This window comes from Edaphovirga cremea (assembly GCF_003332275.1).
Classification (GTDB): domain Bacteria; phylum Pseudomonadota; class Gammaproteobacteria; order Enterobacterales; family Enterobacteriaceae; genus Edaphovirga; species Edaphovirga cremea.
Genome location: NZ_QOVA01000004.1, coordinates 1 through 115,343, shown reverse-complemented (window position 1 = coordinate 115,343; position 115,343 = coordinate 1). Strand labels below are relative to the sequence as shown.

Sequence of the window (115,343 nt, the reverse complement as noted above, 5' to 3'; positions counted from 1 at the left end):
AGTGTCATGTTGGATCCGACGCTCATAATGTGCACGATGCCGTCCCGCTTGCGATCTTCCGGTACCATTGCGATACCTAACTCCATGGCCTGCTGACAACGGGCAATCGTAACTGGCTTGCCATTGATGAAAATGTCACCCTGCCAGCGCCCTTGATAGGCGCCAAACAGGCATTGCACGGTTTCGGTTCTCCCTGAACCCACCAGTCCCGCCACCCCCAGGATTTCTCCGCGCCGCAGGCTGAAACTGACGTCATTGACGCGTTTGATGTGCCGGTTCACCGGATGCCAGGCGGTAAGGTGCTCAACGCGCAAGATCTCTTCGCCAATCTCATGCTCACTGGTGGGGAATAACTCGGTCAGTTCGCGCCCGACCATCATGGCAATGATGTCATCTTCACTGAGGCTGGCCGCTGCACGGGTGGCGATGTGCTTACCGTCGCGGATAACACAGATGATGTCTGATATCGCCTTGACTTCATTGAGTTTATGGGAGATGTAGATACAGGCGATATCGTGATTTCGCAGGTCGCGGATGATATCCAGCAGAGTCGCGGTTTCACTTTCAGTCAGCGATGCCGTGGGCTCATCCAATACCAGCAACCTCACCTGCTTGTTGAGGGCCTTGGCTATCTCAACCAATTGCTGTTGCCCCAGTCCCAACTCACCAACGCGGGTATTGGGATCGACATTCAGGCGAACCTGCGCCAGCATACGCTGACAACGCAAATACATTCCGTCGTAGTCCAGCAGACCGTAGTGCCCCCACTCACTGCCAAGAAACATATTCTCAAGCACGGTCATTTGCTTAACCAATGCCAGTTCCTGATGAATGATCGCAATACCTTTCTGTTCCGTATCCCGGATTGTTTTTGCTTCGATCTTATCGCCTGAGAAAATAATCTCCCCCTGATAACTGCCGTGCGGATAAATGCCACACAGCACTTTCATCAGCGTCGATTTTCCGGATCCATTTTCCCCGCATAGCGATAATACACAGCCTGCCTCCAGTTGCAGGCTGACGTTATCTACCGCTTTCACTGCGGCGAACTGCTTGGTGATGTGCTTCATTTCTAACAGGTAAGGCATTTTTCCCTCCGTGCTGCTCTCATTATTTGCACGACACAGCGGCCACGGTATTTTTGTGGTGGACCTGATCCATTTAAAAGAGATAAATGTATCGCTAATAAACGTCTGCCGGAGAGCCATCTCCCATCAAATTAAGGAGATGGCAATGCGCATTGCCTTGACGGCAATAATAGTGCGATCAGTAAATATCTGATTTTTTATGAAAACCGTCAGCGATAATCGTACTGTCTATATTGTTTTTATCGACCTGAATCGGCGTTAACAAATAGGAAGGAACATCTTTTAATCCATTGTTAAGCTTGGCATTTGATTCTGGCTGCTCCCCTTTTCCCAAGGTAACGGCAATCTCTGCCGCGTCATTCGCCAGTTTGCTGATGGGTTTATAGACTGTCATGGTCTGGGTACCTGCCACAATGCGCTTTATCGCGGCAAGATCGGCATCCTGACCCGAAATCGCTACCTTACCCGATAAGCCTTGCGCGGCCAGCGCCTGGATGGCTCCGCCCGCCGTGGCATCGTTCGACGCCACTACGACATCAATCTTGTTATTATTGGCGGTCAGCGCGTTCTCCATGATTTTCAGCGCATTTTCCGGTAACCATGCGTCAGCCCATTGATCGCCTACCACTTTGATTTTCCCGCTGTCGATCAACGGCTTAAGAACATTCATTTGCCCTGCCCGGAACAGCTTGGCGTTATTGTCCACCGGTGAACCGCCCATCAGGAAATAATTTCCCTGCGGCACGCGTTGAACCAGGCTTTGTGCTTGTAGTTCACCCACTTTTTCATTGTCGAAAGAGATATAAAAGTCGATATCGGCATTATTGATCATGCGATCATAAGCCAGCACTTTGATTCCTTCACGCTTGGCCTCGGCGATCACATTACTTAATACCTGCCCGTTGTAGGGAATAATGACCAATACATCGACACCGCGATTGATCATATTTTCGATTTGAGACATTTGTGTCTCTTCATTTCCATTAGCAGACTGCACAAATACGTCTGCCCCCAGCGACTCGGCTTTTTTAACAAAAATATCGCGATCTTTTTGCCAGCGTTCCAGTCGTAAGTCATCAATAGCCATACCAATTTTAATGTCTTTGGCGAACCCAGGCTGACTTACCAATGCCAGTGCGGCACATACAGAGAGTAAAATGTTCTTTATTTTCATCTTATAAAACCTTTCTTATTTAAGAAGTGGGGTAAGAGAAATTGACAAACATCAACTACCGCATGGATTGTTGTCGCAGGGTAAATAAACAGCAATTGCTGATTTTAATTGCTCGGTTATGTTTTTTGGTTTCTTTTTATTTTTATGATGAAGATCATGGTTTGATGTACAGGATAAACAAAACAGACATAATATTTGCTGCACTCTTTATAAGAGAGGATGAAAAAAGCGTTAAAACGGCTTATTTATGCGATCTGCTGCACATTTAATAATTCTCTGAATTTGAGTGTGAAATAACGTAATTGTGATGCGGCTCGACAACTCCGAAGATTAGGCCTCAGCGTCCCCAGCCGTCGCTGGGTCAGTTTCCAAGGAGCCAATAATGCAATCTTATTTTGATCAACTCGAAAAAGTTCGTTTTGAAGGCAGCAACAGCACCAATCCAATGGCATTTCGCCATTACAATCCCGATGAATTGATCCTTGGCAAACGCATGGCCGAGCACCTGCGTTTCGCTGCCTGTTACTGGCATACGTTCTGCTGGACGGGCGCGGACATGTTTGGCGTCGGGGCATTTGAGCGCCCATGGCAACAGGCCGGAGATGCCATGACGCTGGCTAAACGCAAAGCTGACGTCGCCTTCGAGTTCTTCCAGAAACTCGACGTCCCTTATTACTGCTTCCATGATATTGATGTCTCGCCAGAAGGTAATTCACTGAAAGAATACCTGAATAACTTTGCCATCATGACTGATGTGCTGGCCGAAAAGCAGGAGAGCAGCGGCGTTAAGCTGCTGTGGGGCACGGCCAACTGTTTCACCCATCCGCGCTATGGCGCAGGGGCCGCCACCAATCCCAATCCGGAAATTTTCAGTTGGGCGGCAGCCCAGGTTTTCTCCGCCATGAACGCCACGAAAAAACTGGGTGGTGAGAACTACGTTTTATGGGGTGGTCGTGAGGGTTACGAAACGCTGCTCAATACCGATTTGCGCCAGGAGCGTGAACAAATCGGCCGCTTCATGCAAATGGTCGTCGAGCACAAACACAAGATTGGTTTCCAGGGTCTGCTGCTGATTGAACCTAAACCGCAGGAGCCAACCAAACACCAGTATGACTATGATGTGGCTACGGTTTATGGCTTCCTGAAACAGTTTGGCCTCGAAAAAGAGATCAAAGTCAACATTGAGGCGAACCACGCCACGCTGGCCGGTCACACCTTCCACCACGAGATCGCCACCGCCATTGCGCTGGGCATCTTTGGTTCCGTCGATGCCAACCGGGGCGATCCGCAGCTCGGCTGGGATACCGATCAGTTCCCGAACAGCGTGGAAGAGAATGCCCTGGTAATGTACGAAATCCTCAAGGCTGGCGGATTTACCACTGGTGGTCTTAATTTTGATTCCAAGGTGCGCCGTCAGAGTACCGATAAATACGATCTGTTCCACGGTCATATCGGTGCAATGGACACCATGGCATTGGCGCTGAAAGTAGCGGCTAAAATGATTGAAGACGGTGGCCTCGATAAACACGTCGCGAAGCGCTATTCCGGTTGGAACGGTGAACTGGGCCAGCAAATCCTGCAAGGAAAGTTGTCGCTCGAATCACTGGCGCAGTACGCTGAGCAGCAAAATCTGACGCCGCATCATGAAAGTGGCCGTCAGGAACAACTTGAGAATCTGGTTAACCGTTATCTGTTTGGCTAAAAACGGACTGAGAGAGGGCATTTCCCCTGTCGGGTTATGCCCTGTTTTAATGAGTGGATGCGCGGGTTAAGGGGAAACTATGTATATCGGCATCGATCTTGGTACTTCAGGCGTTAAAGCGATCCTGCTGAATGAGCAGGGAAAAGTGATAGCCAGCCAGACCGAGGCGTTGTCGATCTCACGCCCCCACCCACTCTGGTCTGAACAGGATCCGCTGGCCTGGTGGAATGCCACGGATCGCGCGATGCTGGCGCTGAAACAGCAACAGGATTTAAGTGCTGTGAAGGGGCTTGGCCTTACCGGGCAAATGCATGGCGCAACGTTACTTGATAAAAATCACCGCGTACTGCGTCCCGCCATTTTGTGGAACGATGGCCGCAGTTTTGCCCAGTGCCAGACGTTGGAAAAAGAGGTACCAGATTCCCGCGTTGTGACCGGAAATCTGATGATGCCCGGTTTCACTGCGCCTAAACTGAAATGGCTGGCAGAAAACGAGCCAAAGATTTTCAGTCAGATCGATAAGGTATTGTTACCAAAAGATTATCTCCGTTGGCTAATTTCAGGTGAGTTTGCCACCGATATGTCAGACGCGGCTGGGACAATGTGGCTTGACGTCGGAAAGCGTGACTGGAGCGACCGTATGCTGGCAGCCTGTGAGCTGACGCGCGACCAGATGCCTACCCTGTTTGAAGGTACACAAATCACCGGAAATGTATTGCCGGATATCGCGCAGCGTTGGGGGATGGCACAGATACCGGTGATTGCTGGCGGGGGCGATAACGCTGCGGGTGCAGTCGGTGTCGGGTTGTATCAAACCGGTCAGGCGATGCTTTCACTGGGCACATCGGGCGTCTATTTCGCCGTTAGCGATGGATTTTTGCGTAATCCTGAAAGCGCCGTTCACAGTTTTTGTCACGCCTTGCCTAAAACCTGGCATCTGATGTCAGTGATGCTAAGTGCAGCATCCTGTATTGATTGGGCGGGAAAATTAACCGGTGCACCGAGCGTGCCAGCGTTATTGCAACAGGTTGAGAAATCGAAGGAAGCGGACTCCCCCGTCTGGTTTCTGCCGTATCTCTCTGGTGAACGCACACCGCACAATAATCCCAACGCCAAAGGCAGTTTCTTTGGCTTCACCCACCAGCATGGACCCAATGACTTGGCGCGTGCGGTATTGGAAGGTGTCGGATTTGCTTTGGCGGAGGGTATCGATGTTCTCCATGCGACCGGATTGCAGCCCAAAAGCATTACGTTGATTGGGGGCGGTGCCCGCAGTGGTTACTGGCGTCAGATGCTGGCGGATATCAGTGGTCAGACGCTGGAATATCGCACGGGAGGTGATGTTGGGCCCGCGTTGGGCGCTGCAAGACTGGCCCAGATCGCGATGAACCCCGGTGTAGACATGGCCAATTTCCTGCCGCAACTGCCGTTGGAACAGACACATCAACCCGATTCAGCGAGGCATCAGCTCTATGCAGAACGGCGTGAGGTCTTTCGCAAACTGTATGACCAGCTTCTGCCGCTGATGTGACTCTTTACCATAAATGCGTCGGGCCACAGGAAAGCGTAAACAACGCATCTGCGGCTCGACGTATGACAGGTGATTAGTTATATAAAGCAGCGGTTCCGTGCAGGTTGTTATTACCGGTGGTGGAGACGATCCGATAAGATTTTGCACCGGCTTGTTCAGCTTTATCAGCCAGACTGGCTTCCAGTGAAGACAAATTGGTTGCACCACTTACCGATACCACACCAACGGCTTGCTGATCGACGGCCTGCGCGCTATTAATTTCATCAGCAGACAAAGCAGAGAATGAAGCAATGGTAAGAGCAGCAGCTACAGCAAAATATTTGATACTTTTCATGATGTATTCCTATGTGTCATTTATCAAGGTAAAAGGCGTTTGCCTTTCGATGTGATAAGAGTACGCCGGAACAACACTGATGAAAAACGGATTGATTTGAGTTTCTCTTTCAATAATTTTGAATAAAAATACTATCCCTCAACACCTCTTGTTCTTCCCTTCTTTTCTCGATTGAAACTGGTCCTCTTCTGACACGAATGATGGCCGGTTTTGGCATTCAATATAGGCGCGTTATCCGTCATTATGACCATACACACAGATTGGGGAGGGCCGGAAATGACACATAGCGCATTGTTAGTGATTGACGTTCAACATTCCTTCGAACAGAAAGACTTTTGGCAGGAAGACGATCTCCCAGAATTCCAACAGGCTCTCACCCGGCTGATCGCAGGCTGCCAACAGCGCGACGTCGCCATCGTTGATGTCTTCCACGTCGCCGCTGAAGGGCCATTCTCTCTGGCCTCGGGTTATGTGAAACGCCTGCCTTTCCTACAGCATGAAGCCGATCTCAGCGTACAAAAACGGGTTCACAACGCCCTGACCGATTCCGGTCTGGAGCAATGGCTGCGCGAAAGGGACATTACGCATTTGATTATCTCCGGTATGCGTACCGAGCAGTGCTGCGAAACGACCACGCGAGTCGCATCCGATCTGGGCTACGATGTAACTTTCGTTACCGAAGCCACGCTGACGTTCCCGATGACCCATCCTGACGGCCAGACCTTGAGTGCTGATCAGATCAAGCATCGTACCGAACTGGTGTTGGTCAATCGCTTCGCTGACATCACCGATGTTAAGGGCGCGCTGGCAAAGCTGGATGCGCTGAAGGAATCAGCGGGTCACTCGGTTGAGCATAAAGAAGCATGGCAGCCGCAGCCTTATCTGCCTCGCGCCATCAGCCCGCTGGCTCCGTTGACGCTGAACCAGTGGCAACTCAAGCGCTATGCTATCCGTTATGCAGGCGCAACGGGGTCTGCCGATATTTTCCAGCAGGGTTATCCTTTGGTCGCGCAATGGCTGCCGCAACAGGCGGAAACCCTGTATCGGCCCGGTATTGGCTGGCTGATTGAACATCAGGGTAAAACCATGGATTATCTGGTGGCAGGTTGGTGGAATAATGAAAATGAGTTGAGAATCAAAGTATGGGTGACAGAGTGCGGTGAGTGGCGAGCGGCGCGTGAAGAGTCGTTCTGCGTGTGGGATATGCAGGTCATGGCTTTTGAGCGCAATGCGTTTGTCGCAACGCTGCTTCAGGATAAACCGGATATTCCGGCCTATATGGCGCAGCATCTGAGGATTGATGTGGAATAGTATGCAACGAGACGTCTACTTCCTGACATTGCCCGGCGTAATGGCGCTGGATCTTACCGGCCCCGCAGAGACTCTGCGGTTGGCTGGGCAATTCACGCTGCATTACATCAGCCCGCAGCCGGAAGCCATGACCTCCACCGGGCTGGTGATCGGTCATCTTCAGCCTCTGCCGGAAAAGTTCGCTGCTGGCAGTATTCTGGTGGTGCCCGGCGTCACTGATTCAACCATTTATTACGATACCCCGGAAGCATTGACCGCCCGTCTTTGGCTGAGTCAGCAACAAGAAGCCATTGAGCACGGTGAAATAACGTTGGTTTGCGTCTGTTCCGGTAGCCTATTGGCTGGTCGGGCGGGTCTGCTCGATGGCTATCAATGCACCACCCACCACAACGTTATCGAACGCCTGCGGCAACAGGCTCCCGGTGCACTGGTGAGGGAAAACCGAATCTTTGTTGAGGATCGCTTTGTGCTGACCAGTGCGGGGATCACCGCCGGGATCGATGTGGCCTTGCATCTGATCGCCCGCGATCTGGGGCCACAGGCGGCGCTGGAAGTGGCGCGGGAGATGGTTGTCTATTTCCGTCGCGCGGGTGATGACCCGCAATTATCCCCCTGGCTGCGCTACCGTAATCATCTGCATCCGGCGGTTCACCGGGCGCAGAACGTTATGGCGGCTGAACCGGAATCCAGTTGGCAGATCGAAGACGTCGCAACCCGTGCACACGTCAGCAGTCGTCATTTGACGCGGCTGTTCCGTGAGCATTTGGGCATCAGCGTGCGTGAATATCATGAGCAGCTACGTCTTGCCGTCGCGCAACAGCGCTTGCAACAAGGTCTGGGCGTTGAGCAGGCGGCACTGGCCGCAGGGTTTACTTCCAGCCGCCAGTTGCGCCGGGCACAACTCCGCTGGCAACTTGTTGGGGTGAGTGCAAGCCCAGTGTCCTAACTCACTAAACGGTGTCTATCCAGCCTGTGTAATCCCATGGAGAGCAGCAGGCTCAGCAACAGTGCCGTCATGAAAATATAGGCGATATCCAGTACTGGCCAATGGGTGAAATCAAGTTTATGACCCCGGATAAAATTGATAATCACCGCATGGAAACCATAAATCGCCAGCGAGTTTTCAGCAATCAATCGCAGGCTGGGCAACGTGAATGTCAGGCAGTTTTTGCACCAAACGAACAGCGACAGCGCTGCAATGAATACCAGCGGTCCGCAATAGGCATAAAACGTATCGGCGAAATTGCCGATGATGAGCGTTTGGTGATGCGTCGAAAGTGCTATTGCAATAATGCTGACGAAAAAAATCAGGGCGGCAGCCCAACTGACGCCACGCCGCCCGGTGTCCAACATGCCGATTGCACGCCCCATCAAGGCATACAGTAAATAGTAAAACGTATCGCCAACGACGTAGAGATTCACCGGCAGCAAATGGACACCGTGCCACGAGAGGCTGACCATATTCGGATTGGCTACCACGCCCAATATCACGACGATCGCCGCAAGGTAACCGGCAGACACCTGTTTAACCGCGATCAACGGCGACAGCAGATAGATCACAATAATCGCGTAGAAAAACCAGAGGTGATAAAACACGGGCTTCAACAGCAGACTTTTTAATGACGGCCAGAAACCGATCCGGGTGAATACGGCGATATAGATCAATGAAATCAGGCTGTAGAACAGCACGCATAACGTGATGCGCAAAAAATGTTTCTTACGGGCACTTTTCTCACCGAAAAAAAGATAGCCTGAAATCATGAAAAACAACGGAACACAGACGCGCGAAGCTGAGTTAAGCAGATTCGCAACGCTCCAATTCATTTCTCCAACAGATAGGCCGGTCGCAACGTAATAGCTTGTGGAATGAATCATGACCACCATGATGCACGCTATCGCGCGGAGATTATCAATCCAATTAAGTCTATTACTCATGGCGCTTTACCATATCCTATTCATTGCACAATGAATGTTAAGTAGATGTTACATAGCTATCTGACGATCAACAACCGCTGATGGCAAACTCAGATTGTGCTGATGCCTCTCTGTGATGATTGCCAAAGGTCACTATTGACGGCAAAATAGCCGTACTAACTGCCTCCGTTTGCGTTCCCCGCCCGGCCAGTTCCCTATTATCTTTTATAATCATTAAGTTAATCTATGCATACGAAATTACCTTCTGCCACCCTATTGGGGCGGCGGGCGCTGCTCTTTCCCCTTTGTCTGGTGCTGTTCGAATTTGCCACTTACATCGGTAACGACATGATCCAACCAGGCATGTTAACGGTGGTTAACGAATTCAATGCCGGTGAAGAGTGGGTACCGACTTCAATGACGGCCTATCTGGCGGGCGGCATGTTTTTACAATGGCTGCTTGGACCGTTGTCGGATCGACGTGGCCGTCGCCCGGTGATGTTGGTCGGCGTGGCCTTTTTTATCGTTAGTTGTCTGGCAATCCTGCTGACTCAAACCATTGAGCAGTTCATTGCGCTCCGCTTCTTGCAAGGCATTGGCCTGTGCTTTATTGGCGCGGTGGGCTACGCCACCATACAGGAATCTTTTGAAGAGTCAGTGTGTATAAAAATTACCGCACTGATGGCGAACGTGGCCCTGATTGCGCCTCTGCTTGGCCCACTCGCCGGTGCGGCACTGATCCAGTTCGCGCCGTGGCAATCGATGTTTGTCCTCTTTGCCGTACTGGCCGCCATTGCCTTTGTTGGGCTGTGGCGCGCAATGCCTGAAACGGCGACGCGCCGGGGCGAACCCTTTTCCGCAGCCAGTTTGTGGCACGACTATAAGCTGGTTTTAGGCAACCGTCGGTTCCTGTGTGGTGCGCTGGCGATTGGTTTTGCCAGCCTGCCTTTACTGGCGTGGATCGCGCAATCACCGGTGATTTTGATCAGCGGTGAAAAACTCAGCACGTTCGATTATGGCCTGTTGCAAGTACCGGTTTTTGGCGCATTGATTCTGGGCAATTTGACGCTGGCACGCATGACCGGTAAGAACAGCGTCGAGAGATTGATCAAGATCGGCGCGGTTCCCATGATGATCGGGTTATTTGTGGCCGCTATTTCGACTCTCTACTCTACCCATTCCTATCTATGGATGACGGCAGGGTTGAGTCTGTACGCCTTTGGCATTGGGTTGGCGAATGCTGGCTTGTATCGTCTGACGCTGTTTTACAGCGATGTGAGCAAAGGTACGGTTTCTGCCGCGATGGGTATGCTTAGTATGATGGTATTCACCTTGGGCATAGAATTGACCAAGCTTGCCTATGTGGCTGGGGGTAGCGGCATGTTCAATTTATTAAATCTGATCAGCGGACTGTGCTGGTTGTCTTTGGTGGTGATTTTTGTAAAGCGGCGCAAAAACAGCGACATCAATATCAACCCGACTGCCGCATGATGATATGCAGAGCCCTCCCTGGCTCTGCCTGATGGTTAGAACAACCCCATCGGTTTTTCGGAATAACTGACCAGCAGGCACTTGGTCTGCTGGTAATGTTCCAACATCATTTTATGGGTTTCACGACCGATGCCGGACTGCTTGTAGCCACCAAACGCCGCATGTGCCGGATAGGCGTGATAACAGTTGGTCCACACTCTGCCCGCCTGAATGTTGCGCCCCATATGGTAGGCGATGTTGCCGTTGCGACTCCAGACGCCCGCGCCGAGCCCATAGGCTGAGTCATTGGCGAGTTCCAGCGCCTCGTCCATATCCTTGAAGGTCGTGACGGCCAACACCGGCCCGAAAATCTCCTCCTGAAAGACTCGCATACTGTTTTTACCAAACAGTATGGTCGGTTCGAGGTAGTAACCTTTCGACAGATCGCCTTCCAGCGTCTTACGTCCGCCGCCGGTCAGTACCCGCGCCCCCTCTTTTTTACCGATCTCGATATAGTTGAGAATGGTCTTCATTTGTCCTTCGGAAACCTGCGCGCCCATTTGCGTATTGGAATCCAGAGGGTTTCCGGTACGAATCGCCTCCACACGTTTTATTGCCCGTTCCATAAACCGCTCGTAGATCGACTCCTGAATCAGGGCACGACTCGGGCACGTACAGACTTCACCCTGATTGAACGCAAACAGGGCAAAACCTTCGAGCGCTTTATCAAAATAGGAGTCCTCTTTGTCCATAACGTCGGCAAAGAAGATATTGGGCGATTTGCCGCCAAGTTCGAGCGTCACCGGAATTACGTTTTGCGCGGCATATCCCATGATCTGCTGGCCGACTTCGGTTGAACCGGTGAATGCCACTTTGGCGATGCGTTTGGACGTCGCCAGATATTCACCGATTTCGCCACCGGCCCCATTCACCACGTTAATGACCCCTGCTGGCAGCAGATCTTGCACCAACTCCATCAGCAAGAGAATGGAAAGCGGGGTGAGTTTGGCCGGCTTGAGCACAATACAGTTACCCGCAGCCAGTGCAGGCGCCATCTTCCAGCAAGCCATCAGAAGTGGGAAGTTCCACGGAATAATCTGTGCGACAACCCCTAACGGTTCGTGATAGTGGTAGGCCACGGTTTCAGAATCGATTTCGCTGATACCGCCTTCCTGCGCGCGTACACAGGCGGCAAAATAACGGAAATGGTCGATCGCGAGAGGCACATCAGCCCCGCTGGTTTCACGAATGGGTTTGCCGTTATCCCAGGTTTCGGCGGCAGCCAATAACTCAATATTCTGCTCCATACGATCGGCAACGCGGTTGAGGATGGTAGCGCGTTGTTGTACTGACATTTTTCCCCACTCATGTTTGGCTTTATGCGCAGCATCCAAAGCCAAATCAACATCTTGTGAGTTGGAACTGGCGACTTCGCATAAAACTTCGCCGGTGATCGGCGTCAGATTGGGGTAATACTCATTGTTGGAAGGGGGAACCCACTCGCCGCCGATAAAGTTGTCATAACGTTTTTTTAGTTTGAGCGGGAAACCATACTCACCGGGTTTTACTGGACTGGATGAGGTGTTCTGAGCCATTTCATTCTCCTTTACGCTGCATCAGTGTGCTGCTGCCACAACCGGTGTGTCAGCAGTACTTCGGGTATTGAAGCTCTGTAAAAGCGAAAATTGGGAAAACATCTTTGGTTATAAGGTAGACGCTGGGTGACGAGTGTGACGATTAGAAAAGTAACTCTTCGAGACGTCTCACAGATTTGAGACTTTCAGCAAAAAGGAGGTTGAAAAGCGCCTCAGAGAGGCGACCGATATACACTGAAAATCAGTGGCCTGGTTTATGGCGGAATAGCTTAAGGGGGCATCGTTCTGGCAAAGCTCTGGCGTTGGAATAGACGCTCCGCCAGCGCGATCAATGCGGGCCTCTCCACACACCAACCCTGAGCCACTTTGCGGAAATTCAAATAACCAATCGCGCAGCCCGTCGCAATATCCGCGAGCGTCAGTTCACTGCCATTCAAAAACTGCTTCTTTAGGGTGTGTTTTTCCAGCGCATCCAATCCACGATTCAACTTTTCCCGCTGACGAATAATCCACTGCTCATCTTGCTTACCGGGCTCTCGTTTGGTTTCCAATACCAGCGCCACGGCGGCATCCGTTACCCCATCGGCCAGCGCCTCCAGTTGACGAACCCGTAAAGCATCAAGGGGATCTACAGGAAGGAAGTTCGGGGAAACGTTCAGTAATTCAATATATTGAGCGATAATAGGTGAGTCGAAAAACACTTCGCCGTCGTCGGTTACCAAGGCGGGAACCTTCCCCAGCGGGTTAACCTGTGGAACGCGGCTGTCCGCTTCCCATGGCGGATCGTTGACGAATTCGAAATCAATGCCTTTCTCCAACAGCATCACCGAGATTTTCCGCACATAGGGGCTGGTATAACTGCCGATCAGCTTCATAATCCGATCCTCACTCGTCGCGGTTAAAGGCGCGTGCAATCCTGCATTCTGTCGGGATTTACCACGGTTAAGCGCAGCAAACCCCTAAGAAGATTAGCTCACTTTCAGCGTGTCGATAATGTTCTGTACCAGCTTATTGTGATCGTCTTCGCGATCGGCTGGGGTGACAATTTGCAACGTAACGACCTTTTTATTTTGGATGGTAAACAGCGTCGCTGCGACCACTTTCTGTCCTTTCACGCTCTGTATCGTATCCAGGCGCTCAAAACGTTGCCCATCAAGCGTTAAGGAATTCTCATTCGTTTTCTGGATGTTTTCATACTGATTGCTCAGCCCGGACATTAAACCTTTCGACAAACCCTGATAACTCGCGTCGCTATTATCCAGCAGTTCACTCGACGGCGGGATCACTTCCGAGGTGACGACCAACTGACGGCTGTTCACATCAATAAACAGCTGAGTTACAGACTCAGGCGTATTTTTCACGCCAGTTTGTTGTGATTGATCGCTGAACCCTTCGGGCAAATGGAAACTCATTTTATCTTGCAGCAATGCGACCCTGATCCCGCCCGCAGGCGCGACCTGTTGCGCTTTCTGCGCAGGTGCCGCTTGCTGTTCAACCGTCGGTTTCCCCGGTGGCGGCGTGGGTTCTGGGTTACTGTCCGGCTTGTTGTCGCAGGCCATCAGGCCGCCAGCGAGAACCAGCACAGCGGTAAATTTCATGGCGCTTTTTAACATTTTTCTTGTTCCTTTATGTCATTTGAGACTCTGTAACCCTAGCAACCCGCCCCCTTTTTTACCAGCCGTCCTCACTTGAGCAATTCGCCTCTACCCGCCAGTCGGGTCGATACAGCCCGAGGAGCGCCATTGTTTACCTGTATCTCGCTCTTCTTTCCACATTAAGATATATGGCTCAGCAAATTTGTTTGCGTCAAAACTTGAGTCGACAAATCTTCTCGCAAAATCAGTTAATTTTTTACTCATCTCAGCATTCCTTTTTCCATGTGGTTTTTATATTGCTGACTGTTTACATCTAATTCCCATCCAGGAATAAATGAACCGTCCTTGCGAATAATAACTACATTATTTTTTTTGGAATTAAAAAATACCGTGGAATCCTTAACCAACAAATAGGTGCCCTTTTCCACAGTCCCTTTACCCTGTAAGTGCACCTCTGTAGCATCGCGGAATTTAGTGAGCGTTTGACGATTTTTCTTCGTATCATTGCACACGAAATACACTGACGAATCTCTCAACCCCCCATTCCTTAATATCAGAAACCTGCCCATCCCCAATCTCAATCAGACGCAATTCCCCCGCCGAGTTCTCAGCAACATCAATCGAGTAAAACGGCGTATCCACACGCCGAGCTATTTCACTAACCAACTCAGGAACGCGATCGTCAGCAGAAAACACCCGCCCGTTAAGCACAAAGTACCTGCGCTCACTGTCTTTAACTAAGCTCTCAAAACGTCTCAGGCTAACTCCGCCTTCAATATTCCCCCGGTAGTGCTCAATCAGTCTGATCACCTCACGAATTTCCCCTGCATCCTTAGCCACAGACCCCCTGGAAGTCGTCAAAGACTTGACGTAATCCTTAACAAAATAAGCCGGCCACTGAAGTTGGCTGGTCAGTGCCTCAAAATCCGCATCAGGCGTTGTTATAACAGTTTCCGGCGTATACGCCTTACAGCGCTCATACCAACCTGTTATGTGGTGATTCCCAATATAGTCCTCAACGGATTCAAGCATCTTCCCACCGCGCCCAGTCACTGCTTGGTGCAACAGGCGATATTCATCCACATTCAACATCCATCCGCGCCAGATAACGGGGATGTCGGGTTCAAAGACCCCTGAGAATTTATACTTACCCATCGCGGCAGCCTCTGAGTTGAGTAACAGGCAATGTATCCTGTTTTGTTGGGCACAAAGATACTCCTGCTCAAATATTTCATCCGGCCTGGCCTGATTTGAGAAATCATCGGGATAAATAATCTGCATTTATAACACCTCAAAATAATAAAACCCTTCGCTGATACTATCACTGTATTTGTCGGCACGCAGTATGCTCTTATCCGCTGGCTGCTCACCGTCTAATTAGCTGTTCCAAATAGTAGATCGCTCGAAGGGAACGTGTATTCTTCCTCATGTGGTAATTAGCTTAAACCAATCGGCTATTAGAGAAATTTGAAATTCCCTAAAGCTAACTTAGCTTCTTTCTTCAAAGACTCACTATCAAGTTCATAGGCTTTACGATCTGGGTGAGATGTATAACGCTCAGCGAGATCAAAAACCACATACAAGCACTCACTAATTTCTTTACTATCTTTCGCTAGTAAACCTGCATCGCCTTCAATTTTCCATAACCTAAAGAATTGAACCTCAAACTCTTCGGCTGATATTTGCGATAGTACTAACTTCTTTGTTAAATCTATTAATGCCATACTCATTTCAGATTCCTCGTATTTATATACACATCATATTGCGATGTTCCTGGAGTTAGATGCCATCCAGAGAGGTAAACTTTAGAATCTTTTTCATAGAGATAAATACGTTTCGCAACGGTCTTTATGTCAGCCAGATGCACCTCTATAGCATCGCGGGATTTAGTGAGTGTTTCACTATATTTCTTCGTGTCATTTTACCCACGCCCTCTCGATTCAAAACTATCTGGTAATGGTTTTGTCGCATTAACCCGTCACTCTTCTTCAGGTTTACTAATCTCTTACAGGTACGTAAACGAACTGATATGCGCATGTTTAACGCAACCAGTCTGCAAGAACACAGGAGACAGAAATGCAAATGCATCTTGCTACAGGGCGCCCGGCATTCGTCGTGGCGCTGTACGAACTGCTCAATCCCATTCCTCTCGGTTTTTTTGTCGCCGCCTGGATCTTCGATATTCTGTATATGAAGACCTTTATTCAGATGTGGAACGACGCGGCCAACTGGCTGATTGTCATTGGGTTATTAATCGCCATTATTCCCAGAGTTATCAATCTGGTGCTGGTCTGGACGGGGCCAGGGTATCCTCAAAGCTCACCGATAAAAATCCATTTTTGGCTGAGTCTGATTGCCATCGTGCTGGCTATTTTTAATGCTTTTATCCATAGCCGCGATGCTTATGCCGTGGTACCGATGGGTGTCATTCTCTCAACTTTGGTAGTGGTTCTGTTGCTGCTGGGTAATGTTCAACTCGCATTGCGTGAACGCACAGCATAAGGAGAAACCAGCATGAATATTTTTAAACGCACGTTACTGGCTATCGCCCTCGCAACTTTGCTGAGCAGTTGTGATGACACTGCTCAAATAGATCCCCAAAAACAAATGGGAGCCAATCCGGAACTCCCGAGCGCGCAAAATTTCTTGCTGCCACCGATGCAGGTCCCCAAAGCCACCGCCTGGAAAAAGGACGAAATGCCAAAGGTCGCCGACGGGCTGAAGATAGAAAAAATTGCTGAGGGCCTTAAACATCCGCGCCAGCTCTATGTGCTCCCCAATAACGATGTCCTGGTGGCGGAAGCAAATGGGCCGGCAAAAAAGGCGGCGTCGCGTCCTAAAGACATCATTATGGGCATGGTGCAAAAATCTTCCGGTAAAGGCGGCGAGGGTGGCAATCGCATCACGTTACTGCGCAATGTGGACGGTAAATGGCAGAAACACATTTTCATTGAGCACCTGAATTCCCCCTTCGGGATGCAGCTGATTGGCAACACATTGTGGGTCGCCAATGCCGATAGCCTGGTGAAATTCTCATATCAGGAAGGGCAAACGGAAATCCGCACGCCAGGTGATATTGTCACGGAACTACCCGGTGGCCCGATTAATCATCACTGGACAAAATCCCTGCTGGCAAGCCCGGATGGCAGTAAGCTGTATGTCGGTGTCGGTTCCAACAGCAACATTACCGAGAACGGGATTGGCGCAGAAGACCGCCGCGCCGCTGTACTGGAAGTTGATGCCGCCAGCGGGGCGAGCCGCATTTATGCAAATGGATTACGAAATCCGACGGGTCTGCAATGGGAACCTAAAAGCGGTAAACTCTGGGCGGTGGTAAACGAACGAGAAGAGATTGGCTCCGATCTTGTGCCGGACTATATGACATCCGTGCAGGAGAAAGGTTTTTACGGTTGGCCCTACAGTTACTATGGCCAGCATGTTGATGAACGAGTCAAACCGCCGCGTCCAGACCTGGTTGAGAAAGCCATTAAGCCAGATTACGCCATCAGTTCGCACGTCGCACCGCTGGGGCTTTTATTTTATACCGGCGATAATATGCCGCAATATCGAGACGGTGCATTTGTCAGTGAACACGGTAGCTGGAACCGAAAACCCCTTAATGGTTACCAGGTGATGTGGGTGAAATTTGAAAACGGCCAGCCGGTTGGGTTACCAACACCTGTAGTCACCGGTTTTCTGACCGACGATCAGAAACAGGTTCGAGGTTTGCCGGTCGGGCTGGCGATGGATAAGCAAGGCGGTGTACTGATTGCCGACGATGCCGGTAATAGCATCTGGCGTATCAGCGCGGCGCAATAATCCGTATATAGACAATAAAACGCCGGAAACCAAAAACCGGTGTTTTTCCTCCCCTTTCTGGCACATATCCGATTGGTTGCTTGACGTTATCTTTCCTGTTAGCGGCAAGGAGATCGCCATTTCACACATAGCTCTAAACACGGCCCAATAAAGGCATATGTGCCTTATTACACATTTTTTTAAATTTATGCTGTTATTGAATTTGATATCCGCCGGACATTTACTTATCGTAGTGTGTAAGTCTACCACCAAATATAGGCCGTTTTCAACAGCCAGAACAACTCCGCTTGCGTGGCTGATAATATGGAGAGTTACAAATAAAAACTGACCACCAACGAAAATACCCAACAAATATTTGTTTGTTGGGTATGAAAAGTCTATTAATTGGAAGGTTATTTAGCAGCGGTTTTTTATTTACCTTTAACTGCGATATCAATAGCTTCTTTAAGTGATGCTAACAATCCAGCTTTATCAAGAAGGCCTATGCTTTTTGTATAAACAGGGTGTTCCCAGTCACTTTCAAATATTACGTTAACGCTTAAGTCGTTCCTGCTCTCATGGTAGGAGATGTCTACAATAAAGTCATTTTCATATTCCACTAATAGAATATCTTCATCAATATAGCCTACCGGGCCATTAAAATCAGTAATAAACAACGTGTCATCAGTTATTTTCCCACCTTTGACATCAATTTCGTTACGATAGATGTTCATTTCATGTATTCCTTAGCTTTGTCTTCCGATATTGGGTGGGAATGAATAACCCCCTGTGATTCTTTAACGACAACGGATCGTTACCCTTGCTTAAAGCCCGGCTTGCCGTTTTTAGCGTGCCATTCTTTGACTTCTTTTACTATTCCCTCAGGACTATCCTCTCTACTATTATTTGGATAATAGAGCAGTCCATTACCGCTCGGGTGTTCGATTAAACGAACAAACTCTCTCACGGCAGCGGCATGTGCCTCTTCAGTAGGATAAACTGATTTATTCGCATGGTATATATTCGTTACAAAATCCAAAAACTCATATTCTGAATAATCTGAAATAATTTTAGCGTTCATGTTATTTCTCACCACTCTTAGAATGAATCTCAATATACCGCTTTGGTGTCAATACACGTAGATTATCAACATCATAAACAGGTCCATCTTCACTAATTAGTTTAACATGGTGTAGTTCAAATTTCTCTCGCCCACTTCTTCCCCGAATTAAACTGTTTAGCTAACTCAGGATCTTTAGCCACTTCTAACCAGAACGCCTCTCTGAGTTCTCTAAAGTTATTAAACTCCCACCCGCGAAGTTTATCTGCAATTTGACTCAGGATCGGCGCTCCCCGATCCTGACCTGTGTTATTCAGTCAACCTTCACCAACAGGTTAACCTTTCCCGGTAGCCTTGCCCGGCAGATTGCGGGGACCACTCAGCATCACATAGATCGGTTCAACACCGGTTTCCTCTGCATCAGGCTGCCAATAGATGAAATCCTGCAATCCCTGGAGCTCATCTGCCGGGAAAGTGGTGGTGACGATACTGTCCGCCTGCTTTATTGTCGTCCCAGTATGCACCGGCGTAACGGGGGCGGGTTTGCTGTTACCGGTATTCGCGGGTGCAGTCGGCCCGACCGGAACCGGGTTAATCAGGATGGTGCGCGAAGGAACCCCCGCCACTGCCGGAAGCGTGATTTTATCCAGCCCGGTTTTCTCATCGCGTACTGCCCTTAATACTGGCACGTTGGCAGGAACACCGGCTACGCCCGTTTTGTACAGCCTGACGTTCTGGGGTTGCCTGGAAAACGGAATCTATCGTCACTCCCGTTTTTGCAACACTGATGTTGAAGATATTGTTGGCTTGCTTGAATTTATCATAGGCCGTTTGCAACAGCCCGAACAACTCCGCTTGGGTGACTGATAATATGGAGAGTTACAAATAAAAACTGACCACCAACGAAAATGCCCAACAAATATTTGTTTGTTGGGCATGGATTACTTACCCTTGGGTCCGCTACTAAGGAGTGGCCTTTTACTATCCTTTAACTGCGATATCAATAGCTTCTTTAATTGATGATATTAACCCAGCAACATCATGACGCTCTATGACTTTTCTATAAACTCGATGTTCCCAATCACTTCCATATATAACGTTAACGCTTAAGTTATTAGCGCCTTCATGAAAGGATACATCTACTACATAGTCATTGGCATATTCCACTAGTAATACATCTAGGTCAATGTAGCTTGTAGGATCGTCAAAGTCAGTGATATATAAGGTGTCATCAGTGATTCTCCCACCTTTGAAATCAATTGCTGTACGGCTGATATTCATTTCATAAGCTCCTTAACTCTTTGCTCTGATATCGGGTGTGAGTGAATAACTCCCTGTGATTCTTTAACTACAGCGGATTGTTACCCTTGCTTAAAGCCCGGCTTGCCGTTTTGCCACACTTTATTGTTCAACGGTTATGTCCACTCAAGGAAACCATTTTGTAGAATCCATACCGCCCCTCCGGGCAGCGCTCATCAAAAAACTAAAGCCATCAGGAACATTTTTAGGGACGGAGTAGCACAGCACAGCATCAAGCGTCTGCCCCTCGGCGGCATCGGCTAGTTCCTTATATTCCTTTTCACTAATATTTTTAATAATTTAAATGTTCGACAAGTAGGAGGGGGCTGCTTGGAAAACGGAATCTATGAATGCACATTGAGGTTAATAGTGCGCCGGGCGTTGAGCCCGGCGCAAAAAGAGCTTATTCGCTGGGGAACAGGAAAGGATTGATGCTGCTGCGGGCGAAGCCCTCATCTTCCATTTTGGCATCCAGAATCAGCGACGCCAAATCGTCCGCCACGGCTTCAACCTGCGGATCTTTTTCCTGATAGAGGATTTTCAGGTAAGTCCCACAGTCGCCACAGCTCTCGGCTTTCACCGCTGAACGTTCTGTTTCCAAAGACCAGTAATTGAGATCGCGGCTCTGTTCGCAATTACTGCATTTTACCCTGACCACGTGCCACTCACTTTCGCAGAGATTACAGTGCAGATAGCGCAACCCTTGAGCGGATCCAATCTGTACCACACTCGATACCGGGATGCTGCCACACACCGGGCAGAACTGCCGGTGTTCGCCGTACTCGGCACGCGCCTTGCCAGGGATCAAACTGGCCATCTGCGTCCAGTAAAGCGACAGGGCCGCCCAAATGAACGGTGCCTTTTCATTGCTGACCAGACTGAAATCGCGGTTTAACAGGGCGTCGGCATCACTTTCCAATTCATGAACTGACGATTTCTCCAGATTATCCAGAACGGCAATAATATGGGTCGGCATTTCCGGACGCAGTTCAGCGATCAATGCAGTGAGCAGGCGTAGCCAGTGATCGCTGCGCGGCCAGGTATTGAGATCCAGCGGGGGTGCCCCGGTATCTCCCGATTTCTGCAATGCCTCACTCAAATCCAGCGTCAGCGGATTGTCATACAGCACCTGATGCTGCGCCGTCGCCATGCTGGCAGCAAAATCGAGATAATCACTCAGCGGATTATCGGCAGCCAACTGACGCAAACGCTCGGCGCGGCGCAGATAAAGACTTTTCAGGTTGGCGAAAAGCAGCGGCGGAATAGGTTCCGCCGCTGCTGACTTTTCGCGCTGGTTTCCTGATTGAAGTTCAGGAACGATGCGAATACTCATTGGGTCTATTTTCCCGTTGTGTCTGAGGTGCGAGTGTTACCGGCTGTTGCCTTTGCCTCGGCGGATTGGCCCTGCCGTCTGTTCGATTCGCCCTGACGTAGTTCCCGATACCAACGCGGGTGATGTTTCTTCGCCCACGCCGCCGGAACCCAGCCTTCCACCATCGCAGTGATCGTGCCTTTTACCCACAACGCGGCATAAACGTGCACCATGATCACGAGAATCAATCCCACTGCAGCCAACGAATGCACTACCAGTGCCAGCCGTATCAAGGGGATGGGGAAGTAACCAGCGAACCAGGGCCGCCAAATTACCACGCCGCTGACCAGCAACAAAAGCAAGCTGATGATTGCTGCCCAGAAAACGCATTTCTGACCGAAATTATAGCGCCCGGTATCACCAACTTCCTCGTTCATGGCAATTTTATGGATGTTTTTTGCCCATAAAATGTCTTCACGGTTGATTAGGTTATGTTTCCAATAGCGGAAAAACATCAGCAAGAAAGCAACAAACATCACCACACCCACAAACGGATGAAGAATTCGCGCCAGTTGCGGGGTACCAAAAATGTTCATCAGCCAGTTAAACGACGGGAAAAAGAAGCCCAATCCGCTGAGCGCCGCACCGATAAAACAGATCGCCACTATCCAATGGTTAATCCGTTCTGGTGCGCTGTAGCGTTGAATGCGTTTCTCACTCATTTACGCGTCTCCTCATCGTGCTGTTCCTCTTTTTCTTCCTCTTCGTCTACGCGGTTCGGCCCTACGCCGACGTAGTGGAAGATACTCGCTGCAAACGTCGCGGCAAAACCTACTGCGGCCAGTGGCTTCCAGATACCCTTCCAGAAAGTCACCGCCGGACTGATGGTTGGATTCTCCGGTAAACCGTGATAAAGCTGCGGCTTATCCGCATGATGCAGCACGTACATTACGTGTGTGCCGCCAACGCCAGCCGGATCGTAGAGCCCCGCATTCTGGAAACCACGGCTGTTCAGCTCGGTGACCCGCTCTGCCGCCAGCGTTTTCATCGACTCTTTGCTGCCAAAGTGAATCGCACCCGTCGGGCAGGTTTTGACACACGCAGGCTCCTGACCCACGGTGACACGATCAACACACAAGGTACATTTGTACGCGCGGTTGTCTTCTTTGTTGATTCTCGGCACGTTAAACGGGCAGCCAGCGATACAATAGCCGCAACCAATACAGTGCTCAGACTGAAAATCAACGATACCATTGGCGTACTGAATGATTGCGCCTTCTGCCGGGCACGCCTTCAGGCAACCCGGATCGGCGCAGTGCATACAGCCATCCTTACGGATCAACCATTCCAACTTGCCGTGCTCTTCCACTTCGGAAAAACGCATGACGGTCCATGATTTCGCCGACAGATCGGTCGGATTGTCATACACCCCGACGTTGAATCCGACTTCATCACGAATGTCGTTCCATTCGGAACAGGCAACCTGACAGGCTTTACAGCCAATACAGGTTGTCACATCAATCAATTTGGCCACTTCTTCCTGGTGATCGCGTACGCGCGGCGCAGGCGTTAAGGAGTTGGTGGCGGATTTACGGATAATGTCCTGAGATTGCATAGCCATAATTCGTCTCCGTTACACCTTTTCCACGTTAACCAGGAATGCCTTGTATTCCGGCGTTTGTGAATTTGCATCACCCACTGATGGCGTCAGCGTATTGGCCAGGAAGCCTTTGCGTGTCGCCCCTTCGAAGCCCCAATGGCAAGGAATACCGATGGTTTCGACGATCTTGCCGTTAATCATCAACGGTTTGATGCGCTTGGTGACCACCGCCTTGGCTTTGATAAATCCACGCTTCGAGGAAATCTTCACGCTGTCGCCAGCACGGATGCCTTTCTCTGCGGCCAGCGCCTCACCGATTTCAATGAACTGCTCTGGCTGCACAATGGCGTTCAGGCGCGCATGTTTCGTCCAGTGGCGGAACAATTCGGTGATCGAGTAGGTCGTGGCGACATACGGGAACTCGTCGGCATGACCCATATTGGCCAGATCGTCGGCAAAAATACGCGCGACAGGATTCGACACCACGTTCGGGTGCAACGGGTTGGTGCCAATCGGCGTTTCGATTGGTTCGTAGTGTTCAGGGAACGGACCATCGGCCATTTTGTCCAGAGAGAACAACCGGCCCATGCCTTCCTGCTGCATGATGAACGGTCCGACACCTGAGCCCGGTGCCGCCTGACTGTAATCAGCGACGTCTACGCCACCCCATTTTGTGCCATCCCAGCGGATGATTTCACGTTTAGGGTCCCAGGGTTGCCCCTGCGGATCGACTGACGCGCGGTTGTACAGAATGCGGCGGTTCAACGGCCATGCCCATGCCCAGCCCGAGGTACAACCGAGTCCCGATGGATCGGCGTTATCGCGCCGCGCCATCTGGTTGCCCTGCTCTGTCCAACTGCCGGTGTAGACCCAGCAGAAACTGGCGGTACTGCCATCATTTTTCAGTTGGGCAAAGCTGGTGAGTTGCTGGCCTTTTTTCAGTACCACATTGCCTTTATCGTCAAGGATATCAGCCAGCGCTTTACCATTACCTTCGCGCGCCACTTCTTCCGCCGTCGGATCCAGCGGGTCCTGGTAATCCCAGGACATATTCAGCAATGGCTCAGGATTGGCACCGCCTTCCTCACGATACAACTCACGCAGACGCAGGAAGATACGCGCCAGGATTTTACCGTCATGCAGCGCCTCACCCGGCGGCTCGGCAGCGTGCCAGTGCCATTGCAACCAACGGCCTGAGTTGGCAATAGACCCATTTTCCTCAGCAAAGCAGGAGGAAGGCAGGCGGAATACCTCGGTCTGGATTTTGGTCGGATCGATGTCATTCATCTCACCGTGGTTTTGCCAGAAGTTGGACGACTCCGTCACCAGCGGGTCAATCACCACCATATATTTCAGGCGGGAGAGCGCACGGGAAGATTTGTTTTTATCCGGGAATGCCGCCAGCGGATTGAAGCCCTGAACGATGTAACCGTTCATTTTGCCCTGGGTCATCAGGTCGGCCTGCTTCATGACGTCGTAGCTTTTGTCCCACTTCGGCAACCAGTCAAATCCCCAGTCGTTTTCTGCCTGCGCATGCTCGCCGTAGAAGCTCTTCATCATACTGATAAAGAAGTTTGGCGTGTTTTTCCAGAAGTTGACCTGATCTTTCAGCAGCGCTTTCGGGGTGGTTTGCTCAAGGTACATCGCCAGCGAAGTCTGTTTCTCCGAAGGCAGTCCCATATAACCCGGCAAATTCAGCGACAACAGCCCCAAATCGGTATAACCCTGAATATTCGAGTGGCCGCGCAGTGCGTTCACACCGCCGCCCGCCATACCGATATTGCCCAGCAACAACTGGATCATGGCCGCACAGCGGATAGTCTGGGCACCGCCGGTATGGTGGGTCCAGCCCAGTGCGTACAGGATGGTCGCCGTTTTGTCGGATACACAGGTTTCAGCCAGCAAACCGCTGATCAGCAGGAAATCCTCTTTCGAGGTGCCGCACAGGTTTTCAACCAACTCCGGCGTGTAACGTGAAACGTGTTGCTTGAGCAGATTCCACACGCAACGTGGATGGGTCAGGCTCATGTCGCGCTTGGCGAAACCGTTTTCATCCAATTGGTACTGCCATGAGGTTCTGTCGTAAGTTTTGGTTGCGGCGTCAAAACCGCTGAACAAACCGTCATTGAATTCGAAATCATCCCGTACCAGCAGGCTGGCGTTGGTATATTCCTTAACGTATTCAGAGTGGGTTTTGTTGTTGATAATTAGATAGTTAACAACACCCAGCAGGAATGCGGTATCAGAACCGGCGCGAATAGGGGAGTAGATGTCTGCCACGGCCGCACTGCGGTTAAAACGCGGATCCACGACGATGACTTTGGCATTGTTCTGCGTTTTGGCTTCGATAACCCATTTGAAGCCTACCGGATGCGCTTCGGCGGCATTGCCACCCATAATCAGGATAACGTTGGCGTTTTTGATATCGACCCAGTTATTGGTCATTGCCCCACGGCCAAAGGACGGCGCCAGTGCAGCAACGGTTGGGCCATGGCACAGGCGAGCCTGGCAATCGATAGCCAGCATGCCAAGGGCACGGGCAAATTTCTGGTCCAGAATCCCGGTTTCGTTGCTCGCGGCAGATGAGCAGAGCATACCGGTCGTCAGCCAGCGGTTGACGGTGACATTGGCTTCATTTTTCTCAACAAAGTTGGCGTCACGGTCGTCTTTCATCAGGCGGGCAATGCGTTCAACCGCCTCATCCCAACTCATGCGCTGCCATTTGTCCGAGCCCGGTGCCCGGTATTCGGGGAATTTCAGACGGTTTTCACTGTGGATATAATCCAGCACGCCTGCGCCTTTCGGGCAGAGTGAACCCCGGCTGACCGGATGGTCTGGATCACCTTCAATGTGGAAAATACTTTCGGTAACATTCTTCGCACCATCGCCCAAACTGTAGATCAAAATGCCACAGCCGACGGAACAGTAAGTGCAGTTATTCCGGGTTTCGCGTGAACGCAATAGCTTGTATTGACGTGTCTCAGCCATCGCCACTGACGGCGTAAAGCCGAGTGCTGCTGCCGTAGTCCCCGCCATACCGCCAGCACAGATCTTGAAGAACTGTCTTCTGCTGACCTGCATCGGGTATCTCCTTATGGTGTAATTCGACATTATTGCTCTTAAAATCAACAATTAACCTTGCCCCTTCGTCATTCTTGATACGGTGGGGTAAACCGCTTAACCACCCTTTTCCCAGGGTTAAAAGTCCTTATTTTTGTAAGTGATATAATACCATAATGTTTTTAAGGTTGTTAAATGTTGGTAGCCTATAAGTGAACAACACCGTGTAAAACTGTGAGCTTGCTCGCAGCGAAAGGCAGGGACGGGAGAATGGTGCCGCTCGTTGGCAAAAAATATTTTTTTACCGTCCGAACAGCGCTAAGGTGAGCGCCTGAATGATTCAAGATTCCGCTGCCACACCCAATGTGTGACCCGATATAGCTTGGTAACGCCACAGTGAAAACGATGAATACTCAACACGTTCCCGAATCCGCCCCCGTCACAGGTGCACAACAACGTTCCGTCGAACAGCGCCAACGTTTGGGCTTGCCCGAAATGGACTGGCTGGCAGAAGAGGTGCCAGTTGCGCTGGTGTATAACGGTATTTCCCATGTGGTGATGATGGCCTCGCCCAAAGATCTGGAAGCCTTTGCGCTCGGTTTCTCTTTGTCGGAAGGGATTATTGCTTCACCACAAGAGATCTACGGCATCGAGGTCTCTCCCTCCTGCAATGGCGGCATCGAAGTGCACGTCGAACTCTCCAGCCGCCGCTTTAGCGGACTGAAGGAGCGACGCCGGGCGATGGCGGGACGTACCGGTTGTGGCGTATGTGGCATCGAGCAGTTGGAAGATATTTTCCGTCCGCTGACGCCACTGCCGTTTACCCAGCATTTTGATCTCGCAAATCTGGATCAGGCGTTAGGTCAGTTGAAGTCGTTACAGAGCGTGGGGCAGCTCACCGGTTGTACCCATGCTGCCGCCTGGATTTCCGGGCAAGGACAACTGCTTGGTGGCTGCGAAGATGTGGGCCGACACGTTGCGCTGGATAAGATGCTCGGCCTGCGCTCAGGAGAGCCCGACTGGCAAGTCGGAGCCGCGCTGGTCTCCAGCCGCGCCAGCTACGAAATGGTGCAAAAATCGGCAATGTGTGGCGTGGAGATCCTTTTCGCGGTGTCGGCTGCGACCACGTTGGCGGTCGATGTAGCGCAACGCTGTAATTTAACCCTTGTTGGGTTCAGCAAATCCGGTCGCGCCACGGTATACACCCATCCGCAACGCCTAGGTTAAGGGTGCAACAGGGCTTCGATTGACCAATATTGCGCGGTATCATTGCGTAACTGGGCTTAGACAAATTCTCTTACGCTTATTTCACAACGCTATAAGCCCCGCATGGCGCGGGGTAAAACAGCGGTTCGGGTCAGGCACAGCATAGATAATCATTTTCAATATCATTTAATTAACTATAATGATCCGACTGCTTACGCGGTGCTAACAAAAAGATTGCGCCGCCCAAACTATAATGGAGATGAAGAATATGAGTTACTCACTGCCATCCCTGCCTTACGCATACGACGCACTTGAGCCGCACTTTGACAAGCAGACGATGGAAATCCATCACACCAAACACCATCAGGCATACGTTAACAACGCCAACGCGGCGCTGGAAAGTCTGCCAGAACTGGCTGCACTGCCTGTTGAAGAATTGATCACCAAACTGGATCAGATTCCAGCGGACAAGAAAACCGTACTGCGTAACAACGCAGGTGGTCACGCTAACCACAGCCTGTTCTGGAAGGGCCTGAAAACCGGCACCACGCTGCAAGGCGAACTGAAAACCGCCATCGAGCGCGATTTCGGTAGCGTTGATACGTTCAAAGAGCAGTTTGAAAAAGCAGCAGCCACCCGTTTCGGCTCCGGCTGGGCGTGGCTGGTACTGAAAGACGATGGCAAACTGGCCGTTGTTTCTACTGCAAACCAGGACAGCCCGCTGATGGGTGAAGCTATTTCAGGTGCCGCCGGTTACCCATTGCTGGGTCTGGACGTGTGGGAACATGCTTATTACCTGAAATTCCAGAACCGTCGCCCGGATTACATCAAGGCATTCTGGAACGTAGTGAACTGGGACGAAGCAGCAAAACGCCTGTCTGAAGCCAAGTAATTTGTCTGTATCACTGACCGACGCCCTGCGCGGTCAGCACTCTGCCAGCAAGCTCAGCTTGCTGGCATTTTTTATGCCTGCGATTCGCCAACCCTCCCTTTCCGATACGACGTATTTCACCTGTTGCCCCGCCTCAATGCGGGTTATGCTTAGGTTTACCAGAACGGCGAATGGAGGCAACATGCATTATCCGGAAGTGTACATCGGTACCATTGAACCCTACGAGGGCAGTACGCCCAGCGCAATAGCCAAACGGACGGTGAATGGAAGCCTGATGCTGACGCCGTTGGGCTTGGAGGGCGATCAACAGGCTGAGACGTTATTCCACGGTGGCGTTGACCGCGCACTGTGCCATTTTCCACGCGAACATTACGCCTTTCTGCGCAAACATTTCCCAGAACAGGAAGATCAATTTCATCCCCCGGCGTTTGGTGAAAATATCTCGACGCTGGGCCTGACGGAAGAAAACGTCAATATTGGCGATATTTTCCGTTGGGGCGAGGCGCTGATTCAGATCACCCAACCGCGTTCACCCTGCTACAAGCTCAATTATCACTTTGGTATCAATGATATTTCACAGCTTTTACAGCAGAGTGGCCGCTGTGGTTGGCTTTATCGGGTCGTGTCGGCAGGTAAAATCAGCAGCGATAAATCACTCGAATTATTAACCCGTAACAGTGATATTAGCGTCGCAGAGGCCATCATGATTGCCTTCCATTTGCCGTTTGACGAAGAACAATACCGCCGCCTGATGGCCGCCGCCGGTATCTCGGCCAGTTGGAGCAGAACAATGCAAATGCGGTTGGTAAACTACAAAATTGAGGATTTTGATCACCGCTTATTTGGGAAATAAGTGGCTACCTTCCCCATCCCGGGGAAGGCCAGTCAAAGCGGGAGGCTGCGTCAATCAGAACGCTTTTTTGGCGTAGCCGGTCACCACTTTAATCTTCATCTCACGACCCAGCGCGGTCATCGGATGTACCACAATCAGCCCACGGACGCTTTTCTTCAGCGTACCCATGTCAGCCTGCTCTTTCTTGGTGATTTCACGTTTGAAAGGCATCGCCACCACTTGCTGCGCCTCAAGGCTCAGTTTGCTGAGATAAACCTGCTTCAGGCGTTCAATTTCTACCGCCAGCTTCTCTTTTTCTTTTTCGTGCTTGGCAATAAGCTCAACGTTGCCCTGCTGAATTACCGTGGAGTCTTTGTGTTTTAACGCATCAAGCTTGTCGCTCAGGCGTTTTATCTCTTTCTTTTCACTCATAATAATGACCCGTTCATGCCGCATGCGGGCATGATTTTTTATATAAAATGGATTTTGTGGTGGATAGTGTATCAGGATAGCGGCTTTTCAGCAGCTTGCTACAGCAAGACAACAGTGCGGAAGGATCAAAACGCTTTCTTCATGCTGATACCAGCAATCAATTGTGTCACCGATAATACCATGGTTGAACGGATAATTTGCCGATAACGCTGGCGCTGCATGGCAGCCAATGTCTCGTCAGCGAGCAGGTCGGGCGCAGGAGGTAAATCAACCACACAATGCAGTTTGCTGAAAGGCCCAAGAATTTCGTCATCCGAAAAGCGGTAATCCGCGCCGTCAAAATCAAACTCCTCGCGCATCGACATGAGCAGCTCGGCATCTTCATACTCGTTACGGGTGATCACGCCAAGCCCATACATCAATTTCAGGCGGACCGAGAGTTCGCCTAACGGGCCAGTCCCGCTTAACAAGGGTTCCACTGCGTATTTCACTGCGTAATCGTCTTTCTGAAAAACTTGCAAAACCAATACATTGACAGCCTCAGTCAATAATTCGATCGCCGCGATAATAAAATTGCGAACGCTTTTTCCGGTATTCAGCTTTTCCAAAACCCGGTTTTCAAATGCTTGAGCTGCTTCTGTCATCGTCTGTTCAATACGCTAGTGTTGTCGTTCGGCCGGTGTCTCTCAGGCTGTTGCCATCAATGCAATACAGGTGCGTACCACAACCGCCGCACGCCCTGTATTACACGTCCTCATTGCCAATAATCGGCATTTTACATGGCGTTATACACACTCACGGCCTCGGCGACAACGTCGCTGTCTGCCGGTAAGCCAGAAATTTGTGACAGCGCACCTTTCGGACCAAGTTTCGCCAATAAATCAACCAATTCCGCCGCTTGCGGATCCTGTTCACTGCGGTAGCGCAGCGCAGCCGCAATCCCCGTCACCAGATTTTTATGCGGCAATCCATATTCCAGCGTGCCCAGCAGAGGTTTGATCAGGCGATCGCCAGCGCTCAGTTTACGCAATGGCTGGCGTCCAACACGCTCAACGTCATCGTGCAGGTACGGGTTTTCAAAGCGTTGCAGGATTTTGTTGATATACGCTGCATGCTTATCAGCATCGAAGTCGTAACGCTTAATCAGTACGGCACCGCTCTCTTCCATCGCGCCTTTCACTACCGCACGGATGGCCGGGTCGAGAATTGCATCGCGAATCGTGGCATGACTGGCTTGCTGACCGAGATACGCGGTAATCGCGTGACCCGTATTCAGGGTAAAGAGTTTGCGCTCAACAAATGCCATCAGATTGTTGGTCAGTTCCATGCCTTTAATCGCGGGTGGCTGGCCTTTAAATTGGGTTTCGTCCACGATCCATTCGCTGAAAGTCTCTACCGTGACTTCCAGCGGATCGGTGCTGCCTGCTTCCGCGGGCGGTACGATGCGATCCACCGCGGAATCAACGAATCCAACATATTGTTCAACCCAGGTCTGGGCATCCTGAGGTAACTCGGCAAACACCGAGGCTTTCAGTTGGCTGGTGCCACGCACCATATTTTCACATGCGATAATATTCAACGGCTGGGTGTTGCCTTGCTGCTGGCGTTTCACCAGACCTTGCGCAATCGTCCCGGCTATTTTGCCAAGGATGTTGGGCCCTACAGCGGTCGTTACCATATCGGCATCTGCGATCAGTGCCACTGCGTCCTGGCTGCCGCTGTGTACCGCGCTGACATTGCTCACGCTTTCCACTCGCGCCTGCTCACCCACAACATGCACCTGATAGCCTTTGCGGCTGTTCAGCGCATCGAGAAGTGGCTGACTGACGTCAGCAAAGGTCAGCTCGACACCGGCATCAGCAAGCAATTTGCCAATAAAACCGCGACCGATATTACCTGCACCGAAATGTAATGCTTTCATGTTATTAACCCTTCAATACGTAGAAACACAACCGGGCCACTCAGGCCCGGTTGTTAATTGCTTCAGGCTTTTTTGCCTGCAAGCAGGTCGAGTACTTCCTGCACATTTTCCGTCTGGGACAACCGCTGGATAACGCTGTCATCATCCAATGCGTTGGTCAGACTGGTGATGACCTGAATGTGTTCATTGTTACGTGCGGCGATACCAATAACCAGTTTGGCAACTTCATCTTCCTCCTCACCGAAGCGAACACCTTGCGGATACTGACAGAAGACGATACCGGTTTTCAGCACGCGATCTTTGGCTTCAATCGTACCGTGTGGAACGGCAATCGACTCACCCAAATACGTTGAGGTCAGTCTTTCACGATCCATCATCGCGTCGACGTATTCCGGTTCAACGTAACCGCCTTTAACCAGTTGCTCACCGGCAAAACGAATCGCCTGCTCTTTTTCTGAAGCATGCAGACCCAGGAAAATATTGGCTGCCGTCAGTTTAAACAGATTTTGTTCCGTCGCATCAACAGTGTGATCCTGCGTGGTGATCACTTTCTGCTGGAGCTCATTGGTCACGTTGGCAGCAACCAGGCGCGCTGTCAGATCGCTGTACAGCTTGCTGTCCAGGAAGTTGGTCAGCGAAATGTGCTGTGCCTGTGGCGCATGGCGCATCGCCCGCTCAGTCAAATCACGGTGAGTGATAACCAGATCAACATCTTCCGGCAGGCTATTGATGGCCATGTTGGTGACTGAAATATTCTTCAGTCCGGCATCCTGTACCTTCTTGCGCAGAACACCTGCACCCATCGCGCTTGAGCCCATACCGGCATCACAGGCAACGATGATTTTACGTACGGTAGAGAGATCGCCATCCGCGTGGGCAGAAACGACGCCACCTTTGGACTGGGCTTTCATCTCTTGCATGCGACGGGTCGCTTCTTCGATATCATCATCGTCTTTGACTTTGCTGGTTTTCAGCAAAACAGCGGAAACAACAAAGGAGACGGCAAACGCGGCAACAACCGCTGCTATGTTTGCAAAGTAAGCACCTTTTGGCGTCATCGCCAGAATCGCCAGAATGGAGCCAGGAGATGCCGGGGAAACCAGACCGCCATTCAGCAGGGTCAAGGTAAATACGCCAGTCATACCGCCCAGAATAACCGCAAGGATCAGACGCGGATTCATCAGGACATATGGGAAATAGATTTCGTGAATACCACCGAGGAAGTGGATGATCGCTGCACCGCCAGCAGACTGCTTGGCACTGCCACGGCCAAAGAAAATGTACGCCATCAGTACACCCATACCTGGGCCTGGGTTGGCTTCAATCAGGAAGAAGATTGATTTACCCGCTTCGGTGGCCTGCTGGATACCCAGCGGCGAGAAGATGCCGTGGTTGATTGCGTTGTTGAGGAACAGGATTTTCGCCGGTTCTACAAAGATTGACGTCAATGGCAGCAGGTTATGCACCACCATGATATGGACGCCTGCCGCCAGGAATTTCGACAGCAATTCTACCAGCGGTCCAATCGCCAGGAACGCCAGAATTGCCAGCAGCATACCGATAATACCGGCCGAGAAGTTGTTAACCAGCATCTCAAAGCCGCTTTTGATCTTGCCGTCGACCCACGCATCAAACTTTTTGATGGCCAGGCCGCCCAGCGGACCTGCGATCATCGCGCCAAGGAACATCGGCATGTCCGCACCAACAATCACACCCATGGTGGTAATGGCACCGACAACACCGCCACGATCGCCACCCACCAACTTACCACCGGTATAACCGATCAGCAGCGGCAGCAAATAGGTGATCATCGGACCAACGAGTTTGGCTAATGTCTCGTTCGGCAACCAGCCTGTTGGGATAAACAACGCTGTAATGATCCCCCAGGCGATAAATGCACCGATATTGGGCATCACCATATTGCTTAAGAAGCGGCCAAAATTCTGGACCTTGACCTTAACGTCTGGTGAAAGCATAAAACACACCCCTATTGAAACGCGCTTACAATAGAGCGCGTGATATTTGTTGAGACGATGGCAAAGCCCCGTCGATATTGCTGATTGCAGGCGAACTCTAGCACCTTATGTTTTACTCGCGTAGCGCGCGGCAAAAGTGTGACTAATATCACATCATACCCCCCTCACCACCCACCACTTGCGTGACTTGAATCACAAAAAGTCCGTGTAAAAAAGCTACAATACCCACCGTGATGATGAAAATAGGGTTTTTATGTGATTTAAATCACATAATAGTGAAGGCTATTTATCGTTGAGTTGTGATTTGCGTCACAAAGAATTTTCATTTGGATGACCGATTTAATGCTTAAAAAGTCACCACTTGATAAGTGTAGTAAATATGACCGAATTTCTTCATAGAAAATGAAAGAAAATTACCCACCTGCAATAACGAAATCACCCTCGATCTCAAACTATTCCCAATGCATTCTTGAGGTAGAAGGGAGGTGTTTTCTTCACTTCATAGGGGAGATGAGGAATCATTAAAAGCGAGGGAAGAGAGGATAACGCCTTTGTGCAGCGATTAACTGCACAAAGGGTTTTATTGGCTAAGGCTGACCCTGAACCACTTTCTGAGCGTTTTCCAGAGTTTGCTGTTTTGCCTGCAGATTCGACATCATTGCATTATATTGCGTCACTTGCTGCTGAGTCTGAAACTGCACGTTGTTGTTGTTGAAGGTCACTTGATTCCCCTGCTGCTGTAGGAAATCACCCACCTGAACCAGATCCTGGGCAAAGCTCGCTGTCGGGGTGATCAACGGCATCAGTGCGTTGGCTGGACCGGTGACGACATTGTCATAGACCTGGTTGTAAACCGCCTTTAAATCGTCCGGATGCTTCATCGCTGCATGCGCGGTATCAGCCTGCGCCTTGGCGGTCTGAATCTGCTGCCCCAGCATATTCAGCGTGCCCAAAGACTGCTGCAAGGCTTCACGCTTGCGTAGATAGTCCTGAGGCGTACGGATATCCAGAATGTGGTTAACCACGGGTGCCATACCGTTGTCGATGGCCTGCTTGAATTGATGCGAGAACGTGACCAATACGGTGTAGTCATTCGCATAATTACCTAACTTCTGTTTTTGATCTTCACTCAGTGATGGCAGGTTTTGCCCATTGCGCATCACGGTGTTTTGCAGATAATCGATAAATTCTTTACGTTGTTCCGGTTCTTTATCACCACACGCGGTGAGCTGAAAAACCACCAATAAAGCCATTACCGGCGCGAGCCAGCGCGCAAAAATTCTGCTCCGGTTCCCTACAGCCATGTGTCATAACTCCTGTTACAAACATTATTTTCATCAGATTCTGCCAGATACAGAACGTCTGTGCCTGTAAGAATAGATCATCCGCAGTCGATAGGATAACCAGATCGCACGCAGAAGGTGTGATTTGTTGATAGGAATCGTCTGATGGGCGAAAAAAAAGCACCGGGGCATCAGCCTCCAGTGCTTCTTCCGTCGTTCCGTCCACACTATCATTATTGCAAAACAGCTGTTATTGCAGTACTGAGATGTCCGCGACCTGCAGGAACAATTCACGCAACTTGCTGAGCAGCGTCAGACGGTTGATACGTACCGCCTCATCGTCCGCCATGACCATGACTTGATCGAAGAACGCATCGACAGGTTCACGCAGGGTTGCCAACTGAACCAACGCCTCACGGTATTGACCAGCAGCGAACAGCGGCTCAAGTTTGTCACGCAGCACCACCAGATGTGTCGCCAGTTTCAGCTCGGCAGGTTCTTTCAGAACCGAGGCGTGGACATGGTCGTACAGAACATCGGTTGATTTAGCGAGGATATTGGACACGCGCTTGTTAGCTGCCGCCAGCGTTGCTGCTTCATCCAGCGTTCTGAAGTGCGTCACGGCCTTCACGCGGGCATCAAAATCAGCCGGACGGGTTGGGCGACGGGCCAGAACGGCCTGAATGGTGTCTACGCTATGACCTTCGTCCTGATACCAGGTACGGAAACGGCCCAGCATGAACTCGATCACTTCATCAACAACCTTGGCATTGGTCAGCTTGTCGCCATAGAGGCGCACCGCTTCTTCCGTCAGCGTTTGCAGATCAAGATTGAAGTTCTTCTCAACAACGATGCGCAGAACGCCCAGCGCAGCACGACGCAGCGCAAACGGGTCCTTATCGCCTTTCGGATGCTGCCCAATGCCGAAAATCCCGGCCAGGGTATCCATCTTGTCAGCGATCGCCAGCGAACAGGCCACCAGCGAAGACGGCAGGACATCACCGGCAAAACGCGGTTGGTATTGTTCATTCAGGGCAACGGCCACATCTTCCGCTTCACCATCGTGACGCGCATAGTGCATGCCCATCACGCCCTGAGTGTCAGTGAATTCAAAGACCATATTGGTCATCAAATCACATTTGGACAGCAGCCCCGCACGGGTCGCATGGTTGACGTCGGCACCGATCTGCCTGGCAACCCAGCCAGACAACGCCTGGATGCGGTCAGTCTTGTCACGCAGCGTACCCAGTTGCTTCTGGAACAGTACCGTTTCCAGACGCGGAAGATTATCTTCCAGACGTTTTTTACGGTCAGTGTTAAAGAAGAACTCGGCATCGGCCAGACGCGGACGCACCACTTTTTCATTACCCGAAATGATTTGCTGCGGATCTTTGGAGTCGATATTGGTAACGAAAATAAAGTGCGGCAGTAATTTGCCGTCAGCGTCGTAAACCGGGAAGTATTTCTGGTCACCCTTCATGGTGTAAACCAGCGCTTCCGCAGGCACCGCAAGGAATTTCTCTTCGAATCTGGCGGTCAATACCACCGGCCATTCGACCAGGGAAGTGACTTCCTCCAACAGGCTTTCACTGAGATCGGCTTTACCGCCAATCTGCTGCGCGGCCAGCTCTGCGTCCTGTTTGATTTTCGACTTACGCAGTTCGTAGTCGGCGATGACTTTACCGCGTTCCAGCAGAATCTGCGGATACTGATCGGCATTGTCGATCGTGAATTCCTGCTCACCCATAAAACGGTGGCCACGGATCCTACGGCCAGATTCAATACCGAGAATGGTCGCCGGAATCGACTCGCTGCCCAGAAGCAGGGTGATGGTATGTACCGGACGCACAAACTGGGTGTCGGAATCGCCCCAGCGCATCAGTTTTGGAATGGGTAATCTGGCTAGCGAAGAGGCAATCATCGCAGGCAACAGCGTTTGTGCGTTCTCGCCTTTCACATGGGCGCGATACACCAGCCATTCGCCTTTATCGCTGGTCAGGCGGTCAGCCTGATCGACAGTAATTCCGCAACCGCGCGCCCAGCCTTCAGCGGCTTTGGTTGGCTTGCCTTCGGCATCAAATGCCTGGGCGATCGCCGGACCGCGTTTTTCAACTTCGCGATCGGCCTGCGCAGCACGCAAATTGGCTACTTTCAGCGCCAGGCGGCGCGGTGAGGCGAACCAGGTCACGTCGCCATGTTCCAGGCCCGCGCTGTCTAATTCTGCCGTCACGTTGGCAGCAAAAGATTCTGCCAGTGAACGAAGAGCCTTCGGCGGCAGCTCTTCCGTGCCGATTTCCACCAGGAAAGTCTGTTGAGTCATGGCTGCCTCTTAATTCTTGTTCTTTTTGCACATCGGGAAGCCCAAAGCCTCACGCGAAGCATAATAGGCTTCGGCGACCGCTTTGGTCAGGGTGCGAATGCGCAGAATGTAACGCTGACGCTCCGTCACAGAAATTGCTTTGCGAGCATCCAGCAGATTAAAGCAGTGCGCAGCTTTGAGAATGCGTTCATAGGCTGGCAGCGGCAGCGGTTTTTCCAATGCCAGCAGCATCTGCGCTTCTTTTTCATACTGTTCAAAACAGGTGAACAGGAAATCGACATCGGCGTATTCGAAGTTATAGGTGGATTGCTCCACTTCATTCTGATGGAAAATATCGCCGTAAGTGGTTTTGCCCAGCGGCCCGTCACACCAGATCAGATCGTATACGCTGTCTACGCCCTGGATGTACATCGCCAGACGCTCAAGGCCGTAGGTGATTTCGCCGGTAACCGGTTTGCACTCCAGACCACCCACTTGCTGGAAGTAAGTGAACTGCGTCACTTCCATGCCGTTCAACCAGACTTCCCAGCCGAGTCCCCAGGCACCCAGCGTTGGGTTTTCCCAGTTGTCTTCGACGAAGCGAATGTCATGGATGGTCGGATCGAGACCCAGCTCTTTCAGGGAACCGAGATACAGTTCCTGAATATTGTCGGGTGACGGCTTGATAATCACCTGGAACTGATAATAGTGCTGCAGGCGGTTCGGGTTTTCGCCATAACGGCCATCAGTCGGGCGGCGTGAAGGTTGAACATAGGCGGCGGCAATGGGCTCTGGGCCGAGTGCGCGCATACTGGTCATTGGATGGGAGGTACCCGCGCCGACTTCCATGTCCAATGGTTGAACAATGGTACAGCCCTGGCGCGCCCAATAGTCCTGTAAGGTCAGGATCAGGCCCTGGAAGGTCTTGGTATCAAACTTTTGCATGTTGGATTCGCACGCGATACAAGTGGGTTTATTTAGAATGCGCCAGTATACCCGTTGACCGTAAGATATACAGCCAGAATCCCTTATCAAGTGTGAATCATCGCGGATTTGATGCCATTTTTTAGCCGGTTAGGCGCAATTCCGTACGCTATAACCGGCCTGAAACACGCCTTAAAACTTGGCGCTGACCCCCAGGTTGTACATAAACTGCTCGCCGCTGCTTAAACCGCCCGTCTGCGATACGGTGGCAAAGGCTGCCACGCTGTCGGTCAGTGGCACATTGGCGCCGACAGTGACGTCCACCCAATTTGCATCCTGCGTAGCAGTGTCCACGCTGAAGCGGGTCTGGGTCGATTTCAGGCCACCATTGGCACGATAGACGTCATCACCAAACTGATGCTGGTAACTGATCTGTGCATAGGGATTGATGATGCCCAGACTTGCATCCATTCGCCACCCAAGGGCACCAATCTGCGAATGATAGGTTTGATCGCCAAAGCGCATCGCAGTGCTGCTGTCGCTCTCTTCGCTATAACCGGACACATTGCTGTAATCCCAGGCGAATTGCGCCAGCGGCCCGGTTGTCAGGTTGGGAAGCAATGGAAAATCCCAGCCCGCCGTCAGGCGCATACCTATTTGCTGCCCATCGGTACTGCCCCGTTCAGTCCGCTCTGCCGGTCCCAAAACCATGCTGCGATTGATATTGTCATAGTCCATGCTGGCAAAATGCACATCGGCATTCATCCAGCCATTTTCTTGAATTTTCAACGCACTGAATGCCGAGACCAAATAACCGCGAGCGGTGTAGTCATAGCGGCTGGAGGGTTGTTGATCGTCATGGGAACCCGATAACAGTGCCCCCACCAGCCAGTCATCCGTCAATTGATAATCAACGCCAATCGTCAGATTATGCGTGGTGGCATTCCCATCGCCAGCATTGATATTGCCTGAGTAATCATATTGTTGGCCGGCATAACCGCCGAACACGCCAAACGTGCCCTGCGGGTTGTCCTGGAATCGTAACTGCTGAAAACGGCTGTCGAGAGTGGCTCGGGTGTCGCGTGACATCGCCATAGTGGCCTGATTGAGCGCCACCACTTGCGACGGGCCATTCAGCACGGCCTGCAAATAGTCGGCGATCAGCGCGTGCCCCTGCGGGCTGGGGTGAAAATCATCGGCAAACAGAAAAACTTTACTGGCATCAAAACCCGGCATAGTGGATTGGCAGACAGAAGAAGAAACGCCCACCGGACAACTTATCCCTGCGGTGTTGGCAAAGCCGTAACGCGCCGGATCGGCCACCACTTCGTTGAACAACCCATTGACATCCACGCGCACAATGTTGCCGCCATTTTGCGCCAACTGCCGATCTTCCGTGCTGTTATACAGTTCGGTGAGCTGCCCGGTCTGTACGAGCAGGTTGTCATAGGCCGAAATCATCGCCTGGGCAATCGCCGCCTGCACCACAGCCGAATTACTGCCCAACTGAGCGGCTTCGGTCAGCGCTTGATGAATCGCCTGTTGCCTTGATGCGGCATCGAGCGTAGAGGTGGCATTCAACGAGGCATACGCCGCCTGCACAGCCGCGCCCTGGATCGGCGTTAATGCACTTTGAATGACCAGTTCCATTATTGTGGGCGTGAGCCCGATATTGGGTACCGTCGGTACAATAACCGTGCCCGCACCGGCGCGGATTAACGCATCCACCTGTTCGGCTGCGGCACTGGCACTGTAAGCGGCAACATTGGCGGCGGTCATGGGGTTCAGCGCGGCCACGGCCAGATCGTTACCCCCAATCCAATGAATATAAAGGCCATCTCCATCCGCCCGTCCTTGCACCTGCTCGAGGTAAGTACTGACCTGGCTGGCGGTATTGTCCTGCGGATTCAGTTGCACAACGGCCACGGCTCTGCCCGCGGCATAGTTCAGCCCGCCGTCATCGGAGGGCTGCAGCGCACTGTTTATCCGCGCGGCAAGAATTTCGTCGTATATAAGATGTTTACTGCTGTCGTAGGTGTAGCGACCGTTATTGCCGGTATCACTCAGGCTATCACCGAAAACATAGAGTTGATCGTAAGCAAACACAGCGGGCTGGTTGCAAAGCCATAACGCCACTGCCAGCGCCACGCGGCGCCTGCACCACTTTTTTCTCACCATAATTAATCGATCCCAGAGAGCGATTGGCGGTTTTTTTTAATTGATTACTTTTGGATAGTAAGAATCTATCTCAATGAACATAGTTCTATTGAGATAGATTCTAAGTCTAAGCATTGCTCAGTTCTTGTCCACGTCAAGCCTCACACAATAAAAAGCCATCTGTTGCGTCTATGAAGATGAACATTGATGATGTCCATCAATTCATCAGCAAAGGAAGCGCCACATGACACGCTGTAATTGGGTGACTAACGATCCGCTCTATATTGAGTATCACGACCACGAATGGGGTATACCTCAAAAAGATAATCAGAAGCTGTTCGAAATGTTGTGTCTGGAAGGGCAACAGGCTGGACTGTCGTGGATTACGGTGCTGAAAAAACGCGAACATTATCGCCGATGCTTCCATCAGTTTGACCCGCAGAAAATTGCCCAAATGACCGAGGAAGACGTGGAAACCCTGGTTCAGGATGCGGGTATTATTCGCCATCGCGGAAAAATCAACGCCATCATTTCCAACGCCCGCGCCTATCTTGCCATGCAGGAAAAAGGGGAGGATTTTTCCCAGTTTATCTGGCAGTTCGTCAACCATCAGCCGCAGATTAACTATCCGCAGATACCGGGTGATATACCGGCAAAAACCGATGTGGCAGAAGCCATGTCCAAGGCATTGAAAAAACGTGGTTTCAAATTCATCGGTGCGACCATTTGCTATGCCTTTATGCAGGCGAGCGGCCTGGTGAACGATCATCAGACCTATTGTCAGCATCAACCGGCACAGCACGGATGATTCGCCGCTCTCAGCCCCACGAATTAGATGAACTGATGGCATTATGGTTGCAAAGCACGACCGAGGCCCATCCCTTCATTTCTCAGGAATATTGGCTTGAGAGCGAAGAACTGGTGCGAAATAGCTATATTCCACAATCCCAGACGTGGGTATGTGTCAGAAAGGGGAAAATTACGGGTTTTATCAGCGTACTGGAGAAACGTTTCATTGGGGGCTCTTTTCGTTGATAAAGCATTTTATGGTAAAGGAGTGGCCGCCGCACTGATGCGTCAGGCTAAAATACGTTTTCCCGTACTCAGCCTTGAAGTATACGAACAAAATCGACGTGCGCGCGCCTTCTATCAGAAGCAGGGATTTATTACCATTGATAAGAGTTTTAATGAGGAAACTCAGTCCGCTCTGCTCATTATGGCCTGGTCGGCCGATTGCTAAAACCCCTTCCCTTTTCATTCCCAGAGTTTTCTTAATGCCAACCGACGCTATTTTCCGCATAAAGTGCATGGCGGAAAATAGCGTAACGGAATAATGAAATAGCGCAGTTGAGAAAAAGTTACAGAAGTTGCATTTACTCATCTTTTGACACCGTTTTCCCCTGAACAGTGTCGAATTACGCAGGTCATACTTGGCATGCTCCATGTTGGCTGCATATTGCTGTTTAAAAAGTGCGCATCTTGGCAAATATCTTGGCAAGTAGTTGGGTGGTCGCGAGTACGGCCACTCTGTCAGACCCCATGAGGAAAAATAATGAAAAAACGCATTCTCGTTATTGCAGGTGCGGTAAGCATTGCATTAGCCCTTGCTGGCTGTACCACCAACCCCTACACCGGCGAGTCTGAGGCGGGAAAAGCCGGGATCGGTGCTGGCGTAGGTGCTGCGCTGGGGGCAGGAATTGGTATGCTCTCCTCGTCCAAACACGATCGCGGCAAAGGGGCACTGATTGGTGCTGCTGCCGGTGCCGCGTTGGGTGGTGGCGCGGGTTACTACATGGATGTGCAGGAATCCAAACTGCGTCAGAAAATGCAAGGAACCGGTGTCAGCGTGACCCGCCAGGGCGAGAATATTGTGTTGAACATGCCGAATAATGTCACCTTTGATACCGACAGCAGCAGCCTGAAACCAGCGGGAGCCAATACCCTGACCGGTGTTGCCCAGGTACTGAAAGAGTATGAGAAAACAGCCGTCAATGTGGTTGGCTACACCGACAGTAGCGGCAGCCGTGCACATAACATGACGCTGTCGCAACAGCGTGCAGACAGCGTTGGCAGCTCACTGATTCTGCAAGGCGTGGCGGCGACACGCGTACACACTACCGGCGCAGGCCCGGATAATCCGGTGGCCTCCAACAGCACTCCCGAAGGGAGGGCGCAGAACCGCCGGGTGGAAATCACCCTCAGCCCGCTGCAATAATCACGGCAATGAAAAATAGTCGCTGAACCGCAGACTCCCCAAGGCTGGAATCGAACAGTACCCGGCAACCAGCCGGGTATGCTAGTCTCCTGATTCAGTAACCGTAAGGGAGGTAGCGCTGTGAGCAGAAACGAGGGAGCAGGCGTATCCGGACGCGCGACAATCAGTGATGTCGCCAGAACGGCCAGAACAGGGAAAACCAGCGTATCGCGTTATCTGAATGGCGAACAAAATCTGCTTTCTGACGATCTGAAACAGCGCATCGAAGACGCCATCCGCACGTTGGATTACCGCCCAAGCCAGATGGCCCGCAGCCTGAAGGGCGGCCAAACCCGCCTGATTGGACTGATTATTGCTGATATCACCAACCCCTATTCCGTCGATATTCTGCGTGGTGTCGAAGCCGCCTGCCGCGAACACGGTTTCACCTTACTGGTGTGTAATACCAACAATGAAGTGAATCAGGAACAGCACTATCTGCAACTGCTTAGCAGTTATCGCGTGGAAGGGATTGTCGTGAATGCCGTGGGAATGCGTGAAGAGGCGCTATCCATGCTACAGCAATCCTCACTCCCGATGGTGTTGATTGACCGTAAAATCCCTGGTTTTGCCTGTGATGTGGTGGGCCTGAATAATCAGGAAGCCGCAACGCTGGCGACTGAACATCTGATACAGCAAGGCTTTGAAGCCATTTTGTTTCTGAGTGAACCGATTGGTAGCGTGAATACCCGTCTTGAGCGCCTGCATGCGTTTCAACGCACCATGCAACAGCACGCCGACCTCTTGGCCGCTCATGATGAAGTGACCCTGAATAATAACCAGAAGTTGGAACAACAACTCAGTGACTTCAACCGTCGGCATCGTGGTATGCGAAAGGCCGTGCTGTCGGCCAATGGTGCATTGACACTGCAAATAGCCCGCGCGATGCGCCGATTGGGTATTCGCTGGGGCAATGATATTGGTCTGCTGGGTTTCGATGAACTCGAGTGGGCCGAACTGGCTGGCGTTGGTATCACTACCCTCAAACAACCTACCTACGAAATGGGCTTTTCAGCGCTGGAGCAATTGCTCAAGCGCATTCAAGGCGCCCAGGAGCCAGTCAGTGAGCAGGCTTTCTCAGGTGAATTGATTATCCGCGGATCGACTTCGCTACAGCCACACTAAACATCGTCAAATCACTACAAGCAATACCCCAGCAGCCCCCGCTTTTTACAGCTGCTTCCTCTGATTCTATTGTCAGTATCGCCCATATTTCCTTCAGTTCGTGACTCCGATCATAGTTTGAAACTCGCCCACTTTTCAATGGAACCGGTTCCATCTAACGTAACATTAACAAAGCAGGTGGTGTTTTAACCACTTTAAGGAGTTTGGAATGAAGAAGATTGTGGTCGTCACGGCAGCCTATGGCCGGGACAAAGTTCGTGAACTGGGTGGGCAACAGGCTTTACTGCCGATTATCGCCGGAGCGGGTGCTGATGGTGTGGAAATCCGTCAAGAGTTGCTTTCACCTGAAGAGATGAAGGCGTTGCCTTCGCTGGCCAGCGCTATCAGGGAACAAGGCTTGTTTGCCGTCTATTCTATTCCGCAGGCATTGTTCGATGAACAGGGAAATCTTAATGCCGCCCTGCCCGATTTTTTTGCCCAGGCCCAGCAAGTGGGGGCAACGAGCGTGAAGCTGTCGCTCGGCCATTATCGCCCTGGCTGTGAACTCTCTACGCTGAAAGCTCTACTGAACCAGCAACGGGTCAAACTGGTGGTCGAAAACGATCAAACGGTCGATTGCGGCATCCTGTCGCCACTCAGTGCATTTTTCCAGGCCGCCAGCGAAGCACATCTTCCCCTGTCGATGACATTTGATATGGCTAACTGGCATTGGGTCGGACAAGAGCCCCTCGCCGCAGCCTTGCGTCTGGCGCGTTACGTCAGCTACGTGCACGTCAAAGCCGCCGCGCGCCGTCAGGATAAATGGCACGCCATAGAATTGGCAGAAAGCGATGGCAGTTGGCGCAAGCTATTGAATCATTTACCCAATGATGTACCGCGCGGCATTGAGTTCCCATTGGAAGGCACTGACCTGCTTGCCATCACCCGCGATTATGTCAATCTTCTGCGCGTGGAGTAACGAATGATGAGCCAACAACAAACGGCGCAATGTGTACTCGATGTCGTCACTTTCGGTGAAGCGATGGCGATGTTTGTCGCTGAACAACCTGGTGATTTGGCGGACGTTGGACATTTCAGCAAACGCATTGCCGGTGCAGAACTGAACGTTGCCATTGGTCTGGCGCGGCTGGGATTGAACGTCGGCTGGGCGAGTCGTGTGGGTAACGATTCCTTTGGGCGATTTACCCTACAACAGTTGAAAAAAGAGCGCATCAACAGCCAGCAAGTGATTGTTGATGAGCGCTATCCCAGCGGCTTTCAGATGAAATCCAAACAAATGGATGGAACCGATCCCAGCGTGGAATATTACCGCAAAGGGTCGGCGGCGAGCCATCTATCACCTATAGACTTTAATCCAGACTATTTTTTTGCCGCGCGACATTTGCACCTGAGTGGCGTGGCGGCGGCGTTATCTGACGATTCTTTACGGCTGTCACAGCATGCTGCCAAAGAGATGCGCCGCATGGGTAAAACCATCTCTTTCGATCCCAATTTACGCCCGGTGCTGTGGTCAAGCGAGCAGGTGATGATCGAGCAGCTCAATGCGCTGGCCTTTGCTGCGGACTGGGTTTTGCCCGGTTTAAAAGAGGGACAGATTCTGACCGGTAAGAGAACGCCGAACGAGATCGCCGATTTTTACCTACAGCGCGGCGTGAAAGCGGTAGTCATCAAAACCGGCGCTGACGGTGCCTGGTTTAAAGATGCAGCCGGTCATCAAGCCGCCGTACCCGCCTGCAAAGTCGATAACGTGATTGATACCGTGGGCGCAGGTGATGGATTTGCCGTTGGCGTCATCAGTGCCTTGCTTGAAGGCGCATCGCTGGAAAAAGCAGTTAAGCGTGGCAACAAAATCGGCAGTCTGGCAGTTCAGGCCATTGGCGACAGCGAAGGGCTGCCCACGCGTGAACAGTTAGGCGAGTAGCGACTCTTATACCCACCCTATACCGCCGCATCCTGCCTCTGACCCTACATCGGAAAAGCTGCGGCTCCAGTACTCTACTGAAGGATTAATGACATGAACGAAGCAAAAATCACCGTCAAACGCTGGTGGTATATCATGCCGATCGTGTTTATCACCTACAGCCTTGCCTATCTCGATCGGGCAAATTTCAGCTTTGCCTCTGCCGCCGGTATCAACGACGATCTTGGTATCACCAAGGGCATGTCTTCCCTGCTCGGCGCGCTGTTTTTTCTCGGTTATTTCTTTTTCCAGATCCCTGGCGCGATCTACGCTGAACGTCGCAGCGTCAAGAAATTGATTTTTGTCTGTTTGATCCTGTGGGGCATCTGCGCTTCCCTGACCGGTGTCGTCAGTAATATCCCGATGCTCGCCGCCATTCGTTTTGTCCTCGGTATTGTCGAAGCCGCCGTTATGCCCGCCATGCTGATCTATATCAGCAACTGGTTTACCAAGTCCGAACGCTCGCGGGCAAATACCTTTCTGATTCTGGGTAATCCAGTGACTGTGTTGTGGATGTCGGTCGTGTCCGGCTATTTGATTCATGCCTACGGCTGGCGCGAGATGTTTATCTTTGAAGGGATCCCGGCCATCATTTGGGCATTCTGCTGGTGGGTGCTGGTAAAAGATAAACCAGAGCAGGTGAGCTGGTTGAGCAATGAGGAAAAATCCGCCCTGCAAGCGCAATTGGCGAAAGAGCAGGAAGGCATCAAGGCAGTGCGCAACTATGGCGAAGCCTTCCGCTCGCGCAATGTGATTCTGCTTTGCATCCAGTATTTTGCCTGGAGTATCGGGGTTTACGGCTTTGTGCTGTGGTTGCCGTCCATTCTGCGCAGCGGTATGGAAATGGGGATGGTCGAAGCCGGGTGGCTGTCAGCGGTTCCCTATCTGGTCGCGACCATCGCGATGATCGCGGTCTCCTGGGCCTCGGATAAAATGCAGAACCGTAAACTCTTTGTCTGGCCTTTGCTGTTGATTGGCGCGCTGGCCTTTATTGGTTCTTATGCTGTCGGTGCCAACCACTTCTGGATCTCTTATGCCCTGCTGGTCATCGCCGGTGGTGCCATGTACGCCCCTTATGGGCCATTTTTTGCCATCATCCCTGAGATGTTGCCGCGAAATGTTGCTGGTGGTGCAATGGCATTGATTAACAGCATGGGGGCATTGGGATCGTTCTTTGGTTCATGGTTCGTTGGCTATCTGAATGGATCTACCGGCAGCCCAGCCGCTTCCTATGCTTTTATGGCGATCGCATTGCTGGTTGCCGTGGTGTTGACCATCATCGTAAAACCCGCGCAGGTCAACGCCCACCCGCAGACGGTTTAGAAATCCCTAAGCCACAGAGGACGTTGGGCAACAGCCCAATGTCCTTCCACAGTCATTATGCTATGTTAAATTGTTACTCATACTAATCGTTAGCTTGCTGGAGTTTGTGATGAAGCCTTCAATCGTACTGTACAAAAAACTTCCCGCCGACCTTCGTCAACGACTGGATCAGCACTTTACCGTCACCGAGATCGACGGTCTGACCAGCGAAAATCATGCGCAGGTACTGGATGCACTGCAACAGGCAGAAGGTTTGATTGGCTCTGGCGGTAAAGTGGATAAAGAGTTCCTCGCCCACGCTCCGCGCCTGCGTGCGGTATCCACCATTTCCGTAGGTTATGACAACTTTGATGTCGATGAACTCACTCGCCGAAAAATTCCGTTGATGCATACGCCCACCGTCCTGACCGAAACCGTCGCCGATACCCTGATGAGCCTGATGCTGGCTAGCGCGCGGCGGATCGTGGAAGTTGCCGAGCGGGTCAAAGCCGGGGAATGGCAGAGCAGTATCGGGCCAGATTGGTATGGTGTGGATGTTCACCACAAAACCATCGGCATCCTCGGTATGGGTCGAATCGGGATGGCGCTGGCGCAACGTGCCCATTTTGGTTTCAGCATGCCGGTGCTGTATAACGCCCGTCGCGAGCATCTGGATGCCGAAAAGCGCTTTAATGCCCGCCGTTGCGATCTCGACACGTTGCTGGCTGAATCAGATTTCCTCTGTGTCATCCTGCCGATGAACGATGAGACTTACCATATGATCAGCCGCGAACAATTGGCGAAAATGAAGTCCAGCGCCATCCTGATCAACGCGGGTCGCGGGCCGGTGGTTGATGAAGAAGCGCTGATCGCTGCGTTAAAAGACGGCACTATCCATGCCGCAGGGCTGGACGTATTTGAGCAAGAACCGGTTGCGGTTGATTCTCCTTTGCTAAGCATGCCAAACGTGGTTGCACTGCCACACATTGGTTCTGCAACACACGAAACCCGCTACGGTATGGCCGCCTGTGCGGTAGATAACCTGATTGCTGCATTGACCGGGGACGTTAAAGAAAACTGCGTTAATCCGCAGGTTCTGAAATAACCCACTGTACCTTCTATCGCAAAATGCCAGCCGCCGGTTACCGGTAGCTGGCTTTTTATCTCAACTGATTGGTTCTCGCTAAATATTCCGCAAAATTTCCCCTCTCATCCATCGCTCTCATCCACAAAAAAGCGCCTCAGGGATGAGGTTGTTTCTTATACGACTGGCACAGTATCCAAGACTGATAACGATAAAAAATCCCTACGCAAACAAGGAGCGTCATGAAACGTCTCACTCTTTCTCTCTTGATGGTGCTGTCACCTGCCGCTTTGGCTGACTGGACCCTGGCTAACTTTCCCCCCTTCAGCGAACAACCGAGCGGAATTTTTACCAGCAGCGCCGCATTGAAAAAGGGCGAGTATCCGCTGACGTTGAAGCAGAATAATCAGTGCTGGCAACCCACCAGCGCAGTAAAACTCAATCAGACCTTCTCGCTGCAACCTTGCGAAGGACAGGCGCCGATTGCATGGCGGTTGTTCCGTGATGGGCAGTATCAGATCCGCATTGATACCCGCAGCGGCACGCCGACGCTGGCGCTCAGCCTGCAACAGCAGCCTGATGCCGACGTGGTGAAAGTCAGCCATACCTGCCAGCGATGGAACGGCAAACCCGTAACCGTTGATGTGCGCAAAACGTTCAGTGAAGGGGAAACGGTACGCGACTTCTACTCAGGCCAAACGGCAAAAGTCTCCCTGGGTAAAATTACGCTGCAACCGGCGGAGGGAAGCGGCGGTTTACTGCTCCTTGAGTCGGCTGATACCGAGGGGAAAGCACCGTTCAGTTGGCATAATGCCACGGTCTATTTTGTGCTGACCGACCGTTTCGAAAACGGTAATCCCGCCAACGATCACAGCTATGGTCGCCATAGCGACGGCAAGCAGGAGATTGGTACTTTCCACGGTGGGGATTTGGCCGGGCTGACCCGAAAACTCGATTACCTGCAACAGCTTGGCGTTAATGCGCTGTGGATTAGCTCACCGCTGGAGCAGATCCACGGCTGGGTTGGCGGCGGCACCAAAGGGGATTTCCCGCATTATGCTTACCACGGTTACTACACGCAGGACTGGACCCGGTTGGACGCCAACATGGGTAATGAGGAAGATTTGCGGACTCTGGTCAACGAGGCGCATAAACGCGGAATCCGTATTCTTTTTGATGTCGTTATGAACCATGTCGGTTACGCCACATTGGCAGATATGCAAACCTTCAAATTTGGTTCGTTGTATCTGAAAGGTGACGAAATCGAGAAAACGCTGGGGAAAAACTGGACTGACTGGACGCCAGGCCCGGGGCAAAACTGGCATAGTTTCAATGACTATATCAACTTCAGCGATCAAGCTGGCTGGGCCAACTGGTGGGGTAAAAACTGGATCCGTACAGATATCGGTGACTACGACTCCCCCGGTTTTAACGATTTGACCATGTCACTGGCCTTCCTCCCGGACATCAAAACTGAAGCCCCGGGTCCCAGCGGGTTGCCGGTGTTTTTCCGCAATAAACCCGACACTGCCGCCCGTGAGATCCCAGGAGCGACAACGCGTGATTATCTCACTCACTGGCTCAGCCAATGGGTGCGAGACTACGGTATCGACGGTTTTCGTGTAGACACCGCCAAACATGTGGAAAAAGCGTCATGGGTTCAACTCAAACAGCAGGCCACGAGCGCGCTGGCAGAGTGGAAAGCCGCAAATCCACAGCAGGCACTGGACAATGCGCCCTTCTGGATGACAGGTGAAGCCTGGGGTCATGGCGTGATGCAAAGCGATTACTTCAAAAATGGCTTCGATTCGATGATCAATTTTGATTTTCAGGATCAGGCATCACAAGCGCTGGATTGCTTCTCCAATATTGAACCGGTGTACAGCCAGATGGCTGAAAAACTGCAAAATTTCAACGTATTGAGTTATCTCTCATCTCACGATACGCGGCTGTTCTTCAATGACGATGCCAAAAATAGCCTGATTAAACAGCAGCGGGCTGGTGATTTACTGCTGCTAGCACCGGGCGCGGTGCAAATCTACTACGGCGATGAGAGCGGGCGGCCATTCGGCGCTACCGGTTCCGATCCGCTGCAAGGTACCCGTTCCGATATGAACTGGCAGGATATCCCCGGCAAAAGTGCTGCGTTGCTGACGCACTGGCAAAAACTGGGCGATTTCCGCGCGCGTCACCGTGCGTTGGGCGAAGGGACACAGACCGCACAGCAGACGGCTGATTACTTCACGTTCAGCCGTCAATTCCAGAACGATAAGGTGATGGTTGTCTGGGTCGGCGATCAAACGCAATAACCGTGGTTTATCCTGCCTTATCTCAGGCTGTCGATATATGCGGGTAGCCTGAGCTCTGGAAACTTGATTGCACCCGTCAATCAGTGGCGCTATGGTGGTATTCCACACATTGATAACAACTGATTAGTCCTTTATGACGTTTTCTATTTTCGGCGACAAATTCACCCGTTTTTCGGGCATTACCCGGTTGATGGGTGACATGAACGATGGCCTGCGAACCCCTGGCGCAGTCATGCTGGGCGGTGGCAATCCAGCGAAAATTCCAGAGATGCAGGTCTACTTTCAACAGTTGTTTCAGGAGATGCTTGAGCAGGGAAAACTGACCGAGGCACTGTGCAACTATGATGGCCCGCAGGGTAAAGACGTATTGCTCAAAGCACTGGCCACCATGCTGCGTGAAGAGCTGGGATGGCAGATCGAACCACAGAATATTGCACTGACCAATGGCAGCCAGAGCGCGTTTTTCTACTTGTTCAATCTGTTTACTGGCCGCCAGAAAGACGGTTCGCTGCGCCGGGTTCTTTTCCCGCTGGCCCCTGAATACCTCGGGTATGCCGACGCCGGATTGGATGAGGATCTGTTTGTTTCGGCTAAACCGAACATTGAGCTACTCCCCGAAGGGCAATTCAAATATCACGTTGATTTCGAGCATCTCACCCTCGGTGACGATATTGGCATGATCTGTGTGTCGCGTCCCACTAACCCAACGGGTAACGTGCTGACTGACGAAGAGTTGATCCGCCTGGATTCGCTGGCGCAGCAGCGCAATATCCCACTGTTGATCGATAATGCCTACGGCGTTCCTTTCCCCGGAATTATTTTCACTGACGCCAAGCCTCTGTGGAACCCGAATATCATCCTGTGCATGAGCCTGTCAAAACTCGGCTTGCCGGGGGCGCGGTGCGGCATTGTGATTGCTGACGAAAAAGTCATCTCGGCCATCAGTAATATGAACGGTATTATCAGTCTGGCTCCCGGTGGCGTTGGCCCCGCGATTGCTACCGAAATGATTGTCCGTGGTGATTTGTTACGTCTCTCGGAAGAGGTGATCAAACCCTTCTACTTTCAGCGCGTACAGCAAACCATCTCGATACTGCGCCGTCATCTGCCGGTCGAGCGCTGCCTGATCCATAAACCTGAAGGTGCCATATTCTTGTGGCTATGGTTTAAAGATCTGCCGATTACAACAGAAACGCTCTACCAGCGCCTGAAGCAGCGCGGCGTGTTGATGGTGCCTGGCCACTATTTCTTTCCTGGGCTGGAGCACGACTGGCCGCATACGCATCAGTGCATGCGAATGAATTACGTACCCGATCCCGAGCAGATAGAACGTGGCGTGATGATTCTTGCAGAAGAAGTTGAGCGGGCACACGCGGAGAAATAAGAGAACGCCAGCGGTTATAGGCCGCTGGCGTTCAGGATCACATCGTCCAGAACAGAACCGCGAGTAGTTGCGGGGACATAATGCGCAGGAACATTGCCAATGGATAGACCGTGGCATACGACAGTGCCGCAGCGCCATTGGTCGGGTGCAGTCCGTTCGCAAACGCCAGCGCCGGTGGATCCGTCATCGACCCAGCCAGTATCCCGCACAGCGTCAGGTAGTTCATTTTCGTCATCATCCGCGCCAGAATCCCAACGGTCAACAACGGAACCGCCGTGATAACTGCACCGTAGCCGATCCAGGTCATGCCATCACCGTGGATCAGCGTATTGATGAAATCACCGCCGGATTTCAGTCCAACTACCGATAAAAACAGCACGATACCCAATTCACGCAGGGCCAGGTTGGCACTGGGCGGCATAAACCAATAAAGTTTCCCGATGCTGCCGATACGTCCGAGGATCAGCGCCACCACCAGCGGCCCACCGGCCAGCCCCAAGCGCAATGCGGCAGGGAAGCCCGGAATAAACAGTGGGATAGAGCCCAGTAAAACCCCGAGGCCAATACCAATGAACACCGGCAGCATCTGCACCTGCTGGAGTTTTTGCTGGGCGTTGCCCACAATCGCGGCCACCGCATCAATCGACTGCTTACGTCCAACCAGATTCAGAATATCGCCGAATTGCAGGCTTGCATTGCTTCCAGGAATCAACTCGATACCCGCACGGTTCAAACGGGAAATCACCACGTCATAGGTTTGCTTAAGGTTAAGATCACGGATCTTCTTCCCCAGAACCTGTTCGTTGGTGACCACAACTCGCGCAACCTGAATTTCGGTACCGCGCGTAGAGAGTGAAACATCCACTTCTTCGCCAATCACCAATTGGGCCCGCAGCAGGTCAGCCCGTTGCCCCACCAGATGCAGCAGGTCTCCCAATTCGATAACCGTAGTCGGGGCTGGAACCTGTAACTGATCGCCACGTTTGAGGCGCGAACAGACCACCTCATCACTGTTCAGCATTGGGATGTCCTGAATCTTCAGGCCGTTCAGGTTGGGATTACACACTTTGACGTTGATGGTATGCAGCAGTTCTGCGTTATGGCCATTGCTGGCATCAAAGGCTTTGGCCTCCTCATCAATCTTGACTTTAAACAGCATGCGGATCATCCACATGACCAGCAAAATGCCGCAGATCCCGAACGGATAGGCCATGGCATATCCCATCCCCATCTGATTGACCAATAGCGGATCCGAGCCCAAATCCGTCAGGATCTGTTGTGCGGCACCCAGAGATGGTGTGTTTGTTACCGCCCCTGAGAAAATGCCCAGAATGATCGGCAGCGATACCCCGAACAGTTTGTGGATGATGGCCGTCACCAGACCGCCAACGAGTACCATGAGAATGGCAAAACCATTGAGTCGTAAACCCGACACCCGCAATGAAGAGAAGAAGCCTGGGCCCACCTGAATCCCGATGGTATAAACAAACAGGATCAGGCCAAACTCCTGGATGAAATGGAGCATGTCTCCATTCAGCACGAGTTGATAGCTTTGGGCAAAATGGCCAACAATGATGCCGCCGAACAGTACCCCTCCAATTCCCAGTCCTACACCGTAAATACGCCAGTTTCCAATCCATAGACCCAATACGGCGACCAGTGCCAACATACTGACCGTCAGGGCGATATCACTCATCATCCACATCCTTGCCAACATTTGCCTGCAGAACCCCGATTCTGGCTACAGTCACGGGGGATCACTTACATTTTGCAATGATTCTCTCAGATGATGAAAAGAGTAATTGTGGGGTGTGCCACAGATTGGAGTAGTTAAAAAAACCGGGGAGAAACAACGCCCTTCGCCCTTATGATTATTTATCAGCGAAAAGCAGGAACGGTTCAGCATAACTCTCTGAACTCATTGGGATCCTCTATTTTTGGATATTATTCATCAGACGTGGCAACTAAACGACACAAACAAGAAAGCCGGGAAGAAGAGTATTCCCCCCGGCTTATCTCTGGCTACATTTGCCTGATCAAGGGTGCGGCAGGCATTGCTATCTGCCGCAACTGTCGATTACTGGCTTTCGATCGCCGGACGTTCGGTCCCGATAGCGATACGCTGTGGCTGCAGTGCTTCCGGTACATCGCGAACCAGATCGATATGCAGCAGGCCATTGATAAACTGCGCTTCGGCAACATGCATATGTTCCGCCAGCGTGAACGTCAGGGAGAACTCTTTGCAGATCAGCCCCTGGTGCAGATACTCCACCTGACGATCGCTGGGCGTAGGTTTACCTTTGACGGTCAAGCGTGGACCTTCAACTTCAATATCCAGTTCACTTTGCTTGAAACCAGCCAAAGCCAGCGAGATGCGATAGTGGTTATCGTCACTTTTCTCAATATTGTAGGGAGGGAATCCCTGTGCGTCCGGACCGCCTTGCATGGTACTGGCAAGTTTATCAAAACCGATCCACTGACGAAGTAATGGGGAAATATCATAGTTACGCATATATAACTCCTTCTTGGAAGCGAGAATAAACCACCTGATAACGGGATGTATCAGGGCTGCCCCCTTACGGCGGGCAATTCAAATTATTTCGAATGCAACTAATTCAATAAAAATAGCTTCATTGTTGATTATTTAATTTCAATTCGACGCGGCTTCAACGTCTCCGGAACAATACGTTCCAGATCAATAAACAGGAGGCCGTTTTCTAATTTCGCGCCCTTGACCTTAATGTGTTCAGCCAATTGGAATTTTCTTTCAAAATTACGTTCTGCGATGCCCTGGTATAAATAGCTGCGTGGCTGCGCTTCTGCTGTATGGGCCCCTTTCACAATCAGCAAATTGTCATGGGTGGTGATATCCAGCTCTGACTCAGCAAAGCCTGCAACGGCTATCGCAATACGGTAATGGTTCTCGTCAACTAACTCGACATTGTACGGAGGATAGCCACCGCTCTGGTTTTGCCCTGATTCAATTAAATTAAACAGTCGGTCAAAACCGATGGCCGAACGATACAGCGGGGAAAGATCAAAATTACGCATAAAAACTGCCTCCTAACATGCAGCGAGGTTTAAAATAGTCACCTTCCAATAATGGACAGGCAATTTGGCCCGAATACCCTTTCGGCATATTCTGTTCTCTGTGGCCGTGTTATAAAAATGGTGACGCCAACGTTTTTTTCAACTGTCCGCATGAAAAAAATTTTCCTGCATGGAAATTTAACCGGTAAATGCTGTCAAATCACTTACACTGAATGAGTTTGCTGCACAGAGTGGGAATTCTCTACCGCTATAGCGTGTTTTTAATAAGATTATTCTTCATAAAAGTGACAAATCTACCGGGAGCAGATTTGAACGCTGCTTGCAGCGGCCCCATAGGGGCGAGGCTCATGGATAAACCGAGTAACAACGCTACAGCTTCAAGTACCTCGTGTGGGATGGGATAGATGATGATAAAAAACACATTATTGCTGATAGCAACCGGATGTGCCCTTATCGCGACAACCGGGTGTTCTAGCATAATGAGCCATTCAGGTGGCAACCAGGGATATTATTCCGGTACACGCGCCAACGTGGAAATGATGAAAAGCGAGGACACGGGATGGGTAATGACACCGCTGTTGGTGCTCGATCTTCCGTTTACAGCGGTAATGGATACTGTGCTGCTCCCTTACGACTACTATCGCTCAGATAAAGACAAAACCGTTAATTCACCGCGTGAAAGGATTAAACGCAGTGAGGAGCGCACGCTGGCTGGCGGTGCGACTACACCACCATCGGTAAGTACCAGTACGGCACCTTGAATAGGCTGAAATGACTTTTTATTAAGAACCGGAGCCTGTTTTTAATGCAGGCTCCGGTACATAGATACAGCTACCTGCATCTTCGGCGAAGCAATTCTGCCGCCTGACTCTCTTCATAGGTCGGTGGTAAACCAAGACTCTCCGCATAAGAGGGCGGAGGGCCGGGATAAGGCGGCGGGTCATCCGTTGCTGACATATGCCTATACCGGTCATCTGCTGCATAGTTCTGGATACGCCCGGTTTCCAAATCCACCATAAACGAGTTTTCCACTTCTGTTAGATGCCTCTCCGTTAGAGATACTTCCCGTCTGCCCGGTGCTGTTCTGAATAGATCAAGGACTTCGCCTTCATGGGTATCGGTCACACCACAGGAAAAACGACCACGGTTCCTGTCCGTTAAACGTGAGCTTCGAGTATTGATACTGACTATCTGATCGAGATCGACGTCCCACAGGCGGGCAAATATCTCGCCTCCCTGTACCCTCATTATTTCATTGGTGTCGAGAAGTATGTCCTCACCTACAATCGCTACGCGAAAACCCGTACCCGATCCCGCTGAAATTATACGTAATGACGGGTTTGCCATAACTGCCGTAAGAAAAGCATCATCCGTCCCTAACAGTTGTGCCTGAACGATACTTTCAGCGGTCACGTCCACCTCAATATCGGTTCCCAGACTGACCAGATTACCGATGAACGCCTCCCCGACCAACGTCATCAAGTCGAGAATAGGTCCTTTACCCGATCGGTCAGACTGATTTGCCGGGTTATACTGACAATAACCATAACCATTAATGCCGCCGACTCCGAACGGACTTACCCTGTCCCAGGAAAAAAAGTGTTTGATGGTGGGACTATAAAAACGGTATCCATTACCAAGGGAATAATTTCTGGTAAAAGACAGCCGCCGTTGTCCTATATAACCTAATGACATCGAATCAATTAACATTGCCATAGAAAATCTCCTATAGAAACTTGACTGCTTCCAAGTAGGTAGGCAAATTTGAAACCGCCTCATAAGAAGGTGGGGGTATAACTCCCAAGAGTCGATGTTCAAAGTCGCTGATCAAATATGAGCGCGTTTTTCTGCTTAAAATTTTATTTTTATGCAAACGCGCACCTTTGGTTTTCACAATTCGAAAGGAATGAATATTGCCATTAAACATAAATTTCGGTTTAATACTGTAATCAGACAAAACAGCAGTACCCCCCATCTTATTGGCTTTTCGTCGTGCGTTGCGACTCGCCCCCCGGAATAGACCCCGTTCGGAATCCCACTCGCCAGAAATTCCCAAGGCAACATCCATATATTGCTTGATAAAGGATTTACCTTGATCCCGAAGCCAGACACTGGAAACATCATGAATTTCACCCGCCTGCGTTTCAATTCTGAATCCGTCTTTTATTGGTGTGATAATGTCGGGTAGACGACGTTCTATCATAACGGCAGTCTCTCCGGCCGCTATCGCTTCTACGCCAGATCCAATTTCTGCCGTCTCGGCGAAGACCGTGAACATCAGCAGATCAACGATCGGACCTTTCCCTGACTTATCTGACATATTTACTGGATTACCCTGGCAATAGGCATAACCCAATACACCCCCTATATCAAACGGACTCAGACTATCCCATGAATAAAAACGTCTGATTATTGGATTAAAACTGCGATAGCCATTACCTAATAAATAACCTTCGGCAAGCGATGATTTCCTCTGACCGATATAACCTAATGGAAGTTTATTCAAATTATTTCTCATGGATCAATTAACCTGCATTATGAAGATTTCATTTTTCTATTGTCTATTTTCGGCGTGTAATTAATCCTCTTTGCTATAACCGTAAGGGTCATAGATCCGGTAAGCAATCTCATCACCTTGGTTCATCTGTACAATAGATCCTTGTTGATCGCTGCCTAGCAGTTGTACAGACACATCATCAGATGATGTGTCCAACAATACTCGCGAGAGAGTTTCAAGATAAGTTGAAACCTGATCTCCTTTCATTTCATTCACCAATTGACCAAACTGGTAAAACATAAGGGTTGCGGCATCATCAATTGCCTTTTTTTCTGCCAGTAATATTCCATTAGCGTCATACCAATAGTTCCCCACTAATGTTTCCGTTGGTTCACTTATCGTTACCAATTGATTAAAACCGTTGTATGTCAGGGTATTCCCCTCTTCATCTTGTATTACATTACCGTTCAGGTCATAAACCAACGTTGTGTCCCAATCGATGATTTTATCATTAGTAATACTTTTCAGTTGTTCACGATCTTTATCCGAATAAGTATACGTGGCAGTATTGCGTATAGAACTCCCATCAACTGCAATCACATCTGAGATCACAGCGTTTATATTGCCGAGAAAGGTGAAGGTATAAGACTGTTGAGCAAGCCGATAATCATTGGGCGCATCGGGGAAGGCATCACCTTCACAACGGTAAGTGTCCATTTGATTCAACGGTGTATAGGTATAGGTTTCTGTACGTAATAACTGCTCATCCCGGTACCAGGTTCGGCTGGATATATTGTTATCAACTGTGTATGCCAAGACCTGTTGCTGAATACCCAGTGTTTGACCTGCTAAATTTTTTACCGTAAGTGTTCGGGTCTCTTCCCGTCCAAATTCATCAAAGGTCATCTCCGTTATCTGAGTATTACCATCAGGCGCCTGAGTCAGGCTTTTCACCAAACGACCGGCACCATCAAAGTAATAATTTGCCGACACCTGACTCTCCAGTAATTGATAACCCGTATTTTGTCCTAGATTGTTATAGTTCAACGAGTGCGTCTGTCCTTGTACATCGATATGGGTAGCCATCAACCCGCCCAGCGAATAGCAATAGCTGTCAGTTCGTGTTGCCGTCTCCCCTGAACTCAAGGTGTAATTGAGTGTTTGCTCTTTTACGTTTCCTGAAAGGAAATAGTCATAAGTCCATACGTTATGGTCACCAACGCTGGATATATCACTGCTTGCCCGCTTAACTGCGCCGTTAAAGAATCATATTCATAAGCCAGGGTTGGATCGGTGACCGCACTTGAAAGCACACCCGTAATGCCATAATTGAGTTCCGGCTGATAGGTGTAGAAAAAAACATTCCCGTTTGGGGCAGTCACTGTTTCAGGTTTTGGCGAGAAACTACCCACGGGATAATCGTAAGTGGAAATACGTTCCCCGATAAGGTTCTGCGTAATGCGATTCAATCCATCATACGTTCGGGTGCCAAACGTATAACGATCGGCATTATCATCCTGGCTCTCGGCCATGTTGATCCCGGTGATCAATGACTTGGTGGTATGAGGCGCATAATCAATCAGTAATACCGAGCCGTCAGGACGGGTGCTGGCAATGGGGCGATCAAAAAAGTCATATTCAGTTAGAGAAACATTTAGAAGTGCGTCCGTCTTTTTAACGCGGCGGCCTAAACCATCATAATCTGAGGATTGCGTTGCGTAGACAGTTCCATCCACGTGGAAACTGGTGGTACTTAACGTATTGCCGAAGACATCGTTTTGCGATATCTGCCACTGTTCTTGTTTCCCTGAAACGATAACGGCATGTTCCGTCGTTAATGTCAGGGGATTATTTGTGCTGATTTCCTGATGACCATCTGGATAGGTTATTGCGCTTTGATTTCCCCAATAGTCATAATCGTAAGTTGTTGTCGTTGCAATTGGCGTCCACCCAGCATAAAAATCGTAGCTGCTTTGTGATATACGCTGACCAAGGGCATTATATACCGTTTCACTGGTTCTATAATATTTCCCCGTATCACTACTGACGACGCCGTCAGAATCCTGTTGCTCCTGATATAAGGTATGTCGCTCTCCATCAGTATATGTGCGAGAGCCAACACCATTGGCATTAATCGTCGTCTTGCATGGGTAAGAATAATTTTCGGATAACGCATCGATATCGCCATTTTGATAGGTGAAAGATTGCCCTGCGGCGAATGCCGTTCCCTGACAGCTTATTTTGCTGCTAATACGTCCCAGACCATCGTAAGTAAAATCAGTGGTTATTGTGGGATCAACACCCTGTGTGTTTATTTCTGCAGTGGCATAAATGCGTCCCGTCAAATACGATCGATCCACTCTGCTGGTTTTATTGCTCGCATCATAACCCGTGGTTAACAGGGTGAGGCGTTTTTGCAAAGGAGCGCCATCTTTCGTCGGTAATAACTCATAGTTTAAGGTCAGCAATGTACTGTAGGGTTTGCTCTGATCATTTTCAGCATGATAAATTATCCGTTCGGCTGTCTGAATTTTCCCATGGGATAGCAGGTCAGCGGCAGAATTAATATAGGTGTAATTCTGAACGTGATGAACCAGACTCTCACCAGAAGAAAGCAACTCTTGCTCTGACTTCTGCGTTCTCAGAATAAAACTGCCCACTGTTTCTACCGTAGAATACAAAGGTAATGAATTATAGGTGTAGAATGTTTGACGAATAGGCGCTACTGGCAGCGTAGCATCGGCGACGGCAGCTGGAGTGACGGTTTTCACTTTGCGACGTGAAATGAATCCATTGATATCGGCAGGACATCCCGTCTCACCTTCAGCCGGATAATATTCGATTGACGTTAAAATACCTGATTTTTTGGTGATGCTCGTTGGATTGCCAAAATCATCCCACTGGGCCAGCGTGGTTTCTGATCGTGATTCTTCTCCATATAACCAGGTTTTAGTCACCCCGGTCTGAAGCTTATAGGTCGGTTTTTGTCCGCTAATGTCAGTATTATTGTCAACCGGATACGCATAGGTTTCAGTTAAAATATGCCCACTTTCACCGTAAGTGATTTTCTTTTCGACCAACGAATGGAATTTATTGTAGGTACACGTCGTGGTTTTGACATCCTGACTTAGACCACCAATATTCTCAGTAAAAGACGTGGTATAGGAGAACGGTTCTTTAACATGCAGCAGACTATCAATGGATTCCTCCGTCGTCACCACAGCAGGAAAACCAAGGTAATTGCTATCTCCCTGATTAAAGCCATAGGTCGCAACGTAGTTACTGTCTGGATTATTGGGATCGCCAACTTTTGTATAATATTCTATGGTTGCCTGATGATTTAACCCGCCAGGAATGGTCATTTCATTAGTATAATAGGCTGTCTCATGTACACCCTGATTATCATCTACCTGTGAAATTAATCGCTGATTATTAAAGTCAATGTATTGTAAGTCAGCTTCATAACCTTCAGGTCCATAAATTTTGGTCAGATTACCTTTTTCAATCATGAGCGTAAATGACAATGCTTCAACGGTATTTGGATATAACGTAATTTCCGGCATTGCGTTATTATAAATAACTTGCAGTAATTCAGTGCCAGTGTCATCAGTAATTGTGTTGAGACGGACCTCATCCCCCATCTGATAATTAAAATAGAGTGACCGGCCTGAAGCATCGACTATCTGACTCAGAAACGTATTTCCACTGCGATCGTTGTCCACAGTCAGGTAAACCTCCCGCGCACCCGATTTATGCAGCACGGTAAACGACAGTGAAGGCTCCAGGGAACAGGTGACAATCATATCTTTCAGCAGATACCCCTCCAATGCCAAGGTTCCGTCTTCCGGCTGCGTATAATATGAGGCACCGTTCAGTAACGCCAAATGCCCCTTCAGGCTGGGCCGTGCTTCAACATCACAAATATAGGCGGGTAAGGAAAGTCCCCATCCTGTACCAAATAAAGATGAACCCGATGATGAACTGGAGGCAAGGGGATTAAAGCCAAGTTTGAGAGAAAAATGCGGGCCATTATGATAATTACCTGAAATTTTACCTACCGAAATATTTTTTGAGAACAAACCCGTTCTATTATCTGGTTTGCCTGACAAATAACTATCTTCATTAAGTGCTGTAGAGTATTGCGCCATGAGAGATGCCTATTTAATTTTCTGGAAATGATTATTCTGACATACATTTTTCTTATTCACTGATGGCGATAAGATAAAATGATCGTTAGGAATAGCGCATTAAATAACATAATCTGGCACCATGTTATTCATATGCTATTACTGCCAAAGCAATATAAGCCATCGAATTATCATAAACTAATGCAAAATTTAATTATTCATCACGCAGGAATTGCACATTATAAATCAAGGCGAAAATCACTTTTCACCTTGAAAGCACACAGTATCTATAAAAATTTACTCTGTTCTATAATTTCAGCGTGAAAATTTGCGAATATCCATCTACTTGACGCATATAGGCAATATGCCGACCGTTTGGCGAAAAAACTACGGCATCACCGGAAGGCGGGATTTCCGTTCGTTGCGTCAATGGGGTCATTTTTCCACTTACGGCATCACATAGCATGATGCGATTATCACAAATCAGCGCCAGTTTTTTGCCATCAGGGTGCCAGCTAAAAGCCGATTGTACGCTCTGGTGACTTTTTGTGATTTGCTGTGGTTCCCCGCCTTGCGGTGAAATGGTCCAAAGCTGAACAATTCCCTCGTTGTCTTTCATCAAAAACGCGATAGCACTGCCATCAGGCGATGAACGCAACCAGTGACGGGGTTGTGAAACCAGTCCTGGATAACGGCGATCGCCAGTGAACGTTAATCGCCGCTGTTCTACGCCCAACGGCGGGGAAGGTAGCCTCGATTCGCTGCCTGCCAACGGATAATTTCCCGCCCGGTCATAATCGCGATCGTTTTCCGGCAAATCAACGATGAAAACCTCTGCCACTTTTTCACCAGAAACCGACACCGTGTCACCAATGAAAGCCAGCGCCCAGCGTTGATGACGGCCATCCGATCGCTGATAGCCTCGCAAACCAACCCAAGACTCTTCATATGCACGACTGATCTGGTTACTTCCCGGTTGCGGTTGCAACGTCGTTACCGTGACCAACACACAGAAATGACTACCATCATATTCACGAGGATGCTTCTTTCCCGACGTCACACTGCGAAGGGGAATAGCAACCCCTACATTACGTTGGTCCCGTGCCGGATCCAGCACATGCATCACATGGTCATTGTAGGTAAAACTCAAACGGCTGCCGTCAGGGCTAAACATATGGACATGCGTACCGCCACGCAATGCACCTGCGGTATACGGCGGTGAGATATCCATCGCATCCAGCGTAATCGCCAGTTCCCGGTCGGGTTCGCTGACAATCACCCCGCGCCGATGGTGAAAATCATAATGCCACTCACTGTCAGGGTTTTCCGGGCCATGGATAAAAACGTAGCGCGCAGGCTCATCCGGGCTAACCGTTACCACCCCCACATGCGCGCCCTGTTGGGCACAGTAGATCACCTCAGTTTCAGCACTATCGATATTCACCCGCTCAATGGTCAGGCCGGTAAAAGAACTTCCCTGTGGCCGAACATCATAGACCAGCCACTGACTGTCCGGTGTCCAGACATTACTGTTGGTGAGTTGATGTCCACGCGCATCAAACGTAAGCTGTTTTTCCCTGACCGCCATAGTCATTCCTCTCTGCCTGGAAATGCCCTGAGCAATAAAGAAAACTTATAGAACAAATTTCTCGATAGCGTAAGCAACACCGTCTTCCATATTTGATTTGGTGACAAATTGGCTCACCGCTTTCACACTCTCTATCGCATTCCCCATTGCTACGCCTACACCGGCATATTCCAGCATGGCTATATCGTTCTCCTGATCGCCGAGCGTCATGATATTTTCACGGGGAATATTTAACCGTTCAGCCAACGCCTTGACGCCTTCACCTTTGTTTACGCGCTTATCCAGAATTTCGAGATAATACTCAGCGCTTTTCAAAATCGTATAGCGTTGCTTGATCTCTTCTGGTATCTGTTTTATCGCCTTATCCAGCAACGCCGGGGTGTCGATCATCATTACCTTTGGAAAACTCAGCGTAGGATCCATCTCCTCAACAGCCCTATATTTCAATGGGATACCGGTCATACTCGACTCATGCACCGTATACTCACTGATATCTTTATTCGCGGTATAAAGCGTGTTGTAATCCAATGCGTGGAAGTGAACGCCTAGCGTGCGGGACAGTTTTTCAAAATAGAGATAGTCTTCAAAGGATAAGGTCACTTCTGCCACGCATTCACCACTCGCGGCCTGTTGCACCAATGCACCATTATTGGTGATGCAATATTCCCCTTCCTGTAGCAGATCCAACTCCATCAGGTAGCGCTTTACACCGATGTAAGGACGACCAGTCGCGAGTACGATGTGTACGCCTTTGGACCTGGCTGCATGAATTACCTCTTTCACTGCCGGGGTGATCTCATGTTGCGGATTAAGCAACGTGCCGTCCATGTCGATCGCAATCAGTTCAATAGCCATAACATCCTCGTGTCTGATGATTTTCCCCATGCTAACGCGATTCAGCCCATAATTATAGCGAACGTAAAAGGACGTACAAAAACGAGACGTACTTTCATTGGATAAAAAAAATCCGGATGGATTAACCGACCCGGATTTTTCTTCAGCACAGTAACCGATTAGATATCGATATTTGCCGCTTTTAAGGCGTTCTCTTCGATAAATGCGCGACGTGGTTCAACCGCATCGCCCATCAGCGTGGTGAATAACTGGTCAGCCGCAATGGCATCCTTAACGGTCACACGCAACATGCGGCGACTTTGCGGATCCATGGTGGTTTCCCAGAGCTGATCCGGGTTCATTTCACCCAGACCTTTATAACGCTGAATCGACAGGCCGCGACGAGACTCTTTGACCAGCCATTCCAGTGCCTGCTCGAAACTGGTTATTGGCTGACGACGCTCACCACGTTCAATGAAGGCATCTTCTTCGATCAGACCGCGTAATTTCTCACCCAGCGAGCAAAGTTTACGGTATTCGCCACCGTGGACAAACTCAAAGTCCAGATCGTAATCGGTATCGACACCGTGGGTACGGATACGCAATATCGGTTCATACATCTGGCGTTCACGGTTTTCACGAACCACCGCGCTGTAGCTGCTGCCGTGCTGCTCTTTTTCATTCAGCGTAGCTACCAACTGCTCCATCCATGCCTGTACCTTGCTCTTATCAATCAAATCTTCTTCAACCAGAGTCGGCTGATAGATCAGATTATTCAGCAAGGCACGAGGGAAACGGCGCTCCATACGGGTGATCATTTTCTGTACGGCATAATGCTCAGCAACCAGTTTTTCCAGCGCTTCACCCGCCAGGGCTGGCGCGTGGGCATTGGTGTGCAGCGATGCGCCGTCCATTGCGATGGAAATCTGGTACTGATCCATCGCTTCGTCGTCTTTAATATACTGTTCTTGCTTGCCTTTCTTCACTTTATACAGCGGAGGCTGTGCAATGAAGACATGACCACGCTCAACGATCTCTGGCATCTGACGGTAGAAGAAAGTCAGCAGCAGAGTACGGATGTGCGAACCATCGACGTCGGCATCGGTCATGATAATGATGCTGTGATAACGCAATTTATCCGGGTTGTATTCGTCGCGGCCAATACCGCAACCCAACGCGGTAATCAGCGTGGCAACTTCCTGCGAGGAGAGCATTTTGTCAAAACGGGCTTTCTCAACGTTGAGGATTTTACCTTTCAACGGCAGAATTGCCTGGTTTTTACGGTTACGACCCTGCTTGGCGGAGCCGCCTGCCGAGTCCCCTTCCACCAGATACAATTCAGAGTGGGCCGGATCGCGTTCCTGACAGTCCGCCAGTTTACCTGGCAGGCCAGCCAGATCGAGTGCGCCTTTACGACGGGTCATCTCACGGGCTTTACGGGCGGCTTCACGGGCGCGGGCAGCGTCAATGATTTTACCCACCACGATTTTCGCATCACCCGGGTGTTCCATCAGATAATCGACCAGTTTCTCGTTCATCAGCGACTCAACGGCGGTCTTCACTTCGGAAGAAACCAGTTTGTCTTTGGTCTGGGAAGAGAATTTAGGATCGGGAACTTTCACCGAAACCACGGCAATCAGCCCCTCACGCGCATCGTCGCCGGTTGCGCTGATTTTGGACTTCTTGCTATAGCCTTCTTTATCCATATACGCGTTGAGCGTACGGGTCATCGCAGAACGGAAACCGACCAGATGGGTACCGCCGTCGCGCTGTGGAATGTTGTTGGTAAAGCAGTAGATGTTTTCCTGGAAGCCGTCGTTCCACTGTAGTGCCACTTCCACACCGATGTCATCTTTGACGGTGGAGAAATAGAACACGTTCGGGTGGATTGGCGTCTTGTTTTTGCTCAGGTATTCGACAAACGCTTTAATCCCACCTTCGTAGTGGAAGTGATCCTGTTTGTCATCACGCTTGTCAAACAGGCGGATAGAAACACCTGAGTTCAGGAATGACAATTCACGCAAACGCTTCGCCAGAATTTCGTATTGGAATTCGGTGTTGTTGGTAAAGGTGTTGAAGCTTGGCCAGAAACGCACGGTGGTGCCGGTCAGTTCTGTTTCGCCGACCACTTTCAACGGCGCCTGAGGTTCACCATGCTTATAAGTCTGCTCGTGGACCCGGCCTTCACGGCGGATCACCAACTCCAATTTTTCAGATAACGCATTCACGACCGACACGCCAACGCCGTGCAGACCGCCGGATACTTTATAAGAGTTATCGTCGAACTTACCGCCGGCATGCAGAACGGTCATGATGACCTGCGCTGCTGATACTCCTTCCTCTTCGTGGATACCGGTAGGAATACCACGACCATCATCCTGAACCGACACAGAGTTGTCAGCATGGATGGTGACCTGAATATCTTTACAATGGCCAGCGAGTGCTTCGTCGATAGCGTTGTCCACAACCTCGAATACCATGTGGTGCAGACCGGTGCCGTCATCAGTATCACCGATATACATGCCTGGGCGCTTACGAACCGCATCCAGCCCTTTTAATACCTTGATACTTGAGGAGTCATAAGAATTCGACATCAACGTTTCTCGCTCATTTTTAGTCCTGTGGTTGAACGGCTATTTTACCCTGTTCCACGCGGAACATCTTGCCCTTTTCACCCGCCATATCCGGAACTTGTTCAGCGCTGACTGCACTGACAAATACCTGTGCGTGGGTGGCTTTCAGGCGTTCGGCCAGCAACCGGCGTTTAACGGTGTCCAGCTCAGAGGCAAAATCGTCAATCAGATAAAGGCAACGCCGCCCGTTCTGTCGGGTTAGAAATTCACCCTGCGCTAAACGCAATGCGCACATCAGTAGTTTTAACTGGCCACGTGATAACAAATCTTCAACCGGCGTCCCTTCGGCGCGGATGCGAAAATCGGCTTTATGCGGCCCTACTGCGGTATACGTTAACGCCCTGTCTCGCTCAAACTGCCGCTCGAGCAGTTCGCCATAGTCGCTCTCTTTGTCCCAGCCACGCTGGAATGAAAAGCTCAAGGCAAACTCCGGCAGGAACTGCGCGCACGTTGCAGCGATATCTTCTGCAATCGCTTCACTGTAGGCAGCCCGCCACTCGCTGATACGCTCTGCCAAAGGAACCAGTTCCTGATCCCAGGCTCGAAGTTGCGCATAGCGACTTACCTGGCGCAGCGCTGCGTTGCGCTGCTTGAGTAACCGCTTCAGGTTGCTCCAGGCAATGAAAAAACCGGGGTCGTTATGAAAACAGCCCCAGTCAAGGAAGGCGCGCCGATATTTTGGCCCACCATTAAGTAGGGTAAAACCTTCTGGGGTGATCAGTTGCATCGGGAGCATCTGGGCCAGTTCAGCCACTTTGTGACCATCTGAACCATCAATGCGCACCTTGCTGTCACCCTGGCGACTTTTGCTGAGGCCAACGGACAATTCACGTTCGCCCCCACTATTAATTCGCCCATGCAACACAAATTCAGGCCGATCGTGACGGATGACCCGCCCAGCCTGCAAACTGCGGAAGGCACGGCCATGCCCAAGCGTATAGATTGCTTCCAGTACGCTGGTTTTGCCGCTGCCGTTGGGTCCAACCAAAAAGTTGAACCCCTCAGACAGTGCCAAATCAGCCGATTCAATATTACGGAAATCGCGAATGAGTAAGCGCGTCAGGGCCATTACGTCAGTTTACCGTCAATTACAGGCGCATCGGCATGACAACATAGGCCGCGGCCTGGCTGGCCCCATCTTCGATTTGCACACTGGAAACAGAATCCGTCAGCAGCAGGCGCACTTCTTCGCATTTCAAGGCGTTAAGCACGTCCAGTACATAGCTGACGTTGAAACCGATCTCCATTTCCGTACCGTCGTAGGTGACGTCCAGAATCTCTTCAGCTTCTTCCTGCTCCGGGTTATTCGCGGTGATCTTCAACTGGTTATGGCTGACATATAAACGTACGCCGCGGAACTTCTCATTGGAGAGAATGGCCGCGCGGGCAAACGCCTGCTTCAGCAAATCACAGCCAGCTTGCAGCGTTTTATCAGGGTTCTTCGGCAAAACGCGGCGATAATCAGGGAAACGACCATCCACCAGCTTCGATGTGAAGATAAAATCCCCCACATGCGCGCGAATGTTATTGGAACCAATCTGCACGCGCAGTGGTGTTTCGCCGCCGTCGAGCAAGCGCACCAGTTCCATGACGCCTTTACGCGGCACGATCACCGAATGTGACGGCAATTCCTGTCCGATTGGCATAGAACAAACCGCCAAACGGTGTCCGTCGGTCGCAACGGTACGCAACTCCTCACCTTCGGTCTCAAACAGCATACCGTTGAGGTAGTAACGAACGTCCTGATGAGCCATGGAAAACTGTGTCGCTTCAATCAAACGCTTCAGCGTGGCTTGCGGCAGGGTAAACTCAACATCACTCTGCCAGTCATCCAGGTTGGGGAAATCTGCCGCAGGCAGCGTCGAAAGCGAGAAGCGGCTGCGGCCAGAGCGCACCAACATCCGTTCGCCCTCAAGCACGACCGTAATTTCCGCCCCTTCAGGCAGTCCGCGGCAGATATCAAAAAATTTACGGGCCGGAACGGTGGTGGCTCCAACCCCATGAGGTTGGCTCAGCGCAACGCGCGCGACCATTTCCATTTCCAGATCGGTACCGGTCAGCAGCAGGGAGCCTTCGGTAACCTGCAAAAGCAGGTTGCCCAGAATTGGCAAAGTGGGTCGTCCACCCAGCGGGCTACTGACCTGTTGCAGTGGTTTTAGCAGATGCTCACGTTCAACGATAAATTTCATAGCGCTAGGAGGATAATGTTCTGATTAAATTGGAGAAATCTTCTTTGATGTCGTGACTTTCCTCACGCAACTGCTCAATCTTGCGGCAGGCGTGCAACACCGTTGTATGGTCGCGACCACCAAACGCATCGCCGATTTCTGGCAGGCTGTGGTTGGTTAGCTCTTTCGCCAGCGCCATCGCCATTTGGCGAGGGCGGGCAACTGAACGGGAACGCCGTTTCGAGAGCAGGTCAGCGACTTTGATTTTATAATACTCGGCCACCGTTTTCTGAATATTATCGATAGTGACCAACTTCTCTTGCAAGGCCAGCAAATCGCGCAGCGCTTCCCGGACGAAATCGATCGTAATCGCCCGCCCCGTAAAGTTCGCATTGGCAATAACACGATTCAATGCGCCTTCCAGCTCACGTACGTTGGAACGCAAGCGTTTAGCAATAAAAAACGCCACTTCACCCGGCAGGCGAATGTCGTTTTCATCGGCTTTCTTCATCAGAATTGCGACGCGCGTTTCCAGTTCCGGCGGTTCAATCGCCACCGTCAAACCCCAGCCAAAGCGTGATTTCAAGCGATCTTCAACGCCGTTAATCTCTTTTGGATAGCGATCCGACGTCAGGATAATTTGCTGGTTGCCTTCAAGTAACGCATTGAAGGTATGGAAAAATTCTTCCTGCGAGCGCTCTTTGTTCGCAAAAAACTGGATGTCATCGATGAGCAACGCATCCACAGAACGGTAATAGCGTTTGAACTCTTCAATCGCATTGTTCTGGAGCGCTTTCACCATGTCCTGCACAAACCGCTCAGAGTGCATGTAAACCACTTTGGCGTTGGCTTTGCGGGCGATGATGCCATTTCCCACGGCGTGCAGCAGGTGGGTTTTACCCAACCCCGTTCCGCCATAGAGAAATAATGGGTTGTAAGCTCCGCCAGGGTTATCCGCCACCTGCCGCGCCGCTGCACGCGCCAACTGGTTGGATTTACCTTCAACGAAGTTATCGAAATTATGTTTGGGGTTCACATTGGAACGGTACGACAATTCAGGCTGCGCGGCAGAGCTGTCCCAGCTTGGGCGCGACGGCGCGGCACGAATGACTGGCGCAGTGCGGGTACTGACATTGTTGGCAACGACGGTTTCTGTCACGGCATGGGTCATGGGTTTGCTGCCCACTTCAAAACGCAGCAAAGGGACGTCCGAACCACAAAAGTCGTTCAGCAGCCCATTGATGTTGTTTAAGTACTTATCGCGTACCCAATCCAGCACGAAACGGTTTGGGGCATAGAGCGCCAGGGTATTGTCACTCAGTTCCGCCTGTAGGGGGCGTATCCACATACTAAATTCTGTGGCAGGTAACTCATCCTGCAATCGGGCAAGACACTGCTGCCAAAGCGAAAGTGACACGGCGGACTCCACTCGAACAAGATCAACAAAAGAAAAGGATCAGAATACGTTTTACATTCATGATTTTTGACACACGCCTTGCTTCAATGAGCCAGAGGGTGGCGTGCGAACCGATTTTGGCGGTTTATATCCTTCACGATCCCACCTTGGGGATCATGATCGGAATGGCGGATCATAACCCAATCCGCGCCAGAGATCCTCCCCTTCCTCACAGATTAGATCCTTTTTATCCACAGGCTAAAACCGGCGAGAGAGTAAGTTTACGCTATCGTGGCCGAATTGCTGTAAAATCGTACACCGCAGTGGAAAATCGGATTCTGCTGAAGCGATATGCCCGGTAACACTCTGCGATCTCATGGCGGGATCGCAGGATCTTCCCGCGATCCTTGCGATTTAAGTGAGAGTCCGTATAATCCTCAGCCCTACGTGTGATGCCTGTGTTCCAGATGGTCTGACCTGACGGGATTATTCGGTAACCACGGGCCATCTTGGTAAACAATCTGGCAGGCTTTGGTAATGTGAATTGACTCAGGACTGTACAATTATTACAATCCCGCTTCTTTATATGTTGCGATTGAGGCGTCGGTCGTTTTCACGCCGGATAGCCAAACGCGTTTACTGATCAGTAATAATTTAAGTTTAGGTAGAAATCGCTATGAAACGCACTTTCCAACCGTCCGTATTGAAGCGCAACCGTAGCCACGGTTTCCGTGCTCGTATGGCCACCAAAAATGGTCGTCAAGTTCTGGCCCGCCGTCGTGCGAAAGGCCGTACTCGTCTGACTGTTTCCAAGTAATAAAAGCTAACCCTGTTAGTGGTTAAGCTAGCTTTTCCCAGGGAGTTACGTTTGTTAACTCCCCGTCATTTCACTTTCGTCTTCCAGCAGCCACAACGGGCTGGCACGCCGCAAATCACCATCCTCGGCCGCCTGAACACGCTGGGGCATCCCCGCATCGGTCTAACCGTCGCTAAAAAACATGTCAAACGCGCCCATGAACGTAATCGGATCAAACGCCTAACCCGCGAAAGCTTCCGGCTACATCAGCACACGCTGCCGTCTATGGATTTTGTGGTAGTTGCCAAGAAAGGGATTGCCGAGCTCGATAATCGGGCTCTGAATGAAGCTTTGGAAAAACTATGGCGCCGCCACTGTCGCCAGGCTCCCGCGTCCTGATTGCGCTGATACGCGGTTATCAGCTTGTTATCAGTCCGTTACTAGGGCCGCATTGTCGCTTCCGGCCCACCTGCTCTCATTACGGAATTGAGGCATTGGGCCGGTTTGGCATGATAAAAGGCAGTTGGTTGACATTGAAACGCGTATTAAAATGCCACCCTTTGAACCCAGGTGGCGATGACCCCGTGCCGCCGAAAACCGACGATAACAGAGAACACTAACGATGGATTCGCAACGCAATCTTCTTCTCATCGCTCTGCTGTTTGTGTCTTTCATGATCTGGCAGGCCTGGCAAACGGACCACGCTCCGCTTCCGGCCAATCAGACCACGCAACAGACTGCGAACACAGCTCCCGGTGATGCTTCCAGCCAGGCGGTGCCAGCCAGTGGCCAGGGTAAACTGATTACAGTAAAAACTGACGTGCTGTCGCTGACCATCAACACCCGTGGTGGTGATATTGAGCAGGCTCTGCTTTTGAACCACCCTGATTCATTGGGTTCAGATACGCCGTTCCAATTACTTGAAACGACCCCTGAATTTATCTATCAGGCGCAAAGTGGTCTGACAGGTAAAAACGGTCCAGACAATCCAAACAACGGAACCCGCCCGCTGTTCCAGACTTCCCAGGACAGCTTTGTGCTGGCTGAGGGTCAGGACGAATTGCGTATTCCTTTGACTTATACCGCAGAAAACGGCGCTGTCTTTACCAAGACTTTCGTGCTGAAACGTGGTGGTTACGCTGTGGGTGTGGATTACAACATCAACAACACCACCGCTGCCCCGCTGGAATTGACCCTGTTCGGTCAGTTGAAGCAAAGCATCGATTTGCCTAAGCACCGTGATACCGGCAGCAATAACTTTGCCCTGCACACTTATCGTGGTGCGGCATTCTCTTCTGATGAAACGAAGTACAAAAAATATAGCTTCAGTGACATCAAAGATGGCGACCTGACTATCACCACACGTGGTGGCTGGGTAGCGATGTTGCAACAATATTTTGCTACTGCCTGGATCCCGTCGGCCAAAGATACCAATACCTTCTTCTCCAGCAATCTGGGAAATGGTCTGGCCGCGATTGGTTTTAAAGGTGCACCGTTTATCGTTGAGCCAGGCACACAACAGCAGGTTGCTGCAACGTTGTGGGTGGGTCCTGAAATTCAGGACAAGATGGCCACCATTGCACCGCATCTTGATCTGACCGTAGATTACGGCTGGTTATGGTTCATCTCCCAACCACTGTTCAAACTGTTGAAATTCATCCACAGCTTTGTCGGTAACTGGGGCTTCTCCATCATCGTAATTACCTTCATCGTGCGCGGCATCATGTACCCGCTGACTAAAGCGCAGTACACCTCGATGGCGAAGATGCGTATGTTGCAGCCGAAACTGGCGGCCATGCGTGAGCGTATTGGCGATGACAAACAGCGCATGAGTCAGGAAATGATGGCGCTGTACAAGGCAGAGAAGGTCAACCCGCTGGGAGGCTGTCTGCCACTGGTTATCCAGATGCCTATCTTCCTGGCGCTGTATTACATGTTGATGGGCTCGGTTGAATTGCGTCATGCGCCATTTATTTGGTGGATTCATGACCTGTCAGCGCAAGACCCGTTCTACATTCTGCCGGTTCTGATGGGTATCACGATGTTCTTCATCCAGAAGATGTCGCCGACCACTGTCACCGACCCAATGCAGCAGAAGATCATGACCTTTATGCCAGTGATCTTCACCGTGTTCTTCCTGTGGTTCCCGTCCGGTCTCGTGCTGTACTATATCGTCAGTAACCTGGTGACCATTATCCAGCAGCAGTTGATTTACCGCGGCCTGGAAAAACGTGGCCTGCACAGTCGTGATAAAAAGAAATAATTCGCGACGGTAGACGCTGTGATGCAAATTAAATAAGGCGGTCATATGACCGCCTTATTTTTTAGCGTTTTAACGAACAAAAGAGTTCCCACAGATAAGAGAGTTTTATGAACACTTCCGATACCATCGTTGCCCAAGCCACGCCCCCGGGACGCGGCGGAGTCGGCATTTTACGCATCTCCGGCCAGGCTGCCCGTGAAGTGGCCCAGCACGTACTCGGTAAGCTTCCCAAGGCGCGCTATGCCGACTATCTGCCGTTTCGCGATGCGGATGGCAGTACGCTTGATCAAGGGATTGCGCTGTGGTTCCCTGGCCCTAATTCCTTCACCGGCGAAGATGTGCTGGAACTGCAAGGGCACGGTGGCCCGGTTATTCTCGATTTGCTGTTAAAACGGATTCTGGCGCTTTCAACTGTCCGTATTGCCCGTCCGGGTGAATTCTCTGAGCGTGCTTTTCTCAACGACAAACTGGATTTGGCTCAGGCGGAAGCGATTGCCGATCTGATCGATGCCAGTTCAGAGCAGGCTGCCCGTTCTGCGGTTAACTCACTACAAGGCGTGTTTTCCGCCCGTATCCACCATTTGGTGGAAGCACTCACTCACTTGCGAATCTACGTTGAGGCTGCAATCGACTTCCCTGAGGAAGAAATTGATTTTCTTTCAGATGGCAAAATCGAAGGGCAACTGAATCAAGTGATGGCCGATCTGGATGCAGTCAAGGCAGAAGCGCGACAAGGCAGCCTGCTGCGTGAAGGCATGAAAGTCGTTATCGCCGGGCGGCCAAATGCCGGTAAATCGAGCCTGCTTAACGCGCTGGCGGGTCGGGACGCGGCGATAGTGACGGACATCGCAGGTACCACTCGTGACGTATTGCGCGAGCATATCCATATTGATGGCATGCCACTGCATATCATTGATACCGCGGGATTGCGTGAAGCCAGTGACGAAGTTGAGCGTATCGGTATCGAACGTGCATGGAATGAGATCGAACAGGCAGATACCGTTCTGTTTATGGTTGATGGCACCACAACAAATGCCACCGGGCCAGAAGATATCTGGCCGGAGTTTATGGCGCGCCTGCCGCAGAGCCTGCCTATCACCGTTGTGCGTAATAAAGCCGACATCACGGGCGAGGAGCTGGGTTTCGAGAAAGTGAATGGTCACTCACTTATCCGACTGTCAGCCCGCACAGGTGAAGGTGTAGATCTGCTGCGAGAGCATTTGAAAGAGAGCATGGGCTTCAATAACAATATGGAGGGGGGTTTTCTGGCCCGCCGTCGCCATTTGCAAGCTCTTGAATTGGCAGCACAACATCTTGAGCAGGGTAAAGATCAACTTCTTGGTGCCTGGGCTGGCGAGTTACTGGCGGAAGAATTGCGTCTCGCACAGTTGGCCCTGAGCGAAATTACCGGTGAATTCACTTCGGATGACTTATTGGGACGGATTTTTTCCAGCTTCTGTATAGGGAAGTAAAGTTTACTGGTAAGCACTCACTTTCATTAAAACCCGCTTATGGCGGGTTTTAATTTTGATGACCGGGCAAAATGGCGATCGTTTTACGGTGCAGTTTCAGCATCAAGGATCGACCCTGCCTTGATAAACTATGAACGCAGACGATGCTGTTTTTGCGCATCCGAGGTAAATGTTTTCGGCGATATCCCCACGATTTTACGGAATGAACGATAGAAGCTGGAGTAATCGCCAAAACCCGTTTGATTGCTGACCTCACTGCTGCTGACACCTGAAAGCAGCAGCGTTTTTGCTAGTAAAATTCGCTTATAGGTCAAATATTCAAACAGGGTAAAACCCGTATTCTGTTTGAATTGATGGCAAAGATGGTATTTATCAATAAAGAAAGTCTGACTCAATTCATCAAGGGTGATTTTTTTCTGATAATGTTGATTAAGCCAGAAAATTACCTCTGCCATTTTATTATTTTGTTCCGTCAGTCTTGTTGACTCTTCGTCGTTCTGAGTTTTATCCTGAATCAAGACATTCAATCGCAGAAGAAGTTGAATAAATAACGTTCGTAACATTACCTGGCTGAAAGTACTATTATCCACACGTAAACGAATCATTTCCTGCATCAGGAAAGGGATCCCCTCTCGCTGTAACTCACCGCCCGTTAAAAAACGATGGTGTCGAATATTTTCTCGATTCAAACAACACGTCAAATCATACCCTTCAACGTTATACAAACGCACCCATTTAGGATTGAAATGAATAGCGACCCGTTCATACGGCACCCCTGAGTTGAAATTGGGGCGATGGATGCTGTCCATGTCTATTACCAACAGATCCCCGGCCTGCAAGCGGTAACGTTCCCCATCAACCAGATAGTACAGATCACCAGCAAGCAGATAATATATCTCATAATTATTTTCATGCAGGTGCGCATCATACCGTGTTGTTAACGGATCACTGATTTTTTTATAAGAAAAATTTATCTCTGGTTCTGAAAAAACATGCCTCTCCATCGCGCCCCCCTCGACGTCCAGCGGGATCATTTTTATCCTCTATGAATTATGCAAAGCATCGGGTTTTGTTACAATCCAGCCCGATCACAGAACAGGCAATGCAAGCAGCCAGAGAAGAAGTTCTCTGTTCCTGGCACGGGAAACATCGCACCGGTAAAGTTGAAAATCTGCTAAACAAAGTTTTTTTTCTTCGTTTACTGACCGCAAGACAGATGGTTGAATGCGTCGCATATAAGATTTTTCGGCTGCTGAGAATTGATAATGATGAGCAGTCGGCAATATCGCTAATAAAGATGATGATAGAGAGTAGATTTAAATCCCATAAAATATAAAAAGGGATTAAAAACACAGGAGAATACCAAAGTAATTGTTCTCCCTTTACTCAGCGCCATTCGGCTCAGTTCGATGGTTGCACACAGTAAAGATCAGAAAAAGATTATACTTGGCTGCAATCCCGGTTCTTATAAAGAATAATTTTAGAAAGGCGTGGCGCCTTATTTACAAAATAATAGTTACTCCAGTCTCTGGGTAACGTCTTCTCACATGAAATACGTCGTGGATGAACAGATAAAAAAACCGGACATCGCAAGACGTCCGGGTCTGCTCATTGGAAACGAGCGTTCGTTAGATTTTGAAGCCCGCGACGACGTTTTCAAGTTGCTGGGTTTGTTCCTGCATTGCTTGTGCGGCAGCAGCCACTTCTTCCACCAGCGCAGCATTTTGCTGCGTGGCGTTATCGAGCTGATTGATAGCCTGATTCACCTGTTCAATCCCCAGACTCTGTTCCTGACTTGAAGACATGATCTCATTCATTAACGTGGCAACATTGGATACCCCAGTCATCAACTCATCCATCGTCGATCCCGCATCGGCCACCAGATTTGTACCGATACCGATATCGCTCACAGAGTCCTCAATCAATTTCTTGATTTCACGAGCCGAGGTTGCTGAACGTTGTGCCAGGTTGCGCACTTCAGAAGCCACCACCGCAAATCCCCGCCCCTGCTCTCCGGCACGTGCCGCTTCTACAGCCGCATTCAGGGCCAGGATATTGGTTTGAAAGGCGATGCCGTCAATCACGCTGATAATGTCGACAATTTTCTTCGACGAATGATTGATCGATCCCATTGTCTTAACGACCTGCTGCACAACATGACTGCCTTTCTCCGCCACCGAAGAAGCATCGCGTGCCAGTTGGTTGGCATGACCCGCATTGGCTGCATTCTGTTTTACTGTGCTGGTTAACTGCTCCATCGACGCCGCCGTTTCTTCAATGGAACTGGCCTGATCTTCGGTGCGGGCAGAGAGATCCTGATTACCACTGGCAATCTGCCGCGATGCAGAAGCAATCGCCAGGCTGCTGTCACCCACCTGTTTCATAATGGTCTGCAAGTGATCGAGGAAATCATTGAAGCTGCGGTTTACATGATCAAATTCCGGGCTATTACTCTGAGGTAAACGCTGGGTTAAATCAGCACCTCCCGCGGACAATGCGCTGATGTTGTCACGTAGTGTGGCCAAGCGTCGCATGAATACGCGAATGGAGAAAATCATGAAACCAAGCAGAATGAGTAAAATGGGGATCTGCACCATACCCAGACTCAACAGGATACTGTTGCTTTGTTTAACCAGCAGATTGGTCGGCATATCCGTTGCGATAAACCACGGGCTGCCCTCTATTCGGCGCAAGAAAAGCGTATGTGATGTGCCATTAGAATCGTATTCACTTTCAATGGTAGGCTGGTCCTTTATCTGACTCAACATCAATAGCAATTGGCTGGCCATTGGCGACTGGCCCGCCAAATCAGAGAGTTTTTTCATGTTGTCGGTATCGTTGCTGGTACCGACAATTTTGCCGTCTTGCTCAACGATAAGAATAGAGGCGTTAACCTGCTTTTCCATCTGCTTAACCAGATGATTAAAAAAGCCAAGCGTCACATCAATAGTTGAGACACCCCAAAGTTCATCCCCTTTGTAGATCGCCATCGCACAGTTGGTTCGAGGCTGGGGGCTGGCGTCATCCTGATACGCCTTTGCCCAGGCACAGTAGCCTTTGGGGGCAGAGAGTCCGTCCGTAAACCACGGTTGCTCATAATATTTTTGTGAGGCTGGCTCATTCCAGTGGGTATTCAACGTAAGGACGTTGGCGTCATTACGGGCAAAAAAGGTGCTGGCTTTTTCGCGGACCGCGTCGCGTTTGTAAGGTAACGGCCAAATACCGCCACCAAAGATATTCCCATCACCATACTGATCCACCAGTGTCGGAAGCAGCAAATCGATAGAACTGCTGTCCATCAGGGTAACGGACTGAGTCATGGTACGTGCTTGTGCTTCGACACGATGCATTCTGTCACCAATAACCACGGCAATATTGTCGACGTTGTTACCAATGATGGCGCTCTCAGAACGCTTAAGTTTAGGCGATACAAAGAGTTGAATGACAATTAAAGTAATGATCAGCAAAACGATGAAAAATACACTGATAAGAAGGGTGAATCGAGCCTGCGTCGTTTTAAACATTTTCACATCACTCACTGACAATAAGCCAAATAGCTGCCCTGTTATTAACGGCAAAATTTGACTTTTCTTGATGGTGAGATGTAAATGCTTACCAACAAAAAATGCGGGTAAGACTTGCTGGACGAAGGATGCGCCAGAGAATCAGCATCCAGCCCAAGTGAATAAATGTCAGGAATGATAAGCACATCACTTATTGCACCGATAAGTCCGGGAAAGGACTTTATGCTACGGAAGAACGCGATCTCACGGTTTTAGGAAATATACATTAGAAATCATTCATTTTTTATGAATAATTGAAGTGTTATCCTAAGTGATGTCAGTCAATAACTGTACGAACCATTATCATGGAGTGACCAATGGCGTGCCATTTTTCCAGATGGGCCATAAGCGAAAACGAACCGGATACTCGACGCTTATCAGCCGATCTCGTCTCATCAACCCTCGCTTTTTCCCCCAAACGTCGACAGCGATTTCTGCATAGCCGGGCTTTGCTTGGTGAAATGATGTTTTATCTTTACGGAATGAATACATTACCTAAAATTATCACAGCCCCTAATGGCCGCCCCTGTTTTGCGGAAAGCAACCTTCCCGATTTCAGTCTGGCTTACGCAGGCAATACCATTGCCGTCGTGTTGAGCAGTGAAGGGAAAGTCGGTCTGGATATTGAAGTTATCCGCGCGAGAAGTGGGCAGATCACGGAGAAGCAGAATCAATTTCTCACCCCGGCGGAACGCGCATGGATTGATGCGCAAATCGATCCGTTGGAAGCGGCGACACAACTTTGGTGTATTCGCCAGAGTGTGTTGAAGTTGGCTGGCTTGGGAACAAACGGGTTGGATACGTTGCGGTTGCACCCGGCTTCCGGGCGCTTGCGATCCACCATTACACAAGATGTTCAGGTGATGAGTGATACAGACAATCTGATCGCCTGGGGGTGTGCGCATACTCCAACCCTCGCCCGATTGGTACTCTGGAACTATCATCCTGAACAGGGTTTTACGCGCACGCAAGATCTCTCGATACAACAACAATCTTCGTCAAACCGTTATATGAAGTTTACCAGCCTGCCCCCCACCAAATAGTCAGCAATGTGAAGAACCGTGGTTTTCCATAGGTAACGCAGGAATTGAAGGGGAATGTTCGTGACGGTGATATAGCCGGCCAAATGACCGGCTATTTTATTTGCTAATGATCGACGAACGCGATTTTCAGGATGAACAGTACGGCAACAACAATCACGCACGGGCTGATTTCTTTCCAGCGCCCGGTGCCGAGTTTCATGATGCAGTAAGAAATAAAGCCGAGTGCGATGCCTTCGGTAATTGAAAAACTGAACGGCATCATGACTGCGGTGATAAATGCAGGTACGGCTTCGGTCAGATCGTCCCACTTCACGCGAGACAGGCTCGACGTCATCAACACGCCGACATAAATCAGCGCACCTGCCGCCGCATAGCTGGGTACCATTCCGGCCAATGGCGAAATGAAGATGACCAACAGGAACAGAATCCCTACCACAACGGCGGTCAGACCGGTACGGCCTCCCACAGAGACGCCAGAGGAACTTTCGATATAGGCGGTTACTGATGACGTACCAATAAACGCCCCGGCGACTGAGCTAATGCTGTCGACATACAGTGCCTGCTTCATGCGCGGGAATTTACCGTTTTCGTCCGTCAGACCGGCTTTATCCGTTACGCCAATCAAGGTACCTGATGAGTCAAACAGATTTACCAGCATGAACGAGAAGATCACCCCCGCCAAACCGATATTCAGTGACCCGGCAAGATCAACCTGACCGACGACAGTCATGACGTTAGGTGGCATAGAGAATATGCCCCCGTAATGAACATCACCCAATGCCCAACCGATCAACGTGGTCACCACAATAGAGACCAAAACAGCCGCATGAATATTACGCGACGCCAGCACGGCAATAATGAAAAAGCCCAATGCGCCCAACAATACCGAATGTGACGTCAGATTACCGATAGTGACGATGGTTTCCGGGTTTGGCACGATGATTCCCGCATTTTTCAGCCCCATCATGCCAATGAATAAACCAATACCGCTGGTGATCCCGACGCGCAGACTGACTGGGATATTCGCAATCATCCAATACCGGATACGAAAAATGGTCAGCAAAAGGAAACCGATTGCGCCCCAGAAAATAGCACCCATGCCGATCTGCCATGAAATACCCATCGCACCGACAACCACAAATGCGAAGAAAGCGTTCAGACCCATTGCAGGTGCCAGAGCCACCGGCAGGTTAGCCAGCAGACCCATAAAAATACTGCCAAACGCCGCAATCAGACAGGTAGTAACGAATACCGCCTGCGTGTCCATCCCCGCTACACCTAAAATCTGCGGGTTAACGAAGACGATATAGACCATGGTGAGAAAGGTGGTCAGCCCGGCAATCACTTCTGTACGTGCCGTTGTGCCGTGTTGCCTGAGCTTGAATACGCGCTCAAGCGTGCTGCCAGCATCAAGGCTGGTTTGTGGTTTGCTCATTATCTGAATTCCAAAGAGGGGAGTAACAGTTGGTCGCTATCCTATAACAAATAGCCGGGTTTTTGATGACACTCCTGCGTTTTTTTCTCACTGAATCGCTATGCCAGCTCATTTGAACAGGTATAGGTCGCATAATTTATTTGGCACGGTAGACTGATGCGTAGAGTTTTTTACGGCTAAAGAATGCCAAAAGGAGAGTTTATGCCCCGGATTGAATGCGTATTTTTTGATTGTGACGGAACGCTGGTCGACAGTGAAGTCCTGTGTTGTAAAGCCTACGTGCATATGTTTGCCCACTACGACATCAATCTTGCTTTAGAAAGAATGATCAAAGAATTCAAGGGTGTCAAACTCTACGAAATTATCGAGATTGTCAGCAAAGAGTATGGTCTCAATCAACCCGTTGCGGAAATGGAAGCGGTGTTCCGCAAGGAAGTTGCACGCCTGTTCGACAGCGAACTGGTCGCGATTGAGGGTGCAACCGAACTTCTGCAGCAAATTACAGTGCCAATCTGTGTGGTGTCCAATGGACCGGTCAGCAAAATGCAGCACTCACTGGGCCTGACAAAAATGTTGCCGTTATTTGATGACGGTGAAAAGGGTCTGCGCCTATTCAGTGGATATGACGTAAAGAAATGGAAACCCGATCCGGCAATGCTTTATCACGCCGCAGAAAAAATGCAGGTGCCAATTGAGCGCTGTATTTTGGTTGAGGACTCCTTTTCCGGCACCTACGCCGGAATTGCTGCAGGAATTCAGGTTTTTTACTACTGCGCAGATCCGCATAATTCCCCGATTGACCATCCTTTGGTCACCACGTTCCATGATATGCGCCAACTCCCCGCGCTATGGCGTGAAAAAGGTTTCAGTATCATCGACTGATCATGCGCAATGGCCAGAGCCTATTCCAATAGGCTCTTAACTTAAGGCATTGCTCTGGGTTATTTTCTGTTCGATATATTGCAGCGAACGGAAGCCATTTTTTGCTACCGGAAGTGGCTGCATGCGATCAAATTCGTGGTTGAAAACCTCCAGCGACCACGACCCTGAGTAACCTTTTTCAGCTATCCGCTGCGCAAACTCTACGATGGGTAGCGCGCCATGGCCGGGAAAACAGCGAAAACGCCGGCTCCACTGCTGGAAATCCATATTGAGTCGTGGCGCATCCGCCAATTGCACAAAAATGATTTTTTCCAGAGGAATGTCTACCAGTTGGTCGACCTGATCGCCACGCGCCAGAATATGAAAGCTGTCGAGCACAATTCCCATTGACGGGCTATTCACAACACGAACCCGATCCCAGGCCTGACGGTAGTGATTGACATGCGTCCCCCACGATAACGCCTCGTAGCCCACCGTAATTCCATGCTCTTGCGCCAGTTGCGCGACCTGCGATAAATCAGCGATTTGTATATTGATATCAGCCGAACATTCAGCGGATGCATTACTGCACAGCAACATACGATCACAGCCGAGCTGATGCATAATTTCAAATTTCCGGCGCACGCGTTCCAGATTGTGTTTCCACTGATCGCGTGATTCACCTTCCACATTGCGACAAGGTTGGAACAGGGCTATCTTCAGCCCGAGATTTTGCGCCATCTTGCGTATTTCGATCGGTGTCCCATGGTAGTCGTACAAATCCTGATCGAAAATTTCTACCGCATCAAATCCAGCGGCGGCAATAGCATGCAACTTTTCAGGTAATGTGCCGGAAACAGAGACTGTAGCAATAGAACGTTGCATTTGTTTACCCCCCTTTTTGACTCTCTTAATTATCGAACAGAACAAAAAGGCTCGCTAATGAGCAAAGGTGCTTTTCTGATAAATTTTTGTTTTTTTTCGATAAATAAAAATATTTTCGTGGTGAATAAACAGATTGCTGGTGGTGTGATTTATGACTGCCTGATCTCTCCGATGGACAAATCAGACAGTGGATTCGCAGAAAGAGAGGTGATTATTCAGCAACCTGATCGCTGTCTTTTTTCTCTCCCGCCAGGAGTTTATCCAGTGCATCGCCACCGATATGGCGGAAATCCTGGCCTTTGACGAAATAGAAAATAAATTCACAAATGTTCTGGCAGCGATCGCCGATGCGTTCGATCGAACGGGCGCAGAACAGGGCAGTCAGGACGCTGGGAATGGTGCGGGGATCTTCCATCATGTACGTCATCAATTGACGCACAATGCCCTCATATTCCTGATCGACCTTTTTATCTTCACGATAGATACGGATAGCCTCGTCCAAATCCATCCGGGCAAAAGCATCCAGCACGTCATGCAGCATCTGCACCGTATGGCGGCCAAGTGACTCCAGACTGACCAGCAGCGGCTGATGCTGATGGGAGAACTTCTCCAGCGCGGTACGGCATATTTTATCCGCGACGTCACCGATACGTTCCAGTTCAGAGATCGTTTTGATGATCGCCATCACCAACCGCAAATCGCTGGCGGTGGGCTGACGTTTGGCGATGATGCGCACGCAGGCCTCATCGATCGCCACCTCCATCATATTGACCTTGCTATCACCCTCGACAACACGCTTTGCCAGTTCACCGTCCTGATTGTGCATCGCGGTAATGGCATCAGTCAGTTGTTGTTCCACCAGCCCGCCCATGGTTAAGACCTGGGTACGGATGTGCTCAAGCTCTGCGTTGAACTGACCAGATATGTGTTTGTTAAGATTCAGGTTATCCATGATATTTCCCATTTAGCCTACATCAACCGTAGCGGCCAGTAATGTAATCTTCAGTCTGTTTCTTCGCTGGCGCGGTGAACAGAGTGTCAGTATCACTGAACTCAATTAGTTCGCCCAGATACATAAATGCCGTGTGGTCTGAACAACGCGCAGCCTGCTGCATGTTATGAGTGACAATCACTACGGTGTAATCTTCTTTCAATTCGGTGATCAGCTCTTCTATCTTGCCGGTAGAGATGGGATCCAGCGCTGAACAAGGCTCATCCAACAACAAAACATCGGGACGGATAGCGATTCCCCGCGCGATACACAGACGTTGTTGCTGGCCGCCCGACAGGCTGTAGCCGCTCTGATGCAGCTTATCCTTGGACTCATTCCACAACGCGGCTTTGGTCAAGGCCCACTGTACGCGTTCGTCCATATCTGCACGGGACAATTTTTCAAACAGACGCACACCGAACGCAATATTGTCATAAATCGACATAGGAAACGGTGTCGGCTTCTGGAAAACCATCCCGACCTTGGCGCGCAGCAGGGCGATATCCTGTTTATCGGTAAGAATATTATTGCCATCCAACAGGATGTCACCTTCCGCATACTGATCAGGATAGAGCTGATACATCTTGTTGAAGGTGCGCAGCAGTGTTGATTTCCCGCAACCTGAAGGACCGATAAACGCCGTAACTTTATTCTTGGCAATATCGAGGGAGATATTTTTCAACGCATGGAATTTGCCATAGTAAAAGTTCAGATCATGGACCTGGATTTTGCTGGTGGATGCCTCAGTTACCCTACTCATGAAGACTTCTCTCTTTTATCCGGCGCTGCCGCAGCAACGCTGTGCTATACACGTCATCCCTTTGCCTGATGGACAAATATTGATGACTAATCAGTATTTTTTCTTGGCGAAAATAACCCGCGCAGTAATGTTCAGAATCAGCACACACAGGGTAATCAGCAAAACGCCGGCCCAAGCCAGTTGTTGCCATTCGGCAAAAGGGCTCATGGCAAATTTAAATATGGTGACCGGGAGGTTGGCGATCGGCTGCATCAAATCGGTACTCCAGAACTGATTGGAGAGCGACGTAAACAACAGCGGTGCCGTTTCACCCGCGATACGTGCAATAGCCAACAGCACACCGGTAATAATCCCAGAGACCGACGCTTTTAACGTGATGGCTGAAATCATCTTCCACTTCGGCGTACCCAACGCGTACGCGGCTTCACGCAGACTGTCGGGAACCAGCCTCAGCATATTTTCCGTGGTACGGATAACGATAGGTACTTGCAGTAACGCCAGCGCAATCACGCCAGCCCAACCGGAAAAGTGCTCCATCTTCATGACCACGACGGTATAAACGAACAGACCCACTACAATCGATGGTGCCGATAGCAAAATGTCATTGATAAAGCGAATAACCTCTGCCAGCCAAGATTTACGGCCATATTCCGCCAGGTAAATCCCCGCCATAATACCCAGCGGCGTGCCAATAACAGTTGCCCAGAAGATCAGTAAGCCGCTACCGGCAATGGCATTCGCCAAACCACCACCCGCGGTATTCGGCGGTGGCGTCATCTCGGTAAATAATGCCAGGGACATCCCGTCGACGCCTTTTACTACCGTCGAGAACAGGATCCACACCAGCCAGAACAGACCGAAAGCCATGGTAGCCATCGACAGGAACAGCGCAATACGGTTTTTCTGCCGACGCCAGGCCTGCCGCTTACGACGGGTTTCCTGTAGCGCCGAGTTGTTTTGCAAATCCATCGTAGCCACGTTAGCGCCCCTCATTTTTAGCCAGACGCATAATCATCAACTTCGACAGCGCCAGAACGATAAAGGTAATAACGAACAGTATCAGGCCCAGTTGCATCAGCGCTGCGGTATGCAGGCCAGTTTCAGCTTCAGCGAACTCATTCGCCAGTGCCGAGGTGATGCTGTTGCCGGGCATGAACAGAGAGATGTTGTCCAGTTGATAGGTGTTGCCGATAATGAACGTAACCGCCATGGTTTCACCCAGTGCACGTCCCAAACCAAGCATCACGCCACCAATCACGCCGTTTTTGGTGAAGGGCAAAACAATGCGCCAAATCACTTCCCAGGTCGTACATCCGATGCCATACGCCGACTCTTTCATCATTACCGGCGTTTGCTCGAAAACATCACGCATAACGGCCGCAATGTAGGGAATAATCATAATGGCCAGGATCACGCCAGCAGCCAGAATACCAATACCAAATGCCGGCCCCGAAAACAGCGCGCCAATGATCGGCATTCCCGACAGCAGATCGCCGACAGGTTGCTGGAAGTACGTCGCAAACAGTGGTGCGAAAACAAACAGACCCCACATGCCATAGACAATACTGGGAATAGCCGCCAGCAGTTCAATGGCCACGCCCAATGGGCGTTTCAGCCAATTGGGTGCCAGCTCCGTCAGAAACAGCGCAATACCGAAACTGACAGGGACAGCAATGATCAAGGCAATCAGTGAAGTCACTACGGTGCCGTAAATCGGTACCAGTGCGCCAAATTTTTGCGCGGGAGCATCCCACTCCTTCGTCCACAGGAAGGCAAAACCAAATGTCTTAATACTCGGCCAGGAGGCAATGATCAGCGAGATGATAATGCCACCCAGTAGAAATAGGGTAATCAGCGCAGCCAGTTTTACCAGTGCACTGAAGATGATGTCACCGTGTTTCCCAGGGGCTTTGATAGTCGGCTTATACTCAGCCATACGACTCTCTTCTTTTTGTTCCCTCCCGGTAACGGGAGGGAAGAACACTTACTGTGAGCTGGCCTGACGTCTCGTCAGAAACCACAACCCAACCTCTTAATACAGTTTAGAACAGAGCTTTACCGCTGCTATCTTTAACCTGGGTTTTCCAGGCAGCACGCACTTGCTCAACCACTTCGGCAGGCAGGGAGGCGTAATCCAAATCGCTGGCTTGTTTAGCCCCGTTTTTGTAAGCCCAGTCAAAGAACTTAAGAACTTCAGTGCCCTGAGTCGGATTTTTCTGCTCTTTATGCACCAGAATGAAAGTTGTAGAAGTGATTGGCCACGCGTCGTTGCCTTTCTGATTGGTCAAATCCTGTGCAAATGTTTTGCTCCAGTCGACACCTTTCGCCGCAGCGCTGAATGCTTCTTCAGTTGGGCTGACTGGATTGCCATCTGCTGAAACCAGTTTGGTGTAAGCCAGATTGTTCTGTTTTGCGTAGGCGTATTCAACATAACCAATGGAGCCAGGCAGACGCTGAACGAAAGCGGCGATGCCGTCGTTACCTTTGCCACCCAAGCCGGTCGGCCAGTTTACTGTTGAACCTGCGCCAACTTTATCCTTCCACTGGTCGTTAACTTTTGCCAGATAGCTGGTGAATACGAAAGAGGTGCCGGAGCCGTCAGCACGACGCACAACAGCAATGTTTTGATCAGGAAGAGCGACGCCAGGATTCAGCTTGGTGATCGCCGGGTCATTCCACTTTTTGATATTACCCAGATAGATATCGCCCAGAGTTTTACCGTCCAGCGTCAACTGGCCGGATTTAATCCCCGGTAAATTGACCGCCAAAACCACCCCACCGATAACTGTCGGGAACTGGAACAATCCATCCGTTGCCAGTTTGTCATCAGACAAAGGTGCATCAGACGCACCAAAATCAACGGTATTAGCAATGATTTGCTTCACGCCACCGGACGAGCCAATGCCCTGATAGTTGACCTTGTTGCCCGTTTCTTTCTGATAAGAATCTGCCCACTTGGCATACACCGGCGCAGGAAATGTCGCACCTGCACCCGTCAGGCTGGCAGCAGCGAACGCGGACACGGCGGTCAGAGAAAAAGTCGCTACGACAATACTGGCGACGGTGGTACGCATCAGTTTCATAATCCCTCCTGGGGGTATCGATATCTCGGCTTTAGCCGTTGTTATCAGAATGTGTAATGCTTCAGAAGGGAAAATAGGACAGTTTGGTGACAGTAATATGTTGGTAATGTGACAGTTTTATGACGATGATTTTCAGGCAGGAGAAAAGCCCCCAGGCGGGGGCTTCAAGGGTTTACTCGACTGTTACAGATTTCGCCAGATTACGCGGCTGGTCAACATCCGTGCCTTTAATCAAGGCGACGTGGTAAGAGAGAAGTTGCAGCGGAACGGTGTAGAAAATAGGGGCAACAATTTCTTCAACATGCGGCAGTTGGATGATCTTCATCCCGTCACTGTCGCTGAACCCGGCATCCTGATCGGCAAAAACATACAGTAGACCACCGCGGGCACGAACTTCTTCAATGTTGGATTTAAGCTTCTCCAGCAGCTCGTTGTTGGGCGCAACAACAATAACCGGCATATCCGCATCAATCAGGGCCAGCGGGCCGTGTTTCAGCTCTCCGGCCGCGTATGCCTCAGCATGGATATAGGAGATCTCTTTCAGCTTCAACGCCCCTTCCATCGCGATGGGATACTGATCGCCACGTCCGAGGAACAGTGCATGATGCTTGTCGGAGAAACCTTCAGCCAGCGCTTCGATGGTTTTATCCAGTGACAGCATTTGTTCAATGCGTGCAGGCAGCGCCTGCAGGGCATGGACAATTTCTTGTTCAACATGCTCACCCATACCCTTCAAACGACCCACGCGCGCCACCAGCATCAACAGCACGGTCAATTGGGTTGTAAAGGCCTTGGTCGACGCCACACCAATTTCAGTGCCCGCCTTGGTCATCAGCGCCAAATCAGATTCGCGAACCAGCGAAGAACCCGCGACGTTGCACACCGCCAAAGAACCGAGATAACCCAGCTCCTTGGACAGACGCAGTGCTGCCAACGTATCGGCCGTTTCACCCGACTGCGAGAGCGTAATCAACAGACTTCCTGGACGGACTGCGGATTTGCGATAGCGAAATTCAGAGGCAATCTCAACGTCACAAGGCACACCCGCCAGAGATTCAAACCAATAGCGAGCAACCATGCCTGAATGATACGACGTACCGCACGCGATAATTTGTACGTGCTGAACCTTGGTAAGCAGTTCATCGGAATTCGGGCCAAGTTCACTCAGGTTGATTTGACCATGGCTGAAACGCCCTTCAAGAGTGTTCTTGATCGCCATCGGTTGTTCGTAAATCTCTTTTTGCATGTAATGGCGATAGGCACCTTTGTCACCTGCGTCATACTGCACCTTGGATTCGATTTCCGGACGTTCGATGGCATTGCCTTGCTTATCGAAAATCTTTACGGTCCGACGGGTCACTTCAACCACATCACCTTCTTCCAGGAAGATAAAGCGACGGGTTACCGGCAAAAGCGCCAATTGGTCAGAGGCAATGAAATTCTCCCCTACGCCGCGGCCAATAACCAACGGACTGCCTGAGCGTGCGGCCACCAGCGTGCTTGGGTCACGACTGTCCATCACTACCGTGCCATAGGCACCGCGAAGTTGTGGAATCACCCGCTTCACGACATCCAGCAGGGAACCGCCCTGGCATTGCTCCCAATGCACCAGATGCGCGATCACTTCCGTATCGGTTTCGGAGCTGAAAGAGTACCCACGCTCAATCAACAGTTCGCGCAAAGGTTCGTGGTTTTCGATAATGCCGTTGTGCACCACGACAATGTAATCAGATACATGTGGGTGAGCATTGCTTTCGGAGGGTTCGCCATGCGTAGCCCAACGGGTATGGGCGATCCCCGTGCCACCATGCAACGGTTGCTCATCCAGTGCTTCCGCCAGTTTTTGCACTTTTCCCACGCGACGCAAGCGCGCCAGGTGCCCTTCATTATCTACCACGGCCAGACCGGCTGAGTCATAACCGCGATATTCCAGACGGCGTAAACCTTCCAGCAAGATCTCTGCGATATCACGTTGCGCTACTGCGCCAACAATTCCACACATCAGTTGTTATTCCTATAGAAAGTCTGTTAACAGACCTTTTTCGATGCCCTTGACCTGACTGTATCCGGTTTTTTCCGGGTTCCCCGAGCCTGTAGAGTTGGGGATTATTATGTTTTGCTGTGCACCCTGCGAAACGCACAGCAAAACACATCAGGCACAGCGTTGGCTGTGCCTGAAAAATTTACTTTTTCTTAATCGGGCGTTTCCAATCCGCTCGATGCACCTGCTTAACGCGGCTCAATACCAATTCATTCTCTGCCACGTTATGGGTGACGGTCGTCCCTGCTGCAATGGTTGCGCCCTTGCCGATAGTCACGGGCGCCACCAATTGAGTGTCTGAACCGACGAAAACATCATCACCAATAATGGTCTGATGTTTGTTTGCTCCGTCGTAGTTGCAGGTTATGGTTCCTGCGCCAATATTCACGCCCTCACCAATTTCCGCATCCCCGAGATAAGAGAGATGACCGGCTTTTGAGCCTTTACCCAAGCGCGACTTTTTCATTTCAACGAAGTTACCCACATGGGCACCTTCTGCCAGTTCCGCGCCAGGCCGTAAACGAGCAAAAGGACCCACGGTGCAATTCGCGGCAAGAACAGCATCTTCAAACACAGAGTATGGACTTATTTCGCAATCATTACCTATGACGCAGTTTTTCAGCACGCAACCAGCACCGATTTTCACCCGATCACCGAGCGTCACGTTACCCTCAAGGATTACGTTGGCATCAATGGTAATATCACGCCCATGTTGCAGGGTTCCCCGCAAATCAAATCGCGCAGGATCCAGCAACATCACGCCAGCCAACAGTAATCCCTCTGCCAACTCACTCTGAAATACCCGCTCAAGCCGGGCGAGTTGCAGGCGGTTATTTACCCCTTCCATTTCGCTCAGTCGAGCAGGGTGTACCGTTTCGATCTTGTTACCTTCTGCGTGGGCCATGGCAATAATATCTGTGATGTAATATTCACCCTGCGCATTATCGTTGGTGAGTTTGCTCAACCAACGTTTAAGATCTGCACCGTTGGCGACCAGAATACCGGTGTTGATCTCATTGATAGCCAACTGCTCGGCATTGGCATCTTTCTGTTCGATGATGCCCACCACTTCGCCCTTCTCCCGCACAATGCGGCCATAACCGGTAGGATCGCTCAGCTTTACGGTCAATAAACCAATTCCGCCCTGGGGTTTGGCCTGAATAAGACGTTGCAGGGTATTTTGAGAGACAAGAGGCACATCGCCATAGAGCATCAGCACGTCTTCATCGTCGGAAAACGCTGGCGCAGCCTGCTGCATGGCATGGCCGGTACCCAATTGCTCAGCCTGTAAAACCCAGTTCAACGAAAGATCCGATAAAGTCTCTTTCAGCAGACAGCCACCGTGGCCGTAGACCAGATGAATATTCGCTGCCCCTAAATGTCTTGCAGTATCAATCACATGACGCACCATCGGCTTGCCAGCAAGAGGATGCAACACTTTAGGAAGATCGGAATACATGCGGGTTCCCTTACCTGCGGCAAGGATCACTACACTCATTGCACTGTTCGACATAAGCAACCTGATAACTCCAATTTGATAGTCAAAAGTAAACCTGTTCGCTGACAGAATTACTACATATTTTTCGGTAAAAATCCGAGGCAACCCGCGGTGTCAAAGGCTGTGCAGCCAATAGCCAACCCCGTTAAATCCTGCGGTAAAGTGTCTGCTTACGGAGACATTTTTCATCTATTACAGGATTCAGAACAACATGAAAACCCCGAATACCATTCTTTTTTAAAAGCAAAAAAAAAGCGACCCATTGGGTCGCCTTTTATTATTGATTTACTTACATCGCTTTTCTGGTCAATTCGATAACGCGAAGTTTCGCGATCGCTTTAGCCAGTTCAGCAGACGCCTGAGCGTAGTCGACGTCGCCGTGAGAACTGTGAATATGTTCTTCCGCTTTGCGCTTGGCTTCAAGCGCTCTTGCTTCGTCGAGGTCCTGCCCACGAATGGCAGTGTCAGCCAGTACGGTTACTGTGCTCGGTTGCACCTCAAGGATGCCGCCGGAGAGGTAGATATACTCTTCTTCACCGTGCTCTTTAACAATGCGCACCATGCCAGGCTTAATGGCAGTGAGTAACGGCGCATGACCAGGATAAATACCCAGTTCACCTTCGCTACCCGTCACCTGGATCTTTTGTACCAAGCCGGTGAACATTTTTTGTTCCGCACTCACGACATCCAGATGGTAAGTCATTGCAGCCATGTCACCCTCCTCTCAACAGCGTTACAGTTTCTTGGCTTTTTCCACTGCTTCTTCAATGGCGCCAACCATGTAGAACGCCTGTTCCGGCAGGTGGTCATAATCTCCGTCCATAATGCCTTTGAAACCACGGATGGTATCTTTCAGCGAAACGAACTTACCCGGAGAACCGGTGAAGACTTCAGCCACGAAGAACGGTTGTGACAGGAAGCGCTGAATCTTACGTGCACGGGATACCACCAGCTTGTCATCTTCTGACAGCTCGTCCATACCCAGGATCGCAATGATATCCTTCAGTTCCTGATAACGTTGCAGAATAGACTGCACGCCACGCGCTACATCGTAGTGTTCCTGCCCAACAACCAGCGGATCCAACTGACGGCTGGTGGAGTCAAGCGGGTCAACCGCCGGGTAAATACCCAGGGAAGCGATCTGACGGCTCAGTACCACGGTTGCATCCAAGTGAGCAAAGGTGGTGGCTGGAGATGGGTCAGTCAAGTCATCCGCAGGGACGTAAACGGCCTGTACGGAAGTGATAGAACCCGTCTTGGTAGACGTGATACGTTCTTGCAGAACGCCCATTTCTTCCGCCAGAGTCGGCTGATAACCTACCGCTGAAGGCATACGACCCAACAGTGCAGATACTTCTGTACCGGCCAGGGTGTAACGATAGATGTTATCGATGAACAGCAGTACGTCACGACCTTCGTCACGGAATTTTTCAGCCATGGTCAGACCGGTCAATGCTACGCGCAGACGGTTACCCGGCGGCTCGTTCATCTGGCCATACACAAGTGAAACTTTGTCGATAACGTTGGAGTCTGTCATTTCGTGGTAGAAGTCGTTACCTTCACGGGTACGTTCGCCCACGCCTGCAAACACGGAATAACCGGAGTGCTCGATCGCGATGTTACGGATCAACTCCATCATGTTTACAGTTTTACCTACACCCGCACCACCGAACAGACCAACTTTACCGCCCTTGGCGAACGGACAGATCAGATCCATAACCTTGATACCGGTTTCCAGCAGATCCTGTGAGTTAGCCAACTCTTCGTAACTTGGTGCCGGACGGTGAATAGCCCAACGGTCTTCTTCACCGATATCGCCTTTCATGTCGATAGGCTCGCCAAGTACGTTCATGATACGACCAAGTGTTGCTTTACCTACCGGTACTTCGATCGGGTGCTCCAGGTTGGTAACAACCAGACCACGACGCAGACCGTCGGAAGAACCCATTGCGATACAACGAATAACGCCACCGCCCAACTGTTGCTGTACTTCCAACACCAGTCTGGAAGTACCGTTTTCTACCTCAAGCGCATCGTACACTTTTGGTACAGCGTCTTGGGGGAACTCGACGTCCACCACGGCGCCGATTACCTGGATAATCTTTCCAGTAGCCATCTTGAATCCTCTACGTAATTCGTAAACCTAGCTTAAACCGCGGAGGCTCCCCCGACGATCTCGGTGAGTTCCTGAGTGATGCTGGCCTGACGAGCTTTGTTGTATACCAACTGCAGCTCTTTGATCAGGCTACCGCCGTTATCGGTTGCGGCTTTCATCGCTACCATTCGCGCGGCCTGTTCGCTGGCCAGGTTTTCCACGACGCCCTGATAAACCTGAGATTCCACATAGCGACGCAGCAGGGTGTCCAACAGCGCCTTAGGATCGGGTTCATACAGATAATCCCAGGATTTACTCTTCAGCGCACCGTCTTCCGCTGGCGGTAACGGCAGTAACTGAAGAATCTGCGGCTCCTGGGTCATCGTATTGATAAACTTGTTACTGACAATGTAAAGCTTGTCCAAACGACCTTCGTCGTAGGCTTGCAGCATCACTTTCACCGGCCCGATCAGTTCCGACAGTGTAGGGTTATCCCCCATGCCGGTAACCTGAGCAACCACGTTGCCACCCACGGAACCAAAGAAAGAGGCTGCTTTCGAGCCAACCAGCGCCAAATCAGCTTCAACGCCTTTTTCGGACCATCTTTTCATCTCATTCAGCAGACGTTTGAACAGGTTAATGTTCAAACCGCCGCAAAGACCACGGTCAGTAGACACCACCAGATACCCAACGCGCTTTACGTCACGCTCTTCCAGGTACGGGTGTTTATATTCCAGATTACCTAACGCAAGGTGACCAATCACGCTGCGCATGGTCTCTGCATAAGGACGGCTAGCCGCCATGCGCTCCTGCGATTTACGCATTTTGGATGCGGCGACCATCTCCATCGCTTTAGTGATCTTTTGCGTGTTTTGCACGCTGGCGATCTTACTACGTATCTCTTTAGCGCCGGCCATCTCTGCTTCTCCTCATTGCCAGACGTCCTGCTGTTCTTTCAAACAGCAGGACCATTCAGCGTTACCAGGACTGGGTTGCCTTGAAGGTTTCGAGGATGCCTTTCAGCTTGCCCTCGATCTCATCATTGTAAGCACCAGTTTGGTTGATTTGATTCAGAAGTTCGGCGTGCTCGCGATCGGCAAAAGCCAACAACGCAGCTTCGAAGCTACCGACTTTAGCCAACTCGATGTCTTCCAGGAAGCCACGCTCAGCAGCAAACAGAACCAGGGACTGTTGTGCAACAGACATTGGCGCATATTGTTTCTGCTTCAGCAATTCGGTCACTTTCTGACCATGGCTAAGCTGTTTACGAGTTGCATCATCCAGGTCAGATGCGAACTGAGAGAACGCAGCAAGTTCACGATACTGTGCCAGAGCGGTACGGATACCACCGGACAGTTTTTTCATGATCTTGGTCTGCGCGGCACCACCCACACGGGATACCGAAATACCCGGGTTAACAGCAGGACGAATACCGGCGTTAAACAGGTTGGATTCCAGGAAGATCTGACCATCGGTAATCGAGATTACGTTAGTCGGAACGAACGCGGAAACGTCACCTGCTTGCGTTTCAATGATTGGCAGAGCAGTCAGAGAGCCGGTTTTGCCTTTAACTTCACCCTTGGTGAATGCTTCAACGTAATCGGCGTTAACACGCGCAGCACGTTCAAGCAAACGGGAGTGGAGATAGAAAACGTCGCCAGGATAGGCTTCACGACCTGGTGGACGACGAAGCAGCAAGGAAATCTGACGGTAGGCAACAGCCTGCTTGGACAGATCATCATAAATGATCAATGCGTCTTCGCCACGGTCACGGAAGTATTCACCCATGGCACAACCGGAGTACGGTGCCAGGTATTGCAATGCGGCAGATTCAGATGCAGTAGCCACCACCACAATGGTGTTTGCCAGCGCGCCGTGTTCTTCCAGCTTGCGCACCACGTTAGAAATGGTGGACGCTTTCTGGCCGATAGCAACGTAAATACATTTAATACCGGAATCACGCTGATTGATGATGGCGTCGATTGCCAGCGCGGTTTTACCGGTCTGACGGTCGCCGATCACCAATTCACGTTGTCCACGACCAATTGGGATCATGGCATCAACGGATTTGTAACCCGTTTGAACCGGTTGATCGACCGATTGACGTTCGATAACACCAGGTGCGATAGCTTCGACAGCAGAGAAGCCGTCGTGCTCAACCGGACCTTTACCGTCGATAGGCGCACCCAAGGTGTTCAGAACGCGTCCCAACAGACCGCGGCCAACTGGAACTTCCAGGATACGACCGGTACATTTAACTTTCATGCCTTCGGCGAGGTCGGTGTAAGGGCCCATAACAACGGCACCTACAGAGTCGCGCTCCAGGTTCAATGCGATAGCGTAACGGTTGCCCGGCAGTGCGATCATCTCGCCTTGCATGACGTCAGCGAGACCGTGTACGCGGATGATTCCGTCACTGACGGAAACAATAGTCCCTTCATTGTGAGCTTCGCTCACTACATTGAACTGAGCAATGCGCTGCTTGATCAGTTCGCTGATTTCGGTGGAATTCAGTTGCATGCTCCAGTCCCCTTAAGACTGCAAGACGTCTGCCAGACGCTCTAGACGACCGCGAACGCTGCCATCTATCACCATATCGCCAGCGCGGATTATTACGCCGGCCATGACAGACTTATCAATTTTGCAATTCAGCTTAACTTTGCGTGACAGACGTTTTTCCATCGCGGCGGTTATTTTCGCACGCTGTTCGTCATTCAGTGCACTGGCAGAAGTCACGTCGACTTCGACGGTGGACTCAAGCGAGGCGCGCAGTTCAATAAACTGCTGCAGCACATCAGGAAGAACTTTCAAACGTCCGTTCTCAGCCATCACCTTAATCAGGTTCTGACCGGCTTCGTCGAGTTGATCACCACATACGGAAATGAACGTGTCGGACAACGTTTCGGGTGCCAGGGCACCGGAAAGCATTTCGCCAATCTGATCATTACGAGTGACTTCGGCTGCAAACCCCAGCATTTTTTGCCAGAGGTCTACACTTTGGTGCTCAACGGCAAAGTCAAAAGCTGCTTTGGCGTAGGGGCGAGCTACCGTGATAAATTCAGACATCGGCCCCTCCCTCCTTACAGTTCAGCGACCAGTTTATCAACGATGTCGCTGTTGGCAGCTTCATCCACGGAACGTTCAATGATCTTCTCGGCGCCAGCAATTGCCAATATAGCAACTTGTTTACGCAACTCTTCACGAGCGCGTTTACGTTCAGCGTCTATCTCAGCCTGAGCCTGCGCCACGATTTTGCTACGTTCCAACTCGGCTTCGGCTTTCGCATCATCAACAATCTGAGCTTTGCGTTTGTTCGCTTGCTCGATGATCACCTGAGCATCTGCTTTGGCTTTATTCAGCTGGTCGGTCACATTGGCTTGCGCTAAGTCCAGATCTTTTTTGGCGCGTTCTGCGGAAGAGAGACCGTCAGCAATTTCTTTCTGACGCTTCTCGATGGCTCCGATAATCGGCGGCCATACATACTTCATGCAGAACCAGACAAACAGGACGAACGCGATGGCCTGGCCGAGGATTGTTGCGTTAAGATTCACAGCACAATGCCTCTTTAAAAGTTAATGTTTTGGTGTGGTTTCACTGTAGAGATGACTCTCTACTACGCGACAGCAAACATCACGTACAAGCCCAGACCAACAGCAATCATCGGGATGGCGTCAACCAGACCCATGACGATAAAGAACTGTGTACGCAGCAGAGGAATCAGGTCAGGCTGACGAGCAGCACCTTCCAAAAATTTACCACCCAGGATGCCGATACCGATCGCAGCACCGATTGCCGCCAAACCCATCATCACAGCGGCAGCCATGTACAGCAGATCCATATTCAGGTTTTCCATGACAGTCTCCAGTTTTTTTCAGTTAAATAAAACGCAGTAGTGTTATAAGAAAATCAGTGCTCTTCAGACGCCATCGACAGATAAACGATCGTCAGAACCATGAAAATAAAGGCTTGTAGCGTAATAATCAGTATGTGGAAAATGGCCCAAGGCACATTCAGGATCCACTGTGACCACCACGGTAACAGACCCGCAATCAGGATGAAGATTAACTCACCCGCATACATGTTGCCGAACAGTCGCAAACCGAGTGATACCGGCTTGGACAGCAGGCTGACACCTTCCAAGATCAAGTTGATTGGAATGAATACCGGATGGTTGAACGGTTGCATCGTCAGTTCTTTCACGAAGCCACCAATTCCTTTCATTTTGATGCTGTAGAACAGAATCAGAATGAATACACCCAACGCCATCGACAATGTGATGTTCACATCAGCAGTTGGCACCACACGCAGGGCAGGAAGCCCGAAGACGTGTTCCCCGATAAACGGCAGCAAATCGATCGGCAACAGATCCATCAGGTTCATCAGGAAAACCCAGACGAAGACGGTCAGTGCGAGCGGTGCTATCACTTTGCTTTTGCCGCGATACATATCCCGCACGCTGTTGTCGACAAAACCTACTATCAATTCAACGGCAGTTTGTAACTTGCCCGGAACGCCACTGGTCGCATTCTTTGCAACGTGACGGAAGACAGCCAGAAAGAGTACCCCGAGGACCACGGAGAAAAACATCGAATCGATGTTAATCGACCAGAATCCCGTCCCCAACTGCAACTGAGTCAGATGGTGACCGATATACTCTTGTGGAGTAGAGATTTCTCCTGATGCAGACATGATGCCTCTTACCCTTTTTTAGTTAAGTACGTTAACTTTTAATCACGATCGGTGCCAATATCTGCGTAAGCAGCACCGATACATAGGCCAGGCCGAGCGGAACAAATGCCGCCTTGAGCAAGCCCAGCGCTATTATCAGCAAAACAATCGTGATAATAACTTTCAGCGCCTCTCCGATGGCAAATGACCAGGCAACACGTCCAGATACCTCGGTATGTGCCTGGTGACGCCATGCAAACAGCATAAACAGTGCATTGGGTAACCATGCGGCCAGGCCGCCAGCCAATGCCGAAATACTCCATTCCAGGCTCTTGAGCCCAAATGCGGCACTGAGTAGAACAAAGGTCAGTAACTGCAGAAACAGCAGCTTTCTTGCTACCTTCTTGCTGTAAAGGGATACAGACATGACGTTTGTTCTCTCCGTCCCTCACAGGAGGTGTGCTGGTGTCGTATAAAACTGCCTTTTGCCCTATTGAGTCAAGCAACAAAAACCGAGCAAATTATACGGGTCACTCAAGCGAATTCAATCGATAAGTAGCGAAAAGGTGAACAATAATTTAAATTTTAATCTTTATGCCTATTTTCATAAGGAAACTACTCAAATAATCGCCTGCTTATATTTGTCTGATTATTCCACACTCAGACAAGGAACTGTGCGCAGGATCACATTATATAAAGCCCTGTTTTTATACTGCCGCAAGACTGCCAGTGTCTTTAGCTAATCTGGCTTTTTAAACTCTTTATAAATCAAAATGGTATAAAGTTACTATTCGAAAACAAAGCGCACATCTAATTAATACGACTTGTTGACATCCCCACTCAAAAATAAACAACATGCTGATTACATCACTAAAATGTAATTGATAACAAATGTCATTTACAAAACAAGTTTTTTATTCAAAAACACGGCATTATGATATCGAGATGCTAAGTAAATGTGACAAATAAGTAATCCAACGCGACTCCGTGTCGCGTTGGCAACTTTCTGCCAACGGCATAAATGAATTACCGATCTCGCTTTTTTTTGATAAATAACAACTTTAGTTTGCCTTAAGGATCACCAGATGACGTTCACCGTCCAGTTCAGGAACCTGCAGTTTTACGATTTTTTCCATGACAAAACCCGGTATCAAGGCAGACAGTTCGTCATCTGGACGTACTCCTTTGAGTGCATAAAAGCGCCCTTTCTCGCTATCAGGCAAGTGATGGCACCATGACAACATGTCCTGTAACGAGGCAAAGGCACGGCTAATCACCCCGTCAAAGGGGGGTTGCGGAACAAACTCCTCAACCCGGCTTTGCACTGGCTCAATGTTACGCAGTCCGAGTTCGTGCTGCACCTGCCGCATGAAGCGTACGCGCTTGCCCAGGCTGTCAAGGAGGGTGAAGTGTGAATCAGGACGGACTATCGCCAAAGGGATGCCTGGTAAGCCAGGACCGGTCCCTACGTCAATGAAACGTTCGCCTGTCAGATGCGGATTGACCACAATGCTGTCGAGAATATGCCGAATCAACATCTGCTCAGGATCGCGCACAGACGTTAAATTGTAAGCTTTATTCCATTTGTGCAGCATACCCACGTAGCCCAAAAGTTGCTGTTTTTGCTGATCGGGTAATGAAATTCCCGCTTTTTCCAGCAGCGAGTCCAGTTTCTTTTGCACAAAAATTCCTCTGACCAACGTTGAATCATCAACGGATGAAATATTCGGTGAAAATAATAATCCAGCAGAGCGCTGGCGGGAAGGGGCTCAGGCGTCCGGAAATGGTTTTCTCTTCACGGACGCCTTGAATTATCAGGCACTGCGGCGCAGTAAGCCCTGTTTTTTCAACCAAATAAGCAGAATAGAAATCGCAGCAGGCGTGATCCCCGAAATCCGGGATGCCTGACCAATAGAATTCGGCTTGTGATCATTGAGTTTCGCAATAACCTCGTTGGATAAGCCTGAAACCTGGCGATAATCCAGATCGCTGGGCAGCAGGGTATTCTCATTGCGCTGCTGTTTCTCGATCTCTTCCTGCTGGCGAACAATATAACCCTGATATTTCACCTGAATCTCAACCTGCTCGGCAGCTTGCTGATCGTCGAGTCCCGGAGCAAACATATCCAGGCGAGTCATCAGTTCGTAGGTCATTTCCGGGCGACGCAACAGCTCTTCCCCACTCGCTTCACGCGACAGTGGCGATTTAAGCTGCGCGTTGATCTGTTCAACCTGCTCAGAATGCGGATGAACCCAGATGCTGCGCAGGCGCTGGCGTTCCTGCTCGATCATTTCCAGCTTCTGGTTGTAACGCGCCCAACGGACATCATCAACCAATCCCAGTCGACGCCCGGTTTCGGTCAGACGGAGATCGGCGTTGTCTTCACGGAGCATGAGGCGGTATTCGGCACGCGAGGTAAACATCCGGTAGGGCTCTTTGGTGCCTAGCGTGCTGAGATCGTCCACCAGCACACCCAGATAAGCTTGATCGCGACGTGGTGACCAGCCTTCGTCCTCGTTGGCGTAACGACCTGCGTTGAGGCCAGCCAGTAACCCTTGGGCTGCCGCTTCTTCGTAACCGGTCGTGCCGTTGATCTGCCCGGCAAAAAACAGACCGTGGATAAATTTACTCTCAAGTGTCGGTTTCAGATCGCGTGGATCAAAAAAGTCATACTCAATCGCGTAACCAGGTCGAACGATCCGGGCATTTTCCATCCCCTGCATTGAACGGACGATCTGCATTTGAACGTCAAAAGGCAGGCTGGTGGAGATGCCATTCGGATAGATTTCGTTACTGGTCAAGCCTTCTGGCTCAAGGAAGATCTGGTGCGAATTGCGATCGGCGAAACGCATGACTTTATCTTCGATCGAGGGACAATAACGTGGTCCGATCCCTTCGATGATCCCAGCGTACATTGGGCTACGATCGAGATTATTACGAATCACATCATGGGTTTTTTCGTTGGTATAGGTGATGTGACAAGGAATTTGTCTTGGGTGTTGCGACACGTTGCCCAGGAACGAAAATACCGGCATTGGCGTATCACCATGCTGTTCGCCCAGCACACTGAAATCGATGGTTCTTGCATCAATACGTGGCGGTGTCCCCGTCTTGAGACGATTGACCCGCAGTGGCAGTTCACGCAAACGACGTGATAATGGGATCGACGGAGGATCGCCTGCACGGCCTCCACTGTAATTTTCAAGGCCGATATGGATCTTGCCGTCCAGGAAGGTGCCAACAGTCAGTACCACCGCTTTGGCGCGGAATTTGAGACCCATTTGGGTCACGGCACCGACAACGCGATCGTTTTCAACAATCAGATCCTCAACCGCCTGCTGGAAGATCATCAGGTTTGGCTGATTCTCCAATGCAGTACGAACAGCCTGGCGATACAGAACCCGATCCGCTTGCGCCCGGGTTGCCCTGACAGCTGGCCCTTTACTCGCGTTTAGTATCTTAAACTGGATGCCTGCATGGTCAATGGCCGTGGCCATCAGGCCGCCCAATGCGTCCACTTCTTTAACCAGATGTCCCTTTCCGATCCCACCGATAGCCGGGTTGCACGACATCTGTCCCAGTGTGTCGATATTGTGGGTTAATAACAAGGTCTGACGCCCCATGCGGGCTGCAGCCATGGCGGCTTCTGTGCCTGCATGGCCACCACCAATGATGATGACGTCAAATTGATCCGGATAAAACATGGTACTGCACCTCGCCAATTATGCGAATGAACGTTGTATGCCCTGGGGTGGGGGATTCTACTCAAGTTTAGACGATCGACCAAGTGCCTTAGGATCGTCGGTAATTAAAAGAAGATCTTTTTATTTAAAGATCTCTTTATTAGATCTTACTATTAGGATCGCGATCCTCTGTGTATAACTCATTATTCATTAATGAGATCATATAATTAAGGAGGATCACTAGCTGTGAATGATCGGTGATCCTGGACAGTATAAGCTGGGATCAGAATGGATAGTTATGCACAGCCTGAAAAGTGAACAAGGGTTGTTAGAGGGATAACTACCGGTTTTACCCTGCTTTTAAGCATAGTTATCCACATCTGATCGCTCGATCTTTAAGCTTATTTGAGTAAATTAACCCAATTGATCAGCCATTCCTCTGCGGGATCCTCTGGAATCTCATGCTGAGTCACGTCGATCTCAAGCCGATCACCGATCCTTTTGGCCCCTCTTTCGATTAATAACTGATCTAGCGCCTTGATCGCACCGCAGAAGGTATCGTATTCACTGCTGCCCAATCCGACGGCACCAAAACGTACTTCTGACAGATCAGGCAGCCGTTCAGTAATTTCTTCTACTAAAGGTTGAAGGTTATCGGGCAGATCGCCTGCGCCATGTGTAGAGGTAACCAGCAGCCAGACGCCATTCAACGGCAGTTCATCCAGTTCGGGACCATGTAATGTCTCTGTTGAAAAACCTGCGTCTTCCAGTTTCTCGGCCAAATGCTCAGCGACATATTCTGCACTGCCAAGGGTACTGCCACTGATCAGAGTTACGTCTGCCATAATGATCCCGCTCGAATTAAGAGGCGGTATTGTACGCTGTGAATCGCCTGGGATCTACCTGTGGATAATATGGGTATAGCTTTTTTAGCCCTATGGCTTGATGGTACGCATAATGGGGTTTTGCAGGGAGATCAGGGTTTCAGTGGATTGGATTTCGTCAATCGTCTGGATCTTGTTGATAAGTACCTGCTGCAAGGCATCTATTGATCGGCACATGACTTTAATGAAGATGCTGTAGTGCCCGGTGGTGTAGTAAGCCTCAACCACTTCTTCCAGGCTTTCCAGTCTCCTCAGGGCAGACGGATAGTCTTTGGCGCTTTTGAGGATAATGCCGATAAAGCAACATACGTCATATCCCAGTTGTTTTGGGTTCACAGTCACACGGGCACCCGTGATGATACCTGCCTGTTTCATTTTCTCTACCCGCACATGGATAGTACCCGGACTGACGGCGAATACTTTGGCCAGTTCCGCGTAAGGTGTACGTGCATTTTCCATTAGTGCGTTAAGGATGCCGCGATCGAGATTATCGATCTGATAAATTTCCATCATTATTCTGCTCTCTTTTTGACGATTATCCATAAATGATGGCGTTAAAATGAGGGATAAAAACGTGAATGGCAATATTTCCTGCCGGATATTGAATGTGGTGCACATTCTGTTGCTTAATCGTGGTCAACAAAGACAGGGTGATGGTATACGGCAATGAAAAAACACTACATACAAAAACAACAACAAATCAGTTTCGTAAAATCGATGTTCTCCCACCAATTGGAAGAAAAACTCGGTCTCGTTGAGGTTCAGGCACCGATTCTGAGCCGCGTGGGTGATGGTACGCAGGATAACCTGTCCGGTACTGAAAAAGCGGTGCAGGTGAATGTGAAAACATTGCCTGAATCTACATTTGAAGTGGTTCACTCCCTGGCAAAGTGGAAACGCAAAACCCTGGGTCAGTATGACTTCAGTGCCGGGGAAGGCCTTTATACCCATATGAAAGCATTGCGCCCAGACGAAGATCGTTTGACGCCGATCCATTCCGTTTTTGTGGATCAGTGGGATTGGGAGCGCGTTATGGGTGACGGTGAACGCACACTCGATCATCTGCAAACCACAGTCAGCAAGATTTATGCGGCAATCAAAGAAACAGAGGCTGCTGTGAGCCGTGAGTTTGGTATTACGCCTTCCTTGCCGGAACAGATTCATTTTGTACACAGTGAAAACCTGTTGACTCGTTATCCTGATCTCGATGCAAAAGGGCGTGAGCGCGCAATTGCCAAAGAACTGGGTGCAGTTTTCCTGATCGGAATTGGTGGCAAACTGTCGAACGGCAAGCCCCATGATGCCCGCGCACCGGATTACGACGATTGGACCTCCCCGTCGGCTAACGGTTTTACTGGCCTCAATGGTGACATTATTGTCTGGAACCCGGTCCTGCAGGACGCCTTTGAATTGTCTTCGATGGGGATCCGCGTTAATGCCGACACGCTGAAACGCCAGTTGGCGCTCACTGATGATGCCGATCGAATGAAGTTGGAATGGCACCAGTCCCTGCTGCGTGGCGACATGCCACAAACTATCGGCGGCGGAATTGGTCAATCACGTCTGGTCATGCTGTTACTGCAACAACAGCATATTGGACAGGTTCAATGCGGTGTCTGGGCACCCGAAGTGTTCGCATCGGTTGACGGGCTGCTCTGATCCTCAGCGCTGCCAGCGCCGCATGAGGCGGCTTTTTAATCCGGTATCAAAGCGCCAGATATGATCGAAAATGCGCATGATGCCGGGTTTACCGTAGTTTGACATGGCAACAGCATGAAAACGGTGCTGTTGCTGTGTTTGCATTTTCTTCACATGCTTTATCAACGCCTCGGGTAAACGTTGGGCGATAAAGTCAGAGATGATCACCGCATCGGCATCCTGCCAGCTTCTATCTTCCATTTTCTTTAGCGTGGCTTCCAGGCATGAGGCGAGATCGGTGCCGCCGCGAAAGTGTTGATTGATAAAACGAATGGCCTGCTCAATGCCACTGGCAGCCGTCAGTTCGTAATGAATAACTTCGGTGGCAAAAAGCATGATGTAACAGCGACGATTGTCAGCCAGGGCAATCTTGAGCAGTGCCAGACAAAACGCTTTTGCACATTGTTCATTGAAGCCGCCCATTGATCCCGACGTATCTACACAAACAATGAAAGGACCGCGCGGTTGTTGCTCGTCATTATGATGTGTCACAGGACGCATCAGGGTCTTTTCGTGCCACGCATCGCCTTGCAGACGATAGGTCATCAGCCTTTTTTCCAAAAGTCGGCGATAAAACTCAAACTCAAGTTCGCTGATACCCAGCATCGCCAATTCCGTTGGAAGCAGACGCAAGATATCGTCACTCTGATGAATACCGCTCACTTCCTCTGGCAGCGTTGCCGGCTCCCTGACCATCACGCGGTAGGGTTCCATTGCTGCATTGTCATGAGGGATACTTTTCGCTGTCTGACTGCGTCCGAGTCTCTCTGCCAGCGCCTGCAACTCCGGCTGCTGTTGCAAAAAATCGCCGTACTGCAAAAGTTTCTGGTAGTCACCCTGATGCAAATGGCCGCGACTCATGTCCCACAATCGGCCTGCGGCATGATCATTGTCTGCCAGTATGGGTTCAAGCGCTCCGCTCAGTTCGAGGCGCTGCTGCAATTCTGCAAGCAGTTGTTCCCGCTCCTGATCGAGCAGTTGATGGTGTAGCGTTATGGCCTGGAGTGTGAGGCTGATGCGCCAGCGCTGAATAAACAGGGAATGTAAGCCATCACCCGCATGGAACAGGGGTTGAGGTGATTCCACCGAACTGAACAACGTCAATGCTTCAGCAGAAAAAGGTGAATGCAATCGCTGTAAATCAGAAATAATATCAGGCAGATGAGAGTAAAACTGCCGGGTTTCCTGCTGTACGCTTCGCTGATAAAGGTAGAACTCCTTCGCCAATACGGGGGGTACCAACGCATCATGAATTCTCTGGCGGAGAGCTAACTTCCAGGTCGGGACATCCCGCAGAAGCGCACGCTTCATGCGAGGAAATTTCTCGAAAAATATCGCCAATTGCGGCATGGCCAATAAAGTAATGATCATCTCCTCTATCAGTTGGCTTTCACTGATAGAAAGAAGTACATCGAGTGACTCCAGGCTTAGCACGATTAGTGACCGCTGAACTTTTGCTGCTGCTGTTTCAACTGCTCATTCAGTTGCAACAGACTGGCTTCAATTTTGGCCAACCAGGCAGTAGGAACAAACTGGCACGGCTGATGATGGGTAAAATTACGGCGTTGTTGCGCCAGTTTCTCCGTCAATTGGGTCATCTGTTGAGCCAATTCTGGCGTCACCGGGGATTTTTTCTCACCAGGGAGCGTCAGCACCGAGCTTTGTCTGCTGATATCCAGTACCAGCAGTTGTAACCGATCATCAATTTCCGCATCCAGTTGCTGCGCAAATCCAATCCCATTGAGCTTGCCGCGCAATACACCGCCTTTCTGCAACCAGGCAAGTAATTCATCACGTTCTATTTGCAGGTGTGTTACTTGAATATCATGCAAATGCAGCGGCGTTCGCAGTAAAAGCGTCAATGTATTTTCGCTAAGCGACTGAACGGGAACATATTGTGGCTTTCGATTAAAAAGGCCGCTTTTTTTCGTCACTTTAATCGCTTGCTGGTCGCTTTGCTGTTGTTGATAGTTGAGCCACTGTTGGTGCAAGTGCTCACATTGCATTGAGAGAATCTGCTGCTGATAAGCCTGCTCGGTAACCATTTGCTCGATCTGTAGCTGTAGCAGCTTATGCGAGTTGAGATCGTGCCACAGGCAATCTTTCAGCAGAATGAGGTCGATGGGGGTGACGGCATCGCGACCATTGAAAAAAGCGCTGGCTTGTAACAATCGCAGGGCTTTTTTCCAACGGCGATCGGAAACATAAGGGGCATTGTCCTGTGCATCCAGGCGCTCCCGCAGTTGGAATATGAGTTCAAAACAGTGATCGGGAAGAATGATTTTGTTGATATCTGTTTGCCACTGATGGAATTCCTCATCGGTTATGCTGAGATGATCGGGAACCGGATTATCATTTTCATTCTGTCTGCTGGTCAGCAAGGCGCGGAAATTCTGTTTATCCTGAACTTTATCCAGCCACAACCGAATCAGCATACGGTCATACAAGGCTTCGAGACTGTTATCCGCTTCAGGCAGTTCATTCGATGCAGTGACCAGTAGTCGTAGTGGGATTGAATCTTCCCGTTCACCGTTACGGAATCGGCGCTCATTGATCGCCGTCAACAGTGTATTGAGGATCGCTGGCCCGGCTTTCCATATCTCATCGAGAAACACGATTTCGGCTTCAGGTAGATAACCCGCGGTGAGGCGTTGGTAACGGCCTTCTTCTTTCAGTGCCTGAATGGACAATGGGCCAAAGACCTCTTCAGGCGTTGAAAATCGTGTCATCAGGTATTCAAAGGCTCGTGCATGGTGGAAAGCAAACTTCAATCGTCTGGCAATCAGACTTTTGGCAATCCCCGGTGGACCGAGCAGAAACACGCTCTCGCCACACAGCGCTGCCAGCAGACATAGCCTGATGACTTCCTGCCGTTCAAAAAGCCCACTTTCCAATGCGTTAGCCAAACGGGATATACGTTCTGCCAAAAAAGATGATTGCGCCATAATTAAGCTTCGTTTTCCTTTAGTTAACAGATTTTGGTCGCTACCCCATGATTAAACCATTAATATTTTTGGTGGTATAGATTATTGATTAGTAGAATTTTTCTATGATCTACGCTTAAATTGCCAACTTAGGCAGTTATTTCGCATGGCACTTAAAGGGTAGGCAATAGGTTTAATTCGTGCATACTGTGCGCTTTTTGGTGGGCGTAAGGGAACTAAGCGCACTCATCGCTTATGGATGTTCTAGCAAAAGAAACGAATTATGAGCACAGAACATAAACGTTCATTGTCAGCAGTAACCCTTTCCGCGATCGGCGTGGTGTACGGCGATATTGGTACCAGTCCACTTTATACCCTGAGAGAATGTTTTTCTGGGCATTACGGTTTTGACGTCAGACCTGACGTGGTTTTCGGCTTCCTTTCCCTGATTTTCTGGATGCTGATTCTGATTGTTTCCTTAAAATATCTCTCCTTTGTTATGAGGGCCGATAATGCCGGTGAAGGTGGGATCCTGACGCTGATGTCGTTGGCTGGCCGTAATACGTCTGCCCGAGCCACCTCAACGTTGGTGATTATCGGACTTATCGGCGGCAGCTTTTTCTATGGGGAAGTCGTGATCACTCCGGCGATCTCGGTGATGTCTGCCATTGAGGGGCTTGAAATTGCTGCGCCCTCCCTTGATCCTTATATCGTTCCTATGTCAATAGCCGTTCTGACGCTGTTATTTATAATTCAGAAACACGGCACGGGCAGCGTCGGTAAACTGTTTGCCCCGGTCATGCTGTTGTGGTTCCTGGTGTTGGCTGTACTGGGCGCGCGAAGCATTATTGCCAACCCGGAAGTTTTGCAGGCGTTGAACCCAATGTGGGCGCTTAACTTCTTCATTGAGCACAAATCTGTCTCTTTCTTTGCATTAGGCGCAGTGGTACTGGCTATCACAGGTGTTGAGGCGTTGTATGCTGATATGGGGCATTTCGGTAAGTTCCCTATCCGTCTGGCATGGTTCACCGTGGTATTACCCTCACTGGTACTGAATTATTTCGGTCAGGGCGCACTGTTGCTGAAAAACCCTGAAGCGATCAAAAACCCCTTCTTTTTGCTGGCTCCGGATTGGGCGCTGATTCCCCTGCTGATTCTGGCTACGCTTGCGACTGTTATCGCCTCTCAGGCAGTTATATCAGGCGTTTTTTCCCTGACCCGGCAAGCCGTGCGACTGGGTTATTTGCCGCCAATGCGCATCATCCACACCTCGGCAATGGAATCGGGACAAATTTATATTCCGGTGATTAACTGGACGCTGTATGTCGCCGTGGTCATCGTCATTGCCAGCTTTGAGCATTCGAGCAATCTGGCAGCGGCTTATGGCATTGCGGTAACCGGCACCATGGTATTGACCTCGATTCTTGCTTGCACGGTTGCGGCCAAAAACTGGCATTGGAATCGCTTTCTGGTGGCTCTCCTGTTGGCGGCCCTGCTGCTGATTGATGTCCCGATGTTTACCGCCAACGCCACCAAACTTTTCTCCGGCGGCTGGTTGCCTCTGACGCTGGGTCTGGTGATGTTTATCATTATGACGACCTGGAAGAGTGAGCGTTTTCGTTTACTGCGTCGTATGCATGAGCACGGCAATTCTCTGGAAGCGATGATCGCCTCTCTGGAGAAATCACCTCCGGTGCGCGTGCCGGGCACGGCGGTATATATGTCGCGTGCCATCAACGTCATCCCATTTGCCCTTCTGCATAACCTCAAACATAACAAGGTATTGCATGAGCGGGTGGTGTTACTCACCCTGCGAACAGAAGATGCACCCTTTGTGCATAACGTTCGGCGCGTAACCATCGAACAGCTCTCACCAACGTTCTGGCGCGTAGTGGCCAGTTATGGATTCAAAGAGACACCGAATGTCGAAGAGATTTTTCATCTCTGCGGTCTGGAGGGGTTGCAGTGCCGGATGATGGAGACCTCCTTCTTTATGTCGCATGAGTCACTGATCCTCGGTAAACGCCCGTGGTATCTGTTGGTTCGTGGCAAGTTGTTTATGGCGCTCAGCCGTAATGCGTTACGTGCCGCCGATCAATTTGAAATCCCACCTAACCGGGTTATCGAATTAGGAACGCAAGTCGAAATATAGTCTCGAAATATAGCTCGATATAGCGTTGTAATGGGTGTCCACGGGCACCCATTTTATCCTCATTACCGCATGTTCCCCTCTTGTTCTATCCTTAACGTAGATTTCACCGCGTATTTTCTTTAGTGGGCGAAACGTTTCGATGATGATCACATTTTTAAGAAATAGGCTTTGCCTTATCCAACCGTTTTTTTAAACTCAATGACGAGCGAAACGTTTCGCTGTCGGAGTCCAAAATGAAGAAAGCCGTCTTACTCAATGCTGAAATCTCTTATGTAGTCGCAAAGTTGGGACATACCGATCAACTGGTTATTGCCGATGCCGGTCTACCGATACCCGCCAATACCCAGCGTATAGATATGGCTCTGACCCAAGGTGTGCCAACGTTCATGCAAGTGGTTGATGTGGTGACGCAGGAGATGCAGGTTGAACGCGCTATTCTTGCGGAAGAAATTATTACTCAAAATCCGCAACTCCATGAAGTGCTACTCAAGCACTTAAGGCTACTTGAGCAGCATCAGGGGAACCACATCACCCTGCACTATTTAAGCCATGAAGAATTCAAGGTGCAGAGCGCACACAGCCGGGCTGTGGTTCGCAGCGGGGAGTGTTCTCCCTACGCGAACGTTATTCTCTGTTCCGGCGTAACCTTTTGAGGCGCTTATGCAACCTTTGTTACAGCTAAAAGGGATTGATAAAGCCTTTCCAGGTGTAAAGGCTCTCTCCGGTGCTGCCTTGAGCGTGTATCCCGGCAGGGTGATGGCGCTGGTGGGCGAAAATGGCGCAGGAAAGTCGACCATGATGAAAGTGCTGACAGGCATCTATGAAAAAGATGCAGGTTCACAGTTTTTTCTCGGGAAGGAAGTGGTCTTTAATGGGCCAAAAGCCTCGCAGGATGCAGGGATTGGGATTATCCATCAGGAGTTGAACCTGATCCCACAACTCACTATCGCCGAGAACATTTTTCTTGGCCGCGAATTTGTTAACCGTTTTGGCCGCATTGACTGGAAGAAGATGCATGTCGAAGCAGACAAACTCCTTGCCAGACTCAATCTACACTTCAGCAGCCATCGCTTGGTGGGGGATCTTTCCATTGGCGATCAGCAGATGGTCGAAATTGCCAAAGTCCTGAGTTTTGAATCCAGGGTCATCATCATGGATGAACCGACGGATGCGCTGACGGATACTGAAACCGCTTCGTTATTCAGTGTAATCAATGAATTGAAAGCCGAAGGGCATGGAATTGTCTATATATCTCATCGCCTGAAAGAGATTTTTGAGGTTTGCGATGACGTGACGGTTTTTCGTGATGGGCAGTTTATTGCTGAGCGTCCGGTCAGTGAATTACAGGAAGACACCCTGATCGAAATGATGGTAGGCCGCAAGCTGGAAGAACAATACCCGCGGCTTAATCAGCCTCGTGGAGAAGCACGGCTGCAGGTGAAAAACGTCTCAGGGCCGGGTGTCCATGATGTCAGTTTTACTTTGTTCGCTGGCGAAATTCTGGGTGTTTCCGGGTTGATGGGCGCTGGACGTACCGAGTTGATGAAAATTCTTTACGGAGCATTGCCGCGAACGGCGGGTTATGTGGCGCTTGATGGTCGTGAAGTGGTAACCCATTCGCCGCAGGATGGCCTGGCTAACGGCATTGTGTACATCTCCGAAGATCGCAAGCGTGATGGGTTGGTTTTGGGGATGTCCGTCAAAGAGAACATGTCCCTGACGGCCTTGCGCTATTTCAGCCATCAAGGTGGGCGCCTCAAGCATGAAGATGAACAGCAGGCTGTCAGTGATTTCATTCGCTTGTTCAATATCAAAACGCCGTCAATAGAACAGCAGATAGGTCTGCTTTCAGGAGGCAATCAGCAGAAAGTCGCTATTGCCCGTGGTTTGATGACGCGCCCCAAAGTGCTGATTCTTGATGAGCCGACGCGCGGTGTTGATGTCGGTGCGAAAAAAGAGATTTACCAGCTGATTAACCAATTCAAAGGTGAAGGGCTGAGCATCATCCTGGTTTCATCGGAGATGCCGGAAGTTATCGGCATGAGCGATCGGGTTCTGGTGATGCATGAAGGCCATTTAAGTGGCGAGTTCACTATCGAGCAGGCCACCCAGGAAGTGTTGATGGCAGCCGCTGTCGGCAAGCAATACGGCGTGACGCAGGAGTAATCAGACATGAGTTCCCAAACGATCCCGGCAAAACGCTGGTTCAGTAAAGAGTGGTTGTTAGAGCAAAAATCGCTGATTGCGCTGTTGGTGTTGATCGCCGTGGTGTCTTCAATGAGCCCCAACTTTTTTACGCTGAATAACCTGTTCAATATTCTTCAGCAAACGTCGGTTAACGCCATCATGGCGGTGGGCATGACGCTGGTGATCCTCACCTCCGGTATCGATTTGTCGGTAGGGTCATTGCTGGCACTGACGGGAGCCGTCGCGGCATCCATTGTCGGATTGGAGGTGAATGCCCTGGTGGCCGTTGCGGGAGCGTTGGCATTGGGCGCACTGATTGGTGCCGGTACCGGTTTTATTGTGGCGAAAGGTAAAGTACAGGCGTTTATTGCCACCTTGGTCATGATGCTGCTTTTGCGTGGTGTGACCATGGTTTACACCAACGGCAGCCCGATAAACACCGGCTTCACGGACGTGGCTGATACATTTGGCTGGTTCGGCATTGGTCGTCCTTTGGGCATACCGACACCGATTTGGTTAATGGTTGTAGTGTTTCTTGCGGCCTGGTACATGCTCCATCACACCCGATTGGGTCGCTATATCTATGCGTTGGGCGGAAATGAATCCGCAACGCGTTTGTCTGGTATAAGCGTAGATAAAGTAAAAATTATCGTCTATTCCCTGTGCGGCATGTTGGCCGCGCTGGCGGGGATTATTGAAGTTGCGCGCCTCTCTTCTGCACAGCCTACAGCGGGTACCGGTTATGAACTGGATGCCATTGCGGCCGTTGTATTGGGAGGAACCAGCCTGGCGGGCGGAAAAGGACGAATAGTCGGGACGCTGATCGGTGCACTGATCCTTGGCTTCCTGAATAACGGTTTGAATTTATTGGGTGTTTCATCTTACTACCAGATGATTGTCAAAGCAGTGGTCATTCTGCTGGCCGTTCTGGTGGATAACAAAAGCAGTAAATAACCTCTCCTACAGGAATTGTGACCATGAATATGAAAAAACTGGCAACGTTAGTTTCTGCTGTTGCATTGACGGCGACATTCAGCGCCAACGTACTGGCTAAAGACACCATCGCTCTGGTGGTATCTACTTTGAATAATCCGTTCTTTGTTTCAATGAAAGAGGGCGCACAAAAAGAAGCCGACAAGCTGGGCTATACCCTGGTGGTTCTGGACTCCCAGAATAACCCGGCAAAAGAGCTGGCTAACGTGCAGGATTTGACGGTTCGTGGCACCAAACTGATGCTGATCAACCCGACTGACTCCGATGCGGTGGGTAACGCAATAATGATGGCCAATCAGGCCAAAATTCCAGTCATAACGTTGGACCGCGTTGCAACCAAAGGTGAGGTTGTCAGCCACGTAGCCTCTGATAACGTATTCGGCGGAAAAATGGCCGGTGACTTCATCGCGAAAAAGCTGGGCAATGGTGCCAAAGTAATTCAGCTTGAAGGCATTGCCGGAACATCCGCAGCGCGTGAGCGTGGTGAAGGCTTCAAAAAATCCCAGGAAAGTAATAAGTTTGATTTACTCGCCAGCCAACCGGCTGATTTCGATCGTACCAAAGGGTTGAACGTCATGCAGAACCTGCTGACAGCACACCCAACTGTGCAGGCTGTTTTTGCACAGAATGACGAAATGGCCCTGGGCGCTATGCGTGCACTGCAAACGGCGGGTAAATCCGATGTGCTGGTGGTGGGTTTTGACGGTACTGATGACGGAATTAAAGCGGTAGAAAGTGGCAGGATGGCGGCAACTGTGGCTCAACTCCCCGATCAAATTGGTGCGATTGGTGTTGAAACCGCAGATAAAGTGCTTAAAGGTGAAAAGGTTCAGGCCATCATTCCTGTTGATCTGAAACTGGTTGTAAAACAATAATCTAGAATAAAGAAAAGCAGAGTGTGGCGCTATCGGCATACGATGGTATGTTGATGGCGCATTTTTTCAAACCAGGATTAAATAAAATGAAAACAGGTAAGCTGGTGGTTCTGGGCAGTATCAATGCTGATCATATTCTCAACATCGATCAATTTCCGCGCCCAGGGGAAACGGTGATCGGTAAACAATACAGTGTCGCATTTGGTGGTAAAGGGGCTAACCAAGCCGTTGCTGCCGGGCGCAGTGGTGCCGATATTGCGTTTATTGCCTGCGTGGGAAACGATGATATTGGTGAACATGTTCGCGAACAGTTGGCCAGTGACAATATTGATACCCAACCGGTTGAGGCCATCGACGGGACAACGACAGGCGTGGCGCTGATCTTCGTAAATGGGGACGGTGAAAATGTCATTGGTATCAATGCGGGAGCGAATGCGTCGGTGACGCCAGACTATCTTGACCGCTATCAACAGCAAGTTATAGATGCGTCGGCCCTGCTGATGCAGTTGGAGTCGCCACTCGAAACCGTCATTGCCGCGGCGAGACTTGCCCGCCAGCATCAGACCGAGGTCATCCTTAATCCGGCACCTGCATGTGAATTGCCAGATGAGCTCCTGTCATTACTGACAATGATTACGCCGAATGAGACTGAAGCAGAAAAACTTACCGGTATTCAGGTCAAGGACGATGAGAGCGCGGCGTGTGCATCGGCAGCGCTACATAAAAAAGGGATCGAGACGGTCATTATTACCCTGGGAAGCCGGGGCGTTTGGCTTAGCCAGAAAAACGCAGGTAAATTGGTTCCGGGCTTTAAAGTCAAAGCGGTCGATACCATTGCTGCTGGCGATACGTTCAACGGAGCGTTGGTTACGGCCCTGTTGGAAGGCAAGGATATGGACTCGGCGGTACGTTTCGCTCATGCCGCTGCTGCGATAGCCGTCACCCGAGCCGGTGCCCAGCCTTCGGTTCCATGGCGGCATGAGATTGATGCTTTTTTGCAGTCGCAGGAGTAATTCTTGGCCACAATGAAAGATGTCGCCCGTTTGGCGGGGGTTTCAACATCAACTGTCTCACACGTCATTAATGATAACCGCTTTGTCAGCGATGCAATCCGCGACAAAGTAAAGAATGCAGTTAAACAACTCAACTATGCGCCTTCGGCGTTGGCACGCAGTTTGAAAATAAAGCAAACCCGGACACTGGGGATGTTATTGACCGCGAGTACCAACCCTTTTTATGCCGAAGTGGTACGCGGTGTTGAGCGAAGCTGTTATGAGCGTGGCTATAGCCTGATTCTATGCAATACAGAAGGTGATGTTGAGCGGATGAATCGCAGCATGGAAACGTTGCTGCAAAAACGGGTCGATGGCCTGTTGTTAATGTGTACTGAAAACCATCTGCCTTCGCAGGATTCGATGAGCCGCTATCCGTCATTACCTATTGTGATGATGGATTGGACGCCTTTTGAAGACGCGAATGACATCATTCAGGATAATGCCTTGGTGGGAGGGGAAATCGCGACGCGTTTCCTTATATCCCGTGGCTATACCCAAATTGCCTGTATTGCTGGCCCGCAGGATAAAACACCCGCACGGGATCGCCTTGAAGGGTATCGCACCGCTATGCATCTGGCTAACCTTCCTATTCTTCCTGGTTATGAAGTTTTTAGTGATTTCGAATTTGAAGGGGGGCTGACTGCAATGAATCAGTTGTTGGCTTTACCTCAACCCCCTCACGCTGTATTCGTGGGTAATGACGCGATGGCCGTGGGAGTTTACCAGGCTCTTTATCAACGCGGTTTATCCATTCCTCAGGATGTGGCGGTCATTGGTTATGATGATATTGAACTGGCGCGCTACATGGCCCCTCCATTGACAACAATTCACCAACCCAAAGATGATTTAGGTGAATTGGCTGTGGATACCCTTTTGCATCGGCTGAACAATCCAACTGCGGAACCCCAGATTCTGGTTCTTACCCCTGAATTGGTTGTGCGGGACTCTGTCGGCCAGCGTTAGATACCGACTTCTTTCTATATAGATAAGCTTTACCCTCATTGTGGGGGTGAAGCTCATTCTTTCTCTCTTAATAAAATCTGACAGGCGCTCAATGCCCCTTCGCTATCTGAATCAAGAATTGCACTGACAATGGCATGGTGAAATTTCAGCTTGATCACTTCATTGCCCGTAATGGCGCGAAAGTAACTTTGATAGACCGAGCTGAACAGATTGGCAAATGAGGTAAGGAATGGATTTCCACTGGCTTCATAGATGAGCTGGTGGAATTGCGTATCAACCAGAATCCAACGCTCACGATCAAAATTCACATTTAATGCGCGCATCTCTGCCATATAGAGAGAAAGCTGGTGTTTTTGTTCCGCCGTGCCATTAATTGCAGCCAGGGAACATGCCTGAGGTTCCAATGTTGTCCGCAATATAAGGAAGTGTTGCATAACCTGATCAAAATTCTCACGCGTCATCCACCAGGTTAATAAATCCTGATCGAGAAAATTCCAATTGGTTTGTGGCATGACCCTGGTTCCGATACGGGGGCGGGGCAGCAGGATACCTTTAGCGGCTAACATCTTTACAGCTTCACGAATAGCTGTCCTACTGACGCCAAACAAATCGGCCAGTTCCAGTTCCCCTGGCAGGATGCTCCCTTCGGCATACTCTCCAGCCAGAATGCTCTGGGCAATTTTTTCGGCAATGAGATAAGAAAGGTTGCGCTGGGAGGCTTGTTGCTGCGCGTTAAATTGCATTGACCCGATCCTGATAAAAACTCAATACATATAGTTTACTCCACAGTGCCGTGCACGATCTGACCATTTCAACGAAATTAAGGCTGAAAACTGGTGCTATTTTATCCTTTTGGCGAAAAAACCTGCGCTTGAAAAGTTTTTTGAAATTAGGGGTTGCAGGCTGACGAGAACTCCCTATAATGCGCCTCCACTGACCGGGAACAACGACTCCTCCAACGAGACCAAGTCGCCCAGCCAGGAAGGGATAAGCCAGTG

104 protein-coding genes and 2 pseudogenes (1 of these 106 running past the window's edge) are annotated in these 115,343 nt (G+C 50.3%); 36 read left to right on the top strand and 70 right to left on the bottom strand.

What is annotated here, in order from left to right:
• Nucleotides 1-1,088, bottom strand: the 5' portion of a protein-coding gene (locus DRI82_RS07570; RefSeq protein ID WP_114192899.1) for a xylose ABC transporter ATP-binding protein. Its footprint begins 454 nt before the window's first position; 1,088 of the gene's 1,542 nt are visible here — the first part of the coding sequence; its start codon is at nucleotides 1,086-1,088; the stop codon falls past the left edge of the window.
• A 178-nt stretch (nucleotides 1,089-1,266) separates the two neighbouring features.
• Nucleotides 1,267-2,262 carry a D-xylose ABC transporter substrate-binding protein gene (gene xylF, locus DRI82_RS07565; protein WP_114192898.1) on the bottom strand — a complete coding sequence of 332 codons (996 nt, stop codon included), beginning with the start codon at nucleotides 2,260-2,262 and terminating at the stop codon, nucleotides 1,267-1,269.
• A gap of 382 nt (nucleotides 2,263-2,644) precedes the next feature.
• On the opposite strand from xylF, the gene xylA reads away from it, so the two are divergent.
• Both xylA and xylB read left to right on the top strand, forming a co-directional pair.
• A complete protein-coding gene (xylA, locus tag DRI82_RS07560; protein ID WP_114192897.1) occupies nucleotides 2,645-3,964 on the top strand; it encodes a xylose isomerase in 1,320 nt (439 codons plus the stop codon).
• Nucleotides 3,965-4,043: 79 nt separating this feature from the next.
• Nucleotides 4,044-5,495: a xylulokinase gene (gene xylB / locus DRI82_RS07555; RefSeq protein WP_114192896.1), complete on the top strand. Its 1,452-nt coding sequence runs from the start codon at nucleotides 4,044-4,046 to the stop codon at nucleotides 5,493-5,495.
• 73 nt (nucleotides 5,496-5,568) lie between these two features.
• Here xylB and bhsA read toward each other — a convergent pair whose 3' ends face one another.
• Nucleotides 5,569-5,829 (bottom strand): multiple stress resistance protein BhsA, encoded by a 261-nt coding sequence (bhsA, locus tag DRI82_RS07550; RefSeq protein WP_114192895.1) that lies wholly within the window; start codon nucleotides 5,827-5,829, stop codon nucleotides 5,569-5,571.
• 276 nt (nucleotides 5,830-6,105) lie between these two features.
• On the opposite strand from bhsA, the gene DRI82_RS07545 reads away from it, so the two are divergent.
• The gene (locus DRI82_RS07545; RefSeq protein ID WP_114192894.1) at nucleotides 6,106-7,140 is read left to right on the top strand and encodes an isochorismatase family protein; all 1,035 of its coding nucleotides are present in this window, start codon (nucleotides 6,106-6,108) and stop codon (nucleotides 7,138-7,140) included.
• A gap of 1 nt (nucleotide 7,141) precedes the next feature.
• Nucleotides 7,142-8,086 carry a GlxA family transcriptional regulator gene (locus tag DRI82_RS07540; protein ID WP_114192893.1) on the top strand — a complete coding sequence of 315 codons (945 nt, stop codon included), beginning with the start codon at nucleotides 7,142-7,144 and terminating at the stop codon, nucleotides 8,084-8,086.
• On the opposite strand, the gene DRI82_RS07535 is transcribed toward DRI82_RS07540, so the two are convergent.
• The gene (locus DRI82_RS07535) at nucleotides 8,083-9,075 is read right to left on the bottom strand and encodes an acyltransferase (RefSeq protein WP_114192892.1); all 993 of its coding nucleotides are present in this window, start codon (nucleotides 9,073-9,075) and stop codon (nucleotides 8,083-8,085) included. The two genes, DRI82_RS07540 and DRI82_RS07535, sit on opposite strands and share 4 nt — an antisense overlap.
• Before the next feature lie 225 nt (nucleotides 9,076-9,300).
• On the opposite strand from DRI82_RS07535, the gene DRI82_RS07530 reads away from it, so the two are divergent.
• Nucleotides 9,301-10,545, top strand: a complete 1,245-nt coding sequence (locus tag DRI82_RS07530; protein ID WP_114192891.1) for an MFS transporter — start codon at nucleotides 9,301-9,303, stop codon at nucleotides 10,543-10,545.
• 35 nt (nucleotides 10,546-10,580) lie between these two features.
• Here DRI82_RS07530 and exaC read toward each other — a convergent pair whose 3' ends face one another.
• From exaC to DRI82_RS07495, 7 genes are all read right to left on the bottom strand, one after another.
• Entirely contained in the window at nucleotides 10,581-12,119 is a 1,539-nt protein-coding gene (gene exaC, locus DRI82_RS07525) for an acetaldehyde dehydrogenase ExaC (RefSeq protein ID WP_114192890.1), read from the bottom strand.
• A 269-nt stretch (nucleotides 12,120-12,388) separates the two neighbouring features.
• Complete coding sequence (locus DRI82_RS07520) at nucleotides 12,389-12,994, bottom strand: glutathione S-transferase (protein ID WP_114192889.1); 606 nt, start codon at nucleotides 12,992-12,994, stop codon at nucleotides 12,389-12,391.
• Nucleotides 12,995-13,087: 93 nt separating this feature from the next.
• On the bottom strand, nucleotides 13,088-13,732 hold the full coding sequence (locus tag DRI82_RS07515; protein WP_114192888.1) for a DcrB-related protein: 645 nt from the start codon (nucleotides 13,730-13,732) through the stop codon (nucleotides 13,088-13,090).
• A gap of 90 nt (nucleotides 13,733-13,822) precedes the next feature.
• Nucleotides 13,823-13,978: a colicin immunity domain-containing protein gene (locus tag DRI82_RS07510; protein ID WP_114192887.1), complete on the bottom strand. Its 156-nt coding sequence runs from the start codon at nucleotides 13,976-13,978 to the stop codon at nucleotides 13,823-13,825.
• Nucleotides 13,975-14,283, bottom strand: coding sequence for a colicin D domain-containing protein (locus tag DRI82_RS07505; protein WP_114192886.1), 309 nt, complete (start codon nucleotides 14,281-14,283; stop codon nucleotides 13,975-13,977). Before DRI82_RS07505 ends, DRI82_RS07510 begins: the two co-directional genes overlap by 4 nt.
• On the bottom strand, nucleotides 14,216-14,995 hold the full coding sequence (locus tag DRI82_RS07500; protein WP_114192885.1) for an ATP-grasp domain-containing protein: 780 nt from the start codon (nucleotides 14,993-14,995) through the stop codon (nucleotides 14,216-14,218). The genes DRI82_RS07505 and DRI82_RS07500 overlap by 68 nt, the downstream gene beginning before the upstream one ends.
• Before the next feature lie 176 nt (nucleotides 14,996-15,171).
• Complete coding sequence (locus DRI82_RS07495) at nucleotides 15,172-15,444, bottom strand: colicin immunity domain-containing protein (protein WP_114192884.1); 273 nt, start codon at nucleotides 15,442-15,444, stop codon at nucleotides 15,172-15,174.
• Between the two features lie 346 nt (nucleotides 15,445-15,790).
• Here DRI82_RS07495 and DRI82_RS07490 point away from each other — a divergent pair, with 346 nt between their 5' ends.
• Both DRI82_RS07490 and DRI82_RS07485 read left to right on the top strand, forming a co-directional pair.
• Nucleotides 15,791-16,216 (top strand): DUF2231 domain-containing protein, encoded by a 426-nt coding sequence (locus DRI82_RS07490; RefSeq protein ID WP_114192883.1) that lies wholly within the window; start codon nucleotides 15,791-15,793, stop codon nucleotides 16,214-16,216.
• Nucleotides 16,217-16,228: 12 nt separating this feature from the next.
• Nucleotides 16,229-17,533, top strand: coding sequence for a PQQ-dependent sugar dehydrogenase (locus DRI82_RS07485; protein ID WP_114192882.1), 1,305 nt, complete (start codon nucleotides 16,229-16,231; stop codon nucleotides 17,531-17,533).
• Between the two features lie 410 nt (nucleotides 17,534-17,943).
• Here the strand turns inward: DRI82_RS07485 and DRI82_RS07480 are convergent, their stop codons facing one another.
• The 10 genes from DRI82_RS07480 to fdnG form a co-directional block, all read right to left on the bottom strand.
• Nucleotides 17,944-18,246, bottom strand: a complete 303-nt coding sequence (locus tag DRI82_RS07480) for a hypothetical protein (protein ID WP_114192881.1) — start codon at nucleotides 18,244-18,246, stop codon at nucleotides 17,944-17,946.
• An 80-nt stretch (nucleotides 18,247-18,326) separates the two neighbouring features.
• On the bottom strand, nucleotides 18,327-18,593 hold the full coding sequence (locus DRI82_RS07475; protein WP_114192880.1) for a bacteriocin immunity protein: 267 nt from the start codon (nucleotides 18,591-18,593) through the stop codon (nucleotides 18,327-18,329).
• A gap of 1 nt (nucleotide 18,594) precedes the next feature.
• Nucleotides 18,595-18,690: a hypothetical protein gene (locus DRI82_RS24715; protein WP_425452635.1), complete on the bottom strand. Its 96-nt coding sequence runs from the start codon at nucleotides 18,688-18,690 to the stop codon at nucleotides 18,595-18,597.
• 19 nt (nucleotides 18,691-18,709) lie between these two features.
• Nucleotides 18,710-18,844, bottom strand: coding sequence for a hypothetical protein (locus DRI82_RS24710; protein WP_425452634.1), 135 nt, complete (start codon nucleotides 18,842-18,844; stop codon nucleotides 18,710-18,712).
• Between the two features lie 63 nt (nucleotides 18,845-18,907).
• A complete protein-coding gene (locus DRI82_RS24705) occupies nucleotides 18,908-19,261 on the bottom strand; it encodes an S-type pyocin domain-containing protein (protein WP_425452628.1) in 354 nt (117 codons plus the stop codon).
• 292 nt (nucleotides 19,262-19,553) lie between these two features.
• Entirely contained in the window at nucleotides 19,554-19,853 is a 300-nt protein-coding gene (locus DRI82_RS07460) for a hypothetical protein (protein WP_114192878.1), read from the bottom strand.
• Nucleotides 19,854-20,274: 421 nt separating this feature from the next.
• Nucleotides 20,275-21,204: a formate dehydrogenase accessory protein FdhE gene (fdhE, locus tag DRI82_RS07450; protein ID WP_114192877.1), complete on the bottom strand. Its 930-nt coding sequence runs from the start codon at nucleotides 21,202-21,204 to the stop codon at nucleotides 20,275-20,277.
• 5 nt (nucleotides 21,205-21,209) lie between these two features.
• Nucleotides 21,210-21,905: a formate dehydrogenase cytochrome b556 subunit gene (gene fdoI, locus DRI82_RS07445; protein WP_114192876.1), complete on the bottom strand. Its 696-nt coding sequence runs from the start codon at nucleotides 21,903-21,905 to the stop codon at nucleotides 21,210-21,212.
• Nucleotides 21,902-22,804: a formate dehydrogenase subunit beta gene (gene fdxH / locus DRI82_RS07440; protein ID WP_114192875.1), complete on the bottom strand. Its 903-nt coding sequence runs from the start codon at nucleotides 22,802-22,804 to the stop codon at nucleotides 21,902-21,904. The genes fdoI and fdxH overlap by 4 nt, the downstream gene beginning before the upstream one ends.
• A gap of 12 nt (nucleotides 22,805-22,816) precedes the next feature.
• A complete protein-coding gene (gene fdnG / locus DRI82_RS07435; protein WP_114192874.1) occupies nucleotides 22,817-25,864 on the bottom strand; it encodes a formate dehydrogenase-N subunit alpha in 3,048 nt (1,015 codons plus the stop codon).
• A gap of 384 nt (nucleotides 25,865-26,248) precedes the next feature.
• Between fdnG and fdhD the strand changes: the two genes are divergently transcribed.
• From fdhD to yiiM, 3 genes are all read left to right on the top strand, one after another.
• Complete coding sequence (fdhD, locus tag DRI82_RS07430) at nucleotides 26,249-27,070, top strand: formate dehydrogenase accessory sulfurtransferase FdhD (RefSeq protein WP_114192873.1); 822 nt, start codon at nucleotides 26,249-26,251, stop codon at nucleotides 27,068-27,070.
• A gap of 247 nt (nucleotides 27,071-27,317) precedes the next feature.
• Nucleotides 27,318-27,941, top strand: coding sequence for a superoxide dismutase [Mn] (gene sodA / locus DRI82_RS07425; RefSeq protein WP_114192872.1), 624 nt, complete (start codon nucleotides 27,318-27,320; stop codon nucleotides 27,939-27,941).
• Nucleotides 27,942-28,122: 181 nt separating this feature from the next.
• Nucleotides 28,123-28,794, top strand: a complete 672-nt coding sequence (gene yiiM / locus DRI82_RS07420; protein WP_114192871.1) for a 6-hydroxyaminopurine reductase — start codon at nucleotides 28,123-28,125, stop codon at nucleotides 28,792-28,794.
• Nucleotides 28,795-28,848: 54 nt separating this feature from the next.
• Here the strand turns inward: yiiM and DRI82_RS07415 are convergent, their stop codons facing one another.
• The 8 genes from DRI82_RS07415 to DRI82_RS07380 all read right to left on the bottom strand — a co-directional run bounded on the left by DRI82_RS07415 (nucleotide 28,849) and on the right by DRI82_RS07380 (nucleotide 39,786).
• Nucleotides 28,849-29,205, bottom strand: coding sequence for a YibL family ribosome-associated protein (locus DRI82_RS07415; RefSeq protein WP_170138686.1), 357 nt, complete (start codon nucleotides 29,203-29,205; stop codon nucleotides 28,849-28,851).
• A gap of 125 nt (nucleotides 29,206-29,330) precedes the next feature.
• Complete coding sequence (locus tag DRI82_RS07410; RefSeq protein WP_114192870.1) at nucleotides 29,331-29,849, bottom strand: MltR family transcriptional regulator; 519 nt, start codon at nucleotides 29,847-29,849, stop codon at nucleotides 29,331-29,333.
• Nucleotides 29,850-29,980: 131 nt separating this feature from the next.
• Entirely contained in the window at nucleotides 29,981-31,126 is a 1,146-nt protein-coding gene (locus tag DRI82_RS07405) for a mannitol-1-phosphate 5-dehydrogenase (RefSeq protein ID WP_114192869.1), read from the bottom strand.
• Nucleotides 31,127-31,188: 62 nt separating this feature from the next.
• Nucleotides 31,189-33,102, bottom strand: a complete 1,914-nt coding sequence (locus DRI82_RS07400) for a PTS mannitol transporter subunit IICBA (protein WP_114192868.1) — start codon at nucleotides 33,100-33,102, stop codon at nucleotides 31,189-31,191.
• A 587-nt stretch (nucleotides 33,103-33,689) separates the two neighbouring features.
• On the bottom strand, nucleotides 33,690-34,406 hold the full coding sequence (locus DRI82_RS07395; protein WP_114192867.1) for a DUF3053 domain-containing protein: 717 nt from the start codon (nucleotides 34,404-34,406) through the stop codon (nucleotides 33,690-33,692).
• Between the two features lie 229 nt (nucleotides 34,407-34,635).
• Entirely contained in the window at nucleotides 34,636-36,705 is a 2,070-nt protein-coding gene (glyS, locus tag DRI82_RS07390; RefSeq protein ID WP_114192866.1) for a glycine--tRNA ligase subunit beta, read from the bottom strand.
• 9 nt (nucleotides 36,706-36,714) lie between these two features.
• The gene (glyQ, locus tag DRI82_RS07385) at nucleotides 36,715-37,629 is read right to left on the bottom strand and encodes a glycine--tRNA ligase subunit alpha (protein WP_114192865.1); all 915 of its coding nucleotides are present in this window, start codon (nucleotides 37,627-37,629) and stop codon (nucleotides 36,715-36,717) included.
• Nucleotides 37,630-37,800: 171 nt separating this feature from the next.
• Entirely contained in the window at nucleotides 37,801-39,786 is a 1,986-nt protein-coding gene (locus tag DRI82_RS07380; RefSeq protein ID WP_114192864.1) for an autotransporter outer membrane beta-barrel domain-containing protein, read from the bottom strand.
• 223 nt (nucleotides 39,787-40,009) lie between these two features.
• Between DRI82_RS07380 and DRI82_RS07375 the strand changes: the two genes are divergently transcribed.
• The 10 genes and pseudogenes from DRI82_RS07375 (at nucleotide 40,010) to DRI82_RS07330 (ending at nucleotide 51,183) form a co-directional block, all read left to right on the top strand.
• A complete protein-coding gene (locus tag DRI82_RS07375; protein ID WP_114192863.1) occupies nucleotides 40,010-40,573 on the top strand; it encodes a DNA-3-methyladenine glycosylase I in 564 nt (187 codons plus the stop codon).
• Nucleotides 40,570-41,005 (top strand): annotated as a pseudogene (locus tag DRI82_RS07370) (N-acetyltransferase). Before DRI82_RS07375 ends, DRI82_RS07370 begins: the two are co-directional and overlap by 4 nt.
• Nucleotides 41,006-41,317: 312 nt before the next feature.
• Nucleotides 41,318-41,980: an OmpA family lipoprotein gene (locus tag DRI82_RS07365; protein ID WP_114192862.1), complete on the top strand. Its 663-nt coding sequence runs from the start codon at nucleotides 41,318-41,320 to the stop codon at nucleotides 41,978-41,980.
• Between the two features lie 120 nt (nucleotides 41,981-42,100).
• Nucleotides 42,101-43,144, top strand: coding sequence for a LacI family DNA-binding transcriptional regulator (locus DRI82_RS07360; RefSeq protein WP_114192861.1), 1,044 nt, complete (start codon nucleotides 42,101-42,103; stop codon nucleotides 43,142-43,144).
• A 208-nt stretch (nucleotides 43,145-43,352) separates the two neighbouring features.
• Nucleotides 43,353-44,102: a sugar phosphate isomerase/epimerase family protein gene (locus DRI82_RS07355; RefSeq protein WP_114192860.1), complete on the top strand. Its 750-nt coding sequence runs from the start codon at nucleotides 43,353-43,355 to the stop codon at nucleotides 44,100-44,102.
• A 3-nt stretch (nucleotides 44,103-44,105) separates the two neighbouring features.
• Nucleotides 44,106-45,065, top strand: a complete 960-nt coding sequence (locus tag DRI82_RS07350; protein WP_411703950.1) for a sugar kinase — start codon at nucleotides 44,106-44,108, stop codon at nucleotides 45,063-45,065.
• A 93-nt stretch (nucleotides 45,066-45,158) separates the two neighbouring features.
• Nucleotides 45,159-46,427 carry an MFS transporter gene (locus DRI82_RS07345; protein WP_114192859.1) on the top strand — a complete coding sequence of 423 codons (1,269 nt, stop codon included), beginning with the start codon at nucleotides 45,159-45,161 and terminating at the stop codon, nucleotides 46,425-46,427.
• A 109-nt stretch (nucleotides 46,428-46,536) separates the two neighbouring features.
• Entirely contained in the window at nucleotides 46,537-47,511 is a 975-nt protein-coding gene (gene ghrB / locus DRI82_RS07340) for a glyoxylate/hydroxypyruvate reductase GhrB (RefSeq protein ID WP_114192858.1), read from the top strand.
• A gap of 221 nt (nucleotides 47,512-47,732) precedes the next feature.
• Nucleotides 47,733-49,799 (top strand): alpha-amylase, encoded by a 2,067-nt coding sequence (locus DRI82_RS07335; protein WP_114192857.1) that lies wholly within the window; start codon nucleotides 47,733-47,735, stop codon nucleotides 49,797-49,799.
• A gap of 133 nt (nucleotides 49,800-49,932) precedes the next feature.
• Nucleotides 49,933-51,183, top strand: coding sequence for a valine--pyruvate transaminase (locus DRI82_RS07330; protein WP_114192856.1), 1,251 nt, complete (start codon nucleotides 49,933-49,935; stop codon nucleotides 51,181-51,183).
• 37 nt (nucleotides 51,184-51,220) lie between these two features.
• Here DRI82_RS07330 and DRI82_RS07325 read toward each other — a convergent pair whose 3' ends face one another.
• From DRI82_RS07325 to ibpA, 3 genes are all read right to left on the bottom strand, one after another.
• Nucleotides 51,221-52,879 carry a putative transporter gene (locus DRI82_RS07325; RefSeq protein ID WP_114192855.1) on the bottom strand — a complete coding sequence of 553 codons (1,659 nt, stop codon included), beginning with the start codon at nucleotides 52,877-52,879 and terminating at the stop codon, nucleotides 51,221-51,223.
• A gap of 381 nt (nucleotides 52,880-53,260) precedes the next feature.
• The gene (gene ibpB, locus DRI82_RS07320; protein WP_114192854.1) at nucleotides 53,261-53,695 is read right to left on the bottom strand and encodes a small heat shock chaperone IbpB; all 435 of its coding nucleotides are present in this window, start codon (nucleotides 53,693-53,695) and stop codon (nucleotides 53,261-53,263) included.
• Between the two features lie 128 nt (nucleotides 53,696-53,823).
• Nucleotides 53,824-54,234: a small heat shock chaperone IbpA gene (gene ibpA, locus DRI82_RS07315; RefSeq protein WP_114192853.1), complete on the bottom strand. Its 411-nt coding sequence runs from the start codon at nucleotides 54,232-54,234 to the stop codon at nucleotides 53,824-53,826.
• A gap of 404 nt (nucleotides 54,235-54,638) precedes the next feature.
• Here ibpA and DRI82_RS07310 point away from each other — a divergent pair, with 404 nt between their 5' ends.
• The gene (locus tag DRI82_RS07310; protein ID WP_114192852.1) at nucleotides 54,639-54,995 is read left to right on the top strand and encodes a YceK/YidQ family lipoprotein; all 357 of its coding nucleotides are present in this window, start codon (nucleotides 54,639-54,641) and stop codon (nucleotides 54,993-54,995) included.
• A 70-nt stretch (nucleotides 54,996-55,065) separates the two neighbouring features.
• Here DRI82_RS07310 and DRI82_RS07305 read toward each other — a convergent pair whose 3' ends face one another.
• From DRI82_RS07305 to dnaA, 10 genes are all read right to left on the bottom strand, one after another.
• Nucleotides 55,066-55,950 carry an RHS repeat-associated core domain-containing protein gene (locus DRI82_RS07305; RefSeq protein WP_170138685.1) on the bottom strand — a complete coding sequence of 295 codons (885 nt, stop codon included), beginning with the start codon at nucleotides 55,948-55,950 and terminating at the stop codon, nucleotides 55,066-55,068.
• Nucleotides 55,951-55,960: 10 nt separating this feature from the next.
• Nucleotides 55,961-56,752, bottom strand: coding sequence for an RHS repeat-associated core domain-containing protein (locus DRI82_RS07300; protein ID WP_114192850.1), 792 nt, complete (start codon nucleotides 56,750-56,752; stop codon nucleotides 55,961-55,963).
• 60 nt (nucleotides 56,753-56,812) lie between these two features.
• Nucleotides 56,813-57,817: a hypothetical protein gene (locus DRI82_RS07295; protein WP_114192849.1), complete on the bottom strand. Its 1,005-nt coding sequence runs from the start codon at nucleotides 57,815-57,817 to the stop codon at nucleotides 56,813-56,815.
• A gap of 83 nt (nucleotides 57,818-57,900) precedes the next feature.
• Complete coding sequence (locus tag DRI82_RS07290; RefSeq protein WP_114192848.1) at nucleotides 57,901-60,879, bottom strand: RHS repeat domain-containing protein; 2,979 nt, start codon at nucleotides 60,877-60,879, stop codon at nucleotides 57,901-57,903.
• A 286-nt stretch (nucleotides 60,880-61,165) separates the two neighbouring features.
• Entirely contained in the window at nucleotides 61,166-62,446 is a 1,281-nt protein-coding gene (locus DRI82_RS07285) for a YidR family protein (RefSeq protein WP_114192847.1), read from the bottom strand.
• Nucleotides 62,447-62,491: 45 nt separating this feature from the next.
• The gene (gene yidA, locus DRI82_RS07280; protein ID WP_114192846.1) at nucleotides 62,492-63,301 is read right to left on the bottom strand and encodes a sugar-phosphatase; all 810 of its coding nucleotides are present in this window, start codon (nucleotides 63,299-63,301) and stop codon (nucleotides 62,492-62,494) included.
• A 158-nt stretch (nucleotides 63,302-63,459) separates the two neighbouring features.
• Nucleotides 63,460-65,874, bottom strand: coding sequence for a DNA topoisomerase (ATP-hydrolyzing) subunit B (gene gyrB / locus DRI82_RS07275; protein WP_114192845.1), 2,415 nt, complete (start codon nucleotides 65,872-65,874; stop codon nucleotides 63,460-63,462).
• A 19-nt stretch (nucleotides 65,875-65,893) separates the two neighbouring features.
• The gene (gene recF / locus DRI82_RS07270) at nucleotides 65,894-66,982 is read right to left on the bottom strand and encodes a DNA replication/repair protein RecF (protein ID WP_114192844.1); all 1,089 of its coding nucleotides are present in this window, start codon (nucleotides 66,980-66,982) and stop codon (nucleotides 65,894-65,896) included.
• A gap of 19 nt (nucleotides 66,983-67,001) precedes the next feature.
• Nucleotides 67,002-68,102: a DNA polymerase III subunit beta gene (gene dnaN / locus DRI82_RS07265; RefSeq protein ID WP_114192843.1), complete on the bottom strand. Its 1,101-nt coding sequence runs from the start codon at nucleotides 68,100-68,102 to the stop codon at nucleotides 67,002-67,004.
• Nucleotides 68,103-68,106: 4 nt separating this feature from the next.
• Nucleotides 68,107-69,498 (bottom strand): chromosomal replication initiator protein DnaA, encoded by a 1,392-nt coding sequence (gene dnaA / locus DRI82_RS07260; protein ID WP_114192842.1) that lies wholly within the window; start codon nucleotides 69,496-69,498, stop codon nucleotides 68,107-68,109.
• 655 nt (nucleotides 69,499-70,153) lie between these two features.
• Here dnaA and rpmH point away from each other — a divergent pair.
• The 5 genes from rpmH to mnmE all read left to right on the top strand — a co-directional run bounded on the left by rpmH (nucleotide 70,154) and on the right by mnmE (nucleotide 74,008).
• A complete protein-coding gene (gene rpmH / locus DRI82_RS07245) occupies nucleotides 70,154-70,294 on the top strand; it encodes a 50S ribosomal protein L34 (RefSeq protein WP_004093983.1) in 141 nt (46 codons plus the stop codon).
• 18 nt (nucleotides 70,295-70,312) lie between these two features.
• Entirely contained in the window at nucleotides 70,313-70,672 is a 360-nt protein-coding gene (gene rnpA / locus DRI82_RS07240; RefSeq protein WP_114192840.1) for a ribonuclease P protein component, read from the top strand.
• Nucleotides 70,636-70,893, top strand: a complete 258-nt coding sequence (yidD, locus tag DRI82_RS07235; protein ID WP_114192839.1) for a membrane protein insertion efficiency factor YidD — start codon at nucleotides 70,636-70,638, stop codon at nucleotides 70,891-70,893. Before rnpA ends, yidD begins: the two co-directional genes overlap by 37 nt.
• A gap of 2 nt (nucleotides 70,894-70,895) precedes the next feature.
• Complete coding sequence (gene yidC / locus DRI82_RS07230) at nucleotides 70,896-72,536, top strand: membrane protein insertase YidC (RefSeq protein WP_114192838.1); 1,641 nt, start codon at nucleotides 70,896-70,898, stop codon at nucleotides 72,534-72,536.
• A 107-nt stretch (nucleotides 72,537-72,643) separates the two neighbouring features.
• On the top strand, nucleotides 72,644-74,008 hold the full coding sequence (gene mnmE, locus DRI82_RS07225) for a tRNA uridine-5-carboxymethylaminomethyl(34) synthesis GTPase MnmE (protein ID WP_114192837.1): 1,365 nt from the start codon (nucleotides 72,644-72,646) through the stop codon (nucleotides 74,006-74,008).
• Between the two features lie 128 nt (nucleotides 74,009-74,136).
• Here mnmE and DRI82_RS07220 read toward each other — a convergent pair whose 3' ends face one another.
• Both DRI82_RS07220 and DRI82_RS07210 read right to left on the bottom strand, forming a co-directional pair.
• Nucleotides 74,137-75,042, bottom strand: coding sequence for a helix-turn-helix transcriptional regulator (locus tag DRI82_RS07220; protein WP_114192836.1), 906 nt, complete (start codon nucleotides 75,040-75,042; stop codon nucleotides 74,137-74,139).
• Nucleotides 75,043-75,636: 594 nt separating this feature from the next.
• Nucleotides 75,637-77,532 carry a methyl-accepting chemotaxis protein gene (locus DRI82_RS07210; RefSeq protein WP_170138684.1) on the bottom strand — a complete coding sequence of 632 codons (1,896 nt, stop codon included), beginning with the start codon at nucleotides 77,530-77,532 and terminating at the stop codon, nucleotides 75,637-75,639.
• Between the two features lie 356 nt (nucleotides 77,533-77,888).
• Between DRI82_RS07210 and DRI82_RS07205 the strand changes: the two genes are divergently transcribed.
• Complete coding sequence (locus tag DRI82_RS07205) at nucleotides 77,889-78,614, top strand: 4'-phosphopantetheinyl transferase family protein (protein ID WP_114192833.1); 726 nt, start codon at nucleotides 77,889-77,891, stop codon at nucleotides 78,612-78,614.
• Nucleotides 78,615-78,717: 103 nt separating this feature from the next.
• Here DRI82_RS07205 and DRI82_RS07200 read toward each other — a convergent pair whose 3' ends face one another.
• Entirely contained in the window at nucleotides 78,718-80,049 is a 1,332-nt protein-coding gene (locus DRI82_RS07200; RefSeq protein WP_114192832.1) for an NCS2 family permease, read from the bottom strand.
• 201 nt (nucleotides 80,050-80,250) lie between these two features.
• Between DRI82_RS07200 and yieH the strand changes: the two genes are divergently transcribed.
• On the top strand, nucleotides 80,251-80,931 hold the full coding sequence (gene yieH, locus DRI82_RS07195; RefSeq protein WP_114192831.1) for a 6-phosphogluconate phosphatase: 681 nt from the start codon (nucleotides 80,251-80,253) through the stop codon (nucleotides 80,929-80,931).
• Between the two features lie 60 nt (nucleotides 80,932-80,991).
• On the opposite strand, the pseudogene DRI82_RS07190 reads toward yieH, so the two are convergent.
• From DRI82_RS07190 to asnC, 21 genes and pseudogenes are all read right to left on the bottom strand, one after another.
• Nucleotides 80,992-81,795, bottom strand: a pseudogene (locus DRI82_RS07190) (sugar phosphate isomerase/epimerase family protein); the annotation flags it as partial.
• Between the two features lie 211 nt (nucleotides 81,796-82,006).
• Nucleotides 82,007-82,747 (bottom strand): phosphate signaling complex protein PhoU, encoded by a 741-nt coding sequence (gene phoU / locus DRI82_RS07185; protein WP_114192829.1) that lies wholly within the window; start codon nucleotides 82,745-82,747, stop codon nucleotides 82,007-82,009.
• A 22-nt stretch (nucleotides 82,748-82,769) separates the two neighbouring features.
• Nucleotides 82,770-83,546: a phosphate ABC transporter ATP-binding protein PstB gene (gene pstB, locus DRI82_RS07180; protein ID WP_114192828.1), complete on the bottom strand. Its 777-nt coding sequence runs from the start codon at nucleotides 83,544-83,546 to the stop codon at nucleotides 82,770-82,772.
• Between the two features lie 90 nt (nucleotides 83,547-83,636).
• Nucleotides 83,637-84,524: a phosphate ABC transporter permease PstA gene (gene pstA / locus DRI82_RS07175; RefSeq protein ID WP_114192827.1), complete on the bottom strand. Its 888-nt coding sequence runs from the start codon at nucleotides 84,522-84,524 to the stop codon at nucleotides 83,637-83,639.
• Between the two features lies 1 nt (nucleotide 84,525).
• Nucleotides 84,526-85,482, bottom strand: a complete 957-nt coding sequence (gene pstC / locus DRI82_RS07170; RefSeq protein ID WP_114192826.1) for a phosphate ABC transporter permease PstC — start codon at nucleotides 85,480-85,482, stop codon at nucleotides 84,526-84,528.
• A gap of 106 nt (nucleotides 85,483-85,588) precedes the next feature.
• The gene (pstS, locus tag DRI82_RS07165; protein WP_114192825.1) at nucleotides 85,589-86,629 is read right to left on the bottom strand and encodes a phosphate ABC transporter substrate-binding protein PstS; all 1,041 of its coding nucleotides are present in this window, start codon (nucleotides 86,627-86,629) and stop codon (nucleotides 85,589-85,591) included.
• 172 nt (nucleotides 86,630-86,801) lie between these two features.
• Nucleotides 86,802-88,631 (bottom strand): glutamine--fructose-6-phosphate transaminase (isomerizing), encoded by a 1,830-nt coding sequence (gene glmS, locus DRI82_RS07160; RefSeq protein ID WP_114192824.1) that lies wholly within the window; start codon nucleotides 88,629-88,631, stop codon nucleotides 86,802-86,804.
• 181 nt (nucleotides 88,632-88,812) lie between these two features.
• Complete coding sequence (gene glmU / locus DRI82_RS07155) at nucleotides 88,813-90,183, bottom strand: bifunctional UDP-N-acetylglucosamine diphosphorylase/glucosamine-1-phosphate N-acetyltransferase GlmU (RefSeq protein ID WP_114192823.1); 1,371 nt, start codon at nucleotides 90,181-90,183, stop codon at nucleotides 88,813-88,815.
• 274 nt (nucleotides 90,184-90,457) lie between these two features.
• Complete coding sequence (locus DRI82_RS07150; RefSeq protein WP_170138689.1) at nucleotides 90,458-90,871, bottom strand: F0F1 ATP synthase subunit epsilon; 414 nt, start codon at nucleotides 90,869-90,871, stop codon at nucleotides 90,458-90,460.
• A 30-nt stretch (nucleotides 90,872-90,901) separates the two neighbouring features.
• Entirely contained in the window at nucleotides 90,902-92,284 is a 1,383-nt protein-coding gene (gene atpD / locus DRI82_RS07145) for a F0F1 ATP synthase subunit beta (RefSeq protein WP_114192821.1), read from the bottom strand.
• A 32-nt stretch (nucleotides 92,285-92,316) separates the two neighbouring features.
• Nucleotides 92,317-93,180 carry a F0F1 ATP synthase subunit gamma gene (gene atpG / locus DRI82_RS07140; protein ID WP_114192820.1) on the bottom strand — a complete coding sequence of 288 codons (864 nt, stop codon included), beginning with the start codon at nucleotides 93,178-93,180 and terminating at the stop codon, nucleotides 92,317-92,319.
• A gap of 61 nt (nucleotides 93,181-93,241) precedes the next feature.
• Nucleotides 93,242-94,783 carry a F0F1 ATP synthase subunit alpha gene (gene atpA, locus DRI82_RS07135; protein ID WP_114192819.1) on the bottom strand — a complete coding sequence of 514 codons (1,542 nt, stop codon included), beginning with the start codon at nucleotides 94,781-94,783 and terminating at the stop codon, nucleotides 93,242-93,244.
• A gap of 12 nt (nucleotides 94,784-94,795) precedes the next feature.
• Nucleotides 94,796-95,329, bottom strand: coding sequence for a F0F1 ATP synthase subunit delta (gene atpH, locus DRI82_RS07130; protein ID WP_114192818.1), 534 nt, complete (start codon nucleotides 95,327-95,329; stop codon nucleotides 94,796-94,798).
• A gap of 14 nt (nucleotides 95,330-95,343) precedes the next feature.
• Complete coding sequence (atpF, locus tag DRI82_RS07125) at nucleotides 95,344-95,814, bottom strand: F0F1 ATP synthase subunit B (protein ID WP_114192817.1); 471 nt, start codon at nucleotides 95,812-95,814, stop codon at nucleotides 95,344-95,346.
• A 62-nt stretch (nucleotides 95,815-95,876) separates the two neighbouring features.
• Nucleotides 95,877-96,116 (bottom strand): F0F1 ATP synthase subunit C, encoded by a 240-nt coding sequence (atpE, locus tag DRI82_RS07120; RefSeq protein WP_000429386.1) that lies wholly within the window; start codon nucleotides 96,114-96,116, stop codon nucleotides 95,877-95,879.
• Nucleotides 96,117-96,169: 53 nt separating this feature from the next.
• Nucleotides 96,170-96,952 carry a F0F1 ATP synthase subunit A gene (gene atpB, locus DRI82_RS07115; RefSeq protein ID WP_114192816.1) on the bottom strand — a complete coding sequence of 261 codons (783 nt, stop codon included), beginning with the start codon at nucleotides 96,950-96,952 and terminating at the stop codon, nucleotides 96,170-96,172.
• 31 nt (nucleotides 96,953-96,983) lie between these two features.
• Complete coding sequence (gene atpI, locus DRI82_RS07110; RefSeq protein WP_114192815.1) at nucleotides 96,984-97,358, bottom strand: F0F1 ATP synthase subunit I; 375 nt, start codon at nucleotides 97,356-97,358, stop codon at nucleotides 96,984-96,986.
• Nucleotides 97,359-97,992: 634 nt separating this feature from the next.
• On the bottom strand, nucleotides 97,993-98,613 hold the full coding sequence (gene rsmG, locus DRI82_RS07105) for a 16S rRNA (guanine(527)-N(7))-methyltransferase RsmG (RefSeq protein WP_114192814.1): 621 nt from the start codon (nucleotides 98,611-98,613) through the stop codon (nucleotides 97,993-97,995).
• Between the two features lie 132 nt (nucleotides 98,614-98,745).
• Entirely contained in the window at nucleotides 98,746-100,635 is a 1,890-nt protein-coding gene (gene mnmG, locus DRI82_RS07100) for a tRNA uridine-5-carboxymethylaminomethyl(34) synthesis enzyme MnmG (RefSeq protein WP_114192813.1), read from the bottom strand.
• Nucleotides 100,636-101,015: 380 nt separating this feature from the next.
• Complete coding sequence (gene mioC / locus DRI82_RS07095; protein WP_114192812.1) at nucleotides 101,016-101,459, bottom strand: FMN-binding protein MioC; 444 nt, start codon at nucleotides 101,457-101,459, stop codon at nucleotides 101,016-101,018.
• A gap of 90 nt (nucleotides 101,460-101,549) precedes the next feature.
• Entirely contained in the window at nucleotides 101,550-102,011 is a 462-nt protein-coding gene (asnC, locus tag DRI82_RS07090; RefSeq protein WP_114192811.1) for a transcriptional regulator AsnC, read from the bottom strand.
• 153 nt (nucleotides 102,012-102,164) lie between these two features.
• Between asnC and asnA the strand changes: the two genes are divergently transcribed.
• Nucleotides 102,165-103,157: an aspartate--ammonia ligase gene (asnA, locus tag DRI82_RS07085; protein WP_114192810.1), complete on the top strand. Its 993-nt coding sequence runs from the start codon at nucleotides 102,165-102,167 to the stop codon at nucleotides 103,155-103,157.
• Between the two features lie 3 nt (nucleotides 103,158-103,160).
• Here the strand turns inward: asnA and viaA are convergent, their stop codons facing one another.
• Both viaA and ravA read right to left on the bottom strand, forming a co-directional pair.
• Nucleotides 103,161-104,630, bottom strand: a complete 1,470-nt coding sequence (viaA, locus tag DRI82_RS07080; protein ID WP_114192809.1) for an ATPase RavA stimulator ViaA — start codon at nucleotides 104,628-104,630, stop codon at nucleotides 103,161-103,163.
• A 2-nt stretch (nucleotides 104,631-104,632) separates the two neighbouring features.
• Nucleotides 104,633-106,141, bottom strand: a complete 1,509-nt coding sequence (gene ravA / locus DRI82_RS07075) for an ATPase RavA (protein WP_114192808.1) — start codon at nucleotides 106,139-106,141, stop codon at nucleotides 104,633-104,635.
• Nucleotides 106,142-106,403: 262 nt separating this feature from the next.
• Here ravA and kup point away from each other — a divergent pair, with 262 nt between their 5' ends.
• The 7 genes from kup (at nucleotide 106,404) to rbsR (ending at nucleotide 114,345) form a co-directional block, all read left to right on the top strand.
• Complete coding sequence (kup, locus tag DRI82_RS07070) at nucleotides 106,404-108,272, top strand: low affinity potassium transporter Kup (protein ID WP_114192807.1); 1,869 nt, start codon at nucleotides 106,404-106,406, stop codon at nucleotides 108,270-108,272.
• Nucleotides 108,273-108,505: 233 nt separating this feature from the next.
• Nucleotides 108,506-108,925, top strand: a complete 420-nt coding sequence (gene rbsD, locus DRI82_RS07065) for a D-ribose pyranase (RefSeq protein ID WP_114192806.1) — start codon at nucleotides 108,506-108,508, stop codon at nucleotides 108,923-108,925.
• Between the two features lie 7 nt (nucleotides 108,926-108,932).
• Nucleotides 108,933-110,438, top strand: coding sequence for a ribose ABC transporter ATP-binding protein RbsA (gene rbsA / locus DRI82_RS07060; protein WP_114192805.1), 1,506 nt, complete (start codon nucleotides 108,933-108,935; stop codon nucleotides 110,436-110,438).
• A gap of 6 nt (nucleotides 110,439-110,444) precedes the next feature.
• Complete coding sequence (gene rbsC / locus DRI82_RS07055; protein WP_114192804.1) at nucleotides 110,445-111,413, top strand: ribose ABC transporter permease; 969 nt, start codon at nucleotides 110,445-110,447, stop codon at nucleotides 111,411-111,413.
• Nucleotides 111,414-111,436: 23 nt separating this feature from the next.
• Nucleotides 111,437-112,327 (top strand): ribose ABC transporter substrate-binding protein RbsB, encoded by an 891-nt coding sequence (gene rbsB / locus DRI82_RS07050; protein WP_114192803.1) that lies wholly within the window; start codon nucleotides 111,437-111,439, stop codon nucleotides 112,325-112,327.
• 86 nt (nucleotides 112,328-112,413) lie between these two features.
• Complete coding sequence (gene rbsK, locus DRI82_RS07045) at nucleotides 112,414-113,340, top strand: ribokinase (RefSeq protein ID WP_114193085.1); 927 nt, start codon at nucleotides 112,414-112,416, stop codon at nucleotides 113,338-113,340.
• A gap of 3 nt (nucleotides 113,341-113,343) precedes the next feature.
• Complete coding sequence (gene rbsR, locus DRI82_RS07040) at nucleotides 113,344-114,345, top strand: ribose operon transcriptional repressor RbsR (RefSeq protein ID WP_114192802.1); 1,002 nt, start codon at nucleotides 113,344-113,346, stop codon at nucleotides 114,343-114,345.
• A 53-nt stretch (nucleotides 114,346-114,398) separates the two neighbouring features.
• On the opposite strand, the gene DRI82_RS07035 is transcribed toward rbsR, so the two are convergent.
• Both DRI82_RS07035 and DRI82_RS24120 read right to left on the bottom strand, forming a co-directional pair.
• The gene (locus DRI82_RS07035; protein WP_114192801.1) at nucleotides 114,399-115,088 is read right to left on the bottom strand and encodes a FadR/GntR family transcriptional regulator; all 690 of its coding nucleotides are present in this window, start codon (nucleotides 115,086-115,088) and stop codon (nucleotides 114,399-114,401) included.
• On the bottom strand, nucleotides 115,078-115,343 hold a 266-nt coding region (locus tag DRI82_RS24120; protein ID WP_211317639.1), incomplete at its 5' end, for a hypothetical protein. The genes DRI82_RS24120 and DRI82_RS07035, both read right to left, overlap by 11 nt.

What these genes read in the sequence shown, in the direction of transcription:
- xylF (WP_114192898.1), bottom strand. Translation starts at nt 2,262, where the DNA reads ATGAAAATAAAGAACATTTTACTCTCTGTATGTGCCGCACTGGCATTG.
- xylA (WP_114192897.1), top strand. Translation starts at nt 2,645, where the DNA reads ATGCAATCTTATTTTGATCAACTCGAAAAAGTTCGTTTTGAAGGCAGC.
- xylB (WP_114192896.1), top strand. Translation starts at nt 4,044, where the DNA reads ATGTATATCGGCATCGATCTTGGTACTTCAGGCGTTAAAGCGATCCTG.
- bhsA (WP_114192895.1), bottom strand. Translation starts at nt 5,829, where the DNA reads ATGAAAAGTATCAAATATTTTGCTGTAGCTGCTGCTCTTACCATTGCT.
- DRI82_RS07545 (WP_114192894.1), top strand. Translation starts at nt 6,106, where the DNA reads ATGACACATAGCGCATTGTTAGTGATTGACGTTCAACATTCCTTCGAA.
- DRI82_RS07540 (WP_114192893.1), top strand. Translation starts at nt 7,142, where the DNA reads ATGCAACGAGACGTCTACTTCCTGACATTGCCCGGCGTAATGGCGCTG.
- DRI82_RS07535 (WP_114192892.1), bottom strand. Translation starts at nt 9,075, where the DNA reads ATGAGTAATAGACTTAATTGGATTGATAATCTCCGCGCGATAGCGTGC.
- DRI82_RS07530 (WP_114192891.1), top strand. Translation starts at nt 9,301, where the DNA reads ATGCATACGAAATTACCTTCTGCCACCCTATTGGGGCGGCGGGCGCTG.
- exaC (WP_114192890.1), bottom strand. Translation starts at nt 12,119, where the DNA reads ATGGCTCAGAACACCTCATCCAGTCCAGTAAAACCCGGTGAGTATGGT.
- DRI82_RS07520 (WP_114192889.1), bottom strand. Translation starts at nt 12,994, where the DNA reads ATGAAGCTGATCGGCAGTTATACCAGCCCCTATGTGCGGAAAATCTCG.
- DRI82_RS07515 (WP_114192888.1), bottom strand. Translation starts at nt 13,732, where the DNA reads ATGTTAAAAAGCGCCATGAAATTTACCGCTGTGCTGGTTCTCGCTGGC.
- DRI82_RS07510 (WP_114192887.1), bottom strand. Translation starts at nt 13,978, where the DNA reads ATGAGTAAAAAATTAACTGATTTTGCGAGAAGATTTGTCGACTCAAGT.
- DRI82_RS07505 (WP_114192886.1), bottom strand. Translation starts at nt 14,283, where the DNA reads ATGGGCAGGTTTCTGATATTAAGGAATGGGGGGTTGAGAGATTCGTCA.
- DRI82_RS07500 (WP_114192885.1), bottom strand. Translation starts at nt 14,995, where the DNA reads ATGCAGATTATTTATCCCGATGATTTCTCAAATCAGGCCAGGCCGGAT.
- DRI82_RS07495 (WP_114192884.1), bottom strand. Translation starts at nt 15,444, where the DNA reads ATGAGTATGGCATTAATAGATTTAACAAAGAAGTTAGTACTATCGCAA.
- DRI82_RS07490 (WP_114192883.1), top strand. Translation starts at nt 15,791, where the DNA reads ATGCAAATGCATCTTGCTACAGGGCGCCCGGCATTCGTCGTGGCGCTG.
- DRI82_RS07485 (WP_114192882.1), top strand. Translation starts at nt 16,229, where the DNA reads ATGAATATTTTTAAACGCACGTTACTGGCTATCGCCCTCGCAACTTTG.
- DRI82_RS07480 (WP_114192881.1), bottom strand. Translation starts at nt 18,246, where the DNA reads ATGAACATCTATCGTAACGAAATTGATGTCAAAGGTGGGAAAATAACT.
- DRI82_RS07475 (WP_114192880.1), bottom strand. Translation starts at nt 18,593, where the DNA reads ATGAACGCTAAAATTATTTCAGATTATTCAGAATATGAGTTTTTGGAT.
- DRI82_RS07460 (WP_114192878.1), bottom strand. Translation starts at nt 19,853, where the DNA reads ATGAATATCAGCCGTACAGCAATTGATTTCAAAGGTGGGAGAATCACT.
- fdhE (WP_114192877.1), bottom strand. Translation starts at nt 21,204, where the DNA reads ATGAGTATTCGCATCGTTCCTGAACTTCAATCAGGAAACCAGCGCGAA.
- fdoI (WP_114192876.1), bottom strand. Translation starts at nt 21,905, where the DNA reads ATGAGTGAGAAACGCATTCAACGCTACAGCGCACCAGAACGGATTAAC.
- fdxH (WP_114192875.1), bottom strand. Translation starts at nt 22,804, where the DNA reads ATGGCTATGCAATCTCAGGACATTATCCGTAAATCCGCCACCAACTCC.
- fdnG (WP_114192874.1), bottom strand. Translation starts at nt 25,864, where the DNA reads ATGCAGGTCAGCAGAAGACAGTTCTTCAAGATCTGTGCTGGCGGTATG.
- fdhD (WP_114192873.1), top strand. Translation starts at nt 26,249, where the DNA reads ATGAATACTCAACACGTTCCCGAATCCGCCCCCGTCACAGGTGCACAA.
- sodA (WP_114192872.1), top strand. Translation starts at nt 27,318, where the DNA reads ATGAGTTACTCACTGCCATCCCTGCCTTACGCATACGACGCACTTGAG.
- yiiM (WP_114192871.1), top strand. Translation starts at nt 28,123, where the DNA reads ATGCATTATCCGGAAGTGTACATCGGTACCATTGAACCCTACGAGGGC.
- DRI82_RS07415 (WP_170138686.1), bottom strand. Translation starts at nt 29,205, where the DNA reads ATGAGTGAAAAGAAAGAGATAAAACGCCTGAGCGACAAGCTTGATGCG.
- DRI82_RS07410 (WP_114192870.1), bottom strand. Translation starts at nt 29,849, where the DNA reads ATGACAGAAGCAGCTCAAGCATTTGAAAACCGGGTTTTGGAAAAGCTG.
- DRI82_RS07405 (WP_114192869.1), bottom strand. Translation starts at nt 31,126, where the DNA reads ATGAAAGCATTACATTTCGGTGCAGGTAATATCGGTCGCGGTTTTATT.
- DRI82_RS07400 (WP_114192868.1), bottom strand. Translation starts at nt 33,102, where the DNA reads ATGCTTTCACCAGACGTTAAGGTCAAGGTCCAGAATTTTGGCCGCTTC.
- DRI82_RS07395 (WP_114192867.1), bottom strand. Translation starts at nt 34,406, where the DNA reads ATGGCTGTAGGGAACCGGAGCAGAATTTTTGCGCGCTGGCTCGCGCCG.
- glyS (WP_114192866.1), bottom strand. Translation starts at nt 36,705, where the DNA reads ATGACTCAACAGACTTTCCTGGTGGAAATCGGCACGGAAGAGCTGCCG.
- glyQ (WP_114192865.1), bottom strand. Translation starts at nt 37,629, where the DNA reads ATGCAAAAGTTTGATACCAAGACCTTCCAGGGCCTGATCCTGACCTTA.
- DRI82_RS07380 (WP_114192864.1), bottom strand. Translation starts at nt 39,786, where the DNA reads ATGGTGAGAAAAAAGTGGTGCAGGCGCCGCGTGGCGCTGGCAGTGGCG.
- DRI82_RS07375 (WP_114192863.1), top strand. Translation starts at nt 40,010, where the DNA reads ATGACACGCTGTAATTGGGTGACTAACGATCCGCTCTATATTGAGTAT.
- DRI82_RS07365 (WP_114192862.1), top strand. Translation starts at nt 41,318, where the DNA reads ATGAAAAAACGCATTCTCGTTATTGCAGGTGCGGTAAGCATTGCATTA.
- DRI82_RS07355 (WP_114192860.1), top strand. Translation starts at nt 43,353, where the DNA reads ATGAAGAAGATTGTGGTCGTCACGGCAGCCTATGGCCGGGACAAAGTT.
- DRI82_RS07350 (WP_411703950.1), top strand. Translation starts at nt 44,106, where the DNA reads ATGATGAGCCAACAACAAACGGCGCAATGTGTACTCGATGTCGTCACT.
- DRI82_RS07345 (WP_114192859.1), top strand. Translation starts at nt 45,159, where the DNA reads ATGAACGAAGCAAAAATCACCGTCAAACGCTGGTGGTATATCATGCCG.
- ghrB (WP_114192858.1), top strand. Translation starts at nt 46,537, where the DNA reads ATGAAGCCTTCAATCGTACTGTACAAAAAACTTCCCGCCGACCTTCGT.
- DRI82_RS07335 (WP_114192857.1), top strand. Translation starts at nt 47,733, where the DNA reads ATGAAACGTCTCACTCTTTCTCTCTTGATGGTGCTGTCACCTGCCGCT.
- DRI82_RS07330 (WP_114192856.1), top strand. Translation starts at nt 49,933, where the DNA reads ATGACGTTTTCTATTTTCGGCGACAAATTCACCCGTTTTTCGGGCATT.
- DRI82_RS07325 (WP_114192855.1), bottom strand. Translation starts at nt 52,879, where the DNA reads ATGAGTGATATCGCCCTGACGGTCAGTATGTTGGCACTGGTCGCCGTA.
- ibpB (WP_114192854.1), bottom strand. Translation starts at nt 53,695, where the DNA reads ATGCGTAACTATGATATTTCCCCATTACTTCGTCAGTGGATCGGTTTT.
- ibpA (WP_114192853.1), bottom strand. Translation starts at nt 54,234, where the DNA reads ATGCGTAATTTTGATCTTTCCCCGCTGTATCGTTCGGCCATCGGTTTT.
- DRI82_RS07310 (WP_114192852.1), top strand. Translation starts at nt 54,639, where the DNA reads ATGATGATAAAAAACACATTATTGCTGATAGCAACCGGATGTGCCCTT.
- DRI82_RS07305 (WP_170138685.1), bottom strand. Translation starts at nt 55,950, where the DNA reads ATGGCAATGTTAATTGATTCGATGTCATTAGGTTATATAGGACAACGG.
- DRI82_RS07300 (WP_114192850.1), bottom strand. Translation starts at nt 56,752, where the DNA reads ATGAGAAATAATTTGAATAAACTTCCATTAGGTTATATCGGTCAGAGG.
- DRI82_RS07295 (WP_114192849.1), bottom strand. Translation starts at nt 57,817, where the DNA reads ATGGCTACCCATATCGATGTACAAGGACAGACGCACTCGTTGAACTAT.
- DRI82_RS07290 (WP_114192848.1), bottom strand. Translation starts at nt 60,879, where the DNA reads ATGGCGCAATACTCTACAGCACTTAATGAAGATAGTTATTTGTCAGGC.
- DRI82_RS07285 (WP_114192847.1), bottom strand. Translation starts at nt 62,446, where the DNA reads ATGGCGGTCAGGGAAAAACAGCTTACGTTTGATGCGCGTGGACATCAA.
- yidA (WP_114192846.1), bottom strand. Translation starts at nt 63,301, where the DNA reads ATGGCTATTGAACTGATTGCGATCGACATGGACGGCACGTTGCTTAAT.
- gyrB (WP_114192845.1), bottom strand. Translation starts at nt 65,874, where the DNA reads ATGTCGAATTCTTATGACTCCTCAAGTATCAAGGTATTAAAAGGGCTG.
- recF (WP_114192844.1), bottom strand. Translation starts at nt 66,982, where the DNA reads ATGGCCCTGACGCGCTTACTCATTCGCGATTTCCGTAATATTGAATCG.
- dnaN (WP_114192843.1), bottom strand. Translation starts at nt 68,102, where the DNA reads ATGAAATTTATCGTTGAACGTGAGCATCTGCTAAAACCACTGCAACAG.
- rpmH (WP_004093983.1), top strand. Translation starts at nt 70,154, where the DNA reads ATGAAACGCACTTTCCAACCGTCCGTATTGAAGCGCAACCGTAGCCAC.
- yidD (WP_114192839.1), top strand. Translation starts at nt 70,636, where the DNA reads ATGGCGCCGCCACTGTCGCCAGGCTCCCGCGTCCTGATTGCGCTGATA.
- yidC (WP_114192838.1), top strand. Translation starts at nt 70,896, where the DNA reads ATGGATTCGCAACGCAATCTTCTTCTCATCGCTCTGCTGTTTGTGTCT.
- mnmE (WP_114192837.1), top strand. Translation starts at nt 72,644, where the DNA reads ATGAACACTTCCGATACCATCGTTGCCCAAGCCACGCCCCCGGGACGC.
- DRI82_RS07220 (WP_114192836.1), bottom strand. Translation starts at nt 75,042, where the DNA reads ATGATCCCGCTGGACGTCGAGGGGGGCGCGATGGAGAGGCATGTTTTT.
- DRI82_RS07210 (WP_170138684.1), bottom strand. Translation starts at nt 77,532, where the DNA reads ATGTTTAAAACGACGCAGGCTCGATTCACCCTTCTTATCAGTGTATTT.
- DRI82_RS07205 (WP_114192833.1), top strand. Translation starts at nt 77,889, where the DNA reads ATGGCGTGCCATTTTTCCAGATGGGCCATAAGCGAAAACGAACCGGAT.
- DRI82_RS07200 (WP_114192832.1), bottom strand. Translation starts at nt 80,049, where the DNA reads ATGAGCAAACCACAAACCAGCCTTGATGCTGGCAGCACGCTTGAGCGC.
- yieH (WP_114192831.1), top strand. Translation starts at nt 80,251, where the DNA reads ATGCCCCGGATTGAATGCGTATTTTTTGATTGTGACGGAACGCTGGTC.
- phoU (WP_114192829.1), bottom strand. Translation starts at nt 82,747, where the DNA reads ATGGATAACCTGAATCTTAACAAACACATATCTGGTCAGTTCAACGCA.
- pstB (WP_114192828.1), bottom strand. Translation starts at nt 83,546, where the DNA reads ATGAGTAGGGTAACTGAGGCATCCACCAGCAAAATCCAGGTCCATGAT.
- pstC (WP_114192826.1), bottom strand. Translation starts at nt 85,482, where the DNA reads ATGGCTGAGTATAAGCCGACTATCAAAGCCCCTGGGAAACACGGTGAC.
- pstS (WP_114192825.1), bottom strand. Translation starts at nt 86,629, where the DNA reads ATGAAACTGATGCGTACCACCGTCGCCAGTATTGTCGTAGCGACTTTT.
- glmS (WP_114192824.1), bottom strand. Translation starts at nt 88,631, where the DNA reads ATGTGTGGAATTGTTGGCGCAGTAGCGCAACGTGATATCGCAGAGATC.
- glmU (WP_114192823.1), bottom strand. Translation starts at nt 90,183, where the DNA reads ATGTCGAACAGTGCAATGAGTGTAGTGATCCTTGCCGCAGGTAAGGGA.
- DRI82_RS07150 (WP_170138689.1), bottom strand. Translation starts at nt 90,871, where the DNA reads ATGACTTACCATCTGGATGTCGTGAGTGCGGAACAAAAAATGTTCACC.
- atpD (WP_114192821.1), bottom strand. Translation starts at nt 92,284, where the DNA reads ATGGCTACTGGAAAGATTATCCAGGTAATCGGCGCCGTGGTGGACGTC.
- atpG (WP_114192820.1), bottom strand. Translation starts at nt 93,180, where the DNA reads ATGGCCGGCGCTAAAGAGATACGTAGTAAGATCGCCAGCGTGCAAAAC.
- atpA (WP_114192819.1), bottom strand. Translation starts at nt 94,783, where the DNA reads ATGCAACTGAATTCCACCGAAATCAGCGAACTGATCAAGCAGCGCATT.
- atpH (WP_114192818.1), bottom strand. Translation starts at nt 95,329, where the DNA reads ATGTCTGAATTTATCACGGTAGCTCGCCCCTACGCCAAAGCAGCTTTT.
- atpE (WP_000429386.1), bottom strand. Translation starts at nt 96,116, where the DNA reads ATGGAAAACCTGAATATGGATCTGCTGTACATGGCTGCCGCTGTGATG.
- atpB (WP_114192816.1), bottom strand. Translation starts at nt 96,952, where the DNA reads ATGTCTGCATCAGGAGAAATCTCTACTCCACAAGAGTATATCGGTCAC.
- atpI (WP_114192815.1), bottom strand. Translation starts at nt 97,358, where the DNA reads ATGTCTGTATCCCTTTACAGCAAGAAGGTAGCAAGAAAGCTGCTGTTT.
- mnmG (WP_114192813.1), bottom strand. Translation starts at nt 100,635, where the DNA reads ATGTTTTATCCGGATCAATTTGACGTCATCATCATTGGTGGTGGCCAT.
- mioC (WP_114192812.1), bottom strand. Translation starts at nt 101,459, where the DNA reads ATGGCAGACGTAACTCTGATCAGTGGCAGTACCCTTGGCAGTGCAGAA.
- asnC (WP_114192811.1), bottom strand. Translation starts at nt 102,011, where the DNA reads ATGATGGAAATTTATCAGATCGATAATCTCGATCGCGGCATCCTTAAC.
- asnA (WP_114192810.1), top strand. Translation starts at nt 102,165, where the DNA reads ATGAAAAAACACTACATACAAAAACAACAACAAATCAGTTTCGTAAAA.
- ravA (WP_114192808.1), bottom strand. Translation starts at nt 106,141, where the DNA reads ATGGCGCAATCATCTTTTTTGGCAGAACGTATATCCCGTTTGGCTAAC.
- kup (WP_114192807.1), top strand. Translation starts at nt 106,404, where the DNA reads ATGAGCACAGAACATAAACGTTCATTGTCAGCAGTAACCCTTTCCGCG.
- rbsD (WP_114192806.1), top strand. Translation starts at nt 108,506, where the DNA reads ATGAAGAAAGCCGTCTTACTCAATGCTGAAATCTCTTATGTAGTCGCA.
- rbsA (WP_114192805.1), top strand. Translation starts at nt 108,933, where the DNA reads ATGCAACCTTTGTTACAGCTAAAAGGGATTGATAAAGCCTTTCCAGGT.
- rbsC (WP_114192804.1), top strand. Translation starts at nt 110,445, where the DNA reads ATGAGTTCCCAAACGATCCCGGCAAAACGCTGGTTCAGTAAAGAGTGG.
- rbsB (WP_114192803.1), top strand. Translation starts at nt 111,437, where the DNA reads ATGAATATGAAAAAACTGGCAACGTTAGTTTCTGCTGTTGCATTGACG.
- rbsK (WP_114193085.1), top strand. Translation starts at nt 112,414, where the DNA reads ATGAAAACAGGTAAGCTGGTGGTTCTGGGCAGTATCAATGCTGATCAT.
- DRI82_RS07035 (WP_114192801.1), bottom strand. Translation starts at nt 115,088, where the DNA reads ATGCAATTTAACGCGCAGCAACAAGCCTCCCAGCGCAACCTTTCTTAT.